Origin of the sequence: Hymenobacter psoromatis, assembly GCF_020012125.1 — a bacterium.
Taxonomy (GTDB): Bacteria; Bacteroidota; Bacteroidia; order Cytophagales; family Hymenobacteraceae; genus Hymenobacter; species Hymenobacter psoromatis.
This window is the reverse complement of the sequence record NZ_JAIFAG010000001.1, coordinates 4,352,370-4,466,594: the sequence shown is the minus strand read 5'-3', so window position 1 is coordinate 4,466,594 and position 114,225 is coordinate 4,352,370. Positions and strand designations below refer to the sequence as shown.

Below are 114,225 nucleotides of genomic sequence, written 5' to 3'. Positions count from 1 at the left end.
TGGCGGAGGAGCGGGACCGGTGGCTGTTTCAACTATTCAGCGGGCGGCGGTATGAGGACCTTGAAAAGTTCGACGTGCGCGAGCGGATTACCCTTACCCTGGCGGATGGTAGCCAGGTGCCCGCGCTGCTCCACGCGCAGGGAAAAACGGGCAATGACGCGGCAGTACCGCTCCCGCCCATCGCGGTAAAAATCGGGGAACGGCGCGGCTGGCGGTTTCCGGCCCGTACCTGGCAGCAGCGCGGCGACTGGATTAAAGAGATTGCGCAGTCGGCGGGCCTCACGCGGGAATGGGACGACCGGCTGATTACGGGTGGTAAAGTGGTCCACAACTGGCGGCCTATCTGGCAGGTTATCGGCACCCACACGGCGCGGCATACAGCGGGCACGCTGCTCAAGCAGGTGAGTAGCGGCAACAAGGCGCTGGCCAAGCTGGTGCTCGGGCACGCCGAGGAAGACGTGACCGACCGCTACGCCAAGGACAAGGCCCGGCTACTGGCCCCGGCGGTGCTGGATGCCTGGCAGAAAATACTTGGTGAGTGGTACGACAGCGAGCCGGCATAGCTGGTAATGGTTTAGTAACCAATTACTACCAGGTTGTATGGTAGGCGCATACGGGAGTGGCCGTATAAAGCACTTGCCACCGATACGGTATTTTCGTAGTCCTTGCTTACAACGTTCTTTCCACCAGTACTATAGCGGTATGCGTTGGGTACGGCCAATACCAGTGTGTCTACTTCGACCATTACCAAAGCTTGGATAAGGTCCCGATAAACGGCGTTACCCATCCATGCCCGTCCAGCTTCAATCTCCAGGCCACACCGCCAGCCACTGTGAAAAGCATCAATCTCATAGCGTAGGCTGGGAACACCGTTTTCCCCAAAAAATACCGGACGTGCAATTTTGTCTGTTGAGCGTTTGCTTGCTTCAACTGCAAAACCCAGTAGTACTAAATCCTCACGCAGTACGGCAAGCACAGCATCGCTGGAAAGGCCTTTTTCCAAATCAAGCGTGCCTACTGCATCAAGATGCTTCTGAAATACAGAGACAATCTCCGTGACAAAATGCGCGGGTGGTTCAGTCTGCGGGTAGCACATGAACCGGATTCTGTTTTTAGACAATGGGTAATTCTGTGACAAAGAATGTGAGGACGGATTCTGGCCTGAAAACAAGATTCAACGAAAGTAACAGGCGTGGAGTGACTGACTGAGGGTGCTTTGAGAGTGGCTTTAGGGTGCCTTTAGCTACGGTTCAAGGCGGCTTGAACCTCGGCCTCGGGCAGGCGGGTGTAGGCGCAGAACTCGGTGACGGAAACGTAGGCGCGGGCGGGCTTGCGGAGTTGGGTGCGGATGCGCTGCAGGAGGCGCTTGCCCGCGTCGTAGCCGGTGCCGGTAAGCTGGGCAGCCTCCTTGGGGTAGATGCAAATCTGGGGCATTCTGGGACTGGTTGGGGCGGTTGAGACAGACGAATATACAACGCCGCAAAGCGGCTGGTAGGTTCGTGCCATGAAAGCTAAAGCATTGTATGTCAGTGGGTGGTTGCTAGTAGTTGCATCTGGTTTCGGATTGGAATACACTTCACCGGCCAGCGGTGGAAATACTGCTCTGGGGGGTACGCCGCTGGCTGCTGAGCCGGGCCGGGTGGTGCGGGTGCTGGATGGCGACACCTACGAGGTGCTGACCGGTGGCCAGCCGGTGCGGGTGCGCCTGCGGGGCGTGGATGCGCCCGAGCTAAGCCAGCCCTTCGGGCGGGAGGCGGCCGACTCGGTGACGCTCTTGCTGCGCGGGCAGCAGGTGTGGCTGACGCGGCAGGGCATCGACCTCTACGGGCGCACGCTGGCCGGGCTGCGGGTAGTGACGCCGGCGCGGCCGGGCGGCGTGGCCTTGGATTCGCTGCTGGTGGTGCGCGGCTGGGCGTGGGCCTGGGACCCGACGCGCCGGGTAGCGGGCCGCGTGGCCGAGCAGGCCAGCGCCCAGCGGGCGGGCCGGGGGCTGTGGAAATGCGGCGTGGGCGGCGTGGTGCCTCCGCATGTGTGGCGGGGCTTCAAAGCAGAAATAAAGCGGCGCTACCGGGGTGGCTGCACCTGGTAGACGGAGCCGCTAACGAAAGCAGCCGGATATATCTTCTCACTTAATTCTTTTTCATCATGGCCCAGCAAACGGGTATTTTGGGCATCAAGGGTACCGTAGGGGGCCTGGTGTTCGCCAAGGATGGGAGCGTGCGCCAGAAGCAGGCTTCCAATAAGTCAAAGTTCATGGGGGCGGCCAGCATGGCCCGTACCCGCGAAAACGCCTCAGAGTTTGGGACGGCGGCTCAGGCGGGCAAGGTGGTGCGCGATGCGCTGCGCTCGCAGATTCAGGCAGCCAGCGACAGCAAGATGATTTCGCGTCTGACGCAGGCCATGCGCGCCATTATCTCGCTGGATACGACCAGTGCCCGCGGTCAGCGCGTGGTGCAGGCCTCGAATGCCGCGCAGCTGCTCGGCTTCAACTTCAACCTGGGCGCGGGCCTGGGGCAGTCGCTGTTCTCGCCCTACAGCGTGGTGGCCAGCGGTGCGGACGTTACGCTGTCGATTCCGCGGCTGGACTCACAGATTGACGTGCGGGCCCCGCAGGGGGCGACGCACTACGAGCTGCTGTACGGGGTGGCCTCGGTGAACTTCACCGACAAGACCTACAAAGCCGCTACGGTAGCTTCGGCGCTGGGCATCCTGGCGCTGACCAGCCCGGCCAAAACGAGCGTGAGCATCACGGCTACTCTGCCGGCGGCTCCGACTGCAGATGAGCTGGTGCTGGCCGTGGTGGGCATGAACTACTACCAGCAGCTCAACGGGCAGTACTACCCCCTGAACAACAACGCCAGCAACCCGCTGGCCGTGGAGTACACCAGCGCCAAGCCCCTGGCAGGCGGTGGCGGCGCGGGCACTACCTACGGCACGCACCTGGCCGGCCCGAACGGCTCGGGTGCCGGCGTGACGCTGGCCGCCTCGGCCGGCGATGGCTTCGACTTTGATGAGCTGACTACCGGCGGCTCGGCCCCGGCCAGCATGGACATCAACATCGGGGGTACGCAGGTGGCCAGCGTGGCCTACCTCGACCGCTACACGGGCAAGCCGTTCAGCTTTACCCACGCGGGCGTGGCTCATACGGGCGCATTTGCCGCTACGGTAAACTTCTAGGCTAACCCCCTGGAAGTAAGTTTTCAGCCGGCCCTGGTAGCAATGCCGGGGCCGGCTTTTTTTATTCACTTCTCAGCATTTCAGCTTTATGAGTACCATCAGCAAACAGCTTTCGGGCTTTATTTTTAACGGGGCCGCGCTGGCGCTGGCCTCGGCCCCCTGGAAGGGTAACGTGCGGGCCGTGTACGGCTTCAACGCCGACGGCAGCGGCTACCAGGTGTTCAAGCCGGCCAGCCAGTTCAACTCGCTCAGTGAGCTGAAGCAGGACGGGGTGTACATCCTGGATGCTGCCAAGCTGGGCTTTGACTTGCCGGGGGCGGCCCTCACAGCCGCTACTTCTACAGCCGCCGGGGCCCTCACGCTGAACAGCTTTATACACAGTCCTTCAAATGGCTACGACAACATTACCCTGCAAGTATTTTCGCCGGATGCGACAGATAAAGAGTACCTGCTGGTTTTCGACTCGCCGGGGGCCTACTCTTACAAGCTGGCAATAGGGGATGGTATCAGCCTGTCGGTGCCGGGCGTGTCGGCCGGGCAGGTTGTTACGCTTACCGCCGTAGCACCCTCGGGTGCGCGGCTGGTGCACACGTTCACGGTGGGCGAGTAAGCTGCGCTTTAAGCAGCTTCGCCAACCAAAAAAGCCGGCTCCCTTGGGTGAGAGCCGGCTTTTTTTATAGACTGCTTGGCTATGTGCTTGGAATAACTTAGCCTTCGCTTTCAGCTATTAGGACAAATGATGTTGGATGGCTAGCATGATGACTTTCATACAAAAAGCGGCCGAGGTATCGGAAGCCTGCACCTGGATGCTCAGCCTTATTCTTCCGGTAGAAAACTAGTAGCTCAGTGCCTTCTGCCTGATGAGTTAAGATGAGTTTGTCTGTTCGGCCGCTCATCTGCCCCTGCCATCGTAGCATATCGCCGTCTAGTTGGTCTTGATATTGAGTCTGGTCCTGCTCTTTCTCTTCAGTGACAAATAGCCAGACTGAACGCGTGCCACGCGGCTTAAATACACCGGTGTCGAGGGTCTTATCAATAATGTTGAATTTGTCGCGCAAGTCCTGGCGAGTATAAACCTGCTGCGGAATGAGGTCGAACGATGTATAGGCAAGAGGCATAAGCGTTTGACTAGAGCAGTGTCTGGAACGACGTGGGAAGACAGGCCGTTGTAGTAGTATGGCCGACAAGATTACGCCGCAGCGCCGCAGCTACAATATGTCGCGTATCCGCAGTAAGGATACTAAGCCAGAAATTCTTGTGAGGCAATGGCTGCACAGCCATGGAATACGGTTTAGAATACATCGTGACGACCTGCCTGGCAAGCCTGATATAGTTCTGCCCCGCTATCAGGCGGTGGTAATGGTGCATGGATGCTTTTGGCATGGACATGAGGGACACCCATGCTTCAAGGTGCCATCCTCACGCACTGAATGGTGGCAGCGCAAGCTAGGGTATAATAAGGCTCGTGACTGGCAGCACCAGCGTGAACTTGAATTGCTTGGATGGAGGGTAATTGTGGTTTGGGAATGTGAGTTAAAACCTGCCCGGCGCTTAGAGACCCTGCACAATCTGATGAAGCAGTTGAAAGCGGAGGTGTGCCTCGATGTAGACAGCCCTGAATTTTGGGAGAATATAGCTTAGAGTAGCAGTTGCGGATATGATTAATCATCCGATATTTGCCAGTGCCCAAAGACTACCTGAGTGGTAACGATTCCGCTCGAAGGGCATATGAGTCTCTATGGATTATATCCGTTGGAATAATCTGGTGGCTGACCACCTGTTTAAACCTTCCCGGCGTGGCCAGGAAGTGTTCCTTTGTTTAACAGAGGACGATTTGGTGCGGATAGTTCTGGCTAAAGCAGACTCGGCACCACAAGACATGATTATCCAAAGCTTAGCTAATCAAAATGCTGGTGGTATAATATGCGATTTTTGGAAGGCACTTCGGCAGGGACCCATATTTTGGGACACGCTTTCGAATGGAACCCACTCGTTTATAATTGGGAACAATATTACTGACTGGATTCAGCGGCCTACGCCCCGACACCCAGCTGAGCTAGCAAAATATGCCTGGGAGGATTGGTCTCGGGCCCGGCTCAGCACAAAAGTTGTGGGGTCCAGGTCAGTGCAATACCGAGCAGGCAGGATTGCTATCAATGCGCCATTGCATCTGCTGTACCTTGCGAGCTTCACGTTTTCTTTTAGCTCGCCAGATACCGTAAATGCGCATAGCAGCCATTACGATACATGGAATAGCTTTTTTGGCCCTCCCCGCAGTTTGCTCAAACAAGGAGCTACTGTTTCGACTCAGGTATTGAGCGGACTCGGCATCGGCGTTTGGGCGTCCATGTGGAAAGAGGTTGAACGCTGGAGTCAGGAGGACTTAGGTGGTGAGCGTGGAGTGCTGGTAGCCCGGCAATTTGCCAATCCTACTTGGAAGTACGTTGGATTACCACTATCGCAGTGTTTGCTGCCGCCCCTCTGCTTACGGCGTCTGGCCCGACAGTTTTATAAGTTTGGCTTTACAGCTCAAGCTGCGCTTCGTATCACGGAAGACGCTTTAAAGGCTTGTCTTTTAGACGCAGGCACGGCTTTACCCATGCGAACTAGGGATATTCTATTAAACAATAGCCCGCCGGAGGTGTGTAAGGCGGTTGTGGAACAGGCACGCGGCCGACTACAGATTTACAATGGGCTTGTAAAAATTGAGCGGCCTTTTGGCCAAGGAGTTTTGGGACAGCCAAAAACGGGGGACATTTTAGATGGCGCTATTGGAGAGCTAGTCCCATTTATCAAACTCAGCTTCGGCAGGCCTACTTTCTATCATCGGCTACAACCACAAGCAGAGGCAGATACCGAGTTGCAATTGACGCACCAGGGTGTAGACTATAGTTGTAAGATTGGCGCTGTCTGGTCGACTCCAATCGAAAATATCCCCATACAAACCGACGCAGTGGTATTGGAGGACAGCCAACGAAAATGGAAGGCAGTTGCCCGTTTGGAGGAAATCCAATTTTTTGCCTTAGCAAGTGACCGGGTCGGCCTTCCTGATTACATAGCTGTAAGTGGGCCCGAATTGGGAGAGTTGCTAGTATTATGTCAGCCTGAATACGCTGAGAGATTACGGCAGTGGGCTGCTAATTGTGGGAACGTGCTGCAGGACGGTGCACTGGTAACAGGACCTGCAATGGGCGTACACTTTTTTAAAGTGCATTTTGAGCGGTTGACTGCTTCTCCAAGTGCCCTGCCAGTATCTGTAAAGGTGGATAAAAGTATTGAGCCGCTGGGAGGATTGTCAGTAGGCCGTGGGGACTACTTAGCTGACGCCATGCCTCAATTTAAAGCGAGTAGTATGGCCCCCGATGAGAGTTTGCAAGTAGTATATCAGGCTGACGGCGAGAAGCAGTTTTTGCGGCCGATGGAGGGCAAAACTGGATTCTGGAACCTGCCCCCCGACCTACGGCTTGATGTAATGTTTCGCGTTGAAACGGCCGATGGCACCGCTGCCTCGCGCCCATTACGAGCGTTGCGCTCGTTGCTGCCTGTAGTAGGTCAGTGCCCCGACGTACTCCAAGGGCTGCTGCTGGAAGATTGCAAAGCTTCTGGCGAGGCCGTCAGCTTCGTTCGGAGCCTTGCAATTGAGGCACCGGAAGCAGAAAAAGCTAAAGTAGCTCAACGGTATAGCATACTCTATAAGCAATATTTCAAGGGAGCTGGGGAAATTGCAGGTTTAATACCTCAGGCAACTGAAGTCCAATCCCAGCCTAATTATGCACAAGCTGACCAACTATTATATCTGCTATCTGCCCGTGGCAAACTAGACCGGGAGAGCTTTCGTGAGGCTTTTGGAGGTTTTCGGCCAGAAGCTGGCACAGAATGGCGCTTCGCAATGCGGTGGTTTGGACAGTTGGGTCATGCAGCATACCAGTATGAGCGCGGCCGGGATGTGCTCACCGTGTTACCCCCAACACTCTCGTTGCTGCCCGACCGTAGTAGCGGTGGCCGCCGGTTTCTATTGACTGGAATGCGGCTGCCGGGTATGCTTAAAGAAATAGCAGAGTGGAAACCAGCTAAAATTAAGGTTTGCGTAGTAGCGCAACATTCAGCTAACCACCGCTATTTACTGCCAGATGCTGCTATCGTAGAAACATTGGCTTCGTCATCAGATATCCAGGCCTTGGCAGCGGCCTTTCAGTTTCGGTATCAGGATTGGATGCCTACCACAGCGCAGTGGCTGCTGTTAGGTGGCAGCTTAACCCAGTATCAGCGCACCTTGGTGAAAGCTGATGTCAGCATGTTGCCACCGCCCACTTGGCCGCATCAATACTTTGACTTGGATGCTTTGGCTATGAGGCCGGCATACGCCGGAACTGATGGGTCATTGCCTTATTGCCGAATCAAAGGGGCGCTGGTATCATATGATATGCGCCGAGGACAAGAGCGGTTCAGACTTTGGCTGGATGACGTTGCCTACGTGGTGGAGCCTTCCTGGGGTCGTTATATAGTGCTTCAACGCCACAAGCGTCAAGTATTACAAGTGCGTGACGGTAAGCTGTTAGTACCGGGGGGAGCAAGTCTACCGGGTGGTATTGGGTTAGCTGCTAGCTTGCTCGATGGAAGGGTACCTGACTGGCGCAATATTGATGGTAAAGGTTACTATCAATGAACCTGTTTAGGAAGGAGGTAGCGGCGAGCAAAACGCAAAAACTCCCACAAAAGCGAGAAATTTGAGGTGCGACCCATCTCCTTTCTCTCCTTCATGGAAGTCCTGACCAAAGATATGATTATCCGCTGGATACTGCCTCATTTGCCCACCCGCACGGGTGGCCGGCGGCCGGCTGCTGACCCGGCCGAGGTCGTTGGAGCCATCTGCTACAAGCTCAAAACTGGCTGCCAGTGGCGGTGGCTGCCCGTCAGAAGCCTGTTCACGGGGCCGCCATTAAGCTGGCAGGGGGTGTACTACCACTTTAACGCCTGGGGCAAGCAAGGAGCCTGGAAAAATCTGTGGCTCACCAGCTTGCGCCTGCATCGACGCCGCCTCGACTTATCCAGCGTCCAACTCGATGGCAGCCATACGCTGGCCAAGAATGGCGGGGCCGCTATCGGCTACCAAGGCCGCAAGGCGGGCCGCACCACCAACGCCCTGTTCCTGGCCGACAACCAGGGCCTGCCGCTGGCTGTGGCCACGCCCCAGGCCGGTAACCAGCACGATACGTTCGAGTTGGAACGGGTGTTTGCCGAGTTGTGCGACTTACTCGAAGCCGCCGAGCTGCGCTTGGAAGGCTTGTTTTTGAATGCCGACAAAGCCTTTGATGTCAGTAGCTTGCGCCAAGCCTGTGCGCGGCGCGGCATCGAAGCCAACATCCCACGCAACCGGCGCTCAGCCGACTGGCAGACCGATGACGACACCCCCCTGGACCCGGAACTCTACCGCCGCCGCCTGGTCATTGAACGCCTCAACGCCTGGCTCGACGGCTTTAAGGCCCTGCTTGTGCGCTACGAAACCAGCTTGCAAAACTGGCTGGCTCTGCACTGGCTAGCCTTTACCGTACTACTACTGCGCAAAATTGCCCCGCCTACTTCCTAAACAGCTTCAATATCCGGCTGATGGGGCCTACGCCCTAATTAACAATGAACTGTTTGACAAACTAGGTCAGCGGCCAGTGCTTGTAAGATAACACCTCCTCAAAGCTGGCTGGGAGCACCTGCCGTTTTTGTGCAAAAGGCACCCTTTGCTTATTCTATATGTCTACAAATACTGATTTGATTGACCCGATTGGTGCATTTGATGCTATTCGTAATAATTTCATTCTTTACGTTCAAACCGCCTTCCGCACCAAATTTGCGCATCTGGAGAAGGACCGCGAAAACCTGTTGCTGCAGGACCGAGTGATGTATCGTGAGCCATGGGCTGAGCCCATGCCAGAATACCAACCAAGCGGCAAACAAGTCTCAGAATTGGTGAGCTCGGACCTAGCTGACGTAATGGGTCCTATTGAACTACAAGCGTTCAAAGACTTGATTAAAGTTGGGTTGATGCCGGAGTCCCCTGGTAAACGCCGGGAGCTGTATGAGCACCAGGCTGAAATGCTGCGCCGGGGATTGGCAGGAGAGCGGTGCGTTATTACCTCCGGCACCGGCTCGGGTAAAACAGAATCGTTTTTGTTGCCGATGTTGGCGCAACTATGCCGGGAGCTAGTTAGCTGGCCGAAACCGAATAAAACGTTCCCAGAGGCTAATACTTGGTGGCAGGTTGGCGGTGGGGTACGAAGTGAAAATGTTGTGGAAGCGGGAGCTTCGCATACAGGTTTAAAAAAGGAGTATCAACAACGTGGGCATGAGACACGGCCAGCCGCTGTGCGGGCGTTGCTACTGTACCCCATGAATGCGCTGGTAGAAGACCAGCTTACCCGCTTACGCTTAGCTCTCGACTCAGAGGAAGTAGTCAAATGGCTGACTAAAGCTGATAGTCCAGCAAAGGGTAACCGCATAACATTTGGACGTTATACAGGAGAAACGCCAGTCGCCGGCGAGCTGCTGAAGGAAGGCATTAATGGGCCTGAGACTAACATGGCTAAGGTTAATAAGCTGCGTGAGCGTATGCAGCAGCTGTCCGAGAATGAGCGACGAGTTAAAAGTTATATTAAAGAATATGCAAAAAAAGATGAGTTAACAGCTGGTGAGCAGCGGGACCTGCTGGCTTTCTTTCCTAAGCCGGACGGTGCGGAAATGCGCAGCCGGTTTGATATGCAAGAAGCACCCCCGGATATTCTAATTACCAACTTCTCTATGCTTGGCATCATGTTGATGCGGGAAGTTGATGAGCCAATTTTCAAGAAAACCAAGGAGTGGCTGCATGGCGTCGACCTGGGCGAAATGCCAGTTGAAGCGAAACAGACAGAACTCGACAAGCGTGTTTTTCACCTCGTGGTTGATGAGTTGCACCTGTACCGCGGCACAGCTGGCACCGAGGTAGCTTGCTTGTTACGATTGGTATTGGACCGGCTTGGCCTGCATCCAACGCATCCACAGTTGCGGATATTAGCTAGCAGTGCTTCCCTGGAGCCGGACGCGCCAGGTGACGATGAAGGAAAAAGCACTCAGTTCCTGCGTGACTTCTTTGGTGTGGCAGATTTGCAAGACCAGTTCTCAATTATCACTGGAAAGACGAAGGCAATCGAAGAGTTGCCGGCATCGACTATCCCACTGCCTTGGGAGCCTTTCGAGCAGTTCGCAAAAGATTGGAAAGAAGGGGTGCCAACTTCATTAACCACTGCCTTGGCTGCTAAGCTCCACCCTGCAGGAGATGGCCATTTGCTCAGTGCTTTGCAGCATTGTCAATTACGCGAACGGCTTTATGAAGCGTGCCGTAATTCAACGGGTGGGCACCGTGCAATGCCTGTTTCGGCCCCGCCTCGGCCAGGGCCGGGTTATACTGATGCCCTGCCGCCCTTGACCGTTAGCCTCTTTGGTAGCGAGTCGGATGCAACCCCTGACCAATTACGGCAGGCGGTGCGTGGATTATTCATTGCGCGAGGATGGTTGGGCGATGTTGACTTGCCACGTTTTCGATTCCACTATTTCTTCCGCAATATTGAAGGGTTGTGGGCTGGACTGCAGCAACCTGACGCAAAGACTAGCAGCCCAGTAGCACGGTTGCTGCCGCAAGCCGACCTGCGAACTCCTGACGGAAAGCACATTTTAGAGCTGCTATATTGTGAGAAGTGTGGTACTACCTTTTTTGGAGGTAGCCGGCTGAAACTGCCTGATGGGCAAGGAGTGCAGATGCTGGCTGTAAGTCCTGAAATAGAGGGGATTCCAGAGAAGGGGGCTGATAGTTCGGTTGAGCGTCGTTCATACCATGACTATGTAGTGTTCTGGCCTGAGTCAGGCCAGGACTACATCCAGCATGACCGTACCAACAACGGAACTTGGGGCACTACCCCTCCATGGTGGAGGCAGCCCAAGAATGAAGCAGGAGTTGGCCAAACTTGGAACAATACATCTGTTTGGCAATTGGCTTGCGTTGATAGCCGTTCTGGCCGGGTTGTGGAAGGTCCAGACAAAATGGGGGAAACCGGTTGGATTCCTGGCCGCGTTTTTAAAGCCAAGGGAGATGGTGGCCAGATGACGCCGGAGCAGGAAAGCCAATTACGAGGTTTACCAGGCGTGTGCCCGGGTTGTGGAGCTAACCATGTTATATCTGGCCCAATTGCTGCCACGTTTACAGGCCGAATGAGCCCAGTACGGGGGTTTAGAACTGGTTTTGCCCAGACGAGTCAGACGTATGCGAAGGAGTTGATGCTACAGCTGACCACCAACGAGAAAAAACGCAAGTTGGTGGTGTTTTCAGATAGCCGCGAAGATGCGGCGCGGGTGGCTGATGGAATAGAGAAGACGCACTACAGTGACCTAACTCGGGAGGTGCTCGCTGATTACTTGATGCGGGAATTACCTGCTCTATGGTTGTTGCGTCAGGCAATAGATGGAAAGTTAGATAGCGTCGGTCATGCCCAACTAGCCGCATTGTATCCAAAATCTGCTTCGCTGCTAGATAAGCTCGACGACCTAAGCGAAGACGACCAGGACCTGATGCAGCAGCAAACTCCTGAATTGGCAGCGGCCTACAAGTACATGGCTAAGCTGCTATATGATAGTCGCAGCCCAGTAACTGAGGACAAGCGCCGCGCTAAGCAGGAACTTGAATGGGTACGCCTGCGCCTCACGTCGGTTACAGCCTTGATTTCTGGTTTGGAGCAATCAGGAAAAGGGTTTCTGTTACGAGGCCTGCTGCAACTTGGGGTAAATCCTGGGGGGTACGCTTTACGCCGACGGCGCACGGAACCCAATGGGGGTGGACAGTCGGCACCATGGTACCAGGCAGTTGAATTTGGCGAAAATGACGTGCCCTACTGGCGTACTGACTACACCAGTACTGAATTTACCCTGGCGAAAGGACTTGAGCAGACAGTAGGCGAATTGTTGTTCAAGCGGTTATTTTATGCCCTTGAAGCGTCTGGATTAGGCTTAGCTGTCCCACCATCGGGACAGTTGTTGCCGCTTACTAGCGTTCTACAAGGGACTACACTGGCTGGACGGGAAGAAGAAGTAGCTGCCGCGTTCCTGCGGGTTTTGGGCGACAGTTACATGTATACGCCTGGCGAATACGAGAAAGATGCTCCTATTCCTGCATGGACCGACCTGCCAGCGAAAGTCAAAAAATACTTAAGAGCAGTAGCAGATAGGCACCACCTGACTGAGCACGAGTTGGGCACAGCTTTATTTGATGCGCTTCGTCCTGCCAACCAAGACGCAGGCTCACCACGTAATGTGCTTGATGCTAGGGCGCATGTAGTTATCAACCGACTCTGGTTGCAGGGTATGGAGGCCAGCAGTCCTGCCTGGGTGTGTGGCAACTGCCAGCGGCCCCACCTGCACCGAGCTGCCGACGTTTGCACCAATTGCCGTCGGCCCCTGACCGCCAGCCACGAAACAACATGCGAGCAACTCTGGAGGGGCAACTACCTAGCCTACCACGCGGCTATTGGGCACCGGGCGCCCATCCGTATGCACTGCGAAGAACTCACCGGTCAAACCGATAATCAGTTTGAGCGGCAGAGGCACTTCCGAAACGTGGTATTGCCAGATGAAGGGCCTAGTAAGGTGAGGCGGATAGATTTGCTGAGCGTTACGACAACGCTAGAAGTTGGAGTTGACATTGGCGACTTACAAGCTGTGATGATGGCCAATATGCCGCCTCAACGCTTTAACTATCAACAGCGGGTTGGTAGAGCTGGCCGCCGTGGGCAAGCATTCGCAGTCACCCTCACCTTTTGCCGGGGCCGCAGCCACGACGAATTTTATTTCTCGCATCCTGAGCGGATTACAGGTGACCCGCCCCCCATTCCCTTCCTGGCAATGGACCAGGACCGGATTGTACGCCGGGTTTTAGCTAAAGCTTTGCTTCTGGAAGCATTTCAGGAAATTGGAATTACCGGAAATAGTATGCTGGGTTCATTCGGCCCTTTAGGCGAATGGGTTAGCAATTGGCAGCAGGCGCAACGCTGGCTGCACGGCCCTAACGGCCAGCAGCGGACTGAAAAACTACTGGAACAGTTAATCCCTGGCAATTCACTGAAAGCAGCGGGCCGACGGCAGGGATTGCTGGGCTGGGTGCTGAGTGTGGCGGATGGTGGAATGGCCGTTCAAGTGAACAATACGGCTACGTCCACAACGGTACCAGGAGCTGACCCAGCAGAAAAACTGGCTAGGGGTGGCATTCTGCCAATGTTCGGAATGCCAGCAGATGTTCGAAATCTGCACCTTGATGTTAAGAGAGCAGATAGTGATGGAAGGCATTGGGAATTCCCATGCATCGACCGAGCTCTTGACATGGCTATTTATGAGTTTGCTCCGGGTGCGCAAAAGCTCAAAGACAAAACGGTGCATCTGGCTATTGGCTTCACCGCCCCGCTGTTTGAGAAGCCGGACAGGCAGTATTTCAAGCCATCTACGGCACCGGACCCCCTGGACCCTTCTTTAGATGGGAAGCCTTTTGAGTTGGATTTGTGGATGAGCAACTGCCCTGTGTGTTTGTGCTGCAAAACTTATCCTGACAAACCCGCTGCGGACCCAGTATCGTTGCAAGTACTATGTCCAAATCCTCATTGCAGCAGCGCACTGGCTGAAGAGGGAGACGGCGTATTACCACCGGCATTGTTCCGCATTTGCACGCCAGCCGCATTTCGCACTGCTTATACTGGGGGAAGAGATGAACGCAGCCAAACGGAGGGCTTTTTTGCCCGCCCACCGTTGGTTGCTGAGCGAGGAGAAAAAGACCCTAAAACGGACATTGTTGGTAAGATGCGTGTAGAATTAGCTGATTCGGATGCGGCGTGGCGACTTAACCGCGGGCCACGGGAACAGCTGTTTAAAGGACGATTGTACCAACGCATTCATAACGAGTTTCCATCCAAAGGCGGGGCGTCCCAGTGGCTTGATGCGCCGCTGCAATGGCTGGCCGAGCCAGAGAATCTTTGGAACGGGCCAGATTCTTGGCAGTATGAACATAAAATTTCCGTTCGGCAACCGCCGATAGCCGGCACGGCTCTGGAGAGTCTGGCACTGGCCGCACACCGAACCACTGAAATTTTACGGCTTAGCCCAGAGTCATTAGCTGGAATTCTTAGCCTTGACCCGAATCCACAAAATCCACACCGCGGCCACCTAGCCGATGGTGTGAAAGCAGCTTATTATACAGCGGCCTTTCTCTTGCAAAGGCTAATAGCCGATAAGCTTGACGTTGACCCGGTTGAAATTGAAGTAGCTGGTCTTAATCGTATTGATTTGTCTAATGACATGCTTGGCCGTCAAGTCGGTGAGCTGATTTTATGTGACAGTTTGCCCAACGGGTCTGGCTTTGTAGCAGAACTATACAACCTGCTACTCAAAGAAGACGACACCAATCCGCTCAAGCAAGTGCTGTACAAGCGCGAGATAAATCCTGACGAGGGGCCCGCCTATCCAGATACTTTTTTAGCGGCTGGGCATCGAGCCAGTTGTCAGGATGCCTGCTATGATTGTTTGAAGGGCTACCGCAACATGAACTACCATGCTCTTCTCGATTGGCGGCTTGGCCTAAGTTTACTTCGGCTTATGCACGAAGGGGACTTTGCTGCCGGTGCCGATGGAAAATTTGAATCACCGGAAATGCAGGACTGGCTGGCCCAAGCTCACAAGCTGCGAGACTTGTTTTGTGTCACTTTCGACAATGCTAAAGCAATAACCATTCAGCCTCAAGCCGGTATAGGCTTGCCTGGTGTTGAGTTTGAGGCAGGGGTGCTTCTGCTAGTGCATCCATTCTGGAATGTGCTAGACAATAAAGAGGATGGGTGGTTAGCTGATATTGTAGCGGAAGCGAAATTTATGGCTGGCAAATTGAACGGTGTTGCATTTTATGCAGACACGTTCAATCTGCACCGTCGTCAAGGCCGCTGCTACGAGTGGCTCACTAAAGGGAAGTGCCAGCTATGATACTGGCACCGCTGAAAACGATATCACCGAGCCGCTTTGATGCCCTTCGGGGGTGTGCCTTGCAAGTGGTATTGGAAAAGTCTTTTCCGCAAGGAGTTCTCCCGCCCACGGTATACATGTTAGCTGGGTCACTGGTGCACCGCATTGCGGAGCGTGCCTTTCTAGAAGCACCATCTAATGCAGAGGAACTGGCGCTTATCTGGCAAAACGAAACAGTCAAATTCGAAGCACAACTTCAGCAATATGAGGCGACAGCCCTTCTGGTCCCATTACGGTACTCCATCCCCAATTTTGCGGTTCGGAAGGCTCTATTCCTACGTACTTGGAAATACAGGCCCGTTGTAAAAAACTGGAAGAGCGGCGAAGACAGTAAAGGAGGCGCTGAGCAGTTTCTGACTGATGCCAAGCATGTTGTAGCGGGGAAGGCTGACCTATTGCTGCATACCTCAGCCGGATGGGTGATAAAAGATTTCAAGACAGGCATGATGCACGACCCAGTCACGGGCCAAGCGAAGCCAGAGTATGCGCTACAGCTTAAATTATATGCTGCGCTATGTGAGCAGAAGCACGGTGAGTGGCCGGTTAGGCTGGTATTAGAAAACGCAGCAGGCGAAGAGTTAGATGTGCCATTCACGGCTGCAGAATGCTCAATTCTATTGTTGGAGGCTCAACAGCTGCTAGTTGCCATCAACCAACGCATAGGCGCGGGCGAGGTAGAACAACTGGCTTCGCCTGATACAATACGGTGCAGCCGTTGTCAGGCCCGGCCGCTGTGCCCTGTCTATGTAAATGAGGTGCGGCAAGCATTCCCGGAGACTACTACGGATGTGCTAGGAGCTGTTGTGTCGTTTACGGTGCATAATGGCCGTCTACAGCTGCTGCTGGAACTTGGAGGTACTAGGAGGCAGCTTCTGGCAAACGGACCAGCAAGCACCCGGTTGCACGCACAAATAGCAAAGCTGACGGGCCAGGAAATCCTGGTTTGCAATGTGAAGGGCACAGCTAACGTCCTTACTTTTACAGCAACCGATACCTCAAGTGCGATGCCCATTCTGGCATATTCTACCTAGTTTATTCTATGAACCAACCGCTTACAACCACCAGGCTAGAGGACTTGCCGGTCCTCTCCTTTTTTACTGGCGGTGGGTTTCTGGACATGGGCTTTGAAAAGGCTGGTTATTCCATCGAATGGACCAATGAAATGAACCTGGGGTTCGTAAAATTTTACGAGCATGGCATGACTGAGTGGCGGCGGGACAGAGGCATTGCTCAACCGGAAGCTAAAATCAAAGCGCCCATCCGACTAGGAGACTTAGGTGGCTCTGCTGCGGTCCTAAAACATGCCTTTCCCAACGGCACACCGAAGCTATTCGGAATGATTGGTGGGCCTCCGTGCCAGGATTTCAGCATCGCAGGTTTACGTGCGGGATTTGATGGGACCCGTGGCAGTGTCACACACGATTACTGCAGACACATTATTGAAATGCGTCCGGCCTTCTTCGTAATGGAAAACGTAACTGGCCTTTTGCAGAAAAATCATCGTGCAAGCTTTGAAAAGCTCAGAGAAAGTCTTGGTCTTGATTATCTAACGGATTATGCCAAACTAAACTCACTTGATTATGCCGTGCCTCAAAGCCGCGAGCGGTTGTTTCTGATAGGGCTGCGGCGTGATTTAGTTACTAAAGCTCTCACCGACGACCAGAAGAAAACAGTGCCGACAGAGAGTTGGGCTGGTTGGAGCACTGAACAGGACCTGATGCATCGTGGGGCCAGAAAACGGTGTAAGTGGCCAACAGTTGAACTTCCTGACGTTCTGCCCAACGTACCAACATGCAAAACGATTCTGGCGCTCAGTGTGAATGATTGTCTGGTGGCTTCTGAAGAAGAGGCGACTATAGCTAACGCTACTGACAGATTCAATCTTCGCTCTAAAAAGGCAATTAGTACTCCCGAAGGAATGGTTGGCAACCGCTGCTTTAAGCGCCTGCACCGGTACCGTTTTAGTCCCACTGCCTGCTATGGCAACAATGAAGTGCATCTGCATCCTTGGCTACCTCAGCGCTTATCTGTCCGTGAGGTACTACGAATTCAGGGGGTTGACGAAAGCTACGTTCTACCACCAGGTCAACCTTTGGGCACTAAATTTAAGATGATTGGAAACGGAGTGCCAGTCCCTATGGCTTTTGGCGTAGCAAGAACGGTGGCTCGGCTCGCAGCAGAGTATTGTGGGTTTGAGATTAATGCGTCGGCACTACTTGACCTAGTGTAGCCACACCCAGTCTGTACAATCAACGTTGCTATGACAGATTAATACATGAACCTGTTTAGGAAGGAGGTAGCGGCGAGCAAAACGCAAAAACTCCCACAAAAGCGAGAAATTTGAGGTGCGACCCATCTCCTTTCTCTCCTTCATGGAAGTCCTGACCAAAGATATGATTATCCGCTGGATACTGCCTCATTTGCCCACCCGCACGGGTGGCCGGCGGCCGGCTGCTGACCCGGCCGAGGTCGTTGGAGCCATCTGCTACAAGCTCAAAACTGGCTGCCAGTGGCGGTGGCTGCCCGTCAGAAGCCTGTTCACGGGGCCGCCATTAAGCTGGCAGGGGGTGTACTACCACTTTAACGCCTGGGGCAAGCAAGGAGCCTGGAAAAATCTGTGGCTCACCAGCTTGCGCCTGCATCGACGCCGCCTCGACTTATCCAGCGTCCAACTCGATGGCAGCCATACGCTGGCCAAGAATGGCGGGGCCGCTATCGGCTACCAAGGCCGCAAGGCGGGCCGCACCACCAACGCCCTGTTCCTGGCCGACAACCAGGGCCTGCCGCTGGCTGTGGCCACGCCCCAGGCCGGTAACCAGCACGATACGTTCGAGTTGGAACGGGTGTTTGCCGAGTTGTGCGACTTACTCGAAGCCGCCGAGCTGCGCTTGGAAGGCTTGTTTTTGAATGCCGACAAAGCCTTTGATGTCAGTAGCTTGCGCCAAGCCTGTGCGCGGCGCGGCATCGAAGCCAACATCCCACGCAACCGGCGCTCAGCCGACTGGCAGACCGATGACGACACCCCCCTGGACCCGGAACTCTACCGCCGCCGCCTGGTCATTGAACGCCTCAACGCCTGGCTCGACGGCTTTAAGGCCCTGCTTGTGCGCTACGAAACCAGCTTGCAAAACTGGCTGGCTCTGCACTGGCTAGCCTTTACCGTACTACTACTGCGCAAAATTGCCCCGCCTACTTCCTAAACAGCTTCCATATTAAGTGCGGTAGTTAATGCTGTGTTCAAAATTGTGGCACTAACTCATAGCCGTCTGCTTGTGAAGTTGCTGTACCAGCTATTTAGGGCCAAAACTTTTCATAGTCAGAATATGTACTACATTTGCGTTGTACATGTACTTGTACATGAAAGAAGCCTCTGTATTCACCGAAGCCTTGCGTTGCACGCGAGAGTCGTCGTAGGTGGTGCGGGGGCTTTCTTTATGAGGCGTCTTCTTGCTCGGTGTGCTGCTCAACGGGGGTTTGCCGCTGAAAATTCCAATGACGATATGGGTGTTCCCAACTGACCTCTGGGGTAGGCCGGCCGGTGCTGGCTCCAATGTTGAAGCGCGGGTACAGGGCTACAATGCGCTGATGAATATGCTTGTAGAGCTTTTCTTTAGCAATGGTGCGCTTACCACGCAGGCGTTGGCCTGGTGGTTTCTCAAGATGCTGCTTATTGAGGCGAAAGGCCATTGCCCCTAGTACCACATCCAAGCACTGTAGGAGCGGGTGCTGAGCAGAATCCACTTCGCCAATTGCGTCAGCGGCTAATTGGATGCCTGCACTCTTAAATTCGGGCTGCTGAGGCAGGCGAAGCAGGTAATTTTTGAAGAGTTGATTCTTCTCTTCCTTATCCGGCAGCTTATCGAAAAATAGTTCCAGGTGATTGGTGCCGTCCGTGGGTACTGGAAGGTACTGTAGGCCAAAGGCATGTTTGAGGAATTGATAATACAGCAGATGGTATTGATGTTGCCGCTGATAGGTGGTGAGACTTGCGCCGGGGGCGTGCAGATTCTGGGTAAACATGATGCGGACTTTGATATGGCCAGCGGCCACGAAATCAAAGAAGTAGTCCATCAGCTCCTTATAGGCGGGCAGCAGAAACTCGTTGGTTTTCGTCCACTTTACCTCTCCAGTCAGCCCCAACTCGTGGAATTTGTCCCGCAGTAACGGAATGAGCAGCCCCGCTATTCGACTATCAACGATGAGTCCTCCGTAGAAATCCGAAAAAAGCCGGCCTCGTAAAACGGACTCGTCGCAGTAGATGTAATAGCGCATTAGTAAAAATGAGTACGCCAGGCAGCATGCTAACACGGCCCGGCGCTCAAAAATAGTATGTTTCAACTGCTAAATAGCCTCTTCAACATAATTGGCTGATGCTGGAGTTATAATACTAGCCGCGTGGCGGCGCAATAGCGCCGCGTATTTCTTGCGGCCCTGCGCAATAAAACCGGCGGCAGTTGTAGCGTTGAAAACCCAGACCTCGTGCGGGGCCTTTTTCTGCACGCCGATAATCAGGAAGCGGTCTGCGTTCAGTGCATCGAGGTAGAAGGCAGCCTGGCGGTCGTAGTCGTACTGCCCGGCGCTGGCCAGGAAGCGCGGGAAGTCGGGGCAGCTGGTGGTTTTGAAATCTATCAGCGTGGTGCGGCGGCCGGCGGGGCTTACTACCAGCAGGTCGGGGCGGATTTTGACATGCACGCCGGTGGCGGTGTGGGTAGCGGTGTGGGTCAGCTCGGCGGTGCCGCGGTATAGCAGGTCGCGGCAGTAGCGGTGGCGGCGTACCTGGCGGGCCAGCTGCTCCAGCTGCGGCCAGGGGCATTTTTCTTCGGTGCGGGCGTAGGTAGCGGGCTCCAGCGTAGCGGCGTGAAAGTGCGCGCCGAAGGCCAGGGCCTGCGGGTTGGGCTGGCGCAGCTGGCCGAGCACCTGGGCTTTTAGCTCCGAGAGGTCGGTATTGGAGACGTGGGGCAGGGCACGGTGCTGGGCCTGGGTCAGGCCGGGGTAGGCTTGCAGATTGTGAAACATGATTTTGAATGCTGGCAAGTGAATAATGGAGATGATGGCCGTAAGGCCGCCTACCCGTGGGGCAGGCGGCCGGCGCAAGGGCTAGGCGGCAGGCAGAGCGGCCGGGGCCTCCGCTTCAAGGCCGTGCGGGTCGTCGCCTTCGGCGGGCACGGTGTAGCCGTGTTGAATGCGCATATCGGCCGCGCCGGTGTAGGTCTCGGCCCGCCAGATGGGCAGGTCGCGGGCGTAGTCGCGGCGGGCGGCTACCTCCCCGGCCGGGGCCGGCTCGTAGCTGAACTGGGCAATATAGTAGGTGGCCTTTTTGCCTTCCTTGGTCGTTTCCTTCTTCTCGGCCTGCACCTTTACTACCACGTCGGCCAGGGTCAGGTCGTCGTAGAAAAGCGGCTCGATGAGGCGGTACAGGTTTTCGACGCTGTAGCCGTGGAAGAGCACGGCGCAGACAGCGCCCTTGTCGTCGGCGTAGAACAGCTCGGCCCACAGCTTGCGGCCCATGTTCAGAATGTCATCCTGGAAGATGCGCCAGGCCAGCGGAATGAAGGAAAGCGAGCTGCCCAGCGGCACCGTGCCGCCGATGTTGAACTGGCCGGCTTTGGCATCGAAGCGCACCTGGCGCGGGTGGCCGGGCAGGTAGCGGAAGCGCGAGACTTTGGCCACCTCGCCGGTAGCCTCGTCTACCTTGTCGATGAGGTAGGCGCGGGCGGGCTTTTCGATGGCGAACGGGGTGGCGGTAACTGGGGCGGCCGTGGCTTCGGTGTCGGCGCTGCGCTGGGCTTTTACTTTGGTAGACATAACGGGAAATGGCTGGGGGTTGTAAATGAAAAGGTGGGGCCTGTTGGAGGTTGGCCCCTACGCCGTTGAGAGTTAACTGGCCTCCGTGACTGGCGAGGTCAGCACGTAGTATTTGCGAAACAATGCCTTCGCTTTTGCAAGGCTGACGGACCGCTCGGTTAGGCGCACGGCGACTTTAGAGGGGCTTTCCTTTTCGTAGCCGTAGGCTTGGAATAGCTTGGTTTTCATCTGGGATTGAGGGAAAGGCGGGGCCAGCCGGAGCCAGCCCCTGGTTGATTATCGGAATTGCTTGTCGTGACAGAGAATGGCGCGGCCGACAATGGAATCGACGTTGCGGGCCGCGGGCTGGTGCTGGTACCAGAGGTAGGTAGCCAGCAGGTTGAGGTAGCAGGGGTTGCGGAACTTGCCCTCGTCGTCGATTATCAGAATCAACTCATCGGTGAGGCGCACCACGTCGACGGTGCGGCAATCGAGCAGCTGGTACAGCTCGGCCAGCCTGAAGCTGCGGCCGTTGGCGGGACTGACGGGCTGGGGCTCGGCGCTGTGCGGGTCGAGTAGATGAGGCTGGTAGGTAGTAGCAGTTTTAGGCATGGGGCAGGAAAAGCGGGGCCGACGCGGCGGCCGGCCCCTGGGTGGCTAGAAGGGGTTGGCGGGGCTGGCGGCTCCGTCGAAGCTGCCGGCGACGGCCAGGGGCCGGGCGGCGGGGTAGGCGTGGGCGCTGTCAAGGAAAAGCTGCACGGCGGCGGCCAGGGCCTCGTAGCAGGTGGCCCCGGTGCCGTGGTACTGGCCGGGGCAGCCCGAGCCGGGCGGGGTGCTGATGGTGAGGGCGTAGCGGGTGCCGCGGGCGCTGGCGTAGCCGCGCACCGCGCAGCCGGGCAGGGGAAAGCAGGCGGCGGCCAGCTGCGAAAAGCTGGGGCTGAGGCGAACAATCATGGCGAAGGGGCTAGGGCGGCCCGCGCCGACTAAGAGCGGCGCGGGCCGGATGGCTAGAGGAATCCTTGCCAGCGGCAAGGGTCGGTGGCCGGGTCGCTTAGCGGGTCATCAAAGCGGGGCGGGGCTATGCGGTAAGGGCGCCGGGGCGGGGCGGCAGCCTGCACAGCGGGGCGGGCCGGCAGTTCCGGGGACTGCGCAGGCTGCCCGGCCGTGGCTTCCGGCTGGGCCGCCCCCTGCGCGGGAGCGGCCGGCGTGGCGGCGCTACTCATGGAAGTAGCGGGAAGCAGAAACCGGAACGTAGGAGCAGCCGCACCCGCCCAGCAGGTCGCGGCCTTCGCCACAAGTGGCGCACACCACGGCGGTCGGGGCCGGCGCACCGGCAAACAGGTACTCGGCCTGGGCCACCACTGCGCCAGCGGTGGACACGCACACGACCAGGCCAGCGGCTGCGGCGGCCTGCACGGCGGCGAGCACGGCGGCAAAGGGGCACGGGCGCTCTTCCTGGAAGCAGGGGCTGCCCGCCTCGCCGGGGTGGTAGCTGACGCGGTAGCTGGTGGCCGCGTAGCCGGTGGCGCTGCGGTAGCTGACGATGGAGGCGAAGAAGGTAGTGCCCGACCAAGCGGCCTGGGCAAGCTGGGAAAACTGAACGGAGGTAAGCATGGCTGTAGAGGTTAGCCGTGAGGTGCCCCGCGCCGTAGGCCTCCGGTGGGGCGGGCAGCCGGGCCTTTCCCAGCTTGCTACCCAAAGATACAAACAAAATGTTTGTAAAACAAACATAACGCAACCATTTGTTAGGGATGTTTCGTTCGGCGCTGGTATGGGTAAAGTGCCATTTTGTGGCTGCTGCCCCCTGCCGGGCCACCCGACCAGACACCTTGAAAGCCTTGCCCAGGGGGTTTGGGGGCCGGGCTGAGGCCCCCGATAGACACTGCCCGAAGGGCTCCTTATGAGGGCGGCGCGGTGGGGTGTGCGGGAGGGCCCGAGGAGGATGACACGGCGCCAGCCGGGGCATGATGGCAGGGGGTTTGGGGGGCCGCCCCCAATAGACACTCCGCGAAGCGGGCCTTATTGTGCGGCTGGCAGAGGAGCGGGCCGCCGCTGGAACGACCAGAGCGCCCGGAGCGCAGCAAGCGTAGGGAGAGAGGAGCGGAGGTACGGAGCGACGAACGAGCGTAGCGCAGCGTCGCGGAGGAAGCGTAGGGAGTGGAAGCGGCGGCCGGCACCGGGGCGGCTGGCTCGGGCGGGGCCGCCGCGCTGCCTGGCGTGGGCAGGTTATGTCGTCGGGGGCCGGGCTGCGTGGCGGCAGTGCGGCAGGCTGGCGTTAGTGGGAATCTGCTGATAATGTGGCCCCAGCAGCAGCAGCTGTGCGGCAGGAAGAGGCCGGGGCCTGTAGCGAAACGGAGCGTTGGCTTGTGCGCTGGGTGGAGTGGAAGGGCCGGGCCGGGGCGGTGGGCTGGGGGGGGCGGACGGGCGGCCCGTCCCGTAGGGCGGGCGGCACGGCTGGCGGCGGGCAGGCGGAGCGTCCGGGCCGTGTGGGAAGGCCGCCGGGGCCCCGCATGGGAGATGCCGACCAGCGGGAGGCGGCGACCTTGCGGATTGGCAACGGCTGGCCGTGCGGGGGCTGGCGTCTGGCTGCGTGTGCTGGCCTTGGTTGATGCTCTGAATGCCGGCGGCCGGGCGGGGTAGGGGGTAAGCCGCGGGGGCTGGTGCAGCAGGTGCTTGCCCCCTACCCCGCCCGGGCGGCATGGCCAGCGGTAGGGATAGTAGCCAAGCCGACCAGCGGGAGGCTGCCCGCAGGGCCGTAGCGTAGCGGAGTGGCGGATAGCCCGGCCCGAAGGGACCGCCCAAATAAATACCAAACACAAAATAATAGCCGGCGCGTGTAATGTTTGTAAATGCTACTTAAATTTGTTCGAAATTTAACTAAACGTAACAATTCTAAACATCATGTTCAGCAGCACGAAAACAGGGCATATGGCCCACATCATTGCCACCTCTCTGCTCGGGCAGGCGGCTGGCCAGGGGCTGGTACCGCCGGACCCCAGCAAGATTGAGAACTACGGGCACCTTATCATTCAGGCGCTCGTGGCGGTGGTTACTATCTGGGCGACGGTGCGCAAGGCACTGCAAAAGCCTGAGAATGTGGTAAAGGCTCCGGTAGTGGGCGTGGTGGCCGCGCCGCTCGCCACGGATTCTTCCACGGCTGTTTCTGCTGGCGATGTCACCGAGTAAGCCGATGGTGAGCCCGGTTCGGGCTGTGCCGCAGCTGAGTGGTGTGCAGCAAAAGATTCAGGCGGCGCGGCTGGCCCAGGCGGTGCCCAGCCTGGCGGCGGCCTACTCGCAGGCGCTGGCCCGGTGGCTGGGCGACCCGGTGCTGCGGCTGGTGGGGCTCCCCATTATCACGGAGTGCTACCGGTCGCCGGAGCGTCAGGATGAGCTGTACAAGCAGGGCAGGAGCACGCCGGGGCCCATCGTGACCTACAAGCGCGGGGGCGAGTCGAAGCATAACCGACTGCCGGCCCCGGCCCTGGACGTGGCTTTTGTGCTGCCTGACCAGTCGGTATCCTGGTCGGGGCTGCTGCTGAGCAAGTTCGCGCGGCTGATGAAGGCGGCCGATGCGCGGGTGCGCTGGGGCGGCGACTGGCCGGGGTTTAAGGACCGGCCGCACTTCGAGGTGTAGGATAGAAACGAGACGAGCGGGCCGACTGGTCCGCTCGTCTCGTTTAGTAGCCCTTCGGTTGATAGGGTGCTTCGTTATGGCAAAGTCATTTACCGGAAGGAGGATTTTCACAAGAAGCCCCGGCCAGTGCTCGGCAGCAGGGGCGCAAGCGTTCAGGCAACTTACTGGGCGGCCGGGTACCAGTTGCGCAGCCGCACGTCGATTTTCTTGTTGGCCGCGTTCACAGTTTTTTTGAAGGCGGCCACGTCGCTCAGGCCGTTTTGGCCCCGGTAGTGGTAGGGGTACACAATGCCCGGCTTGAATGCCAGCACGCCCTGCGCGGCCTGGTTCACGTCCATGGTGTAGGGCAGGTTCATGCACACGAACGCCACGTCGATATTTTTCAGGGCGCGCATTTCGGGAATGTCTTCGGTGTCGCCGGACAGGTACACGTTCTTGCCGCCCATGTTCAGCACGTAGCCGTTGCCCCGGCCCTTGGTATGCGGCGCGTCTGCCGCTTCGGGCAGGTTGTACATCGGAATGGCCGAAACCGTCATACCCAGCGTGTCGAGGCGCTGGCCGTTGCGCAGGATACGTACCTGCGGCTTGTACTCGACAGGCAGCTTCTCGGCCACCGCCTGGGGCACTATCATTAGGGCCTTGCCCACGGAGAGGCCCGCCAGCGTTTTGGGGTCCAGGTGGTCGCCGTGGATGTCGGTGATGAGAACAACATCGGGCGCAGCCAGACCGGTGTAGCCCGCGGCCCCGCCGTAGGGGTCTACGTAAATGGTCTTGCCGTTCCAGGTAAATACCACGCTGCCGTGGGTAATGGGCTGCACGGTGAGCGGGCCTTTGCTGGTGGGAATCTGGTCGGGGGCCGCACGCTGCGTGGTGGTAGCTGCGGTAGGGGTAGTCTGGGCCGGGGCTTGCAGCGCAAAAGCCGCCAGCGCGGCCGTGAGGAGGATAGATTTCATCGGTTGTCTGCCGGTTGAGTAAGTGGTAGTAGCACGTTTTTCTAGTAGCACAGCCCCATAGCCGCCACCGAAAACCTTGACCATAACCCAGCTGCCCCGCACAAGTTCAGGCCAGCCAGTAGCCAGGCGAAGCTTATTGGGTGGGGTTGATAGCAGCTTGTGCTGGGGATATCCGCGCAGGACGAAGCGGCTGAAAGGCTGGAGCGGGGTCGGGCATTCCAGCCGTAGCCAGGCGAGGAAAGGCCTGGCGTATCTCGTGGCTGGAAACGAGGCCCTGGGCGGCAAAGCGGGAGCGAACAGCCTGGTAGTTCATTTCTAAAAGTTGTTAGAAATAACATCTTTTAGAAATGGAATGCGAAACTCAAAGAGCAGTACCACTGTAGCCCTGCACGGCCCCGTGGTGCACGTCGGGGCTGTCGCTGGTGCGGATGTGCCTGATGAGGCCGGGACGAAAAAGCATTTCGGCTTCAGGCTCCACCCGCTCACTGGCATGGCCCGCTTTTAAGACAGCTAAGGGGTAGGGGGAGCAGTCAGCGCGGCGGGCAGGCGCTGGTATTCTGAAAAAGAGCACTCTGTAGGTTGGCTGTAGGATGTAATTTAGCCAAACACACCTACCGGGCTGAGCGAGGCCCCTTTTGCCATGCCTAAGCGTCAAGTCGAGCCAGCGCACGAGTCATTGAGCACCGACCAGATGCTGTGCGGCCTGCTGGCGGCCCGGCCGGCCCTGCTGAAGATGCAGCAAAAGCAGCCCGCCAGCTACGCGCCGCTGGTAGCGGCCCTAGTGGCACTGGACCCTGACAAGCCGCTACCGCTGCTTCGGCACCTACAGCAGCAGTTGGGGATTTCGGCCGCTGTGTACCGGCGGTGGCTGGAGGCGCTGCACACCGACTTTCTAAGCGCGATAAAGACGGATGGGGAGCTACTGACTTTTGAGCGGGTGGAGCATATAGTATATATCCACACGTTCCACAGCCCGGAATGCATTGAGTTTCGCTGCCGGCTGCCGGTAACGCCCAGGGTGGGTGAGAAGGTTGGGTTTGCCTTCCTGTGTGCGGTCGCCGGGAGTGGCGACAAGTATGTACACAATGTGGACTACGAGTACGCTGACGATAAAGTGACCGTGCATGTCGTACTGGGTGACTTTCAGCTGGGGCCACATGTCGCGCAACTGAAAGACCAAGCAGTTTTTGAGGGGCGCACCACGCACCGGGAGCTTCGCAGGATGAGCCACGATGAGATGCTTACATTTTTATTAAAGCTTTATCCGGCGGCCAGAACCGGCCCCGGGCCACGATAATCAGCGAACTTTACCAGGTGAACCTACTTGCCGCAGCTATGCACGACACGCTTTACTTACCCCAGCAGCCACCCCAGGCAGTGCCTGTCGAAGGGCTGAGTATGCCGGACCCGGCTACCGGATTTGCACGGGTGCCCGAACGGGTACCGGTACTGCTGGACTGCGCGCCGGAGCTGGTGGACGTGCTGGCCAGCGGGCCGGGGTACGTGGCCTACTCAGTGTTCGACTGCGAGGGGCCGGCGAACCCGGCGGCTATGGTTGCGGTGGCCGCCGTGTCGGGGGTAGCGTTTGATTCGGAGGATGAGGACACGGTATTGCGGGGGGCGGTGCTGGTCGTAACCGGGTAATAAAAGCAGATACAATGCGTCCTGCTCTTACCGCAAAAGAAGAAGTGGTGGACTTTGACGAGCTAAAGCGTCGATTGGAGTCTGAAGCACGCCAACTGAACCGCACGCACTACGCGGCGGACTTCTACAAGACTCAGCAGGCTGCTGAGCAGCTTGGGCAGCATGAGCTTGTGGCAATGTTGAACATTGAGCGGCAATGCCATCTGGCGTACATCAATGAGGGGCAGATACAGCATCCTGTGAATTGGGACGCGCCTGAAAATGAGGTTTGCAGCTACTTGCTCGGGCGTTATGAGGAGGCTGTGAATCCAGTGGTTAAGCTTCGGTATGGCCTCGTTGTGCTTCTCTCATTCAAAGGACGTCATACCGGGAAACTGGCCAAGGAGCTTATCTATACGCTGCTTGCTATAGTAAATAGCTGGCAGGAGCAGATGGGTGATGATGAGTCTGAAACAACTTACCATGACTGTGCTACAAGTGCCTTTCTGATAAGCCAGCAATACAAATACAAAGCAGAAGAAGTCAGGCTGGCGCTATTTGCTCCGCTGGTTGCGGGAAAGCTACCTGATAGCCTCCAGCATTGGATGTTGCGGTTTTTTGCTGAGCAGGCCCGTAAGCTCACCCGCGAGGCCTGCGCGGAGTTGGATACAGCTTGCGTGCTATTTCATGAGAAATCCCGTGTGAAAGGCGACAATGCCTTTTCGCTGGGCATGATTTGCGACGCCGGGGCTGCGCTGGCCGGGCGGGCAAGTGCTCAACCCCAGGAATGGTTTGCCAGAAAAGGCGACGATATAAAGGCGGAAGGAATTAAACGGCTGGAAAAGGAGCCGGAAAGCTTCATTGTACAAACGCTGTTTGACGACGCGCTGAAAGAATACCGGCGGGCTGGTGATGCCCAACGCATAGCTGAAATTGGTGCCCTGATATCCAAAACAAAGCATCTGGTGCGGATGCCACGGGTACGGCTGGACAAGACAATAGATGGGGATGTGGGCAAGATGACAACGGCTTATATGCAGGCCGTACCAAAAATGCTACTGGCAGAGGGCGGCAACCCTTTCTGGCGAATGCTGCTTAGCGGCCACGTACTTCCGTCTGTAGCAGCGTCGCGTGGGCGAAAAGGAATGGTGACTGACTTTTCGCAATTCATGCGCAAGGTTAATTTCGACATAAACCGTAATGTGAGCACCCGGCACACCGGAGCAAAGGCACAGGAAGGACCGGATTTATTCAACTACAGTTGGAGCCTGGCATTTACCAAAGCAAAAATGCGTGAAACAATACGACAGGGCATCCTTAGCGGCCAGATAACCTACGACACACTGGTCGAGCATCTGAATACGGAAACGTGGCTGGGGCAAAAAACGCTGGTGGACTCGCAGGCGGAGGAAGAGCAACAGTATAGCTGGGTAGAGCTTATCAGTCCGGCGCTGCGCTACTGCTTTGCAGAACTGACCAAGAAAGCCGAGCAGGAGGAGTACCAGCCCGAAATGATGCTCTGCATGGACTCGCTGGTGCTGAAGTTTGAGCAGATGCTGCGGGACTTCTGCCGGCAGGTTGACCTGCCCACGAACGAGCTGGGCCGGGATGGCGATATGCGGGAAAAGTATATCGAGGACCTGCTTGACCAGCTGGGAGAGTACGCAGATGAAGATTCCTTGTATATGCTCCGGTTTGTGCTGACCAAAACAGGCTGGAACCTGCGAAACAACATAGCCCATGCCTTCCTGAGCCCGAGTGCTTACAATGCCGATGCGATGAGCGTGGTTCTGCTGGTGTTACTAATTATTGCCTCACTTGGATTGAGGCCTGACAAGCCTATTTAAGCTGTCGTCAGTTTTTAAACTACTCAGTAAGCTGCTGCATGGCAAGTTTGGATATCATAGCGTTAGATGACGCTACCCGCCGTTTGTACTGCCGTTACGACTACGCCTACTTCGTGCGTCGGAATCTGGCCGAAAACGACTACACCAAAAGCGAGGTACAGGAAATGCACGATGGGCGTTTAGCTAAACTGAAAGAACTTCAGCGTGCAATTAAAAATAACAAAAAGCAGGCGTTGCACAGCATAGAAGGAGGTATTAGAAAAATGCACTCTGGTGGTCATCTGCCATCACACTTCGAGTTGAATGAAATGCGCAGCTACGGCATCCTGGACTTCGCAGGCTGCGGGGAGAGCTGGGCGTATTTTGAGGTGTGGAGGAAGTATGAGCGTTGGCGGCTTTTCTGGAAAGACTTCTGGAATGTTGTGATGAAGGTGGGGGCGTGCCTGGGAATCGTGCTTACGGTGCTTAAAGTGATAGAGGCTTTCAGATAAAAGCCGGCTTGTTCGGGCAGCAAGTGCTTACTAAGCTATTGGCTTAGCAGTTGATGGTGTACCTTATTCAAGGTCAAGTATCACCTGATAGCGAGGGCCAAAATCCGACTTTATTAAGTCGGGAAGCACTCTGTCCGATGATTGTGTTCCGGTGTCGTCTGCGGTTCCACGCTGGTCGACTTGGCTGGCTATGGGTTGTAAGGTGAAGAACCTTGGGTTGTTTAAGATTTCAGCCAGCCCGTAGCTTTTACCGTCATAGCCTGAAGAAAACTCCGTGCTACATACCAAGTCGTGCCATGGCCGGGCAAGCGGGGCAGCTAAGTCATGAAATGCCTCGTATCCAGGTGCTGTACGTGGTATTCGGCGGCCTTTTCTGACCCTGGCTGTGGAACGTGTTGCACGCTCCACGTCCATGGGCTTCACGAGCGAGCAGCCCAGGTACGGACTTGTACTGGCTTTGCCCGCTAAGCCGCAAATGCTGAGTTGGCTATTGCTATAGCCATTGTAGAGCAAATAATAGCCTTTGAACAGTCCCGCCTTTTCGCCTTTATTTAACATATTCCATTGGTAGCCGCGGGCGCCTCTGCGGTTCTGGATACCGTCGTAAACCTTCGGCGGATGAGTTACGCTACGGACGCCTTTTTTGACGCTGGATTTGGCTTTTGTTGGTGACAATACTTTGGCTTGTAAAGCAAACCGATTGAAGCCACCCGACCCATTGCGTATGTATAAATCCAGGTCATTTCCTTCCGTTGGCTCGTTCTTGGCCTTGCGGACTATCATCTGACTACCAATGTGGGAGCTATGGTATTTTATCAGCCAATACACGAGGGTATCGGTAATGCCTCGCTCGTCAATACCAACACTATATTCGTGGCGGTCGGCCAGCCCGTACCAGATGTGTTCAGAAGCCTTTTGAAAGAGGAAACAGCTTTTTATTCTTGCTACGGCCATTTTTATAAATAAAAGTTGGAGCAATTACCATGCTCCTATTCAGATAGTCGGGCCTGCTGCTCCTGAATGATGGCCTGCAATTCTGCTTCGGAGGGTAGGTTGAGGCGATACTTGCTGACGAACAGCTGCTCGGAGAGGCCGGAGGTGGCGTAGCGCACCAGCGTATCGTTTTTCTGGGCGCAGAGGATGAGGCCCACGGGCGGGTTGTCGCCGGGCGTCATCTCGTTCTCGCGGTAGTAGTTGAGGTAGACGTTCATCTGGCCGGCGTCGGCGTGGCTGAATGCCCCGATTTTGAGGTCGACCAGGACGTGGCACTTTAGGATGCGGTGGTAGAAAACGAGGTCGATGAAGTAGTGCTCGTTGTCGAAGGTGAGGCGCTTTTGGCGGGCCTCGAAGCAGAAGCCGCGGCCCAGCTCCACGAGGAAGGTTTGGAGGTGGGCAATGATGGCCGTTTCCAGGTCGCTTTCGCTGTAGCTGGGGCGCTCCTCCAGGCCCAGGAATTCCAGGACATAGGGGTTTTTTACCACATCGGCCACGGCCAGGGGCTGGGTGCCGGCGTGGCCGGCGAGCACGCCGGCCTTGTCGGTGGAGAGGCCGGTACGCTCGTAAAGCATCGAGTCAACGGCTCGCTTTAGCTCGCGCACGGACCAGCTGTTTTTGACGGCCTGTACTTCGTAGAAAGCCCGCTGCAGCGGGTTGGTAAGGGGTAGCAGCTCCAAGAAGTGGGAGAAGCTGAACCGGCTGAGCAGCAACCCGGGGGCCAAGCCGTTGGAGGGGGTGGGGGCCGCAGCGGCGGCGGCGGGTAAGGCTGGCAAACCTAGCGCGGGCAATTCTCTCGACACTGTTGAGAGAATTGCGGGGTAGGTACGGTAGAAGTCTACGCAGCGGTAAAGTTGCTGGGCGGAGAGGCCGCGCACGGCCTGCAGGCGGCGGGCCAGCTCGGGCATGAGGCGGGTGCCGTAGGCGGCGCGGTCGGCCCCCTGCTGCTCGTACTCAGTGATGTACCAGCCGATAAGCCAGTTGCGCAGCGTAAGCCAGTAGTTGACCTGCTGCGCGGCAGCCTGCTGGGTGCGCTCGTGCAGGAAGCCGATGCGCTCGGCTAGGGTAGAAAGCGTGGAATCTGCCATAAGTACTCGTTGCTAATTAGTTTATATTATAATGATTAGCTTTGCATCATGTCAAGAGTTAATACCCCCTTACTGAGTAAATCTGAAAAGTCAGCCTTAGAACAAGGAGCTAGAACGGGAAAGACGCCCTGTTTTCGTGCTAGATGCGAAGTGATTTTATTAAAAGCTATCGGGCTCACCTCAGAGCAAGTAGCCAAGTTTACGGCTATGACTTATGTAAGTGTTAATGGGTGGACAAAACGCTATCAAGAGGAGGGTATTGAGGGACTACAAACAAAGACTGGACGCGGGCGCAAAGCAGTAGTAAGCGTAGTGGAGGATAAAGAGTCTGTTTTGCAAGCTATCAAAGCAAATAGACAACGTATTGAAACGGCTAAAGCGGAATGGGAACAGGAAACTAACAAATCGGTTAGCTTGAGCACCTTTAAATCTTTTTTAAAAGTCTTGACGGACGATATAAGCGAATAAGAAGGCGCTGTAAAGGCAAGCCCTGCCCGGATTTATATGCCTTAAAGAAGGCGCAATTAACTGAATTAGAGATACTTTGCGAGCAAGGTTTTCTAAACTTATTTTACGGAGATGAAAGCCATGTGTGCAGTACGGGCTACGTGCCCTACGGGTGGCAGTTCCTAGGAGAAGAAGTTTTCATACCAGTTGAGAAAGGCTATAAAATCAATATTTGGGGACTTATTAGCCGACGCAATCAAACCCATTGGTTAACAACGGAAACGATTATTAGCGCAAATTTTATCTTTACACAACTAGAAGAATTATCTTTTAAGATTCGAAAGCCAACAGTAATTGTGGTAGATAATGCAAGTATCCACAAAGCGCAGCTAATCCAGCAGCAATTACCTTTTTGGGAAGCCCGCGGATTACGTATATTTTATTTACCTACTTATTCGCCACACCTCAATATTGCGGAAACACTTTGGCGTAAATTAAAGAAAGAACAGCTTGACCCAGGTGACTACTTTAATAAGGATACTCTTTTCTACGCAGTTAATCGTTGCTTAGCGCAAGTAGGAAATTTATGGAGAATAAATTTCTCAAAATTTAACATAAACTAATTAACCACGGGTACTTAGCAGCCAAGATACAGCGCCATTGGCATAGGCTAGAATAAATGTTCTGAGACAAATTCAGTGCTGACACTGATGCGAATACAGAGGTAAAACACTTGTTTTGCCTAAACTGCAGCAGTATGGTAATTATTCAGCCGAAGCGTCTGCAAAAGCGATACTAGGTGTTACAATCCTGATAAGTAGCGTGCTTCTGACAACTTGTTTATATAGCATGAATCTAAATAAATACTTCACCAGCCTCTCAGTATTACTATGCGTTTTCAGTGCACTTGCTTTCACAGCGAAGGCACAGTACGTTATAGTGCCTGTGGGCGCACCATGTCCCCGAAGCAGCCGGATTGATAGCGATACTATTTCCTTCTCTGCAAACCAGCCAATGCCATTTGACCAATGCTTTTACTTGAAATGCATTCTGCCTGGACGCGTTGAAGTTGATAGATTTGTTGTCATTCCAGTTGATGCTCAAGGCAATTTAAAAGTTAAGCGACGAGACTATTATTCTTACTTGCACAATAAACAAACTTGGAAGGAGCGTAGAAAAGAGCGCAAAAGTCTTCCTTATAAAGATTTCAAAAAAGGCAATGGTCTGATTGCTCAACAATCTGAGAGAGTTACGACAATAATAAAGGGAAACCATACTGAAATTACGCTCGACGTTCCTCCTCTTGAGCCAGGACGAGAATATAAAATTCTACTTTTGACGCCCAACGGTGAAGATGCCCAAACACTATTAGAAATAGGACAGCTTATTTTTGTAATACAGACTGCTGCGCCTAATGCTGTTACCAGAATGGGTTCGCTTGATGAGGCCGCTTTATTGCATCGTCGAAATATTATTAATAGATACCAAAATCCAAATAAACTGTTCCTCAAAAATTTACTAACATCAAATGATTATGAATCATTTGATGATTTTGTTAATGCTCTTTACTCTTTTCAAATACATTTTGATGCCTACAATAATCATGTAAGTTACCAAATTGATGTTAGTCGGCCACAGATTGTTCCTGAATACAAATTATTTTTCTCGCCCGTCGCTTCACCACCTCCTAACTCAAATGATTTGAAGGCTTTATCCGCTCCGCCTTCAGCTTCTTCACCTCGTCGTTATCAGAGTATACTTGGTAATTTACCCTTTACTAATAAATACGACCCTGACAAACCTAATAGTACGCTGGTTGTTGCCGACATTTTGCCGCGTATTAGCACTGATGGCCAACACTTGACTCTCAATACACTCGACACCAAAGGCAACAGCATTGATTTGGCGTCTGATGGGACATATTTGGTACAAGTTTTAGCATATGACTCCCAAAAACCAGCGAATTTTCTAGGAATGGTGGATGTGGGTAAGTTAACCTTTTCGCAGCATGGTACCCAAGTAGTGGCATTGCCAGATGCGAAAGCATACGATGGTAAGTGGTTGGATGCTGACAACAGCGTGATGGGAAACTACGCGCTCATTCAAGTAAAGCAACAGTTGATAACAAATGCTCTTACTTCCCAAGACGCGGTTAGTTTTAAAAATGGCCCCTTAACCTACTGTATGCAAAGTGCAATTGCTTGCCCCTGCGAGGATAAGGGCATAAAGGATTTAACCGTTCGTGAGCAATTACTTAATACTCTTGTATTTTTAGGTGAAACTGACAACAAGCGGCGGCAGGCAGTTGCAGCGGGACTTTCTTCTATAGCCAACCTGCCTGAGACTGTTAAGCCTACTGAATATCTACTTCAACAAGCCAATATAAAATCCAGTATTGCCAGCTTAAACACCGCACTTGAATTCATTAAAAAGGTGCAAATTCTTACACCTGCGCTTAGCACTGATATCGGTGCGCTTATTCTACAAATCGAGGCCTATAAACTGGGCCTGAGTACTGTTTCCCAGAATATACATTCCATAGCTGAAGCAGAAGCGGCGTCGAAAACTAGGTTAGAGAAGAAATTAATTGGACCAGATGTTAGGCTGGCTGCTGTCGGGTCTAGTTCCATTCTTAATCTTGTTAGCGAAAGCAAACTTCGCATTATGCCGGACTTTGGCTTCATCGCGATATTCGACCGTCAAGAGCCATTTAGTAAGTCTTTTGGCCCTAAGGACCTGTCACCATACCTTGGTTTTAATATTGGCTTCCGCGCTATGGATAAAAACATTCCATGGCGTATGATTCAGCATAAGAGCTTACGTCATCACTTATCTTTTATGTCTGGGCTAACTTTGAAATCGTTGGCAATAACGAACCAACGGGAAGATTTTTTTGGCAAAACAAGCTTATTGATAGGCTTGGGGTATCGGCTTAATAACTACTTAAGAATTACGGCTGGTAGCGTTTTATTTAAGGAGGTTGACCCAAATCCTTTATCTGACAGTCGCCCTGTAACAGCGTCTGCATTTATTGGAGTTTCGCTTGACCTCGACCTTAAAGACCTTTTTGGGGGCATAAGTGCATTGTTCAAGCTATGAAAATCCATCGTTCTCTTCTACTTGGTCTTTTGCTATGCATGGTCATTACTACGTGCTACAGAGCAGATAAATACAATAATCCTGACCCAAGCTTACTTACACTGGATAATATTACAGTATCAGGCGCGGCTGATGGCAGTACACCGACTGAAATCAAAGCGCACATCTCTTCCGATGCGACAAGGGCAAAGCGAACCGTTGTATTTAAAACTACTTTGGGTTCCTTTAAAGAGGGCAAGGGGGACAGTGTGCTCCGCGAGGCCAGCGACAATTTTACTGCTACAGCAGAGTTAACCAGCACCACAGTCGGGACTGCTATTGTTTCTGCAAAGGCTTATGGCATCACCGCGAAGGACAAGGCGTTAGTGTCCTTTCAGCGCGCGTATCCAAATAGTATCACTGTTACTGTCGATTCTTTCGCTATCTCTAACAGGATTAATAGCGAACTCATAATTACCGCTACAGTAAAGCTTGATAACGGTCGCAAGCCAAGTGTCGGTACACCTATCATATTTAACGTGTATTATCCCAGTAACCCTGCCGGACCCCTTACACTTGCGGGAGCATTCGTAAATAATATTCGGCAGGCAAGCAGTGATGCAAACGGTATAGCACGTATCCGTTATTCACCTGGCGGGGTCAATTACCAAGGAGACTTAACGATTACCGCTACAACAGCCAATCCTGGGGCTCCAGACCCAACTGCTAGTACAACTGTCTTTTTATATAAAAGATAGCTGCTGTCTAACCATTATTTTACCTAAGGTCTTTCAATAATGAAAAGAAAACAAGGCGCCAAACACAAAGCAATAAAGGCCCTTACGAAGGTAATGGAAGCCTTTATATCAAGCCATCCTGATTTGTCAGGCCTGCAGATAGATTCTTTTTCGCTTAGTTCATCCTCAAAAAATGCCTTGATAAAGGTTGCTCCTAGGCGTACATATTGTTGTGTTGGACCGAATGGCACAGAGCAGTACTTTTCTGATGACAAGGATTGTGCATTCCACAATTCAATAGATTGCCCATAGCTGAAACTTAATTCTCCGTCCAAAGAAGTCTATTGCGTTGAATTGCTGATTGGTAGTAAGTCGTTAAATACGCCCCGTCGCATCGAGCAAGTAGCAACTACCTCGTCAGTGGCCCCATTACGGTGTTTGGCTATGTCGAACAGCACGGTATCAGCAGTAGCAGTGCCGTCTTCATACTCTGTAATGTTGTAATACTCGCCGCGCCACATGAAAACGATGCAGTCGGCGTCCTGCTCCAGGCTGCCGCTTTCGCGTAGGTCACTGAGGAGGGGGCGCTTCTCGCCGCCGCGCTTTTCTACGTCGCGGGAGAGTTGGCTGAGAGCGATGACAGGGGCGTTTAGCTCTTTGGCTAGTTCCTTGAGGCCCCGGCTGATGCTGCCTACTTCCTGCTCACGGTTGCCTTTGGTATCGCCGCGCATGAGTTGGATGTAGTCGACCAATACCAGGCCCAGCGGGTGCTGGGCGTGGAGGCGGGCGCACTTGGCGCGCAGCTGCTGAATGCTCAGGCCGGGCGTGTCATCGATGTGCAGTTGGTGGCCGTGGGTGCGCAGGCGCTGGGCCTGGTCGCGGATGCTGGCTACCTGGTCGAGGCCGCCGGGGAGGTTGCCGCGGCGCAGGTCGGAGTTGGAGTAGCCGGGTACCTCGCTGGCAATCATGCGCTGCATGAGCTGCAGCGTGGGCATTTCGAGGCTGAAAATGGCCGCGTGCTGGTTGTGGTCGAGGGCGGCGGTGCGGGCGAAGTGAAGCAGGGCAGCGGTTTTACCCATCGCGGGGCGGGCCGCCAGGATGATGAGGTCGCCGGGCTGCCAGCCACCCGTCAGGCCATCGAGTTGGGTGAGGCCGGTAGGGATGCCGGTCAGGCCTTTTTGCTGCACAGCCTGGGCCAGGCGGTCAAAGGTGGGCGCGAAGGCGGCGGCGGCGGTCTGGCCGGGGCGGGTTTCGAGGGTGCGGTGCAGGGTGGTGAGGTGGGTTTGGGCGTCGGCCAGCAGCTCCAGCGGGTCGCGGGTATCGTCGTAGCCGTAGGTGGCCAGCCCGGTGCCGGCGCGGATGATGACGCGGCGGGCGTGCTGCTCCTGGAGCAGGCGGCAGTGCGTTTCGAGGTGGGCAGCCGAGTTGATTTTGGTAGTCAGCCCGGCTACGAAGCCGGGGCCCCCGGTGCGTTCGAGGGTGCCGCGGTGGCGTAGCTGGGCCACTACGGTAAGCAGGTCGGCGTGCTGGCCGGCCTGCACCAGGTCGCGGATGGCCAGGTACACCTGCTGATGGGCAGCCAGGTAAAATACTTCCTCGGTGGTGAGCGTGGCCAGCAGGGTGAACTGGGCGGGGGCCTCGAGCAGGGCCGCGCCGAGCACGGCGGCTTCCAAGTCGAGGGCCTGGGGCGGCAGGTGGCCGGCGGTGGGAATGGAGACGGTAGCGCGGCGGGCGGGCTCGGCTACCCGGCGGGTTTGGTTGGGTGAGGTCATAGGAAGTTAGCTCCAGCGGGTGGGGTCGGTGGATTTGGGGGCGGTGCGGGCGCGGGTTGGGGTAGCCTGGCTGCCGCCGGGCCGGGCGGTTTGGAATTGCGGGCGGCGGCGCATCCAGTTGCGGAAGGCGGCGCGCCAGTCGACCATCTGGGTTTTGCCGCTCACGCGCCAGCCGTTGCTGGCGTAGTGGTCCACGAAGGCGGCGGCCTCGGCCGGGGCATCGGCGCTGCCGGGGTGCTGGTCGGCGGCGTAGGCCTGCACCTCGGCCAGCGTGGGTGGGGTAGCCTTCTTTTTCTCTGATTTGGGGGCGGGAGTAGGGGCGTCAGCCTCTCCCTCTACTTCGTTAGAAGTAGTGAAATTGAAGTTGAAAGCCTTTTCATTTGCTTTCTCTTTTGGGGGCAATTGCTTTTTGCCGGAAAGCTTTTGCTTAGCCGGTGAAAGCTTTTGCTTTACGGGTGGATTTTCGGGCGCGGCGGGTGGACTTTGGTAAACCAGTTGGTTTTCCTGGGAAAGCAATTGGTTTGCGGGGCGGCCACCCTTGCGGCCGTTGGCAGCCAGGCGCTCACGCTTAGCGGCTTGCTTTGCAGCCTCTTGTGCCAGGCGCGGATTGTAGCGGCGGGTAGGGTCGTCGGGGGCCAGCGGGAACTTGCCCAGCAGCAGGTCGCGGCTTTCGGCCCACTGCTGGGCGTTGAGGCGGGCGGTGCGGCGCAGGCGGTTTTCGTCGTCGGGCAGGAAGCCGGGGCGGTCGGACTGCCAGGAATTGAACAGCAGCAGACAGTACGCGCCCACCTCATGGGCTTCCATGAGCTGCACGTCGGGCGAGCTAAGGAAGTCGCCGGTATAGAGCTGGAACGCGGGCGACTTCATGCCATCGGGGAAACGGGCAGCACCGGCACCGGGGCCGTAGCAGCGGGCCCGAACAGGTCAAGCTGGCGGTAATCGGTGCACTTGCCTCGCAGGGCCGCTTCGACCTCGGCCAGGACGGTGGCCAGGGTCGCTTCGAGCAGGCCGGCGTAAGGGTAGCTGCTTTGCTCGTCGTCGAACGACTGGTAGGGCGTGACCAGATTGAGCACCCGGCCGCCGGTCAGCTCGCGCTGGCCGACGAGGGTAACGCCGCCCTGGTTTTTGCCCATCGCAAAGCCGGTGACGGTAAAGGACTCGAAGCGGGCGGGTAGCTCCTCGTCGTCGCTGGGCCAGAAATCGGGCGTTTCGTCCAACTGCTCGGTAAGCAGGCAAAGGTGCGGGGTGAGCCGGGAAATGGCGTGCGGCAGGTCGGGGTGTACCTGTTCCTGGCAGGTGAGGGCGAAGCTGCGGGCGGGCGCGTCCTCGCCGCGCTGCTCGGTGAACTCGCAGGTCAGGTGCTGGTCTTTGACCTTGGCCCGCAGGATGGCGATAATGGAATTGGCCGGGCTGTCGGGGCCCACGATGGGGAGTAGCTGGGACATTTTGGAAACAGGGATTCGGGCGGCCTGGGCAGGCTGCCGGGTGGTGGTGATAGGTCTGAGATGGGGCCCGGCGGCTAGCCGCGGGGGCGGCCCCGGCGGCGCGGGGCAGCGGCGGCCGCTGGCTCGGCGTCGGTGCGGTTGCGGCGCTGCCAGTCGTGGATTTGGGAGAGTAGCACCCGGTCGCCGCGGCTGCTCTCGCCGGGCAGGTAGTGCAGGCGGCGCGGGTGGGCGTCGGGCAGGCGCATGTAGTCGCGCAGGGTTTCGGGGTGCAGGTCGAGCAGCGCGGCGGCGCGGGGCACGGCGTAGGCCGGGTCGGGGGTAGGGGCGGCTTCGAGCTGGCGGCGGGCCTCGGCGGCGCAGGCTCTTTCCAGCGACTCACGCACCCATACGTGGTTATCGGGCATCCGCACGGTGATGTGCAGGCCGTCGGCGGTGGTAGTGGTCAGCTCAGTCATGGCCGGGAGGTGCGAAGCTTTTCGAATTTGGGTAGCTGCTCGGGGTAGTAGCGGCTGGGTGGTGTTGGGAGCGGGCCCAGGGCCCGGCGGTAATCGATGATGCGGGCCAGTTGGCAGATTACCTCGTCGGCTACTTCGGTATTGAACTCCACGATTTTGAAGAGCAACCACTTGTATTCTAACTCTGTCAGGTAATGGGTGCCCAGGTGCTTGTAGATTTCCTCCTGCTGCCGGGGAGTAGCGAATCTGTACTCGCCGAAATGGGTAGGGCGCGGGCAGTTGAGTAGCGCGGCGTCGAGGGCGGCCGTGGCTTCGTGCGGGGCCTCGTGTAGATTAAGCGGCATACCTAGTGGGTGGGGGTAGCTGCGCTGGCCAGTTGGTTGAGGTCGTGCTGTACCGATTGGCTGCCCGCGGCCTTGATGAGCCGCACGGCCTCGGCTACGGCCGGGTGAGCGGGCCTGGCCTTTTGCAGGGCCTTCGACACGGCCGCGTGGGACATATTCAGCGACCGGGCGATGGTCGAGATGGCCCCGTGCGGTAATAGGGCCCGCAGGTCAGCCAGGGAGGAATTGGTTTCAAGTGGTTGCATTTTAGTTTTGCTCTGTTACCTTTGAGTATGAAGTACACACCAAATGTAGGTAAAACAAACTAAAAGTTGCAAAATGAATATCGTTGAACCCCAAAAAACCATTCTGACTACGCCGGTACCTCACCTGAGTATGAGTGAGCGTTTGAAAACGGTTCGGCGTCTACGCGGTCTTACTCAGCAGAATATGGCCGACCTGCTTGAGATTGCGCGGCCCACGGTGGCGCAGCTGGAAGGGGGCCGCCATCAGCCCAGCAATGAGGTGCTGGAAACTATTATTCGGAAGCTGGAGGTGAGCCGTGACTGGCTGTGGTTTGGGACAGGCCCGATGGAGGAGACGAGCCCGGTAGGCGGCGACACCCGGATGTTGCGCCCGCTACTGGACGTTGACTACATCGACTGCCCGCTGATACCAGTGCCGGCGCGGGCGGGATTTCTGGATATGATAGGCAGCCAGAGCGACTACGGGCATTACCAGACGGTACGCATTTATAACCCCAGCGCTGAGATAAGCAAGGGTGACGCGCTGGCATTCGAGATTGACGGCGACTCGATGGAGCCGCAGCTACGGCCGGGTATGCAGGTAGCAGTAGTGCCGGTTCAGATAGCCGATGTGAAGTACGCCGTGAGTGGCGTGTACGTAGTGGCCTTCGCCAACCAGCTAACCGTGAAACGGATTAAGGATAACGACCTGCTGACGAAGCGGCAGCTTACGCTTCATTCTGATAACCCCAAAGCCGGCAGCCTGACAATAGCCGGGGAGGACATTCGCGGGCTGTGGAAAGTCATCGATATTATCCGAGGTAGGGTGGAGTAAGGGAGAAATTTTTAGCTTAGACTGTTATTTATTTCGGCAGGGCGGAAACCAGGGCGAAATAGGTAAAAACAGCGTTTTCAGGCTGATTTGGCATTAATTTAGTTCCCAGGAGGGAGCGCTAAAGCTTAGAATGCCCGCCCTTATCGGCGGGCATTCTTCGTTTCCATATTAACCTTGTTGAAAGCATTCGTAGAGAAACAAAAAGCACCCGCTGTAGTGGGTGCTTTTTGTTTCTCAGTCCGTGGCGTGGGCCTACCAGAATATCGAGTATAGCGCCACCACAACGCCCAGAATGAGCACCGCACCAGCCGTGAACGTCTTATTGGGCCGGAACATCGACGAGTCGATTTCCAGGCCATTAGTTTTCACGCCGCGGGCGTGCTCGATGAGGCTGATAATGACCATACCTAAGATGCAGAACACGAACACGAAGCCCATGCGGTCGAGAAACGGAATCTCATACACGCCATTGACGGGCACCGCGAAGCCGAAGGGCGCTAGCCAAGAGAGGTTGGCGTAACCGGGCAAAAACTTAAGCACCACCGACATCAGGAAGCCGCCGATGGTGGCAAACAGCGCCGCGCTCGACGTGGCTTTTTTCCAGAAAAAGCCCAGGATGAACATGGCAAAAATGCCCGGCGACACGAAGCCCGTGTACTCCTGAATGTAGGTGAAGCCGCCCTTCTTGTCGATGCCCAGGTGCGGGGCAATCACTACGCCTAACAGCATGGCCACCACCACCGCGATTTTACCGGTCGTCACCAGCGTCTTCTCCGAAGCATTCGGGTTGATGGCCTTCTTATAAATATCGAGCGTAAAAATGGTGGCAATGGAGTTGGCCTTGCCGGCCAGCGAGGCCACCACGGCCGCCGTGAGCGCCGCGAATGACAACCCCTTGAGACCCACCGGCAAGATGTTGAGTAGCACGGGGTAGGCCCGGTCGGGGTTTAGCTCGCCGCCCTGCAAGAACTCGCCGCTGCCAAACACGTTTTGCTTGTAGAGAATGTAGGCTGCAATGCCCGGCAGCACCACAATCACGGGCATCAGCAGCTTCAGAAATGCCGCGAACAGAATGCCGCTACGGGCGGTAGGTAGGTCGGCCCCCAGGGCGCGCTGCGTGATATACTGGTTACAGCCCCAGTAGTTGAGGTTCACAATCCAGAGGCCGCCGAGCAATACTGTCATGCCCGGCAGGTCGATGTAGCTCGGGTTGTCGCGGTGCAAAATCATGTGAAAGTGGTCGTTAGCCTGGCTGTACATCAGGTGCAGGCCGTTGAACACGCCCGTGGTGCCGTAGTGGGTCGATACCAGGTTGATGGCTAAGTACGTGGTAGCCAAGCCGCCCATAATCAGGAAGAACACCTGGATAACGTCTGTGAAGCCAATCACTTTCATGCCGCCCAGCGTGATGATAATGGCGAAAAACGCCATTCCATACATGCAAAAATTGAGGTTGAGGCCCGATACCGTGCTGGCCGCGATGGCCCCGAGGTAGAGAATCGAAGTCAGGTTAACAATGATGTAGAGCAGCAGCCAGAACACGGCCATAATCATGGCTACCGTACCATTGTAGCGCTGGTGCAGAAACTGCGGCATCGTGAAGATGCGATTCTTGAGGTACACCGGGATAAAAAACACGGCCACAATGACGAGCGTCACGGCTGCCATCCACTCGTAGGCCGCAATGGCCAGGCCCATCTTGAAGCCTGAGCCCGACATGGCCACAAATTGCTCGGCCGAGATGTTGCTGGCAATTAGCGACGAGCCGATAGCCCACCACGTGAGCGAGCCCTCGGCCAGAAAGTAATCTTTGGAATCGCCCTCTATAGTACCGTCATGGCCCGTCTTGCGGTTATAAATCCAGATGCCGTAGCCGGCAACTATCAGAAAGTAGACGAAAAAGACGATGTAATCGAGCGTAGCCAGCTTGTGCATAGGGCGGGAAAAACGAATGAGCAACGAAAGTAGGGAAAATATCTGCTAGCTGGGCTATGCAATCGATTGTGTTAGGAAAAAACCGGGGGTAGGGCATGCCCGTGCCACCTGGCCGCCTACCATCCGGCCGCCGTTGTATTTTTGTAGGCATACCTACTTTCCGCCAGTGAAAAAAGCGCTGTACCTCATCGGCTCGCCCAACCAGACTACCCAGATGCACCGGGTGGCGCAGCTACTCGAAGAGGAATACGAACCCTACTTTAGCCAGCTGTACTACGATGGCTGGATGCGCGGCTTTTACGAGTGGCTGCTGCGCCACAACATCCTGGACAAGACCATCGTGCAGGGCCTGATAAAAGAGAAAGCCGACCGCTACATCGAGCTGCACCAGCTGCGCCGCGACTTCGAAAACCGCGAGCTGCGCCACAAATACGACCTCATCGTGTGCTGCTCCGATATTGTGGTACCTTGGACTCTACTGAAAACCACCAAGTCGGTATTCGTGCAGGAGGGCATGACCGACCCGCTTAACCTGTGGGCGCGGCTGGTGAAGCGCTTCACCAATTTCCCCATCCTCACCATCAGCACCGCCCTCAATGGCATGAACAACTGCTGCGACATTTATTGCGTGGCCTCGCCCGGCTATGCCGAGCACTTCAACAAAATAGGGGTTAATAAGGAGAAGATTATCGTCACGGGCATTCCTAATTTCGACGATATTGAGAAGCTGCGAAATAATGACTTTCCGCACCGTGGCTATGTGCTGGTGGCCACCACTGACATGCGCGAAACCTTCCGGCGCGACAACCGCCCGAAGTTTATTCGCCACGCCACGCGCATCGCGGCCGGCCGGCCCATGATTTTCAAGTTTCACCCCAATGAGGATATGGCCCGCGCCACTGCCGAGGTGCGGCGCTACGCCCCGCCCGGCACGCTCATCTACACCAGCGGCAACACGGAGGAAATGATTGCCAACTCGGTGGAATTAGTAACGCAGTACAGCACAGTAGCTTATGTGGGCCTGACGCTGGGCATTCCGGTGCACTCGTACTTCGATGTGGAGGACCTGAAGCGCAAGCTGCCCGTCCAGAACGGCGGCATCAGCGCCGAGCGCATCGCCGATATTTGCCTGCAGTTTGGCCGGTTTAAGGGGTCCGGGCCGGCTTTTTTGAAGCAGTATCAACTTGCCGAAATCAAAAAGGAACATCATGCTCATCCGGTGCCCGTCCCGCGAAGCCGCGTGGGGTAGCACGTATTTTCCTTAACTACTGCCCAAGAGTATGCGAGCGGGATGCGTCGGCAAGCGGATACCAACCAAAGCATACCAACGATTGATAGCCAATATGCTCACCCTCATTCAGGCCCGGCGCGGCTCCTCGCGACTCCCCGATAAAGTCAGCCTCGACCTCGTAGGCCGGCCGCTGCTGGTGCGCCAGGTCGAGCGCGTGCAGCGAGCGCGGCTGGCCGGCCGCGTGGCCGTCATCACCACCGACGACCCTAGCGATGATACCCTGGCCGCTATGTGCCAACAGTATGGTATTGAAGTATTTCGCGGCAGCGCCCTTGACCTACTCGACCGCCACTATCAGGCCGCGCGGCACTTCGGCGAAACGGAGGGGGTAGTGAAAATTCCCAGCGACTGCCCGCTCATCGACCCGGCCATCATTGATAAAGTCCTGGGCTTTTTTGCCGAAACTAAGGGCCAGTACGACTTCGTGAGCAACCTGCACTCCGCCACCTACCCCGACGGCAACGACGTGGAGGCCATGACCTTCGCGGCCCTCGAAACGGCCTGGCGCGAGGCCCGCCGCCCCTTAGAGCGCGAGCACACTACCCCCTTCTTCTGGGAGAATCCCGACCGCTTCCGACTGGCCAACGTGACTTGGGAAACGGGCCTGGACTACTCGATGTCGCACCGCTTCACCATCGACTATCCGGCTGATTATGAGTTTATAAAAGCCGTGTACGAAGCACTTTATCCCGCTAATCCTTATTTTGGGCTGACCGATGTGCTGACATTATTAAAACAAAGGCCGGACATTTACGCCTTAAATGCTAACCTGGCCGGCGTGAACTGGTACCGCAATCACCTGAACGAATTGAAAACCGTGGACGCGGGCAGCACAAAGCAATTGTAGTAAGTAGTAAAGAGAACGTCATGCAGAGCATTCTGCGCATCAAGCAGCGACGAAGCATCTCGCCTGCCTCGTTGGTTACCAATTGAGTTTACTGCTGCACGCGAGATGCTTCGCTGCGCTCTGCATGACAACGATTTTATGACCTCCGAAAAACAAGACGAACTAAAGGCCCTCGCCCTGCGCGTGCGCGAGCACATTGTGCGCCTGAGCACCGATGGCGGCTGCTTCACCGGTGCCTCGCTGAGCTGCGCCGACCTGCTGGTGTACCTCTACGCCGACTTCCTCAATGTGCACCCCGGCAACCTCACGGACCCCGAGCGCGACTACCTCTTCCTCAGCAAAGGCCATGACGTGCCAGCCCTCTACGGCACCTTCGCCGAGCTGGGTTTCATGCCTAAGGAACGGCTGGCCAACCACCTGAAATCCAACGACTCCATCTATTGGCATCCCAATCGCAGCGTGCCGGGCGTCGAGTTTCATTCGGGCTCGCTGGGCCACCTGCCGAGCGTGGCGCTGGGCGTGGCCCTCGATGCGCGCATGCGCGGCCAAAACCAGAAAGTCATCGTGATAACCGGCGACGGCGAGCTCAACGAGGGCACCTGCTGGGAAGCCCTGCTGGTAGCCAGTGCCCATAAAGTAAATAACCTCACTATCGTGGTGGACCGCAACCACTTCCAAGCTAACATTGCCACCGAAGACCTCATTCCGCTGGAGCCCTTAGCGCCCAAGTTCGAGGCGTTCGGCGCGGTCGTGAAGCGCATTGACGGCCACGATTTCGCCGCGCTAGAAGCCGCGTTCACCGCCCTACCCTTCAGCCAGGACAAGCCTTCCGTCATTATTTGCGACACGGTGCGCGGCCGCGGCCTACCCAGCATCGAGCGCCGCGCCGACCGCTGGTTCTGCAACTTCAGCAGCGACGAGGTGATAGAACTGCTAAAAGAGTTGCACAGCCAGGAAGCCACCATACTCACCAGCGAAACGCTCACTGTTAGATAATTAATTCGTCTGTTCTTGCGAGCGCAGCGCGGCAATCTTTCCTTCACGTTGGGTTAGTAAACTAGTTGAAGCGAACGACCAGGAAAGATTGCCGCGCTCCACTGCGTTGCGCTCGTAAGGACAAACAGCTCTTACGTCATTAAGAAATGAATTACGAACAGCTTATCCACGAAACCGCCTTGGCCGATGAGCGCCTGCTGGTGATGACGGCCGAAAACCGCGCCCTTATCCGCAACCTGCCCGGCCCGCTGGGCCCGCGCTTCATCGACACCGGCATCACGGAGCAAACCATGATTGGCGCTGCCGCCGGCCTGGCCCTGCGCGGCCGCGTGCCGGTGGTACACGCGCTGGCAACGTTCCTCACGCTGCGGGCATTTGAGTTTATCCGCACCGACGTGGGCATTCCGCACTTGCCGGTGAAAATCAGCGCCTTCGTGCCCGGCTTTTTGTCGGATGGCAACGGCCCTACCCACCAGGCTATCGAGGACGTATCGCTCATGCGCGGCATTCCGGGCATGACGGTTTTCGCGCCCGCCGACGAGCAGGATATGCTGGTCATGCTGCCCGCCATCTGGGCCTCGCCCGACCCCGCCTACCTACGCGTGAACACCCGCCCGGCCACCTACGAGCACGCGCCGTATGAAATGGGCAAAGCCGAAATCGTGGCCGAAGGCACTGACGTTACTATCCTCACTTACGGGATGCTCTTCGAGCAAACCTTGATTGCCAGGGACTTGCTCACCGAAGCCGGCTACTCGGTGGGCCTTGTGAACCTGCGCAGCCTCAAGCCGCTAGACGAAGCGGCTGTGCTCAAGGTAGTGAAGGGGGGTAGCCTCGTCGTAACGGTGGAGGACCACTTTCAGACCGGCGGCCTCTACTCCATCCTGGCCGAGCTATTATTAGCTAATGAACTCACCGCCAAAGTGCTGCCGCTGGCCCTAAAAGAGCGCTGGTACAAGCCCGGCCTGCTGAGCGAAGTGCTCGAATACGAAGGCTTTACCGGCCAGCACATTGCCCGCCGCATCGGCGAGCGGCTGGGCGATGGGGAGCACACCTTCGGCGCCAAAACCAAGGTGGTCGAAAACGTATTTGCCGAGTAGTTTTGAGTGAACGTCATGCAGACCGAAGAGAAGCATCTCGCCCGCCCCGTTGGGTTCCTAACGCTAGCATGCGAGATGCTTCCCTTTGGTCTGCATGACGTTCTTTTTTAATTTCTGATTGCCTATCCAGTCTTATGAATTTCCAGAAATCCGACGACCTCTACGCTCGTGCGCAGAAAATCATGACCCCCGTCACCCAAACCCTCGCTAAGGGGCCGGGCCAGTACACCAAAGGTGCCGCACCCAAGTACGTGAAGCGCGGCAAGGGCTCGCACGTGTGGGACGTTGATGGCAACGAATACATTGACTACCAGATGGGTATTGGCCCGCTGAGCCTCGGCTACGCCTACCCCCGCGTGGACGACGCCATTCGGGCGCAACTCGAAGATGGCATCACGTTTTCGATGATGCACGAGCTGGAAGTGCAGGTGGCCGAGCTGATTCACGAGATTATCCCGAACGCCGAGAGCATCCGCATCAGTAAGACCGGGGCCGACGTGTGCTCGGCGGCGGTGCGCGTGGCCCGCGCCTTCACGGGCCGCAAGGACGTGCTGTGTTGCGGCTACCACGGCTGGCACGATTGGTACATTGGTACCACGAGCCGCGACAAGGGTATTCCGCAGGAAAGCAAGGACTTAGTGAGCGCTTTCGAGTATAACAACCTCGACTCGTTCAAGGAAATGCTGACGCCCGATGTGGCCTGCGTCATCCTGGAGCCGTTCATTTTTGATGCGCCCAAGGACAACTTCCTGCACGAAGTGGCCCGCCTCTGCAAGGAAAACGGCACGCTGCTGATTTTTGACGAGATGTGGACCGGCTTCCGCATCGCCCTCGGCGGCGCGCAGGAGTATTTTGGCATCAAGCCCGACCTGGCGGTGTACTCCAAAGCCTGCGCCAACGGCATGCCCATCGCGCTGCTCACGGGCCGTAAGGACGTGATGCAGCTGTTTGAGCAGGACGTGTTTTTCTTCACCACCTTTGGCGGCGAAGCGCTGAGCTTAGCGGCTACCATCGCTACCATCAGCGAGATGCGCGAGAAAAACGTGCCCGCGTTCCTGGCCAGCCAGGGCAACAAGCTGAAGGAAGGCTACAACAAAATCGCCGCCGACCTTGGCCTGAGCCAGTATACCAAGTGCTACGGCTACGACTGCCGCAGCATCGTCACCTTCGATGCCAGCGCCGGCAACCCCCTGAAAACCAAGGCGTACGTGCAGCAGGAGCTATTCAAGCGCGGCATTCTGTGGGGTGGTTTCCACAACATGAGCTTCTCGCACACCGACGAGGATGTGGCCAAAACCCTGGCCGCCTACGGCGAGGTCCTACCCCTCCTCAAAGACGCCATCGAGAAAGGCGACGTGAGCACCCGCCTGGAAGGCGAGCCGCTGGAAGCCGTGTTCCGCAAGGTGACCAATGCCGCGCCGGTAAAGGTGAAATAATGGGTTTATTAAGCTGGCTTGGCTTTGAAAGGCGAGCCAAACGCTTGAATCTTGACCTAGCACTAAAGGTATTGGTCGATGAAGCACAAGCGTTTGGCTTGCCAAACAGGGACATAGCGAATGTTAACGACATGCTTGAGTATGCTGAGCATGAATGTGCTTTCGATATTTTGGTGGTGCAGTTGTATGAGTACAGCATCTCAATAACCGAGCAGTATTACCAACAGGTAAAAGCCGTGGCAGAGGCCTTAGACTCTCCTGAACAACAGTTTAATTTTATTAAAGAATTAATTAGGTGAATTTCTTCGACCTAACCAACAAAACCGCCATCGTAACCGGCGCGTGCGGCCTCATTGGCCAGAAGCACTGCGAAGCCCTGGCCCTGGCCGGCGCCAACGTAGTAGTAGCCGACCTGCACCTCGACAAGGCTCGCGAGGTGGCCGCTAGCCTACCCGGCGCCGTGCACCTACCCCTCGCCGTAGACGTGACCTTGCCCGAGTCGCTGACTACTGCGCGCGATACCATTATCAGGCAATTCGGTCACATCGATATTTTGGTGAATAATGCCGCCATCAACGACATGTTTGAGAACCCGGCGATGGCCGCCGACCTCAGCAAGTTTGAGAATTTTCCGGTGGCCACGTTTCGGCAGGTGTTGGAGGTGAACGTGACGGGCGTGTTTCTGGCCGCCCAGGTTTTCGGCACGCCGATGGCCGAGCAGGGCCACGGCTCTATTATTAATGTGGCCAGCACTTACGGCCTCGTGGGGCCCGACCAGAGCATTTACCGCAACGAGGCCGGCGAGCAAACCTTCTATAAATCACCGTCCTACCCCACCACGAAGGGCGCGGTCGTGAACTTCACCCGCTACCTGGCGGCCTACTGGGGTGCCAAGGGCGTGCGCGTAAATACGCTCTCGCCAGGGGGGGTAGAGAATAGCCAGGACGCCTTTTTTGTGAAGCAGTACAGCGCCAAAACGCCGCTTGGTCGCATGGCCGCGCCCACCGACTATCAGGGCGCGGTAGTGTTCCTGGCCTCCGACGCTTCGGCTTATATGACGGGTGCCAACCTGGTGGTTGACGGCGGCTGGACGGCCATTTAGCAGCATAACCGCTGCGAGGTCGCATGTCGTGTCACGGCCTAACGCCGTCATGCGCAGACCGCAAAGTCCAAGCTACTGCCGATTTCGTATTAATTTCAGATAGAATTTCACCAAATCCTTACATGAAGCACGCTGAACTAGCCGCTAAAGCCCGCCGCATCAAGCTCGTCCTCACCGATTGCGATGGCGTGCTGACCGACGGCGGCGTGTATTACGGCGAAAGCGGCGAAGTGCTTAAGCGCTTCAATATTCGCGATGGCATGGGCGTAGAGCGTCTACGGGCCGTGGGTGTCGAAACAGGTATCGTCACCGGCGAGCGCTCGCCTTCGGTGCAGAAGCGCGCCGAAAAACTCAAAATCAGCGAGTTGCACCTCGGTATTAAAGACAAGGCGTCGCTGCTGGCTGAGATTCTAGCCCGCACCGGCCTCACGGCCAAGCAGGTGGCCTTTATCGGCGATGATACCAACGACGTGCCTATTCTGGGGCTGGTGGGGTTGGCTGCCTGCCCCGGCGATGCCACCGTTTTTGCCCGCGAGGCGGCCGACTACCGCTGCCGGGCGCGGGGCGGCCACGGCGCTTTCCGCGAGGTAGCCGAGCTGATTATCAGCTGCCAGGGGGGTAGGGCCTCTGTGGATGAAGGCCCGGAATAGCAGGCTGTTAAAATATAATTTGAGTGGCAGCGTCATAGCCAGCGGGAAGCAAAATCTACCCAGCTGCCGCGTTGTTAGGTTGCTTTTTCTATAGGCTTCGGCTTTAACTTTTCGCCCACCACCTTCTCTCTTATGTCGGTAGTTCAAATCAAGAAGAACCGCGCCATTGGCCTCGGCCAGCCGTGCTATATTATTGCCGAAATCGGCATCAACCACAACGGTTCGCTCGACATTGCCAAGCAGCTCATCGACGCGGCTGTGACAGCCGGCGCCGACGCCGTGAAGTTTCAGAAGCGCACCCCCGAGTTGTGCGTGCCTAAGGACCAGTGGGAAAAAATGCGCGACACCCCCTGGGGCCGCATGAGCTACATCGACTACAAGCGCAAAACGGAGTTTGGCCTCGAAGAATACACGGCTATCGACGACTACTGCAAGGCGCGCGGTATCGACTGGTTTGCCTCGTGCTGGGATGAGCCCTCCGTCGATTTCATGGAGCAGTTCAGCCCGGTGATGTACAAGATGGCCTCGGCCTCGCTCACCGACAAGCCCCTGCTCGACCGCGTGCGTGCCACCGGCCGCCCCCTCATGCTGAGCACCGGCATGAGCACCCAGCAGGAAATTACGGATGCCGTAAAGTACGTAGGCCTTGACAACCTGATGATTGCGCACAGCACGTCGGCCTACCCCTGCCCCCCGCAGGAGCTGAACCTGCGCATGATTCAGACCCTGCAAGCCCAGTTTCCGGGCACGCCCATCGGCTACTCGGGCCACGAAACCGGCCTGAGCACCACCGTCACGGCTGTGGCCCTGGGCGCCAACTTTGTGGAGCGCCACTTTACCCTCGACCGCGCCATGTGGGGTAGCGACCACGCGGCTAGCGTGGAGCCCGGCGGCCTGGCCAAGATGGTGCGCGACATCCGCGATACCGAAGCCGGCCTCGGCGACGGCGTGAAGGTGGTGTACGAGAGTGAAAAGGAGCCCCTGCGCCGCCTGCGTCGCGAGGTAACGGCCGCGTAATGCGTGTTGGTTAACTAGCACTAAAAGAACGTCATGCTGAGCCTGCGAAGCATCTCGCGTGGGGTAGTAATCAAAACCGATGAGCGATTGAGTTACTATCCCACGCGAGATGCTTTGCAGGCTCAGCATGACGTTCTTGTTTTGCGTATAAGTAAATCCTGGTCAGCTACAAGCCGAACATTCGGCCGCCGGGCCGGGTTAGGGAAGCCAACTAGTCATTACCTATTATGCTAGAGACGATAAGTCAGTTTTACCACGGCCTGAATCCCGTGGGCCGCACCACGCTGATTACCACGCCGATACTACTGTTGGCGGTGGTAGTATTACTGGTGCTGGAGCGCAAGTATCCGTATCGCAAGGGCCTGCCGTTTTTCCGCGAAGGGCTGTTTGTGGACCTTTTCTGGTACACGCTGGTGCAGAGCTACTTCCTGCAAATCCTGATTTTTGGATTCATCATCGCGCCGCTTGCGGCGCATTTTGGGGCGCGGTTTCACCTAGTGAGCGACTGGCCGGTGGCGACGCAGGTGGGCTTTTTTGTGCTGACCCACGACTTCTACATCTACTGGTTTCACCGCTTTCAGCACAACAACGCGTTCTTCTGGCGCACCCACGAGGCGCATCACTCGGGCAAGCAAGTGGACTGGCTGGCTGGCTCGCGCTCGCACATTGTGGAGATTATCATCAACCAGACTATCGAGTTCGCGCCCATTATTCTGCTGGGGGCCAACCCCATTGTGGTGCCGATAAAGGCATTGATTGATGCGGTGTGGGGTATGTATATTCACGCCAATATCAATGTGAAATCGGGTAAGCTGCAATACGTTATCAACGGCCCCGAAATGCACCTCTGGCACCACGCCGACCATGAGGAAGTGTATTTCGCCAATTTCTCGACCAAGTTTGCGGTCTGGGACTGGCTCTTCGGCACCGCCTACCTGCCCGAAAACCGCAAGCCCGAGCGCTGGGGCCTGCCCTACGCTTTCCCGAAAGATTACTTCGCGCAGCATGCGTTTTCGGTGTATCGCTTCGATGAGAAAGCACTGGCCGAGCGCTCAACGCTGTTCCGGTTTTACCACGGCACCCGCTGGCGCGCCCTTACTTGGCTGGGCGAGCGCCTACCCCCCGCCAAAGTGCTGCAAGGGTGGGAAGTGCCCGAGGATACTACCGAAACGGTGGCGGCCCTGCGCCCCGGCGGCCACCCCACCGGCCCTACCCCCCCTAATCAGCCCAACGCTACCCCAGCCGATTCTTCCCGCCCTGTTGCTGCCGTCGCATCTTGACTTTAAGCTTTAATCCCGCCTGGCTGTACCTGCTGCTTGCTTCCGTGATGGAGGTGTGCTGGAACTACAGCCTCAAGTACACGAGCGTCGCCAAGATAAAGGCGATTGACTGGTCGCATTTTTTCGCGGGTTCGGCGGGCATCGTGACGTTGGTGCCGGCCATTTGCTACGTGGTATTTGGCGTGGGCAACGTGTTCTTTTTCTCCAAGGCGCTGAATGTCATTCCGGCCTCCACCGCGTTTGCCATTTGGATGGGCATGGCGCTGGTGGGCATCAAAATAGTGGACACACTGGTGCTGAAAGAGGCTTTTCAGTGGGCGCACGTCTTCTATATCGGCTGCATTCTGGTGGGCATTATCGGACTGAAGCGCACGGCGTAGGAGCTATTTTTGCTGCCCCCTACTGTCTACTTATTCCCATGAAGAAGGACCTCACCAACGCCTTTGGCAAAGTTTTTCTGAGCGTAGAATACGATGCGCAGCAAAAGCTGCTGTACAACAACTGGCGGGGCTATCAGACGCTGGAAAGCATCATAACCGGGGCCAATGCCTGTTTGCAAGAGCTAGCGCGCCACCGCTGCCCCTACCTGCTCAACGACAACACGAACGTGACCGGCCCCTGGGACCACGCCGTGGCCTGGATTGCCGAGGACTGGACGCCCCGCGCCATCGTGGAGGGCCTCACGCACTTCGCCCACGTCGTGAGCCCCGAGTCGTTCGCCGCCCTCTCGGCCGAGGCAATGGTGACCAAGGTGGGCGACAGCTTTCAGATGCGCATTTTTGGGAATCTGGATGAGGCGCGGCAGTGGCTGCGCCAAGAGCAGCGGGCTGCGAAATCAGTGGTTTAACTGTCTGAAAATCGCTCTAAGTAGTTTTAGGGCGATTACTTTAAAAAAGGCGGCTCTTGATGGGGCCGCCTTTTTTAAGGTGTAAAAGCCGAAAGCTGCTAATCAACTTGTTTAATAAACTGCACGTTGAGGGCCAGCTTTACCTCGTCGCCGAGTACGATGGCCCCGGCTTCAGTGACGCCACCCCACGTTAGGCCGTATTCCTTGCGGTTGATTTTACCAGCGGCCTCGAAGCCTGCTCTGGTTTTGCTGGAGAAATCAACGGCCGTGCCACCGTGCTCTACGCTGAGCGTCACGGACTTAGTGGTATTTCTAATGGTGAGCTCGCCGATGAGCTGATACTCACCCTCGCCACTTTTGGTAAAGGACGTGGAGGCAAACTTGATTTGCGGAAACTGGGGAGCCTCAAAGAATAATTCGCTACGCAAGTGCTCGTCGCGCTGCGCGTTGTTCGTGTCAATACTATCCACGTTGAGCGTCAGCTCCACTTGAGCGTTCTCAAACGAGTCGCCCGCGCTTTGCATGGTGCCCGCGAAGGTTTTGAACGAACCCGTGACGGTGGAGATGACCAAGTGCTTGATTTTGAAATGCACTTCGGAATGCGTGGGGTCGAGGACCCACTTGGTGGCGGTGGTAGTGGACATAAGGAAAACGAGAAAGTGAAACGCAGAATAAAGATAGCGTTTATTTTTCTAAATCATGTATCAACATTATTTGTTTTTGCATGACCCTCCCGGCGTAACTTGCTCGCCATGTGCCGCCTGCTTCTCGCGCTCTTCCTGCTGCTAAGCGCCGCCCGCATAGCCGCCCAATCCCTACCCATCATCAGCCAGAACCCGCCCGATTTGCGCTGGCGGGAGCTAAGCAGCCCGCACTTTCGGGTGCTGTTTCCGGCGGGGCTCGACTCAGCGGCGCAGCGCACGGCCGGGCGGCTGGAGGCCGTGCACGGGCCCGACGGGACTACACTGGGCGTGCAGGCCCACCCCATTGCGGTGGTGCTGCAAAACCAGACGACCATCAGCAACGGCTTCGTGACGTTTTTGCCGCGCCACGCCGAGTTTTTTACGACCCCCGACCAGGGGCAGGGCCTGGGCACCGTGGACTGGCTCGACGGGCTGGTGGTGCACGAGTTTCGGCACGTTAATCAGTTTGACAAGGCGCGGGAGGGGGTAGGGCGGGTGGTGGTGCCGCTGCTGGGCGACGGCGGCCTGGGCGTGGCGGCGGTAGGCGTGCCGCAGTGGTTTTTTGAGGGCGACGCGGTAGGCTCCGAAACGGCCCTTACGCGCAGTGGGCGCGGGCGCATTCCGTATTTCGGTCTGGGCCTGCGCGCCAATTTATTGAGCGGCCGGCTCTACGATTACCAAAAGGCGGTGAGCGGCTCCTTGCGCGACAACGTACCCGACTGGTACGTGCTGGGCTACTACCTAGCGTCTTCGGCCAAAGTCCACTACGGGCCCGATGTGTGGCGGCGCGTGCTGGAGGAGTACTACCGCTTTCCCTTCTACCCCTTCTCTTTTTCGCGGAGCCTGCGGCGCACCACCGGCCTGCGCGTGGAAGACCTCTACGCCCGCACCATGCGCGAGCTGGACTCGACCTGGCGGGCGGAGCGGGCAGCGCGCCCCGCCCCTACCCCCGTGCGCCAGCTGAGCGGACAGGCCGACACACTGGTGTTCACCCAATACCAATTTCCGCAGTACGTGGACGATAGCACCGTGGTAGCGCTGAAAAGCGGGCTGGGTGACATTGCGCAGCTGGTGCGGCTGGGCCGCCACGGACGTGAGCAGCGGGTGTTTACGCTGGGTTTGCAAAATATTCCGCAGCTGCTGTCGGTGGGCGGGGGTAGGATATTGTGGCCCGAGTTTCGGCAGGACCCGCGCTGGGGGCAACGGGTATATTCGGAACTGAAAATCCTGGATTTGACGACCGGAAAGCTACGGAGAATTGGTAAAAAGCAGCGCTACGCGGCCGCCGCGCTCACGCCCGACGGCACGCGCGTAGTGGCCGTGCGGACCGATGCAGCCTACCACCACGCGCTAGTGGTGCTGGATGCGAAATCGGGCGACATTCTGCAAACCCTACCCAACCCGCGCAACGACTTCTACCAGCAGCCGCGCTGGATGCCCGACGGCCGCCAGGTGGTGGCCGTAGCGCTGAGCGCTGCTGGCAAAACCCTGCAACGGCTGGACCCGGCCACCGGCCGCGCCACCAACCTGCTGCCGGTGGCCAACGTGAACCTGGCCAACCCGCAGCCCTGGGGCGACTACGTGCTCTACAACTCGCCCCAAACGGGGGTGGATAATATTTTCGCGGTGCGGGTGGCTTCGGGCCAGACGTACCAGGTGACGAACCGGCCCTTCGGAGCCTACCACGCCGCCGTGAGCCCCGATGGGCGGCACCTGGCTTTCCACGATTACCAAGCCACTGGGGCGCGGGTGGTAGAAATACCTCTGGACTCCGCCATCTGGTTGGCCCTACCCCACCCCGCCCGCGACGACGCGCCCGCGCCCTACGTGGCGGCGCTGGCGGCCGGCGAGCCGGGGGCGGCGCGCATTACGGCACTACTGGCCTCGCCCGATTCGAGCGGGCTGCGCTACGGGGTACGGCGCTACCGGCCGCTGGCCCACGCCTTCCGGGTGTTCAGCTACGGGGTGGTGCAGAGCCCAGCCGGCAATTCGGTGGGGGTAGGGCTGCGCTCGCAGGATTTTTTGAGCACGACCCAATTCTTTACCGGCCTGAGCTACGACCAGACCGAGCGCACCGTGGCCGCCACGGCCGCGCTCAGCTACCAGGGCCGCTACCCGGTGCTCGACGTGGAAGCCACCTACGGCGGGCGCAACGCCACCCGCTACTTCGACCGGGCCGCCCCGCTCGATAGCCTGCGCGGCACCCGCTGGCAGTATGCCCGCCTGCTGGCCGGCGTGCGCCTGCCGCTAGTGCTCACGCGTTCCAAATACCTGCAAGCCCTGACCGTGGGGGCGTATTACCTGCACGAGCAGGTTTTCAACTACCAGCCCACCTTCCGCAACCTCAGCGAGCCCGGCCCCACCGCCCCGCTGCACGCCGTGCAAACCTCTCTGAGCTACGCCAGTCAGCTCAAGCAAAGCGCCCGCGACGTGGCCCCGCGGGGGGGCGCTACCCTGCTGGCGACCTACCGCACCACGCCCTTCAGCACCCAGTTGCAAGCCAGCCAGTTCGGCGCACAGGCGGCTATTTACTTGCCGGGCCTGGGCAAGCACCACGCGCTGCGGCTGCGGGGCGGCTTTCAGTACCAGCAGCAACAGCAGTACAATTTTGCGGCGGCCATCTCCTTCCCCAGGGCCGAAACGAGCTACGTGAGCTTCGACCGGCTAGTGGTGGGTAGCGCCGATTACAACCTGCCGCTGGCCTTTCCGCACTGGTCGGTGGGGCGGGTGCTGTACGTGCAGCGCCTGCGGGCCGACGTGTTCACCGACCTGGCCCAAGGTAGCAGCGTGGTGCCGCTACGCGGGCCGGACGGCCCGCCGGTCCCTACCCGCCTCACCACCAGCTACGCCAACTACGGCGCAGACTTGCTGGTTTTGTTCAACGTGCTGCACCTGCGCACACCCATCGAGGCGGGCGTGCGGGTAGCATACAGCAACTACCTGAACCGGTGGGTGGTGCAGCCGCTGGCGTTCAACGTGCGCTTGTAAAATCGTTCAACGCCGGGCGGGGGCAAGCCCCGCACCCTACTTCTTGTAGCCCGGCATTTTTTCTACCTCCTCTATCGTCAGTACTTGGTAGGGAATATTTAGGCGGGCCGCGTTTTCTTCCACCGTTTGGTCAAAGCCAGCTTGGCGGCGGCGCTCATTCACATGGGCTGGGTCGGCGATTGGCCAGATGAAATACTGTTGCTTTTCAGTAGGGTTAGGATTAGGGAAGCTGCGGCCCTGCGTACCGTACACCTGCGGCTGGCCGGCGTACATCAGCTGCCGGTCGAGCATCATGGCGTAGAGGCGGAAGGGCAGTTCACCCTGCTCGGCAGCCTGCTTGATGAGCGGCAAATATTCCGGGATGCGGCTCGAATGCTGAATAACGTAGAAAGCCGCTTCGTTGGTGGGCGTGCCCACGAGGCTTTTGCCGGGGTAGCCGAAGCGCTTAATTATCGCCCGCACCCGCTGAAGGTTGCTCGAATCTGTGCGTATCATGCGGCTCATCAGGCCGCCCTGCACATTATTGGCTGGCAGTTGGTAGCGCTGGGCCAGCGAATCCCGCTGCTTGGTTTTGGCCGGGTCTATGAGGGCTTCCCGGAAAATCTGGTCTTGCACGTACATACTGTCCAGCTCTTGTTTGAGCGGCGGGTTCAGTCTTGCAGACGGCTTGGCAATGCGCTGGGCGCCCGCTGGGGCGCTGGCAATCAGCCAGAGTAGCAAACTTAAAAATAAGTATTTCATGGCTTAAATCTACTCCTCATCGCAGTTTACTACGCGTCCAGCCTTCAGCTTGTACCGGAAAGATGCTCCTGGTCGGCGCGGGTAAACTGGGTGAGGTAGGCGGTTTCCTCGTCCACGTCGGAGCGGGCCAGGCTCGACTCGCGGATAAGTAACACGCTGGCAAATAGCAGCATTAATGCGCCCGCCACGCTCAGCAGAGCAATAATCCAGGCTTTGGAGCTATTAAAAAGCTCAAAAATGCCGATGGTGAAAATGCTGCCAATGAAGATGCTCAGCGTGAGGTGCAGGCTGGTCATGGCCTGCTGCAGGAGGCGCGCCCGCCGAATGGCAAACAGCAGCTGCTGCGTGAGGTGAATGCGCTCGGCCAGGTCGGGGGTAGCGGGCGGGGCCACTGGCTGCTGGTTCTGGCGCAGGCGCTGGGCCACCTCGCGCTGCCGGTCGAGGCTGCGGCTCAGCCGCTGCGAAGTAGCCATAATGAGCGAGCCGCACGCCGACACCAGGATGGCCGGCGTGAACATTGCCGACAGAATAGTGAGCGTGCCGGAGAGGGTAGACATAGTTTATAAGCAGTTAGCTCTTCGCTGGTGGCTACGCATACGCGGCGGCGGTTTCCAGAAAGTCTTCTATCTCGTTCAGGGTTTGGGCGGGGGCCGTGAGGTGGGCGCAGTGGCCGGGCGTATCAATGACGACCAGCTGGCTATTGGCTAAGTGCTCGTGGAGATAAATGCCCACCGAGAGCGGCGCAATCACATCGTGGGCGCATTGCAGTATCAGGCAGGGGGTAGTGAGCAGGGGCAGGTCGGCGCGGTGGTCGGCCAGAAACGTGACGCGCGCAAAATGCTGCGCAATGGCCGGGTTGGTTTGGAAGAAGCTGTTGGTCAGCTCCATAATCAGCTCGTGGTTGTTGGGCCCCATCATCACCGGGGCAATGCCCCGCGACCAGCCTTGATAGTCCTGCTCCATTGCCGCGAGCAGCTCGCTGATGTCTTTTTGCTCGAAGCCGCCGGCGTAGCCTTCCGCGTTTACGAAGCGCGGCGAAGGGGCCAGCAGCACCAGCCGGCTAAACCGTGCAGGCTCCGCCACGGCCGCCAGCACCCCGATAATGGCGCTCACCGAGTGCCCCACGAATGCCACGTTGTAGAGCCCTAGCTCGCGCAGCACGGCCAGCAGGTCGGCGGCGTGGGCACGCAGCGAGCCGTAGTGGGCGTAGTCGTAGGCCGCCGCCTCCGATTTGCCCGCGCCCACCAGGTCGAGGCACACCACCCGGTAGCGGTCCTCAAAAGCCGGGGCCAGCCGCCGCCAGCTGCTTTGGTCGGAGCCCAGGCCGTGCAAAAAAATAATCACGGGCGCGTCGCCGGCCGCGCCCGTGATAGTCACGTTATTGCGCCGCACGGCGGAAACAGCAGGTGCATCCATAGCGAAAAAACCAGGGTTTAAGGGGGGGTAAGAGGGAGAGTTGGGTTTGCCAGAGCAGTTTGCGATTGCAATAAAGCCAGAATTTTGCTTGCCTCCTTACCTCACCCTCCCAAGGCCCCAGCCGGCGCTACAGGGCCACGGCCAAGACGCCCAAAATTCCCCGGCCGGGCGTAATTTTCTCAGCCGGCGCGCGGGCCGGTTTTGGCGTTGGAGCCGTTTCGGAACTCTGACGGGCGCGGGTAGCGCCACCAGTCCTACCCCCTACACGATGGCTTTCACATCGACATCTTTCTCCTGAATATGCGACTTGGTGCGGCCGATGATGTAGCGCATCCCTTTGTCCTGGCTCACGTAGTTCCAGGCCCAGGTCAGGAACACGGTAAGGCGGTTGCGGAAACTGACCAGGGCCAGCACGTGCACCAGGCTCCAGGCTACCCAGCCCAGCCAGCCCGTCACATGCAGCTCTTTGCCAAAGAGCTTGATGTCGCCCACGGCGCGGTGCCGCCCGATGGTGGCCATCGTACCCTTGTCGTGGTAGGTAAAGGGCCGCATGACCTGGCCTCGCATGGCCAGCTGGATATTTTCGCCCAGCCACTCGCCCTGCTGAATGGCCGGCTGCGCCACCTGCGGGTGGCCCTCGGGGTAGTCGGCGGCGGCCATCTGGGCAATGTCGCCGATGGCAAACACGCTGGTGTAGCCCGCCACCTGGTTGAACTCATTGACCTGGTAGCGATTGGAGGGTAGCAGCGCGGCCGGGTCGAGGCCGGCAATGGTAGCACCCGTGACGCCCGCTGCCCAAATGAGCGTGCGCGTGATGAGCTGCTGGCCCGATTTAAGGGTTGCCGTGTAGCCATCGTAGGATTTTACCCGGTCGTTGAGCCACACTTTCACGTCCAGGTCGGTGAGGTACTTGAGCGCCGCCGCCGAGGCTTCGGCCGACATGCCCTTGAGCAGCACCGGCCCGCTCTGCACCAAGTGAATGTCCATCTGCTTGAAATCCAGCTCGCGGTAGTCGCGCGGAAACACCTTGGCGCGCAGCTCGCTCAGCGCGCCGGCCATTTCTACGCCGGTGGGGCCACCACCCACGATGACGAAGTCGAGCAGGCTGTTGAGCTGCTCCACATCGCCGATTTGCAGGGCCTGCTCGAAGTTGGAGAGCACCGTGTTGCGCAGCTCAATAGCATCGGGCACCGACTTCAGGCTGATGGAGTTACGCTCCATCGCCGCGTCGCCGAAGTAGTTGGAGGCAGTGCCCGTAGCCAGCACCAGGTAGTCGTAGCGCAGCAGCCCAATACTGGTTTCCACGACCTGCGCCGTGGCATCTACCGACAGCACCTCGGCCAGCCGAAAGTAGAAGTTTTCCTGCGCCGCCAGAATCTTGCGAAACGGCGACACAATACTGTCCGGGTTGAGGCCCGCCGTAGCCACCTGGTAGAGCAAAGGCCAGAATCCGTGGTAGTTCTGCTTGTCGATGAGCACTACCTGCACCGGCGCGTTGGCCAGCGACTTGGCCAGCGCCAGCCCCCCAAAGCCCCCGCCCACAATCACCACGCGGGGCTTGCCCAGGTCTTCGATTTTCGTAAGTCCTTCCATAAATGTCTAAGCTGCAAGCCACCCGCCGCCCCTGCATACGGCCTCGGCGGGCCGGGCGTTGAAGCCCTTTTCAAAATTAAGTCCGACATAACCAGTCCCGGTCAAAACCAGTAATTGCTTATGCGCTAGGGTAAACCCGGCGGCGACTTGTTTGCTTCCTTTTCCCCCGAAAAAATCTGGCGGAGCTTGCTTACCGGCGGCAGGCTAAGCACCTCCACTGGCTAATTTTTCAGAACCTGGCAAAAGTCGCTGGCCCCCTACCCCTCCAAAACGGGCTTACTTTGCAGCCTAAGCCCGCCCCGCGCATGCCTACCCCCCCTACCCCGGCCGTACCCCGCCTCACCTACCTGCGCATCAAGAACTACCGCGCCCTCCGCGACGTGGAGTTTCGGGACCTCACGCCCCTCACGGTGCTCATCGGGCCGAATGGCAGCGGGAAAAGCACGGTGCTGGATGCGCTGAATTTTCTGGCCGAGGCGGTGCGGGGGAATTTGGTGGGGGCGTGGGAGAAGCGGGGTAGGTTTCGGGGAATGCGGACCCGGGGAAGTGAGGGGAATATTGAGTTTGAAGTGGGGATGACAACTGACCTATTGTCATTCCCTATTCAGTACAAGTTGATGATTTCAGAAATAGATTCGAAAAAATTGGCTGTAAGCGAAGAATTGAAACGAGCTAATGAATTGCTCATGTCATCTTCGCCCTCAAGCAATGGTTATGTAAAAGTTGAAATTCCAGCGACATCAGAATTAGAATCTTCGAGGGATTATCAAGATGACAAACCGGACTGGCGTGCCACGGGGCAGCTTTTGGTTGAAAGTGATGGTGGTTCAGATGAATCCGTGCTACCACTGCTTACAGCTTTATCAACTCTCGTCAAAAGAGAATTGACTTTAGTTCGGAATACACTTTCCTCCTACCGCCTTTTCAACCTCACCGACGACCACCTAAAAGGCTATTCCGACGCCGGCCCGCGCGAGAAGCTGTCGCCCAACGGCGACAATCTGCCCAACGTGCTGTACTACCTGCACGAGCGGCACCCCGAAACCCTGGCCCGCATCACGGCGCAGCTGCGGCGCTGGGTGCCGGGCCTGGCCGACGTGGTACCGGAGATAACCAGCGACGAGCGCCTGCTGCTGCGCTTCAAGGACGGGCCGTTTGAGAAGCCGCTGCCGGCGCAGTATATGTCGGGCGGCACCATGCGGCTGGCGGCCCTGCTCACGCTGCTCTACGAGCCGGGCGCGGCGGGCCTGCTGGGCATCGAGGAGCCCGAAAACGAGCTGCACCCGCAGCTACTGCCGCAGCTGGCGGAAGAGCTGATTGCGGCTTCTGAGGACCGGCAATTGTTGGTGGCCACGCATTCGCCCTTTTTGCTCGATGCTTTGGAGCCGGAGCAAGTCTGGATTTTGCACCGTGGGGCCGATGGCTACACCCAGGCCACGCGGGCGGCGGACATTCCCGGCGTGCCCGAACTGGTAGAAGATGGCTCGCCATTAGGTTACCTCTGGTCAAGCAATAGCCTGGTAGTTGGCAATCCTCTTACCCCGCTGCCTGATGCACGTTGAGTTTTTGCTGGAAGAACCTTCGGCTGAGGCGGCGCTAAAAGAATTACTACCCCGCTTATTACCCGATGCTACCTGGCAATGCCACCCACACCGGGGCAAGCACGACCTGTTGGCCCGCTTGCCGGGCCGCCTTAAAACCTATGCCCGCCAGTTGCTGCACACCCCCGATTTACGCGTCGTCATTCTAATGGATGCCGATGCCAACTGTCGCCAAGCCAAGCTGGCGCTGGAAAAACTGGTAGCCGACGCGCATTTGGTCAGCAAGACGCAGGCGGCCGGGCGGCCATTTCAAGTGCTGACGCGCTTGGCGGTTGCGGAACTGGAAGCTTGGTTTCTTGGTGACCCAGCGGCCATGCAAGCAGCTTATCCGGGGGTGCGCCCTACCCATTTTGCTGGCCTTAACCGCGACCCCGATGCTATTCCGGATGCCTGGGAAACGCTGTGGCGGGTGCTGCAAGCTGGGGGCCACTACCGGGCCGGCAAGCAGAAGCAGCGCTGGGCCGCCGATATCAGCCGGCACCTCGACCCGGCGCGCAACGCCTCGGCCAGCTTCCGGTATTTCTGCGCGGGGCTGGCGGCGCTGCGGTAGCTACTCCGCGGCTTTTTCGTAGAAAAACTCCCCTACCCCCCCTGCGCCGCTGGGCCGGGCGCGCAGCTCCACGCGCCGGATTTTGCCGCTGATGGTTTTGGGTAGCTCCGTTACGAACTCCAGGATGCGCGGCATTTTGTAGGGCGCGAGGTGCGTGCGGCCGTAGGCCAGCAGCTCGCGGGCCAGGGCGGGGGTAGGGGCCGTGCCCGGCGTGAGCAGCACGAACGCCTTGATTTCGTGGCCTTTGATGGGATGCGGCACGCCCACCACGGCGGCCTCCACCACGGCCGGGTGCTCTACGAGCACGCTCTCGACCTCGAAGGGACCCACGCGGTAGTCGCTCGATTTTATCACGTCGTCGTCGCGGCCCACGAACCAGAGGTAGCCATCGGGGTCGCGGTAAGCCTTGTCGCCGGTGTAGTAGAGGCCGTGGCGAAACACGCTGGCCGCCCGCGCGGGCTCGCCGAAGTAGCCGCTGAACAGGCCGTTGGGCCGGCCGGTGTCGGTGCGCACCGCGATGTGGCCCTCGGCCAGGTTGGGCAGCTCGCAGCCCTCGTCGTCGGCAATCACGATGTCGTACATGAACGACGGCCGGCCCATGCTGCCCAGGCGCACGGCGCTGCCGGGCAGGTTGTATATCATGGCCGTGCTTTCCGACTGCCCGTAGCCGTCACGGATGAGCTGGCCCGTACCGCGTTGCCAGGCTTCAATCACCTCGGGGTTAAGCGGTTCGCCGGCGCTCACGCACTCGCGCAGGTGGAGGGGGTAGGCGGCCAGGTCTTCCAGAATGAGCAGCCGCAACACCGTGGGCGGCGCGCAAAACGTGCTTACCCGCTCGCGGGCCAGCGCCGCCAGCAGCGGCCCGCCCGCAAAGCGCCCGCCGCCCTGGTAAGCCACCAGCGTGGCCCCCACGCTCAAGGGCGCAAAAAAGCTGCTCCAGGCAAACTTGGCCCAGCCCGCTTGCGCGATGTTGCAGTGCCGGTCAGCGGGTCGCAGCCCAATCCAGGCGGCGGTGCTGAGGTGGCCCACGGGGTAGGAAAAGTGCGTGTGCGTCACCACTTTGGGCAGGCCGGTAGTGCCCGAGGTGAAGAACAAGAACAGCGGGTCGTCGGCGCGGGTCGGGGCAGCTGCGGCCTGTTCGGGCAAGCCATCCAACACTTCAAACCCTACCCAGCCCGGCCGCTGCGCGGCGGGCCCGCCTACCAGCATCTTGAGGCCGATGCGCTGACCCAGCGCCTGCTCGGCGGCGTCAATTTTGGCGGCGTTTTCGGCGTCGGCGATGACCACGGCGGGTAGCAGGCGGCCGAAGCGGTATTCTAGGTCGCTGACCGTGAGAATACTGGCCGCCGGAATTAGCAGCTGCCCGCCCTTGATGCCGGCCACGTAGGTGTGCCATAACTCGGCGCACACGGGCACCATCAGCAGCACGGCCTGGCCTGGCTGCACGCCGGCCCCGCGCCAGTAGTGAAGCAGTTGGTTGGCGCGGACCGCCAGCTCGGCGTAGGTAATGACCTGGCTGCCCGCATCATCGGCCAATACCAGGGCGGGCTGGTGGGGGCGCTCGGCCAGGTGCAGGCCCTCCAGAATCTCGGTGGTCCAGTTGAAGAACTCGGGTTTCGGAAGGGGCTGCCCGGCCAGCTCGTGGTAGGCACCCGCCTCGGCCAGGCGCTGAAACTGACGGAAGTAGGCTTGCATGGGGAGCGAGGGGTAGGGTGGGCGGCGCGAAGGTAAACGGCCCGGCCGGCCCCGCCATCTACCCCGCGGCCGGAACGATTCTGGCCGCTTCGTAAGTTTGCGGTGGTAGTTCGACCTCTGCTTTTCCACCGCTCCATGAACGTTTTATCCCTAGCCGCGCTGCTTCTGGGTAGCTCCGTACTCAGTGCCGGGCCGCCCCCGCGGCCCGCTCCGGCTACCCAAACCGTCACGATTGTGGTGTCGGAGCTGGCCTCGACCCAGGCCTTGGTGAAGCTCAATTTTTATAACTCGCCCGAAAAATTTCTCAAGGATGGCCAGATGGCCCTCCGGATGTTCGTGAAGCCCGAGGGCCGGAAGGAACTCTCAATTTCGGTGGAGCTGACGCCCGGCGAGTGGGCCGTGGCCCTGAGCCAGGACCTCAACAACAACGACAAGCTCGACAAAAACTTCCTGGGTATTCCCACCGAGCCGTTCGCGTTTTCCAACAACGTGAAGCCCCGCTTCTCCGCCCCCAACTTTCAGCAGTGCAAATTTTTGGTAGAGGGCCCCGGCCAAGTAGTAACTATCACCACTTGGAACGACTTTTAAGCCCGTACCGGGTGCCCTACGGCGGGCCGGTGCCAGTGCTGGTGGCCGTCAGGGTTGAGTAGGTTGCCGCACATGGGCTCGCCCAACTCGTGGGTAAGCATGGTGAGGCCGGGGCTCCAGCTCACGGCCAGGTCGGGCTCGCCGAGGGCTTCAAACTTAGCCCACCACAGGGCGGGCGGGTGGCAGTCGGGCCGCAGGGTGTTGGCAGTTTCGGCCACCACTACCTGCTGGTCTGGGAACAGGCCGCGGGCCGCCGCCAGCATGGCCGGAATATCATTATCAAAATAAATATTCAGGCCCACAATATCGAGCAAGTCCGGGCTACCCTGCTGCCAGGTGTGGCAGTTGTTTGCTTCCGCCACCGGGTCGGACCGGCCCAGGATGGTGGCGAAGGGCCGGGCCTGGTCGGGCCAGGGCATGGGCCCCCAGCCCCAGGGCTCGCTCATGGCGGTGAGTGCGGCGGGGTCGCCGGCCTTCAGGCCCTGCGCAATGGCGATGGTAATGGAGCTGGTCTGGCGGTACACGGCCCACCAGTCGCGGCCGCCGAAGGGCCACTGCCGGCTCAGCGGGGCCGCAATCCAGTCAGTCCAGATACCCAGCTCGGCCCCCAGGTTATAGCTGCGAAACGCGCCCCGGTAACGCTGGGCGATTTCGCGGGCCAGCTCGCGCATGGCAGCGGCCGCGCCGTCGGTCCAGAACATCTCTTCCGTAATCCATTCGGGCAGGGCGTAGTGGTTGAGCACCAACTCCAGCTGGCCCTCGCTCACGGCCGCCAGCCGGTCGAGCCAGGCGTAGTCGGGCTGGTGCCGGGCTTCGTCCCAGAGTACCGTATCGCGGAAGCGGGTCAGGCCCATTTCGCGGGCACGCTGGTAGTGAAACTCCAGGTTTTCGACGTGGCCGGTGGCGCGGGTATTGGAAAAGTGCAGGTAGCGGTCATCGTCGCCCCAGCCGCGCACTACGCTTCCATCGAAGCACATGCCGTATATCATAAGCAGTAAGGTAGGGTAAGCTTTAGCTTGCCGTTTTCAGGAATACGTCATTTTTGCCGGCCGCGGCACATGCAGCTGCGGCCCGGCAAGCTAAAGCTACCCTACACTACCCCCCTCGCACCTGCCCGTTGCCGCGCACCAGCCACTTGTAGCTGGTTAGCTCTTCGAGGCCCATCGGGCCGCGGGCGTGCAGCTTCTGAGTGCTGATGCCAATTTCGGCCCCCAGCCCAAACTGCCCCCCGTCGGTGAAGGCCGTGGAGGCGTTGGCATACACGGCCGCCGCATCCACACTTTGCAAAAAGGTATCAATGTGAGCTTGGTTTTCCGAAATAATGGCTTCGCTGTGGCGCGAGCCGTAGCGGGCAATGTGGTCGAGGGCTGCATCGAGGTCGGTCACGGTCTTGATGGCCAATTTATAATCCAGAAACTCGGTGCCGAAGTGCTCGTCGGTGGCCGGTGCCAGCAATTCGGGGGGGTAGGCCCCGGCCAGCGCCGCCAGGGCCGGCGCGTCGGCGAATAGCTGCACCTGGGCGGCGGCCAGCGGCGCAACTAAGGCGGGCAGGTCAGCCAGTCGGCTTTCGTTAATTAACAGACAATCAAGCGAATTGCAAACGCTCACGCGGCGCGTCTTGGCATTGGCGATGATGGCCGCACCCTGGGCCAGATGGCCGGTTTCGTCGAAATACGTGTGCACCACGCCGGCCCCGGTTTCGATAACGGGCACGCGGGCATTTTCCCGCACGTAGTTTATCAAGCCCTGGCTACCCCGCGGAATCACCACATCAACCAGGCCCACGGCCCGCAGCAGCGCTTCGGTAGCGGCGCGCTCGGGGGGTAGCAGGGTGGCGGCGGCCAGCGGCAGGCCGTGGCGCAGCAGCACCGGCCCGGCCACCTCGATAAGCGCCGCGTTGGAGGCCGCCGCGTCGGAGCCGCCCTTGAGCAGGCAGGCATTGCCGGTTTTCAGGCACAGCGCCAGGCTGTCGATGGTCACGTTGGGCCGCGCCTCGTAGATGATGCCCACCACGCCCAGCGGCACGCGCACTTTACTCAGCAGCAGGCCGTTGGGCAGGGTCTTCTCGCTCAGCTTCGCGCCCAGCGGGGAGGGTAGGGCGGCCACGGCGCGCAGGTCATCGGCCATGCTGGCCAGGCGCGCGGGCGTGAGGCGCAGGCGGTCGTGGCGCGGGTCGGCGGCGGGCATCCGGGCCAGGTCCTGGGCGTTGGCGCTGATAAGAAAGTCAGTATGGGCAATTAGCGCGTCGGCCAGGTCACGCAGCAGGGCATCGGTAGTGGCGGCGGGCACCGCGGCCAGCGCGCGGCTGGCCTGTTGTGCGGCTCGGAAAAGGTCAATCATAAAATGCAGGGGAAGCTTTAGCTTACCGGGCGTAAATGAGGGTGCTAAAACGGCAAGCTAAAGCTTACCCCACATTCTCCGTCAGAAACAGATAATCATAGTGCACCAGTGGGCGCTGGCCGTGTTGGCCTAAGCGCTCACGGGCCTTATCCGCGCCGTACTCGGCCAGGCCCAGGCCTAAGGTGTGGCCGGCCTCATCCACGAGGCGCACGAGGTCACCTTTCTGGAACTCGCCTTCGATGCGCACGACCCCCACCGGCAGCAGGCTGGTGGCCTGGCCGGGGGCCAGCAGCGCCGCCCGCGCCCCGGCGTTTACGTGTACCGTGGCCTGCGCGGCCTGGGCGTGGGCTAGCCACTTCTTGGTGCCCGATGCCTTTTTGCTGGGCTGAAACCAGGTATTCACCGCGCTCTCATTCAAGATGTTGGGCAGAATATCGGGCGTTTTGCCATTGGCGATGTGCACGCTGATGCCCAGCCCGGCCACCTTGTGGGCAATGGAGCATTTGGTGAGCATGCCCCCGCGCCCAAACTGCGAGCGCGTGGCCGTGATAAACTCCGCGAAGCCCGTGTCGTGCGGCGCGATATGGCGAATCACCCGCGCCTCGGGCCGGCTGGGGTCGCCGTCGAAAATGCCGTCCACGTTGCTCAGAATCAGCAGCGCGTCGGCATCGAGCATACTGGCGACCAGGCCGGCCAGCTCGTCGTTGTCAGTAAACATCAGCTCCGTCACCGAAATCACATCGTTCTCATTCACAATGGGAATGACGTTTTGCTGGAGCAATTCCTGAAAGCAGTTGCGCATGTTCAGGTAGTGCTGGCGGTCGCGAAAATCTTCCTTGGTCACCAGCACCTGCGCGCCCAGTAGGCCGTGCGGGGCCAGCAGCGCGGCATACAGGCTCAGCAATTTTACCTGGCCCACGGCAGCCAGCAGCTGGCGGCTGCGCACGGCATCGGCGCGGGGGGGTAGGGTGATGAGGCTGCGCCCCGCCGCCACCGCCCCCGACGATACCAGGATAATTTCCCGGCCCTGGCGCTTGAGGGCCACTATCTGGCTCACCAGCTGGGCCATGCGCGCCTCATCGGGCAGGCCGTTGGGCTGCGTGAGCACATTGGAACCGATTTTGACAACGAGGCGACGGTAGGGTAGCGGCATAGCGCAAAAGTAGGGGGGTAGCAAAGCGATTAAAAAAGACCGTTATGCCTCGACAAGCTTAGCATGACGGTCTTTATTAACCATTACTACTTACCCCAGCTGCACCTGCGCCAGTTGCTTATTGATAAAATCAACCTCTTCGGCGCTGAGCTTCACGTCTATCGCCTTGGCGTTTTGGGCGGCTTGCTCGGGGTTGCGGGCACCCACCAGCGCCACCGTGATGCCGGGCTGCGCCAGCGTCCAGGCCAGCACGAGCTGGCCGAGGGTAGCGTTTTTGGTTTCGGCCAGGGGCCGGATTTTCTGCAGAAATGCGTTGACTTTGGTCACCGCCTCGGGCTTGAACAGGCGGTTAGTGCTGCGCAGGTCGCTGGCATCGAAGTGCTGGCCGGGCTTGATTTTTCCGGTCAGCAGGCCCAGCTGCATGGGGCTGTACACCAAAATGCCCAGGTCGTGCTGCTGCGTATAAGGCACTACCTCCTTTTCAATATCGCGGCGCAACATACTGAAGGGCACCTGGTTGGAAGCCAGCTTCAGCGTTTTCCCGGCCTCTTCCATTTGGGCCACCGAGTAGTTGCTGACGCCCGCCGCCCGCACCTTGCCCTGTTCCATTAGGCGCTGCACGGCCTCCATCGTCTCGCTGATGGGGGTAGTCACGTCGGGCCAGTGCTGCTGGTAGAGGTCGATGTAATCGGTGCCCAGGCGCTTCAGGCTTTCTTCGCACTCTCGGATAACGCTGTCGCGGCTGGCGTACTTGTACACGTCGAGGTCGCGGCCCTGGTTGTCCTTGGTTTTCATGGCGAAGTCGCCCTTGGCCTCGTCCCAGCGCATCCCGAACTTAGTCAGAATTTGCACCTTATCGCGCGGCAGGCCCTTAATGGCTTCGCCCACGATTTGCTCGCTCAGGCCCATGCCGTACACCGGCGCGGTGTCGATACTGGTTACGCCCAGGTCGTAGGCCGCGTGGATGGCCCCCACGGCATCGTTCTGCTCGGTGCCGCCCCACATCCAGCCGCCGGCCGCCCAGCTGCCAAACGTAATGCGCGACATGCGCACCTCGGAGGAGCCTACTTGTTGATAATCCATTTCTAGTCTGGTAAAAAGTCAGGTAAAATACTGACCTTTCCTACCCCCCGGCCGGCACCAGGGTTACAAACCAGCAGGAATTAAAAAGAGTAATAGGTTGGGAAATAAGCAAATAACCTACGCTGCTTTACGAGCTAATTTCCTTCTACTCCACCACAAGGCGCTTGGTAACCACGCCGGCGCTGGTGGCGAGGCGCAGCGCGTACACGCCGCTAGCCAGACCGGTTAGGCTCAGCTGGTGGGCCGCCGCGCCCTGGGGGGGTAGGGTGGTGGTGCGCACGGCGCGGCCCAGGCCATCAATCAGCGTAGCGGCCACGGCCTGGCGGCCGAGGTCGGCGGTTAGCTCCACGAAGGCCACCGCCTGAGCCGGGTTGGGGTAAAGCGCCACCTGCGGGCTACCGGCCGCGGGCTGCGCGGCCAGCGCCTGGGCCGGCCCAAACACCAGCTCGAAGCGCGCGCCCACCGCGCCCGCGGCCTGGCTGAACGAGTAACTGGACTGCTGGGTGAGGTCGGTGAGAGTGCCGAGCTGCGCGTCGCGCAGGTAGGGGCGCAGGCCGCCCAGGTTGAGCAGGGCGGCGGCTTCGAGCACGTAGGTGCCGGCGGCGGGCACGGCCACGCGCAGCGGCACCGTGAGCGCTCCGGTGGGCAGCGGCCGGCCGTCGATGGCCAGGGCTGCGCCGGCGGTGGGCAGCGTGCTCAGGTTGAGACCGGTGGTGTTGGGCAGCTTCAGGGCATCGTACTGGGAATCGAAGCCGGGGGTAGCGCCGGCCTCGAAGTAGAGATACGCTTCATCGGTGGCTCCGGCCGCAGTGCGTAGTGTCAGCTGCACCAGGGGCCGGGTTTCGGCGGTGCGCTGCACGGGGGTCGCGTCGGGGGTAGTCAGGCGCTGGCTGTTGCGGAAGGTGAGCGCGGCACTGGTCTGGCCCTGGCTCACGCGCACTAGAAAGCCCTGGCCCACGGGCACCACGGGGTTGCCACCCACGCCATTGACGTAGCTGCGGTACTGCCCCGCGTACTGGCTGGTGCTGGCGTACACGTACAGGGCCGCGTCGAGGCCGGGGCGGTCGGCGGGGGCCACCAGGCTAAAGTCGAGCGGGGCGGGGTAGGGGTTGCCCAGGAACTGCCAGCCCGCGTCGGCGGCCGTGGCATCATCGGCGCGGGCCAGGGGTAGGGTGAGGTCGCCGCTGTGCAGCGCGCCCACGAAGCTCACCACCTGGCCGGCATCCATGTTCACGCTGTAGCCCTGGCCCAGCGCCAGCGGCTCATTCAGGCCAGCCGGCGAAAACCAGCCTTTGTCAAAGGCCGCCAGCTTATTAACCAGCGCCAGCCGGCGCTGGTCGTAGCCATACACCGTGGGAAAGGGCGTAATGGCCGTGGGCGTCGCCGCGGTGTTGTAGGCATCGTTCACGACGGGCGCGAAGCCGCTCGTGGCCAGGCTGGCCACGGTGGCCCCGCGCACCGGCGCGGCGTAGTGGCGGTAGCCCAGGCCAGCGTTCAGGCTGCCATCAATGGCGCGCTGCACGGTGGCATCGCCCACCACTATGCCGCTGGTGTTTACTACCAGTGCCGTGGCGGCGGGGGTCGATTCCAGAGTCAGCGGCTGGCCGTTGGTAGTCAGGTTGCCGGCCAGGGTCAGCACCTGCTGCACGGCCACCGGGCCGGCAAGCGTGGCGTTGGCACTACCCACACTCAGGCTCCAGAAGCGGGTGAGGCCGGGACCGCCAGCGGCCTGGCTGGCGGCCCCGCTCAGGGCCACCGTACCGCCGCTGGCCACGAAAGTGCCCGCGTTGTTGAAATCTCCCCCCAGAGTGAGCGTGCCATCCTGCTGGGTGAGGCGCGCATTGGCGGCAAGCGTCAGGTTCAGGGCCGTGGCCGTGCCATTACCCAGCACGGGGTAGGGCTGGGTGGTTTCAGGAATCACGACGCTCATGCTCGCTCCCGGCGCGCCCGCGCTCCAGTTGTTATCATCAAACCAGTCGCTGGTCAGCGCGTCGCCGGTCCAGGTGGTGCTGGTGGGCGGCAGCACGCGCAGGGCATACGTCTGCGAAGCCGCCGCCGCGGTGCGGCCCGGTGTCGATTGGGCCGTGACCGTGAAGCCAAACGAGCCAATGGCCTTGGGCATCCCCATGAGCACGCCCGTGGCCGGCAGCAGGCGCAGGCCCACCGGCAGCGTGCCCGCCGTAATAGCGTAGGTGCAGGGCTGTGGGCTGCCCGCCACCCCTACCCCCTGGCTGTAAGCCGAGCCGTACATGCCCGCCGGCAGGTCGGTGGGGGCCACCGGCAGCACCGTGATGGCCACCGTGCTGGTGGCCATCAGTGGCCCGCCGGTGCCGGTGTTGCCCAGGTCGTTGCTCACCAGCGTCAGCCCGGCCTGCCCCTGAAAGCCGGGGGTAGGCAGAAACCGCAGGCTACCCAGCGCCGCGTTGAGCGCCGTAAGCGGCCCGCTGAGCGTGAGAGTACTATTGGCTTGGTCGTTGCCCAGGGTCAGCGTGCCGTTGGTGGCCATGAGCGACACCTGGATGACCGCCGTGCCGGCATCGGCATCGACCACCGCCAGGGTATTGCCCAGGGCCAGCGCCGCGCCCGAACCGGTCGTGAGCACGGCCGGGGCCGTGTTGATGGGCGCGTCGTTAACGGCCGTTACGGCTACCGTGCGGCTGGCCGGCTGGCTCACCTGGCTACCATCGCTCACCACGAAGCTGACCGTGCGAAACGCCGTGCTGGGCGCGTGCGAGGCATTGTAGTACGCCACGGCGCGCAGGGCCGCCTGCCACTGAGCCGCCGTGGCCACGCGCCCCACCGCCACTGTGAGCGAGAGCGTGCCGGTAGCCGCCGCATAGCTCCCCTCGATGGGGCCCACTGGGGCGGTGCCGGGGTTGAAAACTAGCGCGTCTTCCGCGCTAATAAAGCTGCCTGCCACCTGCACTGTGGCTGAAGTCAGTGGCGCGCCCGCCGCTGTCAGCGTCAGGCCAGCATCTACCACGGTGGCAACCCGCTCGGGGGCCGCCACCGGGCCCGCGCTGCCGGTGAGCACCGGGGCCGTGCCCAGTGCCGCGGGTGGGCGAACGGCAGCCGTGCCGGGGCTGCTGGCCGCCTGCGCAATGGGGGTAGCCACTGCAAATAAACCTAATAACCAGGCCCGCTGGCGCAAGCCCTGTAATGAATAGAGATAGTGCATAAAAATAAACGGACTAAAAATCAGTGGATAGCGCGGCCAGCGTGCGGACACGGCCCAGCCAGATAATTCCTCAAATGCGTAGTGATAATCAACCTATAATTGACGCGCCAGCGGGGGGTAGTGATAAGTAGCAGCAGGCCAGCGGCAGCCCCCGCCGGTAGCGGGGGGTAGGGAGCAAGGGGGCGGCCCTGGCGGCGTGCGTAAGCGTGAGGAGAAATAGCATAGCGGGAAGTAATCGGAAGCGGAACTACTCGCAAATAGAACGAGGAATTTCGTAAAAAACTAGCTACCAATGGTATTATGCCAAGGATTCCGCGTAAAGCCAAATTTTCGCCTCATCCCTAAAAACCCCGCCTGGAAATAGGTCAAAAATCTCCTCTTAAAGCCAAATCGAGGCTATTCCAAACTTTTATCCCCTGGCATTGCTTCGTTCTATCAATGCTGTTTTATAAATCCTAGAAATTGTATGAAAATTGAAATTTGGTCCGATGTCGTGTGCCCGTTCTGCTACATCGGCAAGCGCCGGCTGGAACACGCCCTGGGCGAGTTTGCCCACCGTGCCGATGTGCAGGTACAGTGGAAAAGCTTCCAGCTAAACCCCGATTTTGCGCCCGTCCCCGGCGAAAGCATCCACGCTTCGCTGGCCCAGAAAAAAGGCGTATCGGAGGCCGAAGGCCGCCGCATGAACGACCACATGGCGCTGGTAGCCCAGGAAGTGGGCCTGGCCTACGACTTTGACCGCGCCGTGCCGGCCAATACTTTTCTGGCGCACCAGCTCATCCACTTCGGGGCGCACCACGGCCGCCAGGATGCCGCCAAGGAGCGCCTCATGGCCGCCTACTATCAGGAGGGCCGCGACCTCAACAACTTAGACACGCTGGTAAACCTGGCCGCCGAAATCGGCCTTGATGCCGACGCCGCGCGCCAGGCGCTGCTGGCCGGCACCTACGCCAACGAGGTGCGGCGCGATGAGTACGAGGCGCAGCAAATCGGGGTGCGGGGCGTGCCGTTCTTCGTGTTTGAAGACAAATACGCCGTATCGGGGGCGCAGCCAAGCGCGGTCTTTGCCGAGGTGCTGGAGAAGGTATGGGCCGAGAATCACCCGCAGGCACACCCTACGGTATTGGCTGACGGCCCCGCCTGCGGCCCGGACGGCTGCGAGTGAGGTAATGAATTATAAGTAGCGGGCAATAGATAATTTGGCGTTGCTTCGCCGCGTTAGCAAGGGTAGCTTGCTTACTTTCGCCCTTTGGCACCGCGACCAGGCTTAGTATATGAGAGTGAAATTCAAGGGTAAGGAGAAGATAATCGGGGCGTTGGGCCTGGCCGGAGCGCTGGGCCTACTAGCCTTTCGCAACCCCGCCGACGGCAACCCGGTGCAGGTGCTGGCCGAGAAGCTAAGCGCCTATTATATCACGCTGCGGCCCGAGAAAGCCTACCTGCACCTTGACCGCCCGGCCTACGGCACCGGCGAAACCATCTGGTTCAGCGCCTACGTAGTGGATGCCCTGCGCCACCAGCCCGACACGCTCAGTAAGGTGCTGCACGTGGATTTGCTCTCGCCCCAGCGCCTGGTAGTGGCCCGCCGCACGCTGCGCCTGGCGGGTGGCCGCGGCTACGGCGATATCGAGCTGGGCGATACCCTGGCCGCCGGCACCTACCTGCTGCGCGCCTACACCGATTGGATGCGCAACGCGGGCAACGGCGAGTATTTCTTCGAGCGGCAGCTGCAAGTGTGGCCCGCCGCCCCCAACCAGCCCGACGCACCGGACGCCGGCCCAGCCCTGGCCATCTCCCGCACGGCTCCCAAAACCCCGGTGGGCAAGCCAGACGTGCAGTTTTTCGCGGAGGGCGGCAACCTGGTAGCGGGGCTGCCGGCCACAGTGGGCTTTAAGGCGCAGGCAGCCAGTGGGCGCAGCATAGCCGTCAGCGGGCAGCTATTTGATGAGCAAAATAAGTCCGTGGGAGCGGCCTTCAGCAGCCAGCACGGGGGCATGGGGCGGCTAAGCTTTACGCCCGCCGCCGGCCACCACTACCACGCCCGCGTGAAGCTGCCCGACGGCAGCAGCACCGACTTCCCCCTGCCCGCCGCGCAGCCCACCGGCTACGGCCTGCGCGTGCTCGATGCCGGCGACAGCTACACCGTGGAGGCCCGCTACCAGGGTACGCCCGGCGCGCCCGTACCCGGCCCCGTAATGCTGCTGACCGAGGTGCGCGGCTACATCGTGGGGCTGGTGCCCCGGCCCATTACGGACGACGGCGCGCCCGTGACTTGGAAGTTGGTGAAGTCGCGCTATCCCAATGGCATTCTGCATATTACGCTGTTTGATGCCCAGAGCACAGCCCAGGCCCAGCGCCTGGCTTTCGTGTTGAATGGGCTGCCCGCGTTGCGCGTAACTCTAACGCCTGATAAGGCCGCCTACGCCCCCCACGACCCGGTGCACGTGAAGGTGCAGGTGACCGATGCCACCGGCCAGCCCGCCGCCGCCCACCTCTCCGTGACGGTGGCCGAGGCCGGGGCCGCCGCCCTCGACCCCAACGGCGGCAACGTGGCCACTAGCCTGCTGCTGACCTCCGACCTGGCGGGCTACGTCGAAAACCCCGGCTATTACTTTCAAACCCCTACCCCCGAAATTACCCTGGCCCTCGACAACCTGCTGCTGACCCAGGGCTGGCGGCGCTACGTGTGGAAGGAGGTGCTGAGTCCTACCCCCCCGCCGCTGGTCTACGGGGCCGAGCAGGGCATTACGCTGGCCGGACAGGTAACGGGCGCGGGCCACCAGGGCTTGGCCAACGCCCAGCTTACCTTCATCCAGAGCAAGCCCAACCGCAGCGTGCTCACGGCCAGCACCGAAACCAATGGCCGCTTCCGGTTCACCGGCTTTCCGGGCAGGGATACGGCCGTGATAACCTTGCAGGCGCGGCGGGCCTCGGGGGCCAGCAACGTAGTGATTCGGCCCGACCTGGGGCCGCCCACTTTTGGCGCGCCCCTACCCCCCCTGCCGCCTCTAAGCGCCGCCCCAGCCGGCGTGGCCGACTACCTGCGCCGCAGCCGCCAGCAGCAGGTGCAGGAGCGCCAGAACCGCCCCGAAGGCGATATCGCTCGCAATATCAAGCTCGGCAACGTAGCCGTGACGGGCAAGAAGGAAGTTATTCCGGCCAACGACACGCGCCGCCTTTACCCCGGCGTGGTGGCCAATACGCTGGTTGATTTTACGGACATCCCGGCGGCGCAGTCGGGCATGAGCGCCCTGCAAATATTGCAGGGCCGGGTGGCGGGCCTCACCATCAGCGGCAGCCCGCCCAACATGAGCATCCAGATTCGCAACAGCGGCACGCCGCTCTTTATTTTGGATGGCCAGCGCACCGACGCAGAGTTTATTAATACTTTGCAGGCCAATCAGGTAGAAGCCGTAGAAGTATTCAAAGGACCCGAAGCGGCTATTTTCGGCGCTGGGTCCAGCGGCGGCGTTATTGCCATTTACACTAAGCGGGGCAATAAAAACTATAAGGGCGACGACAGCAAAACCCCTACCCCCGGCCTTATTACGATACGGGTGCCGGCCTACTACCGCGCCCAGGAATTTTACCAGCCCCGCTACGGCGCGCCGGTGATGAATGCCCCTACAATGGACGCGCGCCGCCTTACCCTTTTCTGGGACCCGCAGGTCAGTACCGGCCCCAACGGCCAGACTGAGTTCCTGTTTTACACCGCCGATGGCAGCGGCAACTTCCAGATTTCGACCGAAGGCATCACTCTAGAAGGCACGCCTAGCCGCGGCAGCAGCACCATCTACGTAGCGCCTAAAGGCCGATAAACCAGTGCGTTATAAACAAAAGCCCAGCGCGCCGCAATGCGGCGAGCCGGGCTTTTACATGGGGGTAGGGCCGTTAGCTCGCCGGTCGCAAAAACTCGTCTTCCAGGCGCTTGATGCGCGGCTCGTGGCCTTCCAGCTTTTCGGAGTCGCGGCGCATGAGCTGGAGCATTTGCAGCTCGGTCTGCACCAGGTCGTCGAGGCGGGTATCGGTAGTTTGCTGGCGTTTGAGCAGGATTTTCAGCGCATCCACGGCCACGTCCTGGCGCTTGCTTTGCTGCTGAATCTCGGCCATCATCGCATCCTGCCGCCGCTCCGCTTCCGCGTGGCGGGCCTCCGATAGCTTCAGAATGTTAATAATGCTGTCAATCTGCTCGCCGAGATTATCCAGCCGCACTTCCTGGCGGGCAAAGGCTTCACGCAGCCCGTCAATGGCCTCGCCCTGACGGTTAAGCTCCTTAATAATTTGGGCAATCTGCCCGGCCTGCTGGTCCTGCTTGCGGGCCAGGTCCACAAGCAGGCTTTCGAGTTGGTCGAAACGCTTGTCAATATCCATAGCTTTTTTTCGGCAAGATAAATCGAAACTACGCCAGCGCCATTTCGGCGGCTCCCAGCTCGGCCAGCAGCCGTTGCGCCATCCCTACCCCCCGAATACCGTCGAAGGTCACTTGCAGCTTGTCCTTCTGGTCCTTCATGCGGGCCGTGCGCGGATGAGTCTGCACGAAGTTGAGGATGCGCCCAAAATCCTCACCCTGGAAGTATGCCTCGTGCCCGGCCCCGGCGGGCAGGTAGGCGCGCAAGGTTTCCTTCTTGAGCGTCAGCTTATCCAGGCCCAGGCGGCTGGCCTGCCAGCGCAGCTTCACAATGTCCACGAGCTGCTGCACCTGCTCGGGTAGCGGGCCGAAGCGGTCAACCATGCTGGCCACCAGCTTACTTAGCTCCTCAGGTTTCTGCGCCCGGTCGAGCTTGGCGTAAAGCTGCAAGCGTTCCGACACGTTATTGACGTAAGTATCCGGAATTAAGACCGGCAGGTCGGTTTCAATCTGCGTTTCGCGCGGGGCACTGAGCGCGCCGGCCGCCATCTGCAAGCGCTGCTGGCTGGTGCCGTCCGCGCCTTCGCCCAGAAACAGGTCCCGAAACTCGGTTTCCTTCAATTCCTGCACCGCCTCGTCCAGCACCTGGTGGTAGGCTTCGTAGCCCAAGTCGTTGATGAAGCCCGACTGCTCACCGCCCAGCAAATTACCCGCCCCCCGAATGTCTAAATCGCGCATGGCCACGTTGAAGCCCGCGCCCAGGTCCGAAAATTCCTCCAAGGTATTCAAGCGCTTGCGGGCATCAGAAGGCAGGTTAGCCACGGGCGGTGTCAGCAGGTAGCAGTACGCCTTGCGGTTCGAGCGCCCTACCCGGCCCCGCATCTGGTGCAGGTCGGAGAGGCCCGTAAGGTGCGCCCGGTTGATAATGATGGTGTTAGCGTTGGAAATATCCAGCCCGCTCTCGATAATGTTGGTCGAAACCAGTACGTCGTACTCGCCCTCCACGAACTTCATCATGCGCTTTTCCAGCTCCCCGCCCTCCATCTGGCCGTGCGCCACGGTCACGCGGGCATCGGGCACCAGCCGCACGATGGTAGCCGCCATCTCCACGATGTCGCTGACGCGGTTATGCACGAAAAACGCCTGCCCACCCCGCTTCAGCTCCCGCGCAATGGCGTCGCGGATGAGGGTTTCCTCAAACACGTGCAGCTCGGTTTGCACCGGCTGGCGGTTGGGCGGGGGGGTAGCAATGACGCTCAAATCGCGCGCGCCCATCAGCGAAAAGTGCAACGTCCGCGGTATCGGCGTGGCCGAGAGCGTGAGCGTGTCCACGTTCACCTTGATTTCCTTGAGCTTGTCCTTGGTTTTCACCCCAAATTTCTGCTCCTCGTCAATAATGAGCAAACCCAAATCCTTGAATTGCAGCTTTTTATTGGTCAAGGCGTGAGTACCAATGAGAATATCCGTCTTGCCCGCCGCCACGCGCTCCATCGTCTCCTTTATCTGCTTGGTCGTTTTGAAGCGGTTGATGTACTCCACCGTCACCGGCAGGTTGGCCAGCCGGTCGCGAAAGGTCTTGTAGTGCTGCATCGCCAAAATCGTAGTCGGCACTAAGACAGCCACTTGCTTACCATCGGCCGCCGCCTTGAAGGCCGCCCGAATGGCCACTTCGGTCTTGCCGAAGCCCACGTCGCCGCACACCAACCGGTCCATCGGGTGGGGCTGCTGCATATCCTGCTTCACGTCTTCGGTAGCCTTGGCCTGGTCGGGCGTATCCTCCCAAATGAAGCTCGATTCCAGCTCGGCCTGCATAAAACCATCCCGCGAGAAGGCGAAGCCCGGCGCGCTCTTCCGCTTGGCATACAGGCGGATAAGGTCGGCCGCAATGTCCTTGACCTTCTTCTTAACCGACTTTTTCTTGTTCTCCCACTCCGCCGAGCCGAGCTTACTCATGGTGGGCGGCGAGCCCTCCGCGCCACTGTACTTGGCAATCTTGTGCAGGGAGTGAATGCTAACCGTCAGCACATCGTCATCCCGGTAAATCAGCCGAATCGCTTCCTGCACGTGCCCGTTTATCTCCACCTGCGTGAGCCCCGCGAAGCGCGCGATGCCGTAGTCCTGGTGCGTCACGTAGTCGCCAGGCTGCAAGGTCTTCAGCTCGCGCAGCGTCAGGGCCTTTTTCTTGGAAAACTTCTTGGTTTCCTGCGCCCGGTAGTAGCGCTCAAAGAGCTGATGGTCAGTATAAACTGCCAGGCCCAACTGTTCATCAATGTAGCCTTCGCGCAGGGCAATGAGCAGGTGCTGAAACTGCACGTTAGGGTCCAGCTCGTCAAAAATCGTGCGCAGCCGGTCGGCCTGCCGCACGGAGTCGGCCGCGATTATCGTGGTGAATTCGCGCACCTTGTTCTCCCGGATATTCTTCAGTAGCCGGTCAAAATCTTTGTTGAAGCTCGGCTGCGGCTTGGCCGTAAACTGGAATTCCTGCGCGTTTTTAAAGTAAAATCGCTTGCCGAATTCCACCACCGCGAACTCGTCCAGGCATTTTTTCAGGCCCCTACCCCCCTCAAACAGGTCAACTGGCTTGGACACGATTTGCATCCCGCTAGCCTCCTCCAGTAGGCGCTTGAAATTGTTCTCGGCCTTGTCGAACAGCTCCGTCACCACATCCAGCGTCTGGCGCATATCCTTGACCCACAGGCAGCTGGTGCGCGGCAGGAATTCCAGAAATGACTCGCGTCGCTCTTGTAGCAGCTTGGTTTGCACGTTCGGGATAATACTCACCGAGGGGCGCGGCTCCACCGAGAGCTGCGTTTCGGGATTAAACGTCCGAATGCTCTCAATTTCATCCCCGAATAATTCCAGCCGGTAGGGCAGCTCATTGGCGTAGCTGAACACGTCCACGATGCCGCCGCGCACCGCGTACTGCCCAGCCTCGTACACGAAATCCGACTTCTCAAAGTCATATTGCGCCAGCAACTCTCCCAGAAAACTCACGTCCAGCTTATCACCCACCATTGCCGAAAATGTATTCTTTACCAGGCTCTGCCGGTTTATCACTTTTTCGCTAAGCGCCTCTGGATAGGTAACGATGAGCGGAGCCTTACCCAGCGTCGCTACGCTGGCCTGCCGGCTGGCATTGAGCTGGTTCAGTACCTCGGCGCGCATCAGCACGTTGGCGTTTTCGGTCTCATCAAAGTCATACGGCCGCTTGTACGATGACGGGAATAGTAGAGCCTCTGGCCCGTCAGGCAGCAGGTGCCGCAGGTCAGCCATAAACAGGGCGGCCTCGTCCTTATCGTGCAAAATGAACACGTTGGGATGCGCGAAGTGCGCGGCGGCGGCCGCCACCACCGCATCCTGCGAGCCCACGAGGCCGCGCAGGTGCACGCGCACCTCGCCGCCGCGGGCCGCGTCGTCGGCCGGGCGGCCGGGGTCAGCGGGCTGGGCCGCGCCCAGCAGGCGGGCACTCAGGGTTTGCAGCTCGGCATCGAGGCGGTAGAGGCGGAGAAAATCAGCTACTTGCAAGCTAGTGAATCTACTAAGTGGAGAATGCGGAAATGCGGAAAACAGGCTGCTGTGAAAAGGTGCTGATTCATTGGCTAAAGGTTTGCCTTACATCAACACGTTTTTACATTTCTACTTTTTCCACATTAGCGCATTAAATAAAAGCGGCCAGCCCGGCCGGGAATGATTCCGGTCGGGCTACGTACCCAGCCAATACCGCCGCCAGGGGCCGAAAGTTTCCAGTTGTAGCTTGGGACATTTAATCTCTGCCCCCGATGACCCGACCGCAGTGCCGCCATAGCAGAAATCGAGCAAGTATTTCCAGAGGAACTCCGCTTTAGCTTTGGGATGATGACGGTAATTGAAAATAGGCTGTCACGCTACGCCCAGCTGTTTGACCCGCCCATTCTCTACCCCCCGCCAACTCCCGTGCCACTGCCCGCCCCCGGCACGGTACCTTAGCCAGCTGGATTAACCATTATTATACATTATGAACCCCCGCGACCTGCCCGAAGTAGTAGCCGAGCTGCTTATTGAAATGCACGAAGTGCGCTCGGAGATGAAAGCTATTAACGGCCGCCTCAACCGGCTGGAACACCGCATAGAAGGCGTCGAAACAGAACTCAAACTAATGCGCGAGGAAAACCGCCAGAATACCGACTGTATGATTGATGCCTTTTCAAAGAGCATGGCTCCGCTTATTGACCGGGTGCTGAGCTACGAGAAGCACCTAAATACGCTCGAAAACCCCACGTCCTAAGTACGTTGCGCGGTTCTGCTCACCTGGCCATCGGCCTCATTACGGGCGTGGCGGTAGCGGGCCTGGTGCCCGGCGTGCCGTTTTCGCTGGCCGGCATTGCGCTGGCGGGCTTCTCGGCCCTCGCCCCCGACCTCGACCACCCCGAAAGCCGGCTTAGCCAGCGGCTGGGCTTCGCGCAGGGCTACGTGCGCTGGGCCTTCGGCGGGGCCGCGCTGGGGCTGGCGGCCTACGCCTACCTGCTGCTACACCCCGGCCCCGACCAGCGCCTGAGCTACGTGGCGGCCCTGGCCTTCGGGCTGCTGGGCGTAGCCTTGCACGGTGGCTCGGCCCGGCGGCTGGCGCTGCTCTTCACAGGACTGGGTACGGTGCTGGCCGGCTTATATGCGCACTACTTATGGCTCAGCTTATTGGGCGCGTTTATCGCGCTGGCGCCGTTCACCTCGCACCGCTCCTGGACGCACACCATCTGGGCCACTATCTTCTGGACCTACATCGGCTACTTGGCTAACCACAGCCTGGGCTGGCGCGGCATTGCGCACTACGCCGGGGCGGGCTACGCCTCACACCTGCTGGCTGATACACTTACCAAATCGGGGGTGCGCTGGCTGCTACCCCTCACCGATTTTAGCTTCAAGGTGCCAATACTTAGCACGGGCACTAAGTCGGGCAACGTGCTGGAGGCCACTATCTGCCTGGGCTACGGGTTGCTGGTGCTTGGTTTAGTGATAGGCAAGGTTGGGTTTTAAGATGAATTAGTTGTGGATGTAACCGCCCGGCCTTAGCTTCGCGTCGGCGTGAGTAGCCGCAACGCAGTAAAATATGCCAACGCGAATTATAGCAGCACGTTTGGCTGGCTGTCTTGCACCCCGTCCCTACGCTGACCTTTAACGGGTTAGCTTGTTAAATTCCTATTTAATAGGCGTTATTTTGACCGATACCAACTTTCAATTTTTACCCCACTAACATTCCAGTTTTTATGAACCAGATGAATAGTCCGCTCATCCGGGTCGGCGTTTTCTACGACGGCAATTATTTTTTAAAAATCAGTGATTATTACTATTTTCAGCACGAGCGCAAAGCCCGTATCAGCCTCGAAGGTCTACACGAATTTGTCCGGCACCAGGTAGCGGAGGAGGAAGATGTTGACGTGCGCCTGGCGCAGATTACGACCTCCCACTTCTTCCGGGGCCGGCTATCGGCCACTGAGGCCCGCGACAAAGACCGGCTTTTTCATGACCGCCTGCTCGACGATATCCTGATGAACCTGGGCGTGTGCACGCACTACATGCCCCTCAAAACCCGCGACGGCCGCTTGCAGGAAAAAGGCATCGACGTGTGGCTCAGCCTCGAAGCCCTGGAAATGGCGCTCCATAAAACGCTCGACGTGGTAGTGCTCATCGCCGGCGATTCTGACTACGTGCCCCTCATCCGCAAGCTCAACACGGTGGGCACCCGCGTGATGCTGCTCAATTGGGACTTCAAGTACGAAGATTTTAAGGGCGAAACCCGCGTGACGCGCGCTTCGCAGCACCTGCTGGAACAGGCAACCTACCCGGTGGCCATGCATTCTGTTATTGACCGCGGCTTGCAGGAGCAAGATGAGGTGGTGGAGAATATGTTCGTGACGCAGAGCGAGCCGGCCGCCTTTGCCACCCTGCCTACCCCCGCCGCCAACGGCCACGCGGCCCCGGCGGCCTCCGCCGCTGCCGCGGCCAGCCTGCCCCGCAGCGCAGTGCGTCCGACCGGCCCTACGGCAGCCGGCCCGGTGGGCACGATTGGCATGAGCACTATTAAAAATCTGAAGAATGGCTTCGGTTTCGTAATAATGCCTCCTAACAACCTGTTTTTCAGCTATGCCGACTTATCGGAAGGCGACTTCAACGACCTGCGCGAGGGCGATTGGGTGGAGTTTACGGTGGGCCGCAACCACCGCGACGAAGACTGCGCCCGCAATGTGCGCAAAGTAGCCGCCCCCAACCTAACCGGCGATGAAGACGGCGACTATGAGCCCAGCACGGTGAGCCAGCCCATCGGCGCAGTACTTTAAAGGAATTGAGCATGAATAAGTAGAGAAGTACAATTCCTCATTCTGAGAAAAGATACCCGTTCGTTCTTGCTGCCTAGTGCAGAGAGAACGAACGGGTTTTTTGCTACATCTCACTTTCTCATTCTTCATTCCTAATTCCCAATTCCCTTTTAGTGGCCGGGTAGCGATTGAAAGTACCCAGGCCCTGCGCTACAGCTTGGGTGGCCTCGGCGTGGGCCCGGTAGATGGTGCCGCTCACCACTACCGTGGACTTACCCTCGTGCTCGACCCGTGCCACGGCGTGCAGCTCATCGCCGAGCAGCACTGGCCGCAGGTAATTGATTTTAAACTCGATAGTCGAAACTAGTTCGCCCGCCGGGAAGGCCTGTGTGAGGGCCGCCGCGCCCAGTACTGCGTCCATGAGGCCGGCGAGCACGCCCCCATGAGCCGTGCCCGGCGAGGAGAGATGCGCTTCCTGAATAGTCATGCGGTACTCGGCGTGGCCGGGGGTAGGCACGGTCAATACCATGCCATTGGCCTGGCCGTAGTGGTTAATGTGGTTGTAGTGGGCCACCAGAACGGGCCAGTCGGGGAGAGTCATGCTTCGGGAGCGATTGAGGGGTTAGCCCTTTGGGGCGGCCGGGGCCACAAAGATGCGGCGGATGCGCGCCTACCTTTGCAGTGCTTCACGCGTGCCACATCAATTGGCAGCCTGCTACCGTAAGGTAATCCTGCCCCCAGCTATCAGACTTAAAACTAACCCCCCGAAACAGCTTATGCCTTCCTTCGACATCGTGAGCAAAGTAGACCCCCAAACGCTGGAAAACGCCATCAACACCGCCAAAAAGGAGTTGGCGACGCGCTACGACCTGCGCGATACCAAGGGCGGCATGGAACTGGATAAAAAAGGGAATACTATCCTGCTCAGTTCCGAGAATTCGATGCGCATCAAGGCCCTCGAAGATATCCTGCTCACCCGCATTGTGAAGCAGGGCATCGATGGCACGGCTCTCGACTTCACGGCCGAGGAGCAGCCCAGCGGCGCGCTCATCAAAAAAACGGTGAAGGTGCGCGCCGGGGTAGATAAAGACGCGGGTCGCAAAATTATCAAAGCCATTAAGGACAGCAAAATTAAGGTAGAGGCCCAGATGCAGGACGACCAGATTCGGATATCGGCCAAGAAGATAGATGACTTGCAGGCCGTTATAGCCCTGTTGCGCCACACCGATAATGGCCAGCCGCTGCAATTCGTGAACATGAAAAGCTAGCTTGAATGAAGAGTTCGGAACAAGGCAGAGGAGACTACTCCTGTAACCTCTCCTTTTTAATTCTTACTTCCTCATTCTACATTCTTAATCAACCATAATTTGTCACCTTTCGCGGCCTTTTCTTCCGAGCATTTCGCAGCCTTCGCGCAGCTTCAGACCTGGGTTAGCCTACTTACGCTCACTATTATGGAGATTGTGCTGGGCATTGATAATATTATCTTTATCTCCATCACTGTCAACCGGCTAGCTCCGAATGAGCAGGCACGAGGGCGCACCATCGGCTTGCTGCTGGCGCTGCTCTTTCGGGTGGGGCTGCTGCTGAGTATCTCCTGGATTGTGGGCCTGCGAGCGGCGCTGTTTACGCTCCATATTCCGGGCGTCGTCAGCGACTTTGGCGTGAGCGGGCGCGACCTGATTCTACTGTCCGGGGGCTTATTTTTAATTTATAAGAGCGTCGTCGAGATTTACAATAAGCTGCAAGGAGAGGAAGAAGATGCCCACGCGAGCCAACAGCCCGCCCGGCTGTCGGCCATTATTCTCCAGATTATCATCATTGATATCGTGTTCAGCTTCGATTCCATCCTAACGGCGGTAGGACTGGTGAATAACGTGCTGGTGATGATTGCAGCCGTTATCGTAGCAATGGGGCTCATGGTGATTTTTAGCGGCTTTATCGCCGATTTTGTGAACCGTAACCCTTCCATCAAGATACTGGCGCTGGCATTTCTCGTCATGATTGGCTTCATGCTGGTGATGGAAGCTACCCACAAGGAGGTCGAAAAGGGCTACCTCTACTTCGCAATGGCCTTCGCCCTGGCGGTGGAGGTGCTTAACATGCGCCTACGCAAAAAAAGCAAGGCCAGCGTTGAGTAATTGGTAATGGGTAGTAGGTGATGGGTACTATCGTTCTGTAACAGAACAATAGTACCCATCACCTGAACGCACAGGTTAAATTAGTATACAGAACCAGGCGCTTTTAGCCCGCAGAGACGCAGAGGGCGCAGAAGCAAACGGCTTCTCGTAGGCTGATTCAAAAAGTCAGTTCCATTACCTATTGCCTATTTCTCTACCACCCGTTGCTCATGACCCGTTGGTGGGCCAAGTCGAGCAGGCGGCGGTTTAGCTCGGCGCGGTGCTGGCGGTAGAAAGCTAGCTCCTCGGTGGTGAAGTGGCCCATTACCAAGCCCACCACAGTAGCCCGCAGGCGCGTGTTGCGGGTCAGGAGCTCGGCGAGTACCCGTCCGGTTTGGGTAGCGTCGGCGGTGGCCAGCGGCAGGCGATAGTCGGCCGCAAAATCGGCGACGACGGCTAGTAGCAGCGCGTGCTGGAGCTTGAGCAGCGGGCGCAACACCAAGTGCTGGAAGTCGGCCACCGTGGTGGGGGTAGGAATGGCGGCGGGCTGGCCAGCAATAACGGGACGCAGTGCCAGCAGCGTTGTAGTGGGGCGGAGAAGAGGAGCAGAGCGGGGGGACATCATCAAAACGAATACGTAAGCCAAAAAAGCCCGGCCGAAGCCAGACTTTTCAGACATACAAAATTTAGCCTTATTTAGTGCTGAATGGTGACCTTGACTGTGAAGCTACCTTCGGTTGTGGTCACGCGCACTATGTAGAGGCCGGGGGCTAATCGACTAGTATTCAGCTCAACACCAGCCTGTTGCATTTGGGTGGCGGGGGCGGTGGCTTGCAGCACGGGCTGGCCCAGCAGGTCGAGCATCACTAGCTGCATGGGGGCGGCGCTGGCTAGTTGCGTGCGCACCGTGAGCCGGTCCTGGGCGGGGTTGGGGTAGGCTTCGAGGGCGCTGCTGACAGTGGCCCCCTGCTGGCTGGAAAGGGCCACTACCTTGGTCGTGGGGGGTAGGGAAAAATCCTCCTTAATGCCGGTGAGGCGGGGCGTGCCGCTCACGCGGTCGCCCTGCACGGCGGCGTAGCCCATGCCGCGGCGGGCAAACACGTTCCAGATGAGGTCGGCGTTGGCGGCGCGGTTGGTGAGCGTGTCGGCCCGCAGCAAGGCATCGCGGCCATCCAGAAAGCCGGGGTTGCAGACCTGAATCTTGCAGGCATCGAGCACCAGCTTGAGCATCTTGTTATTACCCCCCGTAGTGGCGGCAAACATGTCGGCGGCGTAGCCATTTTTGTAGATGAACTGCCAGTTCAAATCCCAGAGCACCGAGGTCCAGACTTCGCCCAGCGCGTGGGTTTCGCTGTAGTTTGCGGTGCCTACCTGGCCGTAGGTTAAGGGGTTGACAGCCAAATTAGTAGAGTACGGGTAGGTACGGATGCCGGGGCCCGCCGCCGAGGTGCCATTGACCAAATAGCTAGCGATATAGCGCGGGGTGCTGCCAATATCGCCAGGCTGGGTAGTCATCCAGAGGCCAAAAAAGTCGCTCCAGCCCTCGCCCATTGACTGGGTGGTAACGGTAACGGCGGCGGCCCCAGTGCCGGTCGTCACGGTCTGAATGACGCAGCTGGCGTTAGTGGGGCCGCCGGTGAGGCGGTTGCTGATGCCGTGGCCATACTCGTGGCTTACTACCCCGTTGTCGAACGCGCCGTCCCAGTCGGCTCCTACTACCGTTTTGGCGCAGCCTACCCCCACTACCCCGCCCGTGAGGGCCGCCTGAAACCGAGCCCCCACTACCCCGCTCAGCCCGATAACCGGAATAGTCACGGTAGAATCGGTGCCGCCCGGCGAAAGGGGCGTGGTCGTGGTCAGGTCGGAGTCGAAGATGATGGCCCCGATGGCCCCGGCCTGCTGCGCAAATTTCACTTTATCAGTGAAGTTGTTGGAGGCGGGAGCTACGCAGCCCCGGCGCTGAATCAGGGCGATGTTGCCGGCCAGCGCCGCCGCGTTTATGGGTGGCGCGCAGGAGTGGATGCCCCCATCGGGCGACACCCCGTCGTTGACGGGTACGATGTTGCCACACAGGCCATTGGAATTGGCCAGCTTCGAGATGGCCGGCCCAAAGGACGCCGTACCAAATCGGTAGGAGCCCGCGATGGCACTCGGAGCCGTAATGGTAAGCGTATTAACCGAATTGTCCCACAAATACATCTGCATGGTGCCGCTGCTGCCATCGGGCGGCGTGCCGAAGTTGGCATTGTTGCGCCCGCTGCCATCCTGCGCCTCGGCCCGCACGGGGTCGCCGCCCGCGCCCGCGCCGGTGGCGTTTTTATACTGAAAGTTGCCCGCCGCCTCACTAAAGCCGTGCGCCATCATGATGTCGTGCACCATGTTGTTCCAATAAAACAGGTTAGTAGTGGCGGCGTTGAGGTTGGCACGCGGGCCGGTGGTCTGCACGAAGGGGAAGTCGAAGTTCAGCGTCGAGCCGCCATCGGGCGAGCTGGTCGAGGAGTTATAGTTCGCGTTGCCGGGGCCGCTGACAGTATTACTGTTGTCGTCGTAGGCGGCCACGTTGTTGCCGCGCGTCAAAAACTTGCCGCTCGAGGCCAGCGAGTAGGTATCGGGAAAAGTACCGCTTGGGGCCAGGCTCGCCTGCCAGCCGTAGGGCGAGTAGGTGGGGTTGGCACTGCTCAGCGGCACGACCTGCCGGCTGCCGGTGTTGGGCGACTCCAGCGGCACGGGGTACACGGTGAGGCTGCCGGCGGCGGCGGGGCTCAGCACCTGGCGCGGGGCATTGGCCGGCGCAAGGGGGGTAGGGGCCGCCACCATTGGGCCAGCTAACCGGCGCTGCCCCAACTGATTGAACGTTGTAGCCTCGCTCACTACGTAGTCGTTTTGTTCCACCAGGCGGCCGGTTTGGGCATCCACGCGGGCGCTCCAGTGGTGCTGCTGGTCGAGCTGGGCGATGGTCACGTTCCAGACCAGCACCAGCTTATCCCCCACGCGAGTATATAGCAGGCGCACCGGAATGTCCTCGCGCGAGATGCCGCCGTTGTTGAACACCATCCCATCGGCCACGCGCGCCTCGGTTACGGTTTGCAGGGCCACGGGGCGGGGTAGGCCCAGACCTACGGCGGCGGCCGTCACGGCCTGCTCGGGCGTGAGGGCGGGACTCGGGCTGGCTGCTTTGGCCGCCGCGCCCGCCACGAAATTCTGAGTAGTCAGCACCACCTTGCCCGTGGCGTCGGTGTGTATGGCCCCGGTGGCGTTGAAGATGAGCAGGCCGTTGACGCGCTGCTGCAAGTACGTGTGGGTGAGGCCCGTACTGGCATCCTGGTACGAATCCGTGATGAGCGGGTCGGCCACATCGGTGGCGCTCAGGCCTTGCGCTTTCGCCCTGGTGGCGAAGGCGGCCAGCGCGCTGGCCGGTAGCGCCGTCTGGGCCCGCGCCACGCCGGGCAGCGCCAGTGCGGCGGCCAGCGCCAGGGTGCGGCAGCCCGCAAAGGTAACTAGTTGCTTCATGAACTAACCGTGGAAAAGTAGAAATTTTGGGCCCTAAGATTCCAAAGATAACCCCCCATTCTACCCCTTCCAACGCCCGGCACTCAAATAAGCTAACCGGCCAATCGAACCGCGTTTCTTTCTGATTTTTAGCTGAAAATTCCAAGCTTGCTCAGCACATCCCACAGCACGACCCCCGCCGCCACGCCCACGTTGAGCGAGTGCTTGGTGCCGAGCTGCGGAATCTCCACCGCTACCTCGCACAGGGCCAACACCTCATCGTCCACCCCGAACACCTCATTGCCAAGCACCAGCGCCAGCGGCCGGCCCGGCGCGGGCCGAAACTGCGGCAGCGGCACCGAGGCCGTAGTTTGCTCCACGGCCACCAGCTGGTAGCCCTGCGCCTTCAAGGCCTGGGCGGCTTCGAGAGTGGTAGGGACGTATTCCCAGGCCACCGACTCGGTGCTGCCGAGGGCAGTTTTGGTAATTTCGCGGTGCGGCGGGCGGCCCGTAACGCCGCAGAGGTAGATTTTTTCGAGCGCAAACGCGTCGGCGGTGCGGAAGACAGCCCCCACGTTGTGCAGGCTGCGCACGTTGTCGAGCACCAGCACCACCGGGCTTTTAGGAGTAGCTTTGAAATCGGCCACCGGCAGGCGGTTCAGCTCCGGCATCGTGAGTTTGCGCATGGAAGTAGGGGTAGCTTTAGCTTGCCGCCCGCCGGGGGGGTAGGGCTGCCCGGAACGCAACGCGCCGGCCGGGGCGTTTGGAATTGACTTTATTTAATTATCCGGCAAGCTAAAGCTTACCCTACACTCTTGACTCCCGAACCAAAAAAGCAGTTCGCCATCAAAGCCCTGGGGCCCGAGCACATCGCCCCCATTCCGGCCTACGATACGCCGCTGATGAAGCAGTACTACCAGCTCAAGCAGCAGTATCCGGGGGCGGTGCTGCTGTTTCGGGTGGGCGACTTCTACGAAACCTTCGGCGAAGATGCCGTGACGGCGGCGCGCATCCTCGATATTACGCTCACCAAGCGCGGGGCGGGTAGCATCTCGGAAGTGGCGCTGGCCGGCTTCCCGCACCACTCCCTCGACACGTATTTGCCCAAGCTGGTGCGCGCCGGCCAGCGCGTGGCCATCTGCGACCAGCTCGAAGACCCCAAGCAGGCCAAGGGCTTGGTGAAGAGAGGGATAACCGAGCTGGTAACGCCCGGCGTGAGCCTGCACGACAACACCCTGGAGCGCCGCCAGAACAACTACCTGGCCGCCGTGCACTTCGGCAAAACGGAGGCCGGCATCTCGTTTCTGGACATCAGCACCGGCGAGTTTTTGGCCGCGCAGGGCACCATCGATTACCTCGGCAAGCTGCTGCAAAACTTCCGGCCCGCCGAGGTGCTGTTTTGCAAACGCAGCCGGGCCGAGTTTGAAACTCATTTTGGCCCCGATTTCTGCACCTTCGCGCTCGATGAGTGGGTGTTCGGCACCGATTATGCCCACGACACGCTCACGCGGCACTTCCGCACCACCTCGCTCAAGGGTTTCGGAGTCGATAATCTCAAGGAAGGCGTCATCGCGGCCGGCTGCGTGCTGCACTACCTGGCCGAGACTAAACACGCTGACCTGCAACATATTGCCAGCCTGGGTCGGCTAGAGGAAGACAAATACGTGTGGCTCGACCGCTTCACGGTGCGCAACCTGGAGCTGGTGCAGGCGCAGCACCCCGGCGGCGTGCCCTTGATTGACATCCTCGACCAGACCCTGACGCCGATGGGCGCGCGCCTGCTGCGCAAGTGGGTAGTGCTGCCCCTGAAGGAAGTGAGCCAGATTCAGCGTCGGCTCGACACCGTGGCTGCCCTCGTGGCCGACCCCGAGCTGCTGGAAGAAGCGCAAACCCACCTGCGCGCCATCACTGATTTAGAGCGCCTTATCTCGAAGGTAGCGGTGCGCCGCGTGAATCCCCGCGAGCTGTTGCAGCTGGCGCGGGCGCTGGAAAGCATCGCGCCGCTGCGCGAGAAGCTGGCCGCTTCGGGCGTGCGCGCCCTCGAAAAGCTGGCCGAGCAGCTCAACCCTTGCACCACGCTACGCACCGAGATTCAGGCTAAAATCCGGCCCGACGCGCCGCTGCTCACCAACCAGGGCCACGTTATTCAGGACGGGGTAGATGCGGAGCTGGACGAACTGCGGGCGCTGGCATTTTCGGGCAAGGACTACCTTCTCAAATTGCAGCAGCGCGAGCAGGGCAAGACGGGTATCTCGTCCCTGAAAGTAGCTTATAATAAGGTGTTTGGCTACTACCTCGAAGTCAGCAACGCGCACAAGGACAAGGTGCCGCCGCAGTGGATTCGGAAGCAAACGCTGGTGAACGCTGAGCGCTACGTGACGGAGGAGCTAAAGACTTATGAGGAGAAAATCCTGAACGCGGAGGAGCAATTATTCGTCATCGAGAGCCGCATTTACCAGGAGGTGACGCTGGCGGCGCTCGATTTTGTGAGCCAGGTGCAGCAAAACGCCCGCGCCATCGGGGTGTTGGACTGCCTGGGCTCGTTCGCGGCTACGGCGCGGCAGCACCGCTACGCCCGGCCGGTAGTGAACGACGGCCCTACCCTCGACATTACCGGCGGGCGGCACCCAGTGATTGAGCGGCAGCTGCCGCCAGGGGAAAGCTACATTCCTAATGACTTGTGTCTGAGCCAGGACGACCAGCAAATAGTGGTGATAACCGGCCCGAACATGGCCGGCAAGTCGGCCCTGCTGCGCCAAACGGCATTAATCGTTTTGCTGGCGCAAATCGGCTCGTTCGTGCCGGCCGAGGCGGCCACGATTGGCATTATTGACAAGATTTTTACCCGCGTGGGGGCTTCGGACAATCTGAGCAAGGGCGAGAGCACCTTTATGGTGGAGATGACCGAAACGGCTTCCATTCTGAACAATCTTTCGGAACGCAGCCTGGTTTTAATGGATGAAATCGGGCGCGGCACCAGCACCTACGATGGTATCAGCATCGCCTGGGCCATCGTGGAGCATTTGCATAATAACCCCAAGGCGCGGGCTAAAACGCTGTTTGCTACCCACTACCACGAGCTGAACCAGCTGGCCGACGACTGCCCCCGCGTGCGCAACTACCACGTGGCCGTGCAGGAGGCCGACGGCCGGGTGCTGTTTCTGCGCAAGCTGCGGCCGGGTGGCTCCGAGCACTCGTTCGGCATCCACGTGGCGCGCCTGGCCGGCATGCCGCCCACCGTGGTGGTGCGGGCCAACGAAATTATGCACCACCTGGAGCAGGAGCGCGCCAGCGCCGGCCTGGTGGACGCCGATGACCCTACTACCCCCACCGAATTTGACGACGTGCTCGCCGGCCTGGATGCGGCCAACCAACAATTAACCAGGAACCAGGAACCAGGAATCCCGAAGCCGCGCGCCACTGCCGCCGTGGGTACCGCGCCCAAGGTGCAGCTCAGCATGTTTGAGCCGAGCGACCCGGCGTTGGAGCGACTGCGCGAGTTGCTGGCCGGACTGGATATTAATACCCTCACGCCCATTGAGGCGCTGCTGAAATTGCAGGAGCTTAAAGGGCTGGCGGCGGGGTAGGGTAGCGCAAAAGCCGTTTGTCATTGCCGCGCTGCGCTCGCAATGACAAACGGCTTTTGCGCTACCCTACCCCGCCGCCAGCCCCAGCAGGACGGTTTCCACCACGTTGCGCAGCACCTGGGAGTCGGGGTTGGCCTGGGCCATTATCCGCATCCCGTTCAGGACGCTAATGAGCAGCTGGGCCTGGGCCAGGGGCGTAGCCGCGCGGCCGGTTTCGCCGCGGACTTGGCCCTGGGCCAGTATTTCCGTCAGCAGCGTTTCCAGAAACTGCTGATTTTGGCGAACCAGGGCGGCGATGTCGGCATCGTGGGGCAGGCGCTCGGTGGTGGCGTTCACCAGAAAGCAGCAGTTGGGCGCGGGGCTGGCCGGGTCGGGGAGGAGCATCAGCTCCAGCATCTGCCGGACACGCACCGGGGCGGGCTGGCCGGCGTTGGCTATCGCCAGCGCCAGCAGGCGCTGGCTGTTCTGCTGCTGGTAGTGACGCAACGTCCGCACGTAGAGCTGGTGTTTGTCGCCAAAGGTGGCGTATAGGCTGAACCGGTTGATGCCCATGCGCTCGACCAGCTCCTGCATCGACGTGGCGGCGTAGCCCCGGAGCCAGAACGTATCGAGGGCCTTTTGCAGCGCGGCTTCTTCGTCAAATGCTTTCGGACGAGCCATGAGCGGGTAATAAATAAAAAAAAGTAACGGAGCCGGCGGCCACCACGCGGCGGCTATGCTCCAACAACCCGCGGAGGCAAGTCGTTTCGAATCATAGCTGCCACATGGCTGCCACCGGCCCCGTTACCTCACCCTAGCCTTACAGCCGGCCCACGCCGCCGCCGGCAATCAACTCCTCGCCGAGCACGAATGACGAGTCGTCGGAGGCGAAGAACGTGGCAATTTTGGCGATTTCCTCCGGCTGGCCCAGACGCTTCAGCGGCACCATCTGGGCATACGATTGGATGTCTTCGGGCGACAGCCCGAGCTTGCCGTAAGCGGGGGTCTCAATCGGGCCGGGGCTGATAGCGTTGACTCGGATGCGACGCTCCAGCAGGTCGGCTGAGAGCGTGCGGGCCAGCGACACCACGGCCGCTTTGGTGGCCGAGTAAACTGACATGTTGGCCATGCCGCTGCTGGCGGCGGTCGAAGAATTGAGGATAATCGAGCCGCCGTCGTTGAGCAGCGGCAATAGCGCCTGCACGGTGAAATAGAGGCCCTTCACATTGATGTTGAACTGCTGGTCAAACTGGGCTTCGTCTACCTGCCCGATGGGCATAAAAACCCCCACCCCGGCATTCACGAACAGCACGTCGATGCGCGGGTGCAGGGCGCGCACCTGGTCGGCGAGCCGGTGCACGTCGGCCATCTGGCCGGCGTCCGACACCACGCCGCGGGCCTGGTCGCCCAGGGCAGCCACGGCTTCCTGCACGGCGGCCTCGTTGCGGCCGGTGATGACGACCTGCGCGCCTTCGGCGATAAATTCCTGGGCCGTGGCGTAGCCAATGCCACTGTTGGCCCCGGTCACTACGGCCACTTTATGCTGCAAACGATTCATAAACAAGGTTTTTAAGGATAACTGAACAATCGTTCAGCTTTGTGACGATTGAAAGCCCCTTACCTGAACGATTGTTCAGAAAAAAGCCAAAAGAAATTTTGGCTGACTGCCAGCCACCTGGCCCTATCCTACCGGTCCGGCTGGTAGGGTAGGGCCGGCTGAACCCGCCACCGCCGCCCGGCGTTGTAAGGAAGCTGCCGGGGGCGCGTCTGCCAGTCCAAAGCCTACCTGCTCCATTCTTTCCTACTACCATGATGACTACGTTCTTAACGGCTGCTTGCGGCCTCGGCCTGTTGGCCCTCACGGCCTGCGGCTCCGAACAGCCGGCCCAGGCCAAAACCCTCGACGGCGGCAATGGCGGCGACCCGCCGGCCTCGACGGCGGGCTTCGCGCCCAAAAACCTAACCGGGCTGGCGCAGGCGACTTTCGCGGGCGGCTGCTTCTGGGCGCAGGAAGAGGCGTTTGAGCAAATCAAGGGGGTGAAGCAAGTGGTGAGCGGCTACGCCGGCGGCACCGTGCCCAACCCGACGTACGAGGATGTGTGCGGCCAGCAGACCGGCCACACTGAGACGGTCAATATCTACTACGACCCCAAGGTGATAAGCTACCAGAACCTGGTAGACATCTTTCTCACGGCCAGCCACAACCCTACCGAGCTAAACCGCCAGGGCCCGGACTCCGGCCCCGAGTACCGCTCGGCCATCTTTTACCGCACGCCGGAGGAGAAGAAAATTGTGGAGCAGACTATCGCTAAGGTCAATGCTTCGAAGGAATATGACAGCAAAATCGTGACGCAGGTGGCTCCATTTAGCAAGTTCTGGGATGCCGAAGCCTACCACCAGGGCTATTTCCGCCTGCACCCCGATAACCCGTACATTATGGCGGTATCGGCCCACAAAGTGGAGCGCGTGCGCACGCTGTTTCCGAAGGACTTGAAGGCGAATCTGCCTAATTTATAAGCCGGGGGCCTACCCCCCTGCTTTTGACTGAAGCCCCGCCGGCCCCGCGCCGACGGGGCTTTTTTGGCCTTTTCCATTCCTGCGCCCCGCGGCTTGCCTTTGAAAAGCTCTCCTCTTCGGCGCGGTAGTGTATTTTCGGCCTCTGAAAAAAAAGACCCGCTGCCTACCCCCATGCTTTCTTCCAAGCTGCCCGACGTGGGCGTGAGTATTTTCAGCCAGATGACGCTGCTGGCCCAGGAAACGGGCGCGCTAAACCTGGCCCAAGGCTTCCCCGACTACGACCCGCCGCTGGCCCTGCGCGAGGCGCTGGCCCGGCACGCGCTGGCGGCCGGCAGCCACCAGTACGCGCCCATGCCGGGCTTGCCGCGCCTGCGCCAAGCCATTGCGGCGCAGGTGGGCCGCCTGCAGCCCGACGCGCCCGCGCCCGACGCGGACCTGGAAGTAACCATCACGGCCGGGGCCACCGAGGCGCTGTACGGGGTATTGGCGGCCGTGGTGCGCCCCGGCGACGAGGTGATAATCCTGGAGCCGGCCTACGACCTCTACGGGCCGGCCGTGCGGCTACAGGGCGGCGTGCCGCGCTACGTGCGCCTGCCGGCCCCGCACTTTCGGCCCGACTGGGCGGCGGTGCGGGCGGCCCTGAGCGAGCGCACCCGGCTCCTCCTCATCAACTCGCCGCATAATCCCAGCGGGGCCGTGTTTAGCGCGGCCGACTGGGACGAACTGGCCGACCTCACGGCGGGCACCGACATCCTGGTTTTGTCCGATGAAGTGTATGAGCACCTGGTATTTGAGAGGGTAGGGCCGCGCAGCGCGCGCCAGCACCCGGCGCTGCGGGCGCGCTGCTTCGTGCTCTCCTCGTTTGGTAAAACATACCATGCTACCGGCTGGAAGGTGGGCTACTGCCTGGCCCCGCCCGCCCTGAGCGCGGAGCTGCGGCGGGTGCACCAGTTCGTGACGTTTTCGGTGAGCACGCCGACCCAGCACGCGCTGGCCGATGCGCTCGAAACCGACCCCACCGATGCCCACGCCCGCGGGCTGGCCACCTTTTACCAGGCCAAGCGCGATGCCTTCACGGCCGGGCTGGCGGGCAGCGGCTGGGCGCTGCTGCCGGTGCCGGGCGGCTACTTTCAGCTGGCCGGCTACGCGGCTTTTTCGCAGAAAAGCGACCGGGCCTTTGCCGAGGAGCTGGCCCGCACCTGGGGGGTAGCGGTGGTGCCGGTATCGGCCTTCTACCACGATGGCTACGATGCAGGGCTGGTGCGCTTTTGCTTCGCCAAAAACGACGAGACGCTGCGGGCGGCCACCGGGCGGCTGGCCCAGGCTCCACTCCCGGTTGCAGCTAAAGCCTCCACATGACATCTTTGTGTTTTTCTAAGCTGGTGCAGCTTAGGGTGAGTTGCCGGCCGCCGGCCGGTTTTAATTAATCGAAGAGTACGATGAATGATTTAACTGTATCCTTAGTCCAAACTACTATTCACTGGCACGACCCGGCCGCTAACCGCGAGCTACTAGCCAGCCTGCTGACCTCGGCCCTGACGGGGCCCGGCCTCACGGACCTCATCATTCTGCCCGAGATGTTCAGCACCGGCTTTAGCATGGAGGCGGAAACCCAGGCGGAAATGTACCCCGGCCCCACCCTGGCCTGGATGCAGGAGCAGGCCGCGCGCTACGAGGCCGTGGTGACGGGCAGCGTGCTGCTGCGGGCTGATGGGCACTACCGCAACCGCTTGCTGTGGGTGCGCCCCGATGGCACGCACAGCTGCTACGACAAGCGCCACCTATTTCGGGCGGCCGGCGAGCACGAGGTGTACACGCGCGGCGAGCAGCCACTGCTGGAAGAGTGGCGCGGCTGGCGCATCAAGCCGCTCATCTGCTACGACCTGCGCTTTCCGGTGTGGAGCCGCAACCGGCGCGACGCGCCCTACGACCTGCTGCTGTACGTGGCCAACTGGCCCCAGCCCCGCGTTGAAATCTGGCGGGCGCTGCTACGGGCCCGCGCCATCGAAAACCAGGCCTACGTGGCCGGCGTCAATCGCCTGGGCTCCGACGGGGCCGGGCAGGATTACAACGGCCAGTCATCTTTGCTCGATATGCAGGGCGACTACCTGGCCCAGGCCGGCAACCTCCAAACCGTGCTCACCCACACGCTGCAAGCTACCTCCCTGCGCGAGCTGCGCGAGCGCACCCCGGTCATGCTCGACGCGGATGACTTTAATCTGTTAAGCTGCTAGGTGGGTACCTGGCTACGGGCCACGTTTGCCGCTGCCGCGCGGCGCTTTCCCTGACAAACGGCTTCAACCGAAAACCGGCGTAGCTTTGATTTTTACAGCTGTTTGCCATGAAGCCAAAGTCGCTCGAAGAGCTGTACTTGAACCTAGCACCCGGTGCCGGCGGGGGGCTACTACCCGGCCCAGCGCGCGAAGTTGGGCATTTCAACGTTTTTAACGTGGCGGACCTGATGCTGGCTGGTCGCGACCGGCCGCCGATGACCTTCGACCGGCGGTCGTTCTATAAAATCAGCCTGATTCGGGGGCGCAGCCGGATAGAGTACGCCGACCAGGTGGTGGAGGTAGCCGGGCCGACGCTCTGGTTTGCTTCGCACCGCGTGCCCTACCGCTGGCAGCCGCAGGACGAGGCCCAAAGCGGCTACTTCTGCGTTTTCACCGCCGAGTTTCTATTGCCCGCCAAGGGGGGGGTAGGGCTGGAGGAGCTAGCAGTTTTTCAGCCGGGCGGCTGCCCGCTTGTACTGCTGACGGATGCCCAGTTTGCGGCCCTGGAAGTCATTTTTGAGAAAATGAACCAGGAAATCACCTCCGATTACATCCACAAATACGACCTGCTGCGCGCCTACCTGCTGGAATTGATTCATGCCGGGCAGAAGCTCCAGCCGGCCCCGGCCGCGGCTCCCGCCCACCATGCGGCGGCCCGGCTGGCCGCCCGCTTCGCCGACCTGCTGGAGCGGCAGTTTCCGCTCGAAACGCCGCAGCAGCGCCTGCGCCTGCGCACGGCCCAGGACTACGCCGGCCAGCTGGCCGTGCACGTCAACCACCTCAACCGCGTGCTGAAGGAAACCACCGGCCTCACCACCACCGCGCTGCTGGCCAGCCGCGTGGCCCAGGAAGCTAAAATGCTGCTCAAGCACACCAGTTGGAGCGTCTCGGAAATCGCCGATAGTCTGGGCTTTGCCGACGCGGCCCACTTCTGCAATTTCTTTAAGCGGCAAACCAGGCTGGTGCCGGGCGCTTTTCGGGAGTAGTATGATTGTTTGAATTATTCAGTAATCGGTTTGGCCGGCGCAATTTTCCCCTACCCCCCGGCCGGACCTTTGCCGGCAAGCAATCATCCTTTTAACCAGACAGACTATGCGGGTTTTCGTAACCGGTGCCACGGGCTTTATCGGCTCGGCCGTGGTGCAAGAATTACTCGGCGCGGGCCACCAGGTGCTCGGCCTTTCGCGCTCCGACAAAGGCAACCAAGCCCTGACCGCCGCCGGGGCTGAGGTGCACCGCGGCTCACTCGACGACCTCGACAGCCTGCGTAGCGGTGCGGCCGCGGCGGATGGCGTTATTCACCTGGCTTTTATCCACGACTTTTCGCAGTACGCCGCCGCCGGCGAAACCGACCGGCGCGCCATCGAGGCAATGGGTGAGGCGCTGGCCGGCACCAACAAGCCGCTCGTGGTAACGTCCGGGCTGGCGGGCCTGGCCAGTGGCCGCCTCGCCACCGAAGCCGACACGCCCGCTTCGATGGGCCGCGTTTCGGAGCCCACGGCGCTGGCGCAGGTAGCACGAGGCGTGCGGGCCACGGTAGTGCGCCTGGCTCCTTCGGTGCATGACGATGGCGACTACGGCTTCGTGCCGGCCCTCATCAACATTGCCCGCGAGAAGGGCGCGGCGGCCTACATCGGCGACGGCCAGAACCGCTGGCCGGCCGTGCACCGGCTCGACGCGGCCCGGCTCTTCCGGCTGGCGCTGGAGCGGGGCGTAGCCGGCGGCCGCTACCACGGCGCGGCCGACGAGGGCATCCCGATGCGCGACCTCGCGGCCGTTATCGGCCGCCACTTGAACGTGCCGGTCCTCACTAAATCGCCCGAAGAGGCCGCCGAGCACTTCGGTTGGATGGCGCTTTTCGCGGGCCTGGACATGCCGGCTACCAGTGCCCGCACGCAGCAGGAGCTGGGCTGGCAGCCCACCCACAAGGGCCTGCTGGCTGATTTGGAAGAGGGCAGCTATTTTGGCAAATAGGAAGTTATTAACTAGCCGTTTTTACGCTGACTGACAGTGGTTTGCCAGAAATCAGCCGTGGTTTTCTATTCGCATAAAAAGACGCGACACGATGAAGCTGATTGCCATTGAGGAGCATTTTCTGACCAGTATTATTCGGGCGGCGTGGGCCGCTTCTGCAATTGGGCAGGAGGGCACCGCTAGCTTTGACCGAGGCGAGCTAGAAGAGCGGCTCGATGACCTGGGCCCGCAACGGCTAGCCCTAATGGACGAGGGCGGCGTGGATGTGCAGGTGCTCTCGGTGACCACGCCGGCCTTGCACAATCTGGAGCCGGCGCAAAGCGTAACGCTGGCCCGTCAGACCAACGACCTGGTAGCCGCCACCATTGCCAGGTATCCTACCCGATTTCAGGGGTTTGCCACGCTGCCCACTGCTTCTCCAGCGCACGTGGCACCAGAATTGGAGCGTAGCGTTCGGCAGCTGGGGTTCGCGGGCGCGATGCTCTGCGGGCGCACCCGCGACAAAAACCTGGACCACCCGGATTTCCGGCCCTTGTTTAAAACGGCGGCCACGCTGGGGGTACCACTGTTTATTCATCCGCAGATTCCGCAGCGGGCCGTGCGGGAGGCGTATTATTCAGGCTTTGGCGACGCGGTTGATACGGCCTTTGCCACGTTCGCGCTGGGCTGGCACTACGAGGCCGGCATTCAGTTCGTGCGTTTGCTGCTGGCCGGCGTGTTCGATGACTACCCGACCCTGCAAATCATCCTTGGCCATTGGGGCGAGGTCGTGCTCTTTTACCTGGAACGGTTGAAGTCGCTGGCGCGGGTAGCCACCCTGCAACGGCCCATTGCCGATTACGTGCGGCAGAATCTCTACGTGACCCCTAGCGGCATGTGGAGCCAGGAGTACCTGCAACGCACCCTGGCACTGGTAGGCCCCGAACGCCTGCTATTTTCAACTGACTACCCCTACCAGTACAAGCCGGGGGGCCAAGGCCGCTCATTCCTGCAAGAAACGTCCCTTTCAGCCGAAGAGAAGGAGCTGTTCGCGCATGGCAACTGGGAGCGCCTAACTCAGCCTACCAAGCACTAGGTAAGCATTCTAGCACCAGTAGCGCACTTACAACGAAGGGGCCTACCCCTACGCATCGCCTTTACCATTTTCTGAATCAATGCTCCACGGCCAGGCGCTGGCTGGTGCTGGTGCCGTCGGCGGCGGTGGCGCGCACGAGGTACACGCCGGGAGCCAGGCCGCGCAGGTCGAGGGTGCGGGTACGCAGCGGGGCGGCGTCGATGAGCACCACCTGGCCAATGAGGTCGTAGAGCGTGAGGCGGGTGGGCTGAGCGGTTTCGACGGTGGCGGCCTGGGCGGCGGGGTTGGGGTAGAGACTGAGAGCCAGCGCGGCGGCGGCCGGCGGCCGGGCCGCCAGGGGAGTACCGCTGCGGCCCAGGAAGCTCACCACGCCGCCGCTCATCGTGCCCACGTACAGCTCGGGGCGACCATCGTGGTTGAGGTCGGCGGCGGCAGCGGCAAAGCGCAGCTCCACGATACCGTTGCCCCCCAGCCGCGCCGGCTCGTACTGCCCGGCGAAGGTGTCGTAAAACAGCTCGGTACGACCCACGAACGGGCTGGTCTGCTTTTGAAAGCCGGGGTAGAGCGTCACCGCGCCCGTGCCGTCCACGGTCAGCAAATCGAGCTGGCCATCGCCGTCGAAGTCGGCTACGGCCGGGCTTAGGTAGGGCGGGCGGGGCGTGTAGCTGTTGCCGTTCAGTAGGTGGCCGTAGTCGTTATCGACCAGCACAAAGCGATTGGCCACGTCCGCGCCGGCCGCCGCGCCCTGGTTGCGGAAGTAGCGCAGGCTGCCACCAACTCCGCTTATATCGTTGGTACCAAGCAGCATATCGAGGTAGCCATCGCCGTCCACGTCCACGAAGCATGGCGTATCGCCGAGCGCGCCGGGCAGCACTGGCCCGCCCGGCGCGCTCAGCAGGTTAAGCACGCCGGCCTGGGCCGGGTCGAGGCGCAGGGCCTGGCCAGCCGGGGCCGCGTTCATAATGTAGCGAATTTTATCACTTGTACCATCGTACACCGAATACACCAGGTCCAGCGCCCCGTCGCGGTTGAGGTCGGCCAGCGTCGGGCGCAGCGTCTCGAAGCCCACGGTGGGGGTAAGCGCGGCCTGGGCGGCCAGGCCCAGGTAGTCTTCGGTCACGAGCCGGAACACGGGGCGGGCGGCGCTGCCCACGTTGCGGTAGTAGTAAATACTGGCGCGGTAGTAGCCGTTCACCACATCGCCCTGGTTACCCACCAGCATATCCGTGAGCCCGTCGCCGTCCACGTCGCCGAAAACCGGCACCGCGCCCTCGCTGGCATCGAGCATGTCATTTTGTAAAAAGCCCTTGCTCACCAGGCTAAAATCGGGCACGGCCGCGGTGCTGGCCGCCCCGTTGTGGTACTGCCAGACGTTGTTGCGTTGGCTCACCCGGTCCAGGATAATATTGCGGGTGTTGCTGCTCACTACCAGGTCGGGCACGCCGTCGAAGTCGGCATCGAAGGAATAAGGGGCCGGAAACACGGGAATATTGACCGGCGCGGCGGGCGGAAAGGTGCTGCTGGTGCCGGCCGGCGTAAAGAGTGGGTCTACGCTGGAAGTGCCCTTATTGAGCAGGCGCGTGAGCAGCGGGCAGTTGTCGCGGCCATCGAGCAGGTCGAGCTTGCCGTCGCCATCGAGGTCCAGGAGCAGCACGTTGTGGCCGGTGCTGTGCTCCGTCCGAAACGCCTGGCAGGCCGGCGCGCCCTGCAGCTGGTAGCTGGCGCAATCGATGCAGGCCACCAGCTCGCCCCAGTAGTTGTTGGGGTTGACCCAGGTGAAGGAACTGATGCCCCCGCAGGCGTCCGTACTGGCATTCAAATACAATTGCAGATACGTCGAGCCTGCGAAGTCGTAGGTCAGGATGTCGAGCCGGCCATCGCCGTTTACATCTTGGATGGAGGGCAGGTTGTACGAGCCACTGTTGAGATTACTTACGTAGCCATTATACAGCGGAAAGCTCAACTGATTGTTAACCAATACATAGCTAGGATGCCCCTGGGCATCGGGCACGTTGCGAAACACCCGGATGTCGCCGCCCGCCGCGTAGGTAAATAAGTCGGCGCGGCCGTCGCAGTCGTAGTCGCGCAGCAGCGCCCAACTTTCGAGGTCCTTCGGAAAAGCCCACTCGTAGTCGGGCGCGTACTGCCAGCGCCGGCCCACGCCCCCTACCCCCGCCACGTTGAGAAACGTGTAGCAGCGGGCCGACTGCCGGTCGAAGGCAAAGAGGTCCGGCCGGCCGTCGCCGTCCAGGTCGATGGTGCTGAACTGCGGCGTATTGAGCCCACCCACCCACGCTTGGCTCAGCGTATCGGGGCCCTGCACGATTTTGGCCACGCTTCCAAACTGAAAGCCAAACGCGGTGCTTGGCGTTTGGGCCGCCGCCCGCGCCCCTACCCCCAGCAATACCAGCAACCAGAGCAAACAACGACGCATAAAGAGGAAGGGAAAAGGGTAAGTGCCTGCTAACAACGCGGCCCCGGCCGTAAGTTGCACGCGGCAGTAGATGGCAGAGTGGGTATTAGAAGAACGTCATGCTGACGAAGGAAGCAGCTCCATCGCATAACTAGCTTCTAAAATTAAGATTACTTACGCGGTAGAGCTGCTTCCTTCGCCAGCATGACGTTCTTTGGCCACTACCTCCTACCCAAAACTTAAAAATGCTTCTCTACGACCACTACCTCGCCGCACGGAGCCAGGTGAGCACCGACTCGCGGCAGCCGCAGCCCGGCACGTTGTTTTTTGCTCTCAACGGCCCCAGCTTTCGCGGGGCCGATTTTGCGCCCGGCGCGCTGGCCAAAGGGGCCCGCCACGCCGTGGTGGACGATGAAAGCCTAGCCGCCCGCGACCCCGCCCGCTACACCTATGCCCCCGACCCGCTGGCCGCCCTGCAAGCCCTGGCGCGGGCGCACCGCCGCCATTTCCGCGGCCCCGTGCTGGCCATCACCGGCTCCAACGGCAAAACCACCACCAAGGAGCTGCTGGCCGCCGTACTGCGCGAGAAATATAACGTGCTGGCTACCAGTGGCAATCTCAACAACCACATCGGCGTGCCGCTGACGCTGCTAGGCCTGCGACCGGCCGAGCACGAGCTGGCCATTATTGAGATGGGGGCCAACCACCAGGGCGAAATTGCCAGCTACTGCCAGTGGGCCGAGCCTACCCACGGCCTCATCACCAACATCGGCAAGGCGCACCTCGAAGGCTTTGGCGGCGAGGAAGGCATTGCCAAGGGGAAGGGCGAATTGTTTGATTACCTGGCGCAACACCAGGGGGTAGCGTTCGTGAATACCCTCGATGCCCGGCTGCCGGGCTTGGCCGCCGCCGTGCCCACGCGCATTACCTACCCCGGCCCGGCCGACGCCTACCCTACCACATTGCTCGGGGCCGACCCGGCGCTACGCCTGCGCCTCGGCAGCGGCCCCGAAGTAATGGCCCAACTCACCGGCGAGTATAATTTCCCTAATATGGCCGCCGCCGCCGCCGTAGGGGCTTTTTTTGCGGTGCCCGCCGCCCGCATTGCCGCCGCCCTGGCCGCCTACAATCCGCAGAACAACCGCTCGCAGCTCGTGCGCAGCGCCCGCGGCAACGACCTGATGCTGGATGCCTATAACGCCAACCCCAGCAGCATGGCCGCCGCCCTGCGCAGCTTCGCCGCCCGGCCGGTAGCGGCCGGGCAGGGTAGGGTAGCCATCCTGGGCGACATGTTGGAGCTGGGCGAGAGTGCTACCACCGAGCACGCGACCATTGGCAAGTTATTAGCTGACTTACAGCTTTCTACTGCCCTACTCATCGGCCCATTAATGCAGGCCGCTGCTGCGGCCTACCCCCCTGCCCGGCACTTCCCCGACAAAGCCGCCGCCGCTGCCTGGCTGGCTGAGCATGAGTTGACCGAGCAGCTTATCCTGCTCAAAGGCTCGCGCGGCATGGGTTTGGAGACGCTGGTGGAGTTCGTTTAGTAGGGTGCGGGGCTTGCCCCGCCCGTCGTTGAGCGAATCCAGCGTGAAATGTTCAACGGCGGGCGGGGGCAAGCCCCGCACCCTACTTACAATTAAAATGGGTTGTCTAACTCCTTGAGCGTAGGCAGAATAGCATCCTTATCCGATACTAGCGCCTCGCCGGGCAGCTGCCAGTTGATGCCCAGAGCGGGGTCGTCCCAACGCAGGCCACCCTCGGTGGCGGGGGCGTAGTAGTCCGAGCACTTGTAGAGAAAGAGCGTCTCGTCTTCGAGCGCCACGAAGCCGTGGGCGAAGCCTTCGGGCACGTAGAGCACGTTGCCCAGCGTGGCGGTCAGCTCCACCAGCGCGTGCTGGCCGAAGGTGGGCGAGCGGTGGCGCAGGTCCACCACCACGTCGAGGGCGCGGCCCTGGGCCACGCGCACCAGCTTGGCCTGGGCGTGGGGCGGGCGCTGGAAGTGCAGCCCGCGCAGCGTGCCGGCCTTAGAAACGCTTTGGTTATCCTGCACCCAGTGGTGGCGCGGCAGCCCCAGCCCCTCCATTGTGCGGGCGCTGAACGACTCAAAAAACGCGCCCCGCGGGTCGCCAAAAATGCGGGGTTGGAACTCCAGCAAACCTGGCAGCGGGTGGGTAATAACTTGCATATTTTTTTTATCTTTTGGGATTTCTGGTTTGAAGCCATTTGTCCTTGCGGGCGCAGTGCGGCAAGAACAAACGGCTTCAGGAATTCAAAGCTAGGACCCCGCCGCCGCCACGGCGGCCAGGTACTGCCGCAACACGAGTTGCTCATCAAATTTGTCTTCGGCCAGCTGGCGACTGGCCTGGCCCAGGGCCGCGAGGCGGACGGGGGGTAGGCGGGCCACGAGCAAGAGCTTATCGGCCAGGTCGGTGGCGTTGCGCACCTGGCAGAGGTAGCCGTTACGGCCATCCTGCACGGTTTCGCGGCAGCCGGGCACGTCGGTGGTTACCAGCGGCTTGCCGCAGGCGGCGGCTTCGAGCAGAGTTTTGGGGGTGCCCTCGCGGTAGCTGGGCAGCACCACGCAATCGGCGCGGTGCAGGTGGGCCGCCACGTCGTCGGAGGTGCCCAGGTGCTCTACTTGGCCCTCGGCCAGCCACTGCTCGAAGGTGGCGCGAGGCATCCCTACCCCCCCGGCTTCGTCGAGGCCGCCCAGCAGTTGCAGGCGCACGGTACCGGCGGGCAGCGCCGCCCGCACCAGTCGCGCCGCCTCAAAATATTCCACAATACCTTTTTCATAGAGCACCCGCGCCACCATCAGAAAAGTGAACGGCGCGGCGGGCGTACTCCCTACTCCCCCTTGCGGCCGGAACCGCGCCAAATCCACGCCCGAACCGGGCACCAAGCCGGTGCGCGCCGCCTGCACCAGGCCGTAGCGAATGAACAGCTCGCGGTCGTCGTTATTCTGAAAAAAAACCCGCTGCGGATAGCGAAACGCCAGCCGGTAGAGGCCCCGTGCCACCTTGCTCACCAGGTTTTCGATGAGAAAAACCGTGCCCAGGCCGCTCACGTTGTTGATGCTGGGCACGCCCGCCAGCCGCGCCGCCAGCGTGCCGTAGATGTTGGGCTTGATGGTGAAGTGCAGCACCACGTCGGGCCGCTCGCGCCGATAAATCGTCAGGAACCGGCGCATGAGCTGCAAGTCGCGCATCGGGTTAGTGCCCTTGTTTTCCATCCTGATGGGCACGTAGCGGCAGCCCAATTCGCTTTCTAAGCGTTCCGAATACGCATCGGGCGGCGCAATAGCCAGCACCTCGTGGCCGGCGGCGCGCAGGGCCCCCACCAGCCCGCGTCGAAAATTCCAGATATTCCAGGAGGTATTAATAACTAAGGCAACGCGCACGAAATGGGGGGTAGAGAGTAGTGCTTAGCGTCTGTCAGGGCTTTGCTTTGCTCGCCATGACAGACACCAAATAACGGACTTCGGGCAAAGGTCGGGCGCGGCGGTTACTTTCGGGGCAGGTTTTGCGTTAGGTACTCGTGTTACAGTTTCTTCTTCCCCTCGCCGCGGCCTTGCTGCCGCTTCCCGGCCCGGCGGGTGCGGCTCCGTCCGCGCCCGGCCAGCTTATTTTCCAAGAAAACTGCGTGCGCTGCCACGGTGCCGACGGCCGCCTGGGCCGCAACGGCGCGCACGACCTCACCAAAAGCAACCTCAACGCCTTTGGCCGCACCTACCTGGTTACCAATGGCCTGGGTAAGATGCCGGCCTTTTCTAAAAAGCTCACGCCGGCCCAAATCGAGCAGGTTGTGGCCTATTCTCTCACGCTTAAGTAGCTGGTGCCGGGCGCTTGGGTCGTTCAACGTCGCCCAAGCACCGAGCACTACCAATCAAGCCCCAAGCACTTATGCCTAAGCAATCCGAAAACTCCCACGGCAGCACCCGGCACGTCGGGTCTACTGACCGCCAACCTGCCCGCCGCGACCTGAAACTGCTCAAAACCAGCACGAAGTCTCACGCCACGACTAAGGAGGTCGAAACGGCCGTGCTGGTGAGCGTGCCCCCGCGCCGCCAAACCGACGCCCAAACCACGGAATACCTCGACGAGCTGGCCTTTCTCATTGAAACGGCCGGCGCGCAGGCCACCAAGCGCTTCGTGCAGAAGCTCGACAAGCCGGACTTGCGCAGCTACGTGGGCGAGGGCAAGCTGGCCGAAATCAAGGCCTGGGTGAAGCACGAAAATACCAGCATGGTCGTCTTCGACGATGAATTGCTGCCCTCGCAGCTCCGCAACCTGGAGGCCGAGCTGGGCGTCAAAATAGTGGACCGCTCGCTGCTGATTCTGGATATTTTTGCGCTGCGGGCCAAGTCGGCCACCTCGCGCACGCAAGTCGAGCTGGCGCAGTACCAGTACTTATTGCCGCGCCTCACCGGCCTCTGGACCCACTTGGACAAGCAGCGCGGCGGCGTGGGCATGAAGGGTCCCGGCGAAACGGAAATTGAAACCGACCGCCGCATCGTGCGCGACCGCATCGCGTTTCTGAAAGAAAAGCTCGAAGACCTCGACAAGCAGGCTCATACCCAGCGCAAGACGCGCACCAACAGCATTCGGGTGGCGCTGGTGGGCTACACCAACGTGGGTAAAAGTACCATTATGAACCTGCTGGGCAAGGCCGAGGTCTTCGCCGAAAATAAGCTGTTTGCCACCGTGGACGCCACCACCCGCAAGGTGGTGCTCGACAACCACGTGCCATTTCTGCTGAGCGATACGGTCGGGTTTATCCGCAAGCTGCCCACCAAACTCATTGAGAGTTTCAAAAGCACGCTGGACGAAATCCGGGAGGCCGATTTGCTGGTGCACGTCGTGGACATTTCGCACCCGGCTTTTGAGGAGCAGATGGAGGTGGTGAACGAAACGCTGCGCGAAATTGGGGCCGCCGACAAGCCCGTGCTACTGGTATTCAACAAGATAGACCAGTACCAGCCCGAGGTGGACCCTACCCCCCACTTTGCCGACGACGACCCCGAGCAGGAGTTCCCGACCGATTTCGGGACGCCCGCGCCGCGCCCGCCGCTAGTCGAGCTGGAAGCTTCCTACATGGCCCGGATGCACGACCCGGTGGTGTTCATCTCGGCCCAAAACAAGGAGAACATCGAGGCCCTGCGCGAGCTGCTGGCCCGCCGCGTGGGCGAGCTGGCCGCCAAGCGCTTCCCGCACTTCCAGGCCGGCTACGGGGGGTAGGGCATGGGCTAGCTGCCCTGCTCGGCAGCTTGCTTGAGGCGCGCCAGCCAGCGGGCATTGGCCCGGTCGAGGGCGGGCTGCATAATAGGCCGGAGCAGGCGCACCAGCCAGCCTTCCATCGTTTCTTCGGCGGTTACCTCGGTGTAGCCCTCGTGGCTGACGAACTGCCAGTTGTGCACCGCAAACGACCCGAAGGCCGCCCCCGACCAGCCGAACGATACGCTGGGCTCCACGGTGTGCAGCGTGGAGTGAATGGGCAAGTAGCCGCTGGCGCTCCAGTCAAACTGGGCCCCGTTTTGCACGGGGCCGGGCAGGTGGGCATATGCGATTTCGGGCTGCCAGGCCGGCCACTGGTTTACCTGGCTGAGCACTTGCCAGGCCCGCGCGGCGGGGGCCTCCATGCGCACGGTGTGCCGGCTGCGGACGGGCGCGGCCGGGTTGAGCTGGCTGGTGGGCGTGCGGCGGCGGTTTTTTTCGAGCAGCAGTACGGTGCCGGCCGCGGCCCCGAGCAGGACCCCGCCGTAGGTGAGCAAACGCTTATTCATAACTAAAAGAGGAAGGAGAAAGGCCGTATACGGCAGATGCGCGCCTTGCGCCCGGTCAGCCCAGACTGGCAGCTTCCATTTTTGCCCCTCGCCCAGCTTCGCGCCAACGAGCCGGCCAAAATTAAGTATTCAGCAGTAGAATTCACTGCTTGATACTTGCTACCTGAAGTAGCTTCGCGGCATGAAAACCTTGTATCTGATGCGCCACGCCAAGTCGAGCTGGAGTTTTGATGAGCTGAGCGACCAGGAGCGCCCGCTCAACGACCGAGGCCGCGACGATGCCCCGCGCATGGGCCAGGCCCTGGCCGCCCGCCGCATCCGGCTCGACCGCCTGGTAAGCTCGCCGGCCGTGCGGGCCATGAGCACCGCCGTGCTGGTGGCCCGCGAGCTGAAGCTTCCCTCGTCCAGCATCGTGGTGGAGCCTACCATTTACCAGGCCGATGTGGCGACGCTGCTGGCCGTCATTCGGGCGCAGCCCGACGCGGCGCAGTCGGTGCTGCTGACCGGCCACAACCCCACCATCACCGACGTGGCCAACCAGCTTTCGCCCTCGCCCCTGCATGGTGAAATGCCCACTGCTGCCGTCCTCTGCCTGCACTTCCAAACCGACAAGTGGGCCGACGTGAAGCCGGCCAACGCTGAATTCTACTTCTACGATTACCCGAAAAACATTTAACAATTATTAGGTAATATTTAACGGAGCAGGTTGCCCTCGGTGCTGCGTAAACGAAGGGGTAAGCCGCTGTACTAGGTAGCGCTGGGTGCGCTGGGAGCCAGTGTTTATCAGCTTGTTACATGTTAATTGATACCTGTTAGATGAAAACCCTACCCCGCGACCTTAGTTGGCTGAGCTTTAATGCGCGCGTGCTGCAAGAAGCGCAGTGCCCCACGGTGCCGCTGCTGGAGCGGCTGAAGTTTCTGGCCATCTTCTCGGCCAATCTGGACGAGTTTTTCAAGGTGCGGGTGGCTACCCTGCGGCGGCTGGTCAAGCTCAAGAAGAAGACCCGCGCCCAGCTGCCTCAAGACCGCCCCAAGCGCGTGCTAGCTGCCGTGCTGGCCGAGATGCAGCGTCAGCAGGAGGAATTTGGGCGCACTTATCGGGAAGAGTTACTACCCGCCCTGCAAGTGGCGGGCATTCGGCTGGTGACGTCGGAGGAGCTGACGGAAACCCAATGCGCGTGGGTGAAAGGCTATTTTGAGGCGAAAGTGCGCGACCTGCTTTCACCTATTATATTAGATGAGACCCTGCACCAGCTCTTTTTGAAAGACCAGGCGGTGTACCTCACGTTTTACCTGACCGAGCCACTAGAGCAGGACAAGCAGGGTAAGAAGAAGGCCGATACCGGGCGCGTGGTGGTGATGGAGCTGCCTACCAAGCGCCACGGCGGGCGCTTCGTGGCGCTGCCGGGCGGCGCGGGCACCGCGGCCGACCCGCACCTGGTGCTGTTTCTGGACGATGTGGTGCGGGCCGGGGCCGCCAGCCTGTTTCCGGGTTTCGGGCGGGTGCAGGTCAATTCCATTAAGCTGAGCCGCGATGCCGAGCTGGATATTGAGGAGGAAGTATCGGGCGATTTGCTGACCAAAATCAAGAGCAGCCTGGCCAAGCGCGCCACCGGCTACCCCGCCCGCCTGCTCTACGACCCCGCCGTGCCGGCTCCTGTGCTGCAAGCCATTAAGGAGAAAACCGGTATTGCGGACGAGGAGCTGGTGGAAGGCAGCCGCTACCACAATTTCCGCGACTTTTTTGGCTTCCCCGACTTTGGGCGAGCGGATTTATCGTACCCCGCCCAGCCCGCACTACCGGCCCCTACCCTGCCCCGCACCGGCCCGCTGCTGCCCGCCCTGGCCAGGGCCGACCACCTGCTGCACCTGCCCTACCAGAGCTTCGACCCGGTGCCGCGCCTGCTGCGCGAGGCCGCCCACGACCCACGAGTGAGCGCCATCAGCATCACGCTCTACCGCGTGGCCCCCAAGAGCGCGGTGGCCAAAGCCCTGCTGCGGGCCGTGCGCCACGGCAAGCAAGTCACGGCCGTGGTGGAGCTGAAAGCGCGCTTTGATGAGGAAAGCAATATTCAGTGGGCCGAGAAGCTGCGGCGGGCCGGCGCGCACGTCATCCTCACGCCGCCCGAGTTGAAGTGCCACGCCAAGCTGCTGCTCCTCGTGCGCCGCGACGAGGCCACCGACGTGCCCCGGCACTACGCCTACCTCAGCACCGGCAACTTCAACGAGGCCACCGCCGGCCTCTACGCCGACCACGGCTTATTCACTGCCAATGAGAAGCTTACGGTCGAGGTAGACCAGGTTTTTCGCTACTTTATCACCGGCCAGGAGCCGCAGGATTTGCATCACCTGCTGGTGGCCCCGTTTACACTGCGCTCGCAATTGCTGGCGCTGCTGGCAGCCGAGATGGCCCGCGCCAAAAAGGGCGAGGATGCCTACGTTATTCTGAAAGTGAATTCGCTGGAAGACCCCGAGCTGATTGCCGCGCTCTACAAGGCCAGCCGGGCCGGCGTGCGCATCGAGCTGCTCATCCGGGGCATTGGCTGCCTGCTGCCCGGCGAGGCGGGCCTGAGTGACACCATTCGGCAGCGCGGCCTGCTGGACCGCTACCTGGAGCACGCCCGCATCTACGTATTCGGCAACGGCGGCGCGGAAAAAGTCTACCTTTCCTCCGCCGACTGGATGACCCGCAACCTCGACCGGCGGGTGGAAGTCGCCTTTCCTATCCTGGATGAAGCCCTGCGCGCCCAGGTCCGCCACCTGCTCGACCTGGAGCGCCAGGACAACGTGAAGGCCCGCGACTTTGCCAACCAGCTCCCGAGTCCCCCCGGCCCGGCCGAGCCTACGGTGCGCGCCCAGGAAGCGCAGTATCAGTACCTGAAAAAACTAGGGGGTAGGCGGCGGGCCAAGTAGCTGGCGCCCGGCAAGTTGGCATAAGCGGCCGTTTTTGGACTGAAGCACGTCCTGCACGTAATTCTCAGGTAATTTAAAGAGGCTGAAGCTGGTTCCTGGAGGAGTTGTTCGGGGAGAAAAATTGGGGGCTGGGCAACCCCTACCCCCCGCTTTTTCGTTAGGAGCAGCTCAGTCTGGCACCGTGTCTGATTTCCCTACCCCTCCTCCCGCGCCGGCTCCACACCGCTGGGGCCGCTGGGCATTACTCAGCTTAGGACTGCTGGTGCTGGCCGCGCTGGGCTGGCTGAAATGGGGCCTCGACCCCTGGCTGCGCGGCAAGCTGGAAAAAGCAGTAGCTACCCAAACCCACGGCCAGTACGCGCTGCACGTGGCCGGCCTGCATACCGAGCTGCTGGCGCGCAGCCTGCACTTGCGGGGCGTGGCACTCCGCCCCGCTACCGAGCAAGTAGCCGATACGCTGCCCCGCCTCACGGCCCGCCTGGCTTGCCTCGACCTGAGCGGCGTGGGCCTGCTGGCGCTGCTGCGCGGCCGCACTGCGCCCATCGACAGCCTGACCCTCGACTCGCTGCGCCTCGATGTGGCGGCCCTGGCCCGGCGGCCCGGGCCGCACCCTACCCCTCCCTCTTACCAGCAACGCCCGCTGCGGCTGGGCTACCTGGCGTTGCGCCACGCGAGCGGCAGCTTTGGGCCAGCCAATGCGCCCACGGGGCAGCTGCGCGAAGCGGAAGTGAGCGCTCGCGACCTGCTGATTACCACCGCCGGCGCGGCCGACACCCAGCGGCTGGCCTTTGCGGCGGGGTGGCGGGCCGTGCTGCGGCAGCCCGCGGGTAAGCTGGGCGGGCACACGCTTACGGCGCGGCTGGTTGATTTTTCCAGCGACCGGCAGTTTTTCGGGCTCGACTCGCTGCGGATTGCGCCACCCGCGCTGGGGCAGGGTAAGCCGGGGGCAGTGCGCATATCATTCACCCTACCCGGCCTGCGGGTGCGGGGGCTGCGGGCGGCGGCCTGGCAGCACCTGCACCGCCTGCGCGCCGACTCGGCGCTGCTCACTACCCCTGCCCTTGCATTTAAGCCGCCCGCGCAGGCACCGCCGCCGCTCTGGAAGCTACTCCGGCCGCTGTTTAACCAAGCCGATGTGCGGCAGCTGGCCATCCGCGATGGCTACCTGGGGGTGGTGGGCGTGGGCGAAAAGCCGGCGGTGCGGCAGCTCTTTGGGGTGGCGCGCGGGCTCCGCATCGACTCGGCCGCCGGGCAGCCGGGCAGCCGGCGCGTGCTCTACGCCCGCAGCTGGGTAGGGCACACGGGGCGCATCACGGCCACGTTTCAGCCGCCGGTTTACCTAGCCAGTATTGAGCACGCGCTGCTGAATACGGATGAAAAAGCGCTGCGCCTCACCGGGCTGGCGCTGCGGCCCACGCTGTCGGCGGCGCAGCTCAACCGCCGCAGCGGCTACCAGACTACCCTGCTGCGCATTCTCATTCCGGAACTGCGGGCAGAAGGCTTTAACTTCGACCAGCTCTCCGACGACAGCCACCTTCAGATTGCGCGCGTGGTGGCCGAGCGGCCTTACCTCGAAACGCGCAGCGACGGCCGCGGGCCCATCAATAAGAGCCCCTCCAGCATGACACCCGAGAATATGCGCCGCCTGCGCGCCCACCTCGACGTGCGTCGGCTCGACCTGCGCGGCGGCACCATCGCGGCCGTATACCGCAGCGCCCGCACGCCCCTGCCGGGCACGTTCGTCATCAACCGCCTGAACGCTACACTGCGCAACGTCAGCAACGACCCGCGCCGCATGAGCCAGGCCCACCCGCTCACCGGCGAGGCCACCGGCTACTTGCAGAACCAGTGCCGGGCCGAGATTCACCTCACTACTTCGCTGCTCGACCCGCAGGGCCGCCAGCACCTGTGGGGCACGTTTGGGCCGGCGCCGCTCAGCCTGCTCAACTCCGTTACTACCCCTACCCGGCTTATCACCTTCAAAAGCGGCCGGCTGCAACGCATTGTTTTTGATGAGCGACTTGACCGCCAGCGCGTCAGCGGCCCCGTCGAGGCTACGTACACCGACTTGAAAATCGATTTTCTGGGCTACAAAAACGGGGAGGTGAAAAAGACGTTTCTCAACCGCATGAAGAGCGGGCTGGTGAATGGCCTGGTCATCCGCGACCAGAACCCGCGGCCCGGCGGGCGCTTCGTGGTGGGCCAGATGTCCTCGCGGCGCGAGCTTCAGTTTTCGACCTTCACGGCGTGGCGGCAGGGGCTGCTGTGCGGGCTACTGCAAAGTGTGGGCGTGCCCGACAAACTGGCCCAGCACTTTAGCCAATCGTCGGACCCCACGCCCCTACCCCCCGCCGGT

Annotated in this window: 103 protein-coding genes (2 of these 103 running past the window's edge); 58 read left to right on the top strand and 45 right to left on the bottom strand. The window is 59.9% G+C overall.

Features of this window, described 5'->3' with window-relative positions; genetic code table 11:
• Window positions 1–563 carry the final stretch of a site-specific integrase gene (locus LC531_RS19290; protein ID WP_223653191.1) on the top strand. It extends 757 nt beyond the left edge of the window, so only the last 563 of its 1,320 coding nucleotides appear in the window; its start codon lies off the left edge, out of view; the stop codon is at window positions 561–563.
• An 11-nt stretch (window positions 564–574) separates the two neighbouring features.
• On the opposite strand, the gene LC531_RS19285 is transcribed toward LC531_RS19290, so the two are convergent.
• Both LC531_RS19285 and LC531_RS19280 read right to left on the bottom strand, forming a co-directional pair.
• Window positions 575–1,096, bottom strand: coding sequence for a hypothetical protein (locus LC531_RS19285; protein WP_223653190.1), 522 nt, complete (start codon window positions 1,094–1,096; stop codon window positions 575–577).
• A gap of 143 nt (window positions 1,097–1,239) precedes the next feature.
• On the bottom strand, window positions 1,240–1,434 hold the full coding sequence (locus LC531_RS19280) for a hypothetical protein (RefSeq protein WP_223653188.1): 195 nt from the start codon (window positions 1,432–1,434) through the stop codon (window positions 1,240–1,242).
• A 130-nt stretch (window positions 1,435–1,564) separates the two neighbouring features.
• Between LC531_RS19280 and LC531_RS19275 the strand changes: the two genes are divergently transcribed.
• The 3 genes from LC531_RS19275 to LC531_RS19265 all read left to right on the top strand — a co-directional run bounded on the left by LC531_RS19275 (window position 1,565) and on the right by LC531_RS19265 (window position 3,787).
• A complete protein-coding gene (locus tag LC531_RS19275) occupies window positions 1,565–2,089 on the top strand; it encodes a thermonuclease family protein (RefSeq protein ID WP_223653186.1) in 525 nt (174 codons plus the stop codon).
• 56 nt (window positions 2,090–2,145) lie between these two features.
• On the top strand, window positions 2,146–3,177 hold the full coding sequence (locus tag LC531_RS19270) for a hypothetical protein (protein ID WP_223653184.1): 1,032 nt from the start codon (window positions 2,146–2,148) through the stop codon (window positions 3,175–3,177).
• 88 nt (window positions 3,178–3,265) lie between these two features.
• Window positions 3,266–3,787, top strand: coding sequence for a hypothetical protein (locus LC531_RS19265; protein WP_223653182.1), 522 nt, complete (start codon window positions 3,266–3,268; stop codon window positions 3,785–3,787).
• 97 nt (window positions 3,788–3,884) lie between these two features.
• Here LC531_RS19265 and LC531_RS19260 read toward each other — a convergent pair whose 3' ends face one another.
• A complete protein-coding gene (locus LC531_RS19260) occupies window positions 3,885–4,295 on the bottom strand; it encodes a DUF3427 domain-containing protein (protein ID WP_223653180.1) in 411 nt (136 codons plus the stop codon).
• A gap of 58 nt (window positions 4,296–4,353) precedes the next feature.
• Here LC531_RS19260 and LC531_RS19255 point away from each other — a divergent pair, with 58 nt between their 5' ends.
• The 7 genes from LC531_RS19255 to LC531_RS19225 all read left to right on the top strand — a co-directional run bounded on the left by LC531_RS19255 (window position 4,354) and on the right by LC531_RS19225 (window position 18,449).
• On the top strand, window positions 4,354–4,818 hold the full coding sequence (locus tag LC531_RS19255) for a very short patch repair endonuclease (protein ID WP_223653178.1): 465 nt from the start codon (window positions 4,354–4,356) through the stop codon (window positions 4,816–4,818).
• A 97-nt stretch (window positions 4,819–4,915) separates the two neighbouring features.
• Window positions 4,916–7,843, top strand: a complete 2,928-nt coding sequence (locus LC531_RS19250; protein ID WP_223653176.1) for a hypothetical protein — start codon at window positions 4,916–4,918, stop codon at window positions 7,841–7,843.
• A gap of 93 nt (window positions 7,844–7,936) precedes the next feature.
• A complete protein-coding gene (locus tag LC531_RS19245; protein ID WP_223648922.1) occupies window positions 7,937–8,764 on the top strand; it encodes an IS5 family transposase in 828 nt (275 codons plus the stop codon).
• Between the two features lie 158 nt (window positions 8,765–8,922).
• Window positions 8,923–15,210 (top strand): DEAD/DEAH box helicase, encoded by a 6,288-nt coding sequence (locus LC531_RS19240; RefSeq protein WP_223653174.1) that lies wholly within the window; start codon window positions 8,923–8,925, stop codon window positions 15,208–15,210.
• Window positions 15,207–16,280, top strand: a complete 1,074-nt coding sequence (locus LC531_RS19235; RefSeq protein WP_223653172.1) for a RecB family exonuclease — start codon at window positions 15,207–15,209, stop codon at window positions 16,278–16,280. Before LC531_RS19240 ends, LC531_RS19235 begins: the two co-directional genes overlap by 4 nt.
• 8 nt (window positions 16,281–16,288) lie before the next feature.
• Window positions 16,289–17,479, top strand: a complete 1,191-nt coding sequence (locus tag LC531_RS19230) for a DNA cytosine methyltransferase (protein WP_223653170.1) — start codon at window positions 16,289–16,291, stop codon at window positions 17,477–17,479.
• Window positions 17,480–17,621: 142 nt separating this feature from the next.
• A complete protein-coding gene (locus LC531_RS19225) occupies window positions 17,622–18,449 on the top strand; it encodes an IS5 family transposase (protein ID WP_223648922.1) in 828 nt (275 codons plus the stop codon).
• 232 nt (window positions 18,450–18,681) lie between these two features.
• On the opposite strand, the gene LC531_RS19220 is transcribed toward LC531_RS19225, so the two are convergent.
• The 8 genes from LC531_RS19220 to LC531_RS19185 all read right to left on the bottom strand — a co-directional run bounded on the left by LC531_RS19220 (window position 18,682) and on the right by LC531_RS19185 (window position 22,647).
• A complete protein-coding gene (locus LC531_RS19220) occupies window positions 18,682–19,521 on the bottom strand; it encodes a DUF3800 domain-containing protein (protein ID WP_223653168.1) in 840 nt (279 codons plus the stop codon).
• 69 nt (window positions 19,522–19,590) lie between these two features.
• Window positions 19,591–20,343 (bottom strand): PD-(D/E)XK nuclease-like domain-containing protein, encoded by a 753-nt coding sequence (locus LC531_RS19215; protein ID WP_223653166.1) that lies wholly within the window; start codon window positions 20,341–20,343, stop codon window positions 19,591–19,593.
• A gap of 3 nt (window positions 20,344–20,346) precedes the next feature.
• Window positions 20,347–21,054, bottom strand: a complete 708-nt coding sequence (locus LC531_RS19210) for a hypothetical protein (protein WP_223653164.1) — start codon at window positions 21,052–21,054, stop codon at window positions 20,347–20,349.
• A gap of 72 nt (window positions 21,055–21,126) precedes the next feature.
• Entirely contained in the window at window positions 21,127–21,282 is a 156-nt protein-coding gene (locus LC531_RS19205; RefSeq protein ID WP_223653162.1) for a hypothetical protein, read from the bottom strand.
• Window positions 21,283–21,330: 48 nt separating this feature from the next.
• On the bottom strand, window positions 21,331–21,645 hold the full coding sequence (locus LC531_RS19200; protein ID WP_223653161.1) for a DUF3846 domain-containing protein: 315 nt from the start codon (window positions 21,643–21,645) through the stop codon (window positions 21,331–21,333).
• A gap of 45 nt (window positions 21,646–21,690) precedes the next feature.
• A complete protein-coding gene (locus tag LC531_RS19195) occupies window positions 21,691–21,987 on the bottom strand; it encodes a hypothetical protein (protein ID WP_223653159.1) in 297 nt (98 codons plus the stop codon).
• A gap of 53 nt (window positions 21,988–22,040) precedes the next feature.
• Window positions 22,041–22,256, bottom strand: coding sequence for a hypothetical protein (locus LC531_RS19190; protein ID WP_223653158.1), 216 nt, complete (start codon window positions 22,254–22,256; stop codon window positions 22,041–22,043).
• On the bottom strand, window positions 22,249–22,647 hold the full coding sequence (locus LC531_RS19185) for a hypothetical protein (RefSeq protein WP_223653157.1): 399 nt from the start codon (window positions 22,645–22,647) through the stop codon (window positions 22,249–22,251). Before LC531_RS19185 ends, LC531_RS19190 begins: the two co-directional genes overlap by 8 nt.
• Before the next feature lie 1,314 nt (window positions 22,648–23,961).
• Between LC531_RS19185 and LC531_RS19180 the strand changes: the two genes are divergently transcribed.
• A complete protein-coding gene (locus tag LC531_RS19180) occupies window positions 23,962–24,219 on the top strand; it encodes a hypothetical protein (protein ID WP_223653156.1) in 258 nt (85 codons plus the stop codon).
• On the top strand, window positions 24,206–24,667 hold the full coding sequence (locus LC531_RS19175) for a M15 family metallopeptidase (RefSeq protein WP_223653155.1): 462 nt from the start codon (window positions 24,206–24,208) through the stop codon (window positions 24,665–24,667). The genes LC531_RS19180 and LC531_RS19175 overlap by 14 nt, the downstream gene beginning before the upstream one ends.
• Window positions 24,668–24,828: 161 nt before the next feature.
• Here the strand turns inward: LC531_RS19175 and LC531_RS19170 are convergent, their stop codons facing one another.
• Window positions 24,829–25,620: an MBL fold metallo-hydrolase gene (locus LC531_RS19170; protein ID WP_223653154.1), complete on the bottom strand. Its 792-nt coding sequence runs from the start codon at window positions 25,618–25,620 to the stop codon at window positions 24,829–24,831.
• A gap of 640 nt (window positions 25,621–26,260) precedes the next feature.
• On the opposite strand from LC531_RS19170, the gene LC531_RS19165 reads away from it, so the two are divergent.
• From LC531_RS19165 to LC531_RS19150, 4 genes are read left to right on the top strand one after another with little or no spacing between them, the layout of a single operon-like run.
• Window positions 26,261–26,917, top strand: coding sequence for a hypothetical protein (locus LC531_RS19165; protein ID WP_223653153.1), 657 nt, complete (start codon window positions 26,261–26,263; stop codon window positions 26,915–26,917).
• 38 nt (window positions 26,918–26,955) lie between these two features.
• Entirely contained in the window at window positions 26,956–27,264 is a 309-nt protein-coding gene (locus LC531_RS19160) for a hypothetical protein (RefSeq protein WP_223653152.1), read from the top strand.
• Between the two features lie 14 nt (window positions 27,265–27,278).
• Window positions 27,279–29,090, top strand: coding sequence for a DUF4209 domain-containing protein (locus LC531_RS19155; RefSeq protein ID WP_223653150.1), 1,812 nt, complete (start codon window positions 27,279–27,281; stop codon window positions 29,088–29,090).
• 38 nt (window positions 29,091–29,128) lie between these two features.
• A complete protein-coding gene (locus tag LC531_RS19150) occupies window positions 29,129–29,581 on the top strand; it encodes a hypothetical protein (RefSeq protein WP_223653147.1) in 453 nt (150 codons plus the stop codon).
• A gap of 63 nt (window positions 29,582–29,644) precedes the next feature.
• On the opposite strand, the gene LC531_RS19145 is transcribed toward LC531_RS19150, so the two are convergent.
• Window positions 29,645–30,535: a hypothetical protein gene (locus LC531_RS19145; protein WP_223653146.1), complete on the bottom strand. Its 891-nt coding sequence runs from the start codon at window positions 30,533–30,535 to the stop codon at window positions 29,645–29,647.
• A gap of 35 nt (window positions 30,536–30,570) precedes the next feature.
• The gene (locus LC531_RS19140) at window positions 30,571–31,662 is read right to left on the bottom strand and encodes a PDDEXK nuclease domain-containing protein (protein ID WP_223653144.1); all 1,092 of its coding nucleotides are present in this window, start codon (window positions 31,660–31,662) and stop codon (window positions 30,571–30,573) included.
• 48 nt (window positions 31,663–31,710) lie between these two features.
• On the opposite strand from LC531_RS19140, the gene LC531_RS19135 reads away from it, so the two are divergent.
• From LC531_RS19135 to LC531_RS19120, 4 genes are all read left to right on the top strand, one after another.
• The gene (locus LC531_RS19135; protein WP_223648781.1) at window positions 31,711–32,130 is read left to right on the top strand and encodes a helix-turn-helix domain-containing protein; all 420 of its coding nucleotides are present in this window, start codon (window positions 31,711–31,713) and stop codon (window positions 32,128–32,130) included.
• Complete coding sequence (locus tag LC531_RS19130) at window positions 32,091–32,732, top strand: transposase (protein ID WP_336245536.1); 642 nt, start codon at window positions 32,091–32,093, stop codon at window positions 32,730–32,732. The genes LC531_RS19135 and LC531_RS19130 overlap by 40 nt, the downstream gene beginning before the upstream one ends.
• Before the next feature lie 115 nt (window positions 32,733–32,847).
• Entirely contained in the window at window positions 32,848–35,208 is a 2,361-nt protein-coding gene (locus LC531_RS19125) for a hypothetical protein (RefSeq protein ID WP_223653142.1), read from the top strand.
• Complete coding sequence (locus LC531_RS19120; RefSeq protein ID WP_223653140.1) at window positions 35,205–35,945, top strand: hypothetical protein; 741 nt, start codon at window positions 35,205–35,207, stop codon at window positions 35,943–35,945. The genes LC531_RS19125 and LC531_RS19120 overlap by 4 nt, the downstream gene beginning before the upstream one ends.
• Before the next feature lie 320 nt (window positions 35,946–36,265).
• On the opposite strand, the gene dnaB is transcribed toward LC531_RS19120, so the two are convergent.
• The 6 genes from dnaB to LC531_RS19090 all read right to left on the bottom strand — a co-directional run bounded on the left by dnaB (window position 36,266) and on the right by LC531_RS19090 (window position 40,185).
• Window positions 36,266–37,696 carry a replicative DNA helicase gene (gene dnaB, locus LC531_RS19115; protein ID WP_223653138.1) on the bottom strand — a complete coding sequence of 477 codons (1,431 nt, stop codon included), beginning with the start codon at window positions 37,694–37,696 and terminating at the stop codon, window positions 36,266–36,268.
• Between the two features lie 6 nt (window positions 37,697–37,702).
• A complete protein-coding gene (locus LC531_RS19110) occupies window positions 37,703–38,563 on the bottom strand; it encodes a DUF1376 domain-containing protein (RefSeq protein WP_223653135.1) in 861 nt (286 codons plus the stop codon).
• On the bottom strand, window positions 38,560–39,141 hold the full coding sequence (locus LC531_RS19105; RefSeq protein WP_223653133.1) for a hypothetical protein: 582 nt from the start codon (window positions 39,139–39,141) through the stop codon (window positions 38,560–38,562). Before LC531_RS19105 ends, LC531_RS19110 begins: the two co-directional genes overlap by 4 nt.
• A gap of 74 nt (window positions 39,142–39,215) precedes the next feature.
• Complete coding sequence (locus LC531_RS19100) at window positions 39,216–39,596, bottom strand: hypothetical protein (RefSeq protein ID WP_223653131.1); 381 nt, start codon at window positions 39,594–39,596, stop codon at window positions 39,216–39,218.
• Window positions 39,593–39,940, bottom strand: coding sequence for a hypothetical protein (locus LC531_RS19095; RefSeq protein WP_223653130.1), 348 nt, complete (start codon window positions 39,938–39,940; stop codon window positions 39,593–39,595). The genes LC531_RS19100 and LC531_RS19095 overlap by 4 nt, the downstream gene beginning before the upstream one ends.
• Before the next feature lie 2 nt (window positions 39,941–39,942).
• On the bottom strand, window positions 39,943–40,185 hold the full coding sequence (locus LC531_RS19090) for a hypothetical protein (protein ID WP_223653127.1): 243 nt from the start codon (window positions 40,183–40,185) through the stop codon (window positions 39,943–39,945).
• A 73-nt stretch (window positions 40,186–40,258) separates the two neighbouring features.
• Here LC531_RS19090 and LC531_RS19085 point away from each other — a divergent pair, with 73 nt between their 5' ends.
• On the top strand, window positions 40,259–40,999 hold the full coding sequence (locus tag LC531_RS19085; protein WP_336245525.1) for a helix-turn-helix domain-containing protein: 741 nt from the start codon (window positions 40,259–40,261) through the stop codon (window positions 40,997–40,999).
• A 252-nt stretch (window positions 41,000–41,251) separates the two neighbouring features.
• Here LC531_RS19085 and LC531_RS19080 read toward each other — a convergent pair whose 3' ends face one another.
• Complete coding sequence (locus LC531_RS19080) at window positions 41,252–42,934, bottom strand: sodium/sugar symporter (protein WP_223653125.1); 1,683 nt, start codon at window positions 42,932–42,934, stop codon at window positions 41,252–41,254.
• 166 nt (window positions 42,935–43,100) lie between these two features.
• Between LC531_RS19080 and LC531_RS19075 the strand changes: the two genes are divergently transcribed.
• The 12 genes from LC531_RS19075 to LC531_RS19020 all read left to right on the top strand — a co-directional run bounded on the left by LC531_RS19075 (window position 43,101) and on the right by LC531_RS19020 (window position 53,500).
• Window positions 43,101–44,183: a hypothetical protein gene (locus LC531_RS19075; RefSeq protein WP_223653124.1), complete on the top strand. Its 1,083-nt coding sequence runs from the start codon at window positions 43,101–43,103 to the stop codon at window positions 44,181–44,183.
• Window positions 44,184–44,277: 94 nt separating this feature from the next.
• Complete coding sequence (locus tag LC531_RS19070; RefSeq protein ID WP_223653123.1) at window positions 44,278–45,072, top strand: cytidylyltransferase domain-containing protein; 795 nt, start codon at window positions 44,278–44,280, stop codon at window positions 45,070–45,072.
• 105 nt (window positions 45,073–45,177) lie between these two features.
• The gene (locus LC531_RS19065) at window positions 45,178–46,068 is read left to right on the top strand and encodes a transketolase (protein ID WP_223653122.1); all 891 of its coding nucleotides are present in this window, start codon (window positions 45,178–45,180) and stop codon (window positions 46,066–46,068) included.
• Window positions 46,069–46,214: 146 nt separating this feature from the next.
• Complete coding sequence (locus tag LC531_RS19060) at window positions 46,215–47,168, top strand: transketolase family protein (RefSeq protein ID WP_223653121.1); 954 nt, start codon at window positions 46,215–46,217, stop codon at window positions 47,166–47,168.
• A 134-nt stretch (window positions 47,169–47,302) separates the two neighbouring features.
• Window positions 47,303–48,604, top strand: coding sequence for an aminotransferase class III-fold pyridoxal phosphate-dependent enzyme (locus LC531_RS19055; RefSeq protein ID WP_223653120.1), 1,302 nt, complete (start codon window positions 47,303–47,305; stop codon window positions 48,602–48,604).
• Entirely contained in the window at window positions 48,604–48,903 is a 300-nt protein-coding gene (locus LC531_RS19050) for a MafI family immunity protein (protein WP_223653119.1), read from the top strand. The genes LC531_RS19055 and LC531_RS19050 overlap by 1 nt, the downstream gene beginning before the upstream one ends.
• Window positions 48,900–49,706: an SDR family oxidoreductase gene (locus LC531_RS19045; RefSeq protein ID WP_223653118.1), complete on the top strand. Its 807-nt coding sequence runs from the start codon at window positions 48,900–48,902 to the stop codon at window positions 49,704–49,706. Before LC531_RS19050 ends, LC531_RS19045 begins: the two co-directional genes overlap by 4 nt.
• Window positions 49,707–49,828: 122 nt before the next feature.
• Window positions 49,829–50,356, top strand: coding sequence for a KdsC family phosphatase (locus LC531_RS19040; RefSeq protein WP_223653116.1), 528 nt, complete (start codon window positions 49,829–49,831; stop codon window positions 50,354–50,356).
• A 132-nt stretch (window positions 50,357–50,488) separates the two neighbouring features.
• The gene (locus tag LC531_RS19035; RefSeq protein WP_223653114.1) at window positions 50,489–51,373 is read left to right on the top strand and encodes an N-acetylneuraminate synthase family protein; all 885 of its coding nucleotides are present in this window, start codon (window positions 50,489–50,491) and stop codon (window positions 51,371–51,373) included.
• A gap of 227 nt (window positions 51,374–51,600) precedes the next feature.
• Complete coding sequence (locus LC531_RS19030) at window positions 51,601–52,653, top strand: sterol desaturase family protein (RefSeq protein WP_223653112.1); 1,053 nt, start codon at window positions 51,601–51,603, stop codon at window positions 52,651–52,653.
• Window positions 52,650–53,033 carry a DMT family transporter gene (locus LC531_RS19025; RefSeq protein WP_223653110.1) on the top strand — a complete coding sequence of 128 codons (384 nt, stop codon included), beginning with the start codon at window positions 52,650–52,652 and terminating at the stop codon, window positions 53,031–53,033. The genes LC531_RS19030 and LC531_RS19025 overlap by 4 nt, the downstream gene beginning before the upstream one ends.
• A gap of 38 nt (window positions 53,034–53,071) precedes the next feature.
• On the top strand, window positions 53,072–53,500 hold the full coding sequence (locus tag LC531_RS19020) for a hypothetical protein (protein WP_223653108.1): 429 nt from the start codon (window positions 53,072–53,074) through the stop codon (window positions 53,498–53,500).
• A gap of 98 nt (window positions 53,501–53,598) precedes the next feature.
• Here the strand turns inward: LC531_RS19020 and LC531_RS19015 are convergent, their stop codons facing one another.
• Entirely contained in the window at window positions 53,599–54,144 is a 546-nt protein-coding gene (locus tag LC531_RS19015; RefSeq protein ID WP_223653105.1) for a YceI family protein, read from the bottom strand.
• Between the two features lie 108 nt (window positions 54,145–54,252).
• Between LC531_RS19015 and LC531_RS19010 the strand changes: the two genes are divergently transcribed.
• Window positions 54,253–57,171 carry a TolB-like translocation protein gene (locus LC531_RS19010; RefSeq protein ID WP_223653103.1) on the top strand — a complete coding sequence of 973 codons (2,919 nt, stop codon included), beginning with the start codon at window positions 54,253–54,255 and terminating at the stop codon, window positions 57,169–57,171.
• Window positions 57,172–57,207: 36 nt separating this feature from the next.
• On the opposite strand, the gene LC531_RS19005 is transcribed toward LC531_RS19010, so the two are convergent.
• The 4 genes from LC531_RS19005 to LC531_RS18990 all read right to left on the bottom strand — a co-directional run bounded on the left by LC531_RS19005 (window position 57,208) and on the right by LC531_RS18990 (window position 60,921).
• Complete coding sequence (locus LC531_RS19005; protein WP_223653101.1) at window positions 57,208–57,912, bottom strand: DUF6624 domain-containing protein; 705 nt, start codon at window positions 57,910–57,912, stop codon at window positions 57,208–57,210.
• Between the two features lie 44 nt (window positions 57,913–57,956).
• Window positions 57,957–58,469, bottom strand: coding sequence for a DUF2721 domain-containing protein (locus LC531_RS19000; protein WP_223653100.1), 513 nt, complete (start codon window positions 58,467–58,469; stop codon window positions 57,957–57,959).
• A gap of 31 nt (window positions 58,470–58,500) precedes the next feature.
• Entirely contained in the window at window positions 58,501–59,328 is an 828-nt protein-coding gene (locus LC531_RS18995) for an alpha/beta fold hydrolase (RefSeq protein WP_223653098.1), read from the bottom strand.
• Between the two features lie 261 nt (window positions 59,329–59,589).
• Window positions 59,590–60,921 (bottom strand): NAD(P)/FAD-dependent oxidoreductase, encoded by a 1,332-nt coding sequence (locus tag LC531_RS18990; RefSeq protein ID WP_223653096.1) that lies wholly within the window; start codon window positions 60,919–60,921, stop codon window positions 59,590–59,592.
• Window positions 60,922–61,226: 305 nt separating this feature from the next.
• Here LC531_RS18990 and LC531_RS18985 point away from each other — a divergent pair, with 305 nt between their 5' ends.
• Both LC531_RS18985 and LC531_RS18980 read left to right on the top strand, forming a co-directional pair.
• A complete protein-coding gene (locus LC531_RS18985; RefSeq protein ID WP_223653094.1) occupies window positions 61,227–62,483 on the top strand; it encodes an AAA family ATPase in 1,257 nt (418 codons plus the stop codon).
• A complete protein-coding gene (locus LC531_RS18980; protein WP_223653086.1) occupies window positions 62,473–63,072 on the top strand; it encodes a DUF4276 family protein in 600 nt (199 codons plus the stop codon). The genes LC531_RS18985 and LC531_RS18980 overlap by 11 nt, the downstream gene beginning before the upstream one ends.
• Here the strand turns inward: LC531_RS18980 and LC531_RS18975 are convergent, their stop codons facing one another.
• Window positions 63,073–64,767: an acyl-CoA synthetase gene (locus LC531_RS18975; RefSeq protein ID WP_223653083.1), complete on the bottom strand. Its 1,695-nt coding sequence runs from the start codon at window positions 64,765–64,767 to the stop codon at window positions 63,073–63,075.
• 135 nt (window positions 64,768–64,902) lie between these two features.
• Here LC531_RS18975 and LC531_RS18970 point away from each other — a divergent pair, with 135 nt between their 5' ends.
• On the top strand, window positions 64,903–65,355 hold the full coding sequence (locus LC531_RS18970; RefSeq protein WP_223653081.1) for a DUF2141 domain-containing protein: 453 nt from the start codon (window positions 64,903–64,905) through the stop codon (window positions 65,353–65,355).
• On the opposite strand, the gene LC531_RS18965 is transcribed toward LC531_RS18970, so the two are convergent.
• From LC531_RS18965 to LC531_RS22770, 6 genes are all read right to left on the bottom strand, one after another.
• Window positions 65,352–66,344 (bottom strand): hypothetical protein, encoded by a 993-nt coding sequence (locus LC531_RS18965; RefSeq protein WP_223653079.1) that lies wholly within the window; start codon window positions 66,342–66,344, stop codon window positions 65,352–65,354. The genes LC531_RS18970 and LC531_RS18965 overlap by 4 nt on opposite strands.
• 106 nt (window positions 66,345–66,450) lie before the next feature.
• Window positions 66,451–67,695 (bottom strand): glutamate-5-semialdehyde dehydrogenase, encoded by a 1,245-nt coding sequence (locus LC531_RS18960; protein WP_223653078.1) that lies wholly within the window; start codon window positions 67,693–67,695, stop codon window positions 66,451–66,453.
• Between the two features lie 64 nt (window positions 67,696–67,759).
• The gene (gene proB, locus LC531_RS18955; RefSeq protein WP_223653076.1) at window positions 67,760–68,848 is read right to left on the bottom strand and encodes a glutamate 5-kinase; all 1,089 of its coding nucleotides are present in this window, start codon (window positions 68,846–68,848) and stop codon (window positions 67,760–67,762) included.
• Between the two features lie 90 nt (window positions 68,849–68,938).
• Window positions 68,939–69,931 (bottom strand): aldo/keto reductase, encoded by a 993-nt coding sequence (locus LC531_RS18950; protein WP_223653074.1) that lies wholly within the window; start codon window positions 69,929–69,931, stop codon window positions 68,939–68,941.
• 145 nt (window positions 69,932–70,076) lie between these two features.
• Entirely contained in the window at window positions 70,077–73,109 is a 3,033-nt protein-coding gene (locus LC531_RS18945; protein ID WP_223653072.1) for a T9SS type A sorting domain-containing protein, read from the bottom strand.
• Between the two features lie 88 nt (window positions 73,110–73,197).
• Window positions 73,198–73,332, bottom strand: coding sequence for a hypothetical protein (locus LC531_RS22770; protein ID WP_262903306.1), 135 nt, complete (start codon window positions 73,330–73,332; stop codon window positions 73,198–73,200).
• A 243-nt stretch (window positions 73,333–73,575) separates the two neighbouring features.
• Here LC531_RS22770 and LC531_RS18940 point away from each other — a divergent pair, with 243 nt between their 5' ends.
• Complete coding sequence (locus tag LC531_RS18940; RefSeq protein WP_223653070.1) at window positions 73,576–74,274, top strand: DsbA family oxidoreductase; 699 nt, start codon at window positions 73,576–73,578, stop codon at window positions 74,272–74,274.
• Window positions 74,275–74,383: 109 nt separating this feature from the next.
• A complete protein-coding gene (locus LC531_RS18935) occupies window positions 74,384–76,927 on the top strand; it encodes a TonB-dependent receptor plug domain-containing protein (protein ID WP_223653069.1) in 2,544 nt (847 codons plus the stop codon).
• 73 nt (window positions 76,928–77,000) lie between these two features.
• On the opposite strand, the gene LC531_RS18930 is transcribed toward LC531_RS18935, so the two are convergent.
• Both LC531_RS18930 and mfd read right to left on the bottom strand, forming a co-directional pair.
• Window positions 77,001–77,480: a hypothetical protein gene (locus tag LC531_RS18930; protein WP_223653067.1), complete on the bottom strand. Its 480-nt coding sequence runs from the start codon at window positions 77,478–77,480 to the stop codon at window positions 77,001–77,003.
• A gap of 28 nt (window positions 77,481–77,508) precedes the next feature.
• Entirely contained in the window at window positions 77,509–80,982 is a 3,474-nt protein-coding gene (gene mfd, locus LC531_RS18925; RefSeq protein WP_223653065.1) for a transcription-repair coupling factor, read from the bottom strand.
• 469 nt (window positions 80,983–81,451) lie between these two features.
• Here mfd and LC531_RS18920 point away from each other — a divergent pair, with 469 nt between their 5' ends.
• The 3 genes from LC531_RS18920 (at window position 81,452) to LC531_RS18910 (ending at window position 83,768) form a co-directional block, all read left to right on the top strand.
• Entirely contained in the window at window positions 81,452–81,721 is a 270-nt protein-coding gene (locus LC531_RS18920; RefSeq protein ID WP_223653063.1) for a hypothetical protein, read from the top strand.
• 5 nt (window positions 81,722–81,726) lie between these two features.
• Complete coding sequence (locus LC531_RS18915) at window positions 81,727–82,467, top strand: metal-dependent hydrolase (RefSeq protein WP_223653062.1); 741 nt, start codon at window positions 81,727–81,729, stop codon at window positions 82,465–82,467.
• Window positions 82,468–82,697: 230 nt separating this feature from the next.
• Window positions 82,698–83,768 (top strand): NYN domain-containing protein, encoded by a 1,071-nt coding sequence (locus LC531_RS18910; RefSeq protein WP_223653060.1) that lies wholly within the window; start codon window positions 82,698–82,700, stop codon window positions 83,766–83,768.
• A 118-nt stretch (window positions 83,769–83,886) separates the two neighbouring features.
• Here LC531_RS18910 and LC531_RS18905 read toward each other — a convergent pair whose 3' ends face one another.
• Entirely contained in the window at window positions 83,887–84,348 is a 462-nt protein-coding gene (locus LC531_RS18905) for a PaaI family thioesterase (RefSeq protein ID WP_223653058.1), read from the bottom strand.
• Window positions 84,349–84,523: 175 nt separating this feature from the next.
• Here LC531_RS18905 and LC531_RS18900 point away from each other — a divergent pair, with 175 nt between their 5' ends.
• Complete coding sequence (locus tag LC531_RS18900) at window positions 84,524–85,015, top strand: YajQ family cyclic di-GMP-binding protein (protein WP_223653056.1); 492 nt, start codon at window positions 84,524–84,526, stop codon at window positions 85,013–85,015.
• Window positions 85,016–85,201: 186 nt separating this feature from the next.
• Complete coding sequence (locus LC531_RS18895; protein WP_223654007.1) at window positions 85,202–85,888, top strand: TerC family protein; 687 nt, start codon at window positions 85,202–85,204, stop codon at window positions 85,886–85,888.
• Between the two features lie 193 nt (window positions 85,889–86,081).
• Here LC531_RS18895 and LC531_RS18890 read toward each other — a convergent pair whose 3' ends face one another.
• The 3 genes from LC531_RS18890 to LC531_RS18880 form a co-directional block, all read right to left on the bottom strand.
• Complete coding sequence (locus LC531_RS18890) at window positions 86,082–86,492, bottom strand: hypothetical protein (RefSeq protein ID WP_223653054.1); 411 nt, start codon at window positions 86,490–86,492, stop codon at window positions 86,082–86,084.
• A 71-nt stretch (window positions 86,493–86,563) separates the two neighbouring features.
• Window positions 86,564–89,377 carry a M36 family metallopeptidase gene (locus LC531_RS18885; protein WP_223653053.1) on the bottom strand — a complete coding sequence of 938 codons (2,814 nt, stop codon included), beginning with the start codon at window positions 89,375–89,377 and terminating at the stop codon, window positions 86,564–86,566.
• A gap of 128 nt (window positions 89,378–89,505) precedes the next feature.
• A complete protein-coding gene (locus tag LC531_RS18880) occupies window positions 89,506–90,042 on the bottom strand; it encodes an RNA methyltransferase (protein WP_223653050.1) in 537 nt (178 codons plus the stop codon).
• 216 nt (window positions 90,043–90,258) lie between these two features.
• Here LC531_RS18880 and mutS point away from each other — a divergent pair, with 216 nt between their 5' ends.
• Entirely contained in the window at window positions 90,259–92,943 is a 2,685-nt protein-coding gene (gene mutS, locus LC531_RS18875; RefSeq protein WP_223654005.1) for a DNA mismatch repair protein MutS, read from the top strand.
• A gap of 66 nt (window positions 92,944–93,009) precedes the next feature.
• On the opposite strand, the gene LC531_RS18870 is transcribed toward mutS, so the two are convergent.
• Complete coding sequence (locus tag LC531_RS18870) at window positions 93,010–93,603, bottom strand: TetR/AcrR family transcriptional regulator (RefSeq protein ID WP_223653049.1); 594 nt, start codon at window positions 93,601–93,603, stop codon at window positions 93,010–93,012.
• A gap of 139 nt (window positions 93,604–93,742) precedes the next feature.
• Complete coding sequence (locus tag LC531_RS18865; RefSeq protein ID WP_223653047.1) at window positions 93,743–94,480, bottom strand: SDR family oxidoreductase; 738 nt, start codon at window positions 94,478–94,480, stop codon at window positions 93,743–93,745.
• A 251-nt stretch (window positions 94,481–94,731) separates the two neighbouring features.
• Here LC531_RS18865 and msrA point away from each other — a divergent pair, with 251 nt between their 5' ends.
• The 6 genes from msrA to LC531_RS18835 all read left to right on the top strand — a co-directional run bounded on the left by msrA (window position 94,732) and on the right by LC531_RS18835 (window position 100,761).
• Window positions 94,732–95,439 carry a peptide-methionine (S)-S-oxide reductase MsrA gene (gene msrA, locus LC531_RS18860; RefSeq protein WP_223653044.1) on the top strand — a complete coding sequence of 236 codons (708 nt, stop codon included), beginning with the start codon at window positions 94,732–94,734 and terminating at the stop codon, window positions 95,437–95,439.
• A gap of 171 nt (window positions 95,440–95,610) precedes the next feature.
• Window positions 95,611–96,798: a methionine aminotransferase gene (locus LC531_RS18855; protein ID WP_223653042.1), complete on the top strand. Its 1,188-nt coding sequence runs from the start codon at window positions 95,611–95,613 to the stop codon at window positions 96,796–96,798.
• Between the two features lie 80 nt (window positions 96,799–96,878).
• A complete protein-coding gene (locus LC531_RS18850) occupies window positions 96,879–97,673 on the top strand; it encodes an amidohydrolase (RefSeq protein ID WP_223653040.1) in 795 nt (264 codons plus the stop codon).
• A 107-nt stretch (window positions 97,674–97,780) separates the two neighbouring features.
• On the top strand, window positions 97,781–98,698 hold the full coding sequence (locus LC531_RS18845; RefSeq protein WP_223653038.1) for a helix-turn-helix domain-containing protein: 918 nt from the start codon (window positions 97,781–97,783) through the stop codon (window positions 98,696–98,698).
• Window positions 98,699–98,804: 106 nt separating this feature from the next.
• On the top strand, window positions 98,805–99,686 hold the full coding sequence (locus LC531_RS18840) for an SDR family oxidoreductase (protein ID WP_223653036.1): 882 nt from the start codon (window positions 98,805–98,807) through the stop codon (window positions 99,684–99,686).
• A gap of 91 nt (window positions 99,687–99,777) precedes the next feature.
• Window positions 99,778–100,761, top strand: coding sequence for an amidohydrolase family protein (locus LC531_RS18835; protein ID WP_223653034.1), 984 nt, complete (start codon window positions 99,778–99,780; stop codon window positions 100,759–100,761).
• A 76-nt stretch (window positions 100,762–100,837) separates the two neighbouring features.
• Here LC531_RS18835 and LC531_RS18830 read toward each other — a convergent pair whose 3' ends face one another.
• Entirely contained in the window at window positions 100,838–103,195 is a 2,358-nt protein-coding gene (locus LC531_RS18830) for a T9SS type A sorting domain-containing protein (RefSeq protein ID WP_223653033.1), read from the bottom strand.
• Between the two features lie 224 nt (window positions 103,196–103,419).
• On the opposite strand from LC531_RS18830, the gene LC531_RS18825 reads away from it, so the two are divergent.
• Entirely contained in the window at window positions 103,420–104,718 is a 1,299-nt protein-coding gene (locus tag LC531_RS18825) for a UDP-N-acetylmuramoyl-tripeptide--D-alanyl-D-alanine ligase (protein WP_223653032.1), read from the top strand.
• 92 nt (window positions 104,719–104,810) lie between these two features.
• Here LC531_RS18825 and rfbC read toward each other — a convergent pair whose 3' ends face one another.
• Both rfbC and LC531_RS18815 read right to left on the bottom strand, forming a co-directional pair.
• Window positions 104,811–105,359 (bottom strand): dTDP-4-dehydrorhamnose 3,5-epimerase, encoded by a 549-nt coding sequence (gene rfbC / locus LC531_RS18820; RefSeq protein WP_223653031.1) that lies wholly within the window; start codon window positions 105,357–105,359, stop codon window positions 104,811–104,813.
• A gap of 90 nt (window positions 105,360–105,449) precedes the next feature.
• Window positions 105,450–106,574: a glycosyltransferase family 4 protein gene (locus LC531_RS18815; RefSeq protein ID WP_223653030.1), complete on the bottom strand. Its 1,125-nt coding sequence runs from the start codon at window positions 106,572–106,574 to the stop codon at window positions 105,450–105,452.
• 170 nt (window positions 106,575–106,744) lie between these two features.
• On the opposite strand from LC531_RS18815, the gene LC531_RS18810 reads away from it, so the two are divergent.
• Window positions 106,745–107,005, top strand: a complete 261-nt coding sequence (locus tag LC531_RS18810; protein ID WP_223653029.1) for a c-type cytochrome — start codon at window positions 106,745–106,747, stop codon at window positions 107,003–107,005.
• 71 nt (window positions 107,006–107,076) lie between these two features.
• Window positions 107,077–108,411: a GTPase HflX gene (gene hflX / locus LC531_RS18805; protein WP_223653027.1), complete on the top strand. Its 1,335-nt coding sequence runs from the start codon at window positions 107,077–107,079 to the stop codon at window positions 108,409–108,411.
• Between the two features lie 8 nt (window positions 108,412–108,419).
• Here the strand turns inward: hflX and LC531_RS18800 are convergent, their stop codons facing one another.
• Window positions 108,420–108,956: an SRPBCC family protein gene (locus LC531_RS18800; protein ID WP_223653025.1), complete on the bottom strand. Its 537-nt coding sequence runs from the start codon at window positions 108,954–108,956 to the stop codon at window positions 108,420–108,422.
• A gap of 181 nt (window positions 108,957–109,137) precedes the next feature.
• Here LC531_RS18800 and LC531_RS18795 point away from each other — a divergent pair, with 181 nt between their 5' ends.
• From LC531_RS18795 to LC531_RS18785, 3 genes are all read left to right on the top strand, one after another.
• Window positions 109,138–109,632, top strand: a complete 495-nt coding sequence (locus LC531_RS18795; RefSeq protein WP_223653023.1) for a SixA phosphatase family protein — start codon at window positions 109,138–109,140, stop codon at window positions 109,630–109,632.
• Window positions 109,633–109,772: 140 nt separating this feature from the next.
• On the top strand, window positions 109,773–111,869 hold the full coding sequence (gene ppk1, locus LC531_RS18790) for a polyphosphate kinase 1 (RefSeq protein ID WP_223653021.1): 2,097 nt from the start codon (window positions 109,773–109,775) through the stop codon (window positions 111,867–111,869).
• A gap of 181 nt (window positions 111,870–112,050) precedes the next feature.
• Window positions 112,051–114,225: the 5' portion of a hypothetical protein gene (locus tag LC531_RS18785; RefSeq protein WP_223653019.1), read on the top strand. Its footprint extends 9 nt past the window's final position; 2,175 of the gene's 2,184 nt are visible here — the first part of the coding sequence; its start codon is at window positions 112,051–112,053; its stop codon lies off the right edge, out of view.

Excerpts from the sequence above, each read along its gene's own strand:
- LC531_RS19285 (WP_223653190.1), bottom strand. The coding sequence starts at position 1,096 with ATGTGCTACCCGCAGACTGAACCACCCGCGCATTTTGTCACGGAGATT.
- LC531_RS19280 (WP_223653188.1), bottom strand. The coding sequence starts at position 1,434 with ATGCCCCAGATTTGCATCTACCCCAAGGAGGCTGCCCAGCTTACCGGC.
- LC531_RS19270 (WP_223653184.1), top strand. The coding sequence starts at position 2,146 with ATGGCCCAGCAAACGGGTATTTTGGGCATCAAGGGTACCGTAGGGGGC.
- LC531_RS19265 (WP_223653182.1), top strand. The coding sequence starts at position 3,266 with ATGAGTACCATCAGCAAACAGCTTTCGGGCTTTATTTTTAACGGGGCC.
- LC531_RS19260 (WP_223653180.1), bottom strand. The coding sequence starts at position 4,295 with ATGCCTCTTGCCTATACATCGTTCGACCTCATTCCGCAGCAGGTTTAT.
- LC531_RS19255 (WP_223653178.1), top strand. The coding sequence starts at position 4,354 with ATGGCCGACAAGATTACGCCGCAGCGCCGCAGCTACAATATGTCGCGT.
- LC531_RS19250 (WP_223653176.1), top strand. The coding sequence starts at position 4,916 with ATGGATTATATCCGTTGGAATAATCTGGTGGCTGACCACCTGTTTAAA.
- LC531_RS19245 (WP_223648922.1), top strand. The coding sequence starts at position 7,937 with ATGGAAGTCCTGACCAAAGATATGATTATCCGCTGGATACTGCCTCAT.
- LC531_RS19240 (WP_223653174.1), top strand. The coding sequence starts at position 8,923 with ATGTCTACAAATACTGATTTGATTGACCCGATTGGTGCATTTGATGCT.
- LC531_RS19235 (WP_223653172.1), top strand. The coding sequence starts at position 15,207 with ATGATACTGGCACCGCTGAAAACGATATCACCGAGCCGCTTTGATGCC.
- LC531_RS19230 (WP_223653170.1), top strand. The coding sequence starts at position 16,289 with ATGAACCAACCGCTTACAACCACCAGGCTAGAGGACTTGCCGGTCCTC.
- LC531_RS19225 (WP_223648922.1), top strand. The coding sequence starts at position 17,622 with ATGGAAGTCCTGACCAAAGATATGATTATCCGCTGGATACTGCCTCAT.
- LC531_RS19220 (WP_223653168.1), bottom strand. The coding sequence starts at position 19,521 with ATGCGCTATTACATCTACTGCGACGAGTCCGTTTTACGAGGCCGGCTT.
- LC531_RS19210 (WP_223653164.1), bottom strand. The coding sequence starts at position 21,054 with ATGTCTACCAAAGTAAAAGCCCAGCGCAGCGCCGACACCGAAGCCACG.
- LC531_RS19205 (WP_223653162.1), bottom strand. The coding sequence starts at position 21,282 with ATGAAAACCAAGCTATTCCAAGCCTACGGCTACGAAAAGGAAAGCCCC.
- LC531_RS19200 (WP_223653161.1), bottom strand. The coding sequence starts at position 21,645 with ATGCCTAAAACTGCTACTACCTACCAGCCTCATCTACTCGACCCGCAC.
- LC531_RS19195 (WP_223653159.1), bottom strand. The coding sequence starts at position 21,987 with ATGATTGTTCGCCTCAGCCCCAGCTTTTCGCAGCTGGCCGCCGCCTGC.
- LC531_RS19190 (WP_223653158.1), bottom strand. The coding sequence starts at position 22,256 with ATGAGTAGCGCCGCCACGCCGGCCGCTCCCGCGCAGGGGGCGGCCCAG.
- LC531_RS19185 (WP_223653157.1), bottom strand. The coding sequence starts at position 22,647 with ATGCTTACCTCCGTTCAGTTTTCCCAGCTTGCCCAGGCCGCTTGGTCG.
- LC531_RS19180 (WP_223653156.1), top strand. The coding sequence starts at position 23,962 with ATGGCCCACATCATTGCCACCTCTCTGCTCGGGCAGGCGGCTGGCCAG.
- LC531_RS19175 (WP_223653155.1), top strand. The coding sequence starts at position 24,206 with ATGTCACCGAGTAAGCCGATGGTGAGCCCGGTTCGGGCTGTGCCGCAG.
- LC531_RS19170 (WP_223653154.1), bottom strand. The coding sequence starts at position 25,620 with ATGAAATCTATCCTCCTCACGGCCGCGCTGGCGGCTTTTGCGCTGCAA.
- LC531_RS19165 (WP_223653153.1), top strand. The coding sequence starts at position 26,261 with ATGCCTAAGCGTCAAGTCGAGCCAGCGCACGAGTCATTGAGCACCGAC.
- LC531_RS19160 (WP_223653152.1), top strand. The coding sequence starts at position 26,956 with ATGCACGACACGCTTTACTTACCCCAGCAGCCACCCCAGGCAGTGCCT.
- LC531_RS19155 (WP_223653150.1), top strand. The coding sequence starts at position 27,279 with ATGCGTCCTGCTCTTACCGCAAAAGAAGAAGTGGTGGACTTTGACGAG.
- LC531_RS19150 (WP_223653147.1), top strand. The coding sequence starts at position 29,129 with ATGGCAAGTTTGGATATCATAGCGTTAGATGACGCTACCCGCCGTTTG.
- LC531_RS19145 (WP_223653146.1), bottom strand. The coding sequence starts at position 30,535 with ATGGCCGTAGCAAGAATAAAAAGCTGTTTCCTCTTTCAAAAGGCTTCT.
- LC531_RS19140 (WP_223653144.1), bottom strand. The coding sequence starts at position 31,662 with ATGGCAGATTCCACGCTTTCTACCCTAGCCGAGCGCATCGGCTTCCTG.
- LC531_RS19135 (WP_223648781.1), top strand. The coding sequence starts at position 31,711 with ATGTCAAGAGTTAATACCCCCTTACTGAGTAAATCTGAAAAGTCAGCC.
- LC531_RS19120 (WP_223653140.1), top strand. The coding sequence starts at position 35,205 with ATGAAAATCCATCGTTCTCTTCTACTTGGTCTTTTGCTATGCATGGTC.
- dnaB (WP_223653138.1), bottom strand. The coding sequence starts at position 37,696 with ATGACCTCACCCAACCAAACCCGCCGGGTAGCCGAGCCCGCCCGCCGC.
- LC531_RS19110 (WP_223653135.1), bottom strand. The coding sequence starts at position 38,563 with ATGAAGTCGCCCGCGTTCCAGCTCTATACCGGCGACTTCCTTAGCTCG.
- LC531_RS19105 (WP_223653133.1), bottom strand. The coding sequence starts at position 39,141 with ATGTCCCAGCTACTCCCCATCGTGGGCCCCGACAGCCCGGCCAATTCC.
- LC531_RS19100 (WP_223653131.1), bottom strand. The coding sequence starts at position 39,596 with ATGACTGAGCTGACCACTACCACCGCCGACGGCCTGCACATCACCGTG.
- LC531_RS19095 (WP_223653130.1), bottom strand. The coding sequence starts at position 39,940 with ATGCCGCTTAATCTACACGAGGCCCCGCACGAAGCCACGGCCGCCCTC.
- LC531_RS19090 (WP_223653127.1), bottom strand. The coding sequence starts at position 40,185 with ATGCAACCACTTGAAACCAATTCCTCCCTGGCTGACCTGCGGGCCCTA.
- LC531_RS19085 (WP_336245525.1), top strand. The coding sequence starts at position 40,259 with ATGAATATCGTTGAACCCCAAAAAACCATTCTGACTACGCCGGTACCT.
- LC531_RS19080 (WP_223653125.1), bottom strand. The coding sequence starts at position 42,934 with ATGCACAAGCTGGCTACGCTCGATTACATCGTCTTTTTCGTCTACTTT.
- LC531_RS19070 (WP_223653123.1), top strand. The coding sequence starts at position 44,278 with ATGCTCACCCTCATTCAGGCCCGGCGCGGCTCCTCGCGACTCCCCGAT.
- LC531_RS19065 (WP_223653122.1), top strand. The coding sequence starts at position 45,178 with ATGCTTCGCTGCGCTCTGCATGACAACGATTTTATGACCTCCGAAAAA.
- LC531_RS19060 (WP_223653121.1), top strand. The coding sequence starts at position 46,215 with ATGAATTACGAACAGCTTATCCACGAAACCGCCTTGGCCGATGAGCGC.
- LC531_RS19055 (WP_223653120.1), top strand. The coding sequence starts at position 47,303 with ATGAATTTCCAGAAATCCGACGACCTCTACGCTCGTGCGCAGAAAATC.
- LC531_RS19050 (WP_223653119.1), top strand. The coding sequence starts at position 48,604 with ATGGGTTTATTAAGCTGGCTTGGCTTTGAAAGGCGAGCCAAACGCTTG.
- LC531_RS19040 (WP_223653116.1), top strand. The coding sequence starts at position 49,829 with ATGAAGCACGCTGAACTAGCCGCTAAAGCCCGCCGCATCAAGCTCGTC.
- LC531_RS19035 (WP_223653114.1), top strand. The coding sequence starts at position 50,489 with ATGTCGGTAGTTCAAATCAAGAAGAACCGCGCCATTGGCCTCGGCCAG.
- LC531_RS19030 (WP_223653112.1), top strand. The coding sequence starts at position 51,601 with ATGCTAGAGACGATAAGTCAGTTTTACCACGGCCTGAATCCCGTGGGC.
- LC531_RS19020 (WP_223653108.1), top strand. The coding sequence starts at position 53,072 with ATGAAGAAGGACCTCACCAACGCCTTTGGCAAAGTTTTTCTGAGCGTA.
- LC531_RS19015 (WP_223653105.1), bottom strand. The coding sequence starts at position 54,144 with ATGTCCACTACCACCGCCACCAAGTGGGTCCTCGACCCCACGCATTCC.
- LC531_RS19010 (WP_223653103.1), top strand. The coding sequence starts at position 54,253 with ATGTGCCGCCTGCTTCTCGCGCTCTTCCTGCTGCTAAGCGCCGCCCGC.
- LC531_RS19005 (WP_223653101.1), bottom strand. The coding sequence starts at position 57,912 with ATGAAATACTTATTTTTAAGTTTGCTACTCTGGCTGATTGCCAGCGCC.
- LC531_RS19000 (WP_223653100.1), bottom strand. The coding sequence starts at position 58,469 with ATGTCTACCCTCTCCGGCACGCTCACTATTCTGTCGGCAATGTTCACG.
- LC531_RS18995 (WP_223653098.1), bottom strand. The coding sequence starts at position 59,328 with ATGGATGCACCTGCTGTTTCCGCCGTGCGGCGCAATAACGTGACTATC.
- LC531_RS18990 (WP_223653096.1), bottom strand. The coding sequence starts at position 60,921 with ATGGAAGGACTTACGAAAATCGAAGACCTGGGCAAGCCCCGCGTGGTG.
- LC531_RS18985 (WP_223653094.1), top strand. The coding sequence starts at position 61,227 with ATGCCTACCCCCCCTACCCCGGCCGTACCCCGCCTCACCTACCTGCGC.
- LC531_RS18980 (WP_223653086.1), top strand. The coding sequence starts at position 62,473 with ATGCACGTTGAGTTTTTGCTGGAAGAACCTTCGGCTGAGGCGGCGCTA.
- LC531_RS18975 (WP_223653083.1), bottom strand. The coding sequence starts at position 64,767 with ATGCAAGCCTACTTCCGTCAGTTTCAGCGCCTGGCCGAGGCGGGTGCC.
- LC531_RS18970 (WP_223653081.1), top strand. The coding sequence starts at position 64,903 with ATGAACGTTTTATCCCTAGCCGCGCTGCTTCTGGGTAGCTCCGTACTC.
- LC531_RS18965 (WP_223653079.1), bottom strand. The coding sequence starts at position 66,344 with ATGATATACGGCATGTGCTTCGATGGAAGCGTAGTGCGCGGCTGGGGC.
- LC531_RS18960 (WP_223653078.1), bottom strand. The coding sequence starts at position 67,695 with ATGATTGACCTTTTCCGAGCCGCACAACAGGCCAGCCGCGCGCTGGCC.
- proB (WP_223653076.1), bottom strand. The coding sequence starts at position 68,848 with ATGCCGCTACCCTACCGTCGCCTCGTTGTCAAAATCGGTTCCAATGTG.
- LC531_RS18950 (WP_223653074.1), bottom strand. The coding sequence starts at position 69,931 with ATGGATTATCAACAAGTAGGCTCCTCCGAGGTGCGCATGTCGCGCATT.
- LC531_RS18945 (WP_223653072.1), bottom strand. The coding sequence starts at position 73,109 with ATGCACTATCTCTATTCATTACAGGGCTTGCGCCAGCGGGCCTGGTTA.
- LC531_RS22770 (WP_262903306.1), bottom strand. The coding sequence starts at position 73,332 with ATGCTATTTCTCCTCACGCTTACGCACGCCGCCAGGGCCGCCCCCTTG.
- LC531_RS18940 (WP_223653070.1), top strand. The coding sequence starts at position 73,576 with ATGAAAATTGAAATTTGGTCCGATGTCGTGTGCCCGTTCTGCTACATC.
- LC531_RS18935 (WP_223653069.1), top strand. The coding sequence starts at position 74,384 with ATGAGAGTGAAATTCAAGGGTAAGGAGAAGATAATCGGGGCGTTGGGC.
- LC531_RS18930 (WP_223653067.1), bottom strand. The coding sequence starts at position 77,480 with ATGGATATTGACAAGCGTTTCGACCAACTCGAAAGCCTGCTTGTGGAC.
- LC531_RS18920 (WP_223653063.1), top strand. The coding sequence starts at position 81,452 with ATGAACCCCCGCGACCTGCCCGAAGTAGTAGCCGAGCTGCTTATTGAA.
- LC531_RS18910 (WP_223653060.1), top strand. The coding sequence starts at position 82,698 with ATGAACCAGATGAATAGTCCGCTCATCCGGGTCGGCGTTTTCTACGAC.
- LC531_RS18905 (WP_223653058.1), bottom strand. The coding sequence starts at position 84,348 with ATGACTCTCCCCGACTGGCCCGTTCTGGTGGCCCACTACAACCACATT.
- LC531_RS18900 (WP_223653056.1), top strand. The coding sequence starts at position 84,524 with ATGCCTTCCTTCGACATCGTGAGCAAAGTAGACCCCCAAACGCTGGAA.
- LC531_RS18895 (WP_223654007.1), top strand. The coding sequence starts at position 85,202 with ATGGAGATTGTGCTGGGCATTGATAATATTATCTTTATCTCCATCACT.
- LC531_RS18890 (WP_223653054.1), bottom strand. The coding sequence starts at position 86,492 with ATGATGTCCCCCCGCTCTGCTCCTCTTCTCCGCCCCACTACAACGCTG.
- LC531_RS18885 (WP_223653053.1), bottom strand. The coding sequence starts at position 89,377 with ATGAAGCAACTAGTTACCTTTGCGGGCTGCCGCACCCTGGCGCTGGCC.
- LC531_RS18880 (WP_223653050.1), bottom strand. The coding sequence starts at position 90,042 with ATGCGCAAACTCACGATGCCGGAGCTGAACCGCCTGCCGGTGGCCGAT.
- mutS (WP_223654005.1), top strand. The coding sequence starts at position 90,259 with ATGAAGCAGTACTACCAGCTCAAGCAGCAGTATCCGGGGGCGGTGCTG.
- LC531_RS18870 (WP_223653049.1), bottom strand. The coding sequence starts at position 93,603 with ATGGCTCGTCCGAAAGCATTTGACGAAGAAGCCGCGCTGCAAAAGGCC.
- LC531_RS18865 (WP_223653047.1), bottom strand. The coding sequence starts at position 94,480 with ATGAATCGTTTGCAGCATAAAGTGGCCGTAGTGACCGGGGCCAACAGT.
- msrA (WP_223653044.1), top strand. The coding sequence starts at position 94,732 with ATGATGACTACGTTCTTAACGGCTGCTTGCGGCCTCGGCCTGTTGGCC.
- LC531_RS18855 (WP_223653042.1), top strand. The coding sequence starts at position 95,611 with ATGCTTTCTTCCAAGCTGCCCGACGTGGGCGTGAGTATTTTCAGCCAG.
- LC531_RS18850 (WP_223653040.1), top strand. The coding sequence starts at position 96,879 with ATGAATGATTTAACTGTATCCTTAGTCCAAACTACTATTCACTGGCAC.
- LC531_RS18845 (WP_223653038.1), top strand. The coding sequence starts at position 97,781 with ATGAAGCCAAAGTCGCTCGAAGAGCTGTACTTGAACCTAGCACCCGGT.
- LC531_RS18840 (WP_223653036.1), top strand. The coding sequence starts at position 98,805 with ATGCGGGTTTTCGTAACCGGTGCCACGGGCTTTATCGGCTCGGCCGTG.
- LC531_RS18835 (WP_223653034.1), top strand. The coding sequence starts at position 99,778 with ATGAAGCTGATTGCCATTGAGGAGCATTTTCTGACCAGTATTATTCGG.
- LC531_RS18830 (WP_223653033.1), bottom strand. The coding sequence starts at position 103,195 with ATGCGTCGTTGTTTGCTCTGGTTGCTGGTATTGCTGGGGGTAGGGGCG.
- LC531_RS18825 (WP_223653032.1), top strand. The coding sequence starts at position 103,420 with ATGCTTCTCTACGACCACTACCTCGCCGCACGGAGCCAGGTGAGCACC.
- rfbC (WP_223653031.1), bottom strand. The coding sequence starts at position 105,359 with ATGCAAGTTATTACCCACCCGCTGCCAGGTTTGCTGGAGTTCCAACCC.
- hflX (WP_223653027.1), top strand. The coding sequence starts at position 107,077 with ATGCCTAAGCAATCCGAAAACTCCCACGGCAGCACCCGGCACGTCGGG.
- LC531_RS18800 (WP_223653025.1), bottom strand. The coding sequence starts at position 108,956 with ATGAATAAGCGTTTGCTCACCTACGGCGGGGTCCTGCTCGGGGCCGCG.
- LC531_RS18795 (WP_223653023.1), top strand. The coding sequence starts at position 109,138 with ATGAAAACCTTGTATCTGATGCGCCACGCCAAGTCGAGCTGGAGTTTT.
- ppk1 (WP_223653021.1), top strand. The coding sequence starts at position 109,773 with ATGAAAACCCTACCCCGCGACCTTAGTTGGCTGAGCTTTAATGCGCGC.